A 113,718-nucleotide genomic window follows, 5' to 3' on the forward strand; every position below is an offset into this window, starting at 1 on the left:
CCCCCGCCCCCGGGGGCCCCGCGGGCCCCCCCCCCCCCCCCCGCCCCCCCCCCGCCGCGCCCCCCCGGGGGGGGGCCCGCCCGGGCGGGGGGGGCCGGCCCCCCGGGGGCCCCCCCCCACGAGAGGGAGACCGGCGGTTCGTGTGGCGAAGCTGCCGCATCGGGCGAACAGTGCTCACACGCGTGAGGGCGCGTCATGCCTCCATCGTGGCGGACCGCTGCTCGATGCGCCCCGGGCGCTGCTCGATCTGTGGATAACTCGCCCGACCCGGTCCGTGAAGACGGGCTGACCGAAGTTCAGTCGCCGATCGCTGCGAGCCACGACTGCTGCGTCGCGAGCTTCTCCTCGGAATCCTTCACCTGACGCGCGTCGCCCGCTGCTCGTGCAGCCTCGAGCTCCGCCGAGAGTTCAGCGATCGAGGCCTCGAGCTGACCGCGCAGGCCCTCGCTGCGAGCCTTCGTCTCCGGGTTCGTCTTGCTCCAGTGCTCGTCCTCGAGATGCTTGACGTGATCCTCGATCTTGCGGAGACGTCCTTCGATGTCGCGAAGCGCCTCACGCGGAACGCGCCCGAGTTCGTCCCAGCGCAGCTGGATCGCCGTCAGCTGCTTGCGCGCTGCAGCGTGGTCCTGCACATCGAGAATGGGTGCGGCCTCCTCGAGCAGAGCCTGCTTCGCCGTCAGGTTCTCGGCGTACTCCTCATTCGTCTGGGCGGCTTCCGCTGCCTTGGCCTCGTACAGCAGGTCGCCGGCGGCCTTGAATCGTGCCCACAGCTGATCGTCGAGCTTGCGACTCGCGCGACCGGCAGCTTTCCAGTCGTCGAGTAGAGCGCGGTAGGCGGGGATTCCCTCGACCCCGCGAGGTGCGAGGGCTTCGGCAGCTGCGATGATGCGCTCTTTGCGCTGCTTGACGTCCTTGTTCGTGGCGTCCATCTGCGCGAAGTGCGCCCGGCGCGCCGAATCGAAGGTCTGACGAGCGGAGCGGAATCGCTTCCACAGCGCGTCGGCCTGCGACTTCGGAATCTGCGGACCGCTTCGCTGGGCCGTCTGCCAGTCGGTGAAGAGCTGCTCGAACGCCTGGCTCGTATCCTTCCAGCGGATCGAGGCTTCCGGCTGGGCCGCGAGTCGCTCGGCCTCCACCGCGATGGCTTCGCGCTGCGCGAACGCCTCAGCCCGGGCCGCTTCGCGCTCCGCGTTCTGCTTCTCGCTGAGTTCCGCCGTCTTCGATCCGAGCTTCTCCACTCGCTCGCGGAGCGCGGCGATGTTGCCCACAGCTGCGGGCTCGACGAGCTGCTCGCGGAGCTTGGCGACCGTGTCGGCGGCTGAGGCGTCGGCAGTTCCACGTGCGATGCGTGCTTCGAGGAGCGTGACCTGACCGGCGAGATCTGCGAACTTGCGCGTGAAGTACGCGAGCGCCTCTTCCGGGGTGCCGTCGGGGAAGGACCCGACGACGCGCTCCGCATCGCCGTCGCGCACGTAGACGGTGCGGTCCTCGTCGACTCGTCCCCAGGACGTTTCGTTGCTCGCTTCGCTCACGATTGTGCTCACCTGTCGTGTGTGGGGTCGGCGAACCGACCGGACGGAATTGTCACCACCACTATGCCACAGTGCCGCGCTTCGAGCCCGGGGATCCTGGGTCAGTACGATGGAGGTGTGGATTCGAGACCTGCGCCCGCGCACACCGCCCCGCTCGCGGTGCGGATGCGGCCGCAATCGCTCGACGAAGTCGTGGGGCAGCAGCATCTGCTGAAGCCCGGCTCGCCGCTGCGCACGCTCGCCTCGGATGCCGCCGGGGGCGGGGGAGCGGTCTCCGTCATACTCTGGGGTCCGCCGGGAACGGGCAAGACCACGCTCGCTCAGGCGATCGCGCACTCGAGCGGCCGGCGTTTCGTCGAGCTCTCGGCCGTCACCGCCGGGATCAAGGATGTGCGCACGGTGATGGAGCGCGCGCTCAACGACCGGGATCTCTACGACATCGCCACCGTCCTCTTCCTGGACGAGATTCACCGGTTCACGAAGGCTCAGCAGGACGCGCTGCTGCCCGGCGTCGAGAACGGCTGGGTGACGCTCGTGGCGGCGACGACCGAGAATCCATCATTCTCAGTGATCAGCCCGCTGCTCTCGCGATCCCTCCTGCTGACGCTCGAGCCGCTCGCCGATCCCGACCTGCGGCGCCTCCTCGAGCGTGCGGTCGAGGATCCACGCGGCCTCGGGGCTCGGGTGGAAGTGACCGATGACGCGTACGAGGCCCTCGTGCAGGTCGCCTCCGGTGACGCGAGGCGCGCCCTCACCGGACTCGAAGCCGCTGGAGCGTCGGCTACGGCGAGTGCGGAAGACGACGCGACCCCGGTCGTGACGGGGGAGACGGTCGCGATCTCGATCGATCGTGCGCTGCTCAGATACGACAAGAACGGCGACCAGCACTACGACGTGATCAGCGCCTTCATCAAATCCATGCGCGGGTCCGATCCCGATGCGGCGATCCACTACCTGGCCCGCATGATCGAAGCAGGCGAAGATCCCCGCTTCATCGCGCGCAGGCTCATGGTGCACGCGGCCGAAGACGTCGGCATGGCGGATCCCCAGGCGCTCCGCGTCGCGGTCGCCGCTGCCGAGGCCACGCAGCTGATCGGGCTTCCGGAAGCCCGGATCCCGCTCGCGGAGGCGACGATCTACATTGCGACGGCGCCGAAGTCGAATGCGGTGATCACTGCGATCGATGCGGCGATCGCGGACGTGAAGGCGGGACGATTCGGGCTCGTGCCCACGCATCTGCGCGACGCCCACTACCCCGGGGCGAAGCGCATGGGCCACGGGAAGGGCTATCGGTATCCGCACAGCGATCCGCGCGGGGTGTCGCAGCAGCAGTACCTGCCCGACGAGCTGCGCGGCAAGGTGTACTACCAGCCGACGCAGCACGGGAACGAGCGCGAGGTATCGGATCGTCTCGAGAAGATCCGCCGAATCACACGGGGCGGGGACGAGTGAAGCCTCGAGGCGGGTCGCGACGCGCATCAGGGCCCGGAAGGTGATAAGCTAGCCGCTGGCCAACACCGCCCCCGCTGCTGGCTGCACGCGGGGATCGGATGGCAGTCGCCCTGTAGCCGGGTTTCTGCACTGGTCGTTCCCTCACCGAACAACGGTTCGTTGCGTCGCGTGCATCACTGGTTGATGCGGGCGCAGCCTGGCCGAGAGAACCTGCGCGATCCGAACTGCAGATCGCGCTGTCGCAATTCAGAAACCCGAAAGGATCCACGTGTCGACTACGTCGCGTACCCGTTCCCAGACCCGCCTGTCGCGCTCGCTCGGCATCGCGCTGACCCCGAAGGCAGCTCGCTACCTCGAGAAGCGCCCCTACGGCCCCGGCCAGCACGGTCGCACCAAGCGCAAGAGCGACAGCGACTACGCTGTCCGCCTGCGTGAGAAGCAGCGTCTCCGCGCCCAGTACGGCATCCGCGAGAAGCAGCTCACCATCGCCTTCAAGGAAGCCCGTCGTCAGGACGGACTGACCGGTGAGAACCTGGTCGAGCTGCTCGAGATGCGTCTCGACGCGCTCGTGCTGCGCGCCGGCTTCGCCCGCACCACGGCGCAGGCCCGTCAGATGGTCGTGCACCGTCACATCCTCGTCGACGGCAAGATCGTCGATCGCCCCTCCTTCCGCGTGAAGCCGGGTCAGCTCATCCACGTCAAGGCGCGCTCGGAAGCGATCGAGCCGTTCCAGGTCGCAGCTGCCGGCGGTCACGCCGAGGTGCTCCCGAACGTTCCGAGCTACCTCGAGGTCGAGCTCGACAAGCTCCAGGCTCGCCTGGTGCGTCGCCCGAAGCGCGCTGAGGTCCCCGTGACCTGTGAAGTGCAGCTCGTGGTCGAGTACTACTCGGGTCGCTAAGCACTCGAAAGCGAAACGGGGCGTCGGATTCCATCCGGCGCCCCGTTTGCTGTGTTCGGGGCACGATGTGCGACAGGGGCCACCCGCTAAGCTTGTCGAGTGCTCGAGCATGCGTGGCCGTGCGGCCGTGCATCGACGCAGACGGGAGGATCGAAACATGGGCAAGCTATTCTGGCTGGTCACCGGAGTCGTACTGGGGTTCGTCGGTGCGCACTTCGTCAATCAGACGGCCGAGGGGCGCCGATTCTTCGCACGGGTCAACCGAGGCGTGGATGAACTGGGCCGCGCGTTCGCCTCCGGGTACCGCGACGCCGATGCCGACGATGAGACCGAGGCCGAGGCGCTGCGCGCAGCATTCCGCGAACGCGCCTGATCCTCGCCCCATATCACGCACCCACCACATCGATCTCCAGAGAAAGACCACGGATGAAGACCGCCGAAATCCACCGTCGTTGGCTTGACTTCTTCGAGAAGAAGGGGCACACCGTCGTCCCCTCCGCGTCGCTCGTGAGCGACGACCCGAGCCTGATGTTCACGGTGGCGGGAATGGTGCCGTTCGTGCCGTACCTCACCGGCCTCGTGCCTGCGCCGTTCGCTCGTGCGACGAGCGTGCAGAAGTGCATTCGCACCAATGACATCGAAGAGGTCGGCAAGACCCCGCGACACGGCACGTTCTTCCAGATGTGCGGCAACTTCTCCTTCGGCGATTACTTCAAAGAGGGAGCGATCCGCTTCGCCTGGGAACTGCTGACCACCAGTGAGGCCGACGGCGGGCTCGGGTTCGACCCGAAGGATCTCTGGGTCACCGTCTACGAGGAGGACGAAGAGGCGATCGCGCTGTGGCGCGAGCATTCCACACTGCCCGATGAGCGGATTCAGCGCCTCGGCAAGGACACGAACTACTGGTCGACCGGCCAGCCGGGCCCTGCCGGCCCCTGCTCCGAGATCTTCTTCGACCTCGGTCCCGAATACGGCATCGACGGCGGTCCGGCGACCGATGACGATCGCTACGTCGAGATCTGGAATCTCGTCTTCATGCAGTACCAGGTCGCAGATGTGCGGTCGAAGACCGATTTCACCATCGTGGGCGAGCTGCCCAAGAAGAACATCGACACGGGCCTCGGTCTCGAGCGCGTCGCCTTCATCAAGCAGGGCGTGCAGAACATGTACGAGATCGATCAGGTGCGCCCGGTGCTGGATCGCGCGGCCGAGATCGCGGGCAAGACCTACGGCGAGCACCACGCAGACGATGTGCGCCTGCGGGTCATCGCCGATCACGTGCGCAGCGGGCTCATGCTCATCGCAGACGGCGTCACGCCCTCGAACGAGGGGCGCGGCTACATTCTGCGACGACTCCTGCGGCGCGTGACGCTCTCGATGCGACTGCTCGGGGTCGAGGGGCCGAGCTTCTCGGAGCTCTTCCCGGTCTCCCGCGACGCGATGCGAGAGGCGTACCCCGCAGTCGCCGAGGATTTCGACTTCATCGCCCGTGCGGCGTACGCGGAGGAGAAGACCTTCCTGCGAACGCTCGCGTCCGGCATTCAGATCCTCGACTCCGCGGTCGACTCGGCGAAGACGGCCGGCGCAGCGGTGCCGGGCGACACCGCGTTCCTGCTGCACGACACGCACGGCTTCCCGATCGAGCTCACGCTCGAGATCGCGGAAGAGGCCGGAGTGCCGGTCGACGCCGAGGTGTTCACCTCGCTGATGCAGGAGCAGCGCGACCGTGCGAAGGCTGATGCGAAGGCGAAGAAGGGTCAGCGAGCCGACCTCTCCATCTACAAAGAGCTTCGCGGTCTGGGCGAGACGCTGTTCACGGGGTACGACGAGCTCGTGCACGAGAGCCGTGTGCTCGGCATCGTGGTGGACGGCGCGCCCGCACGTGAGGCCAATGAGGGCGATATCGCCGAGCTCGTGCTCTCCGAGACGTCGCTGTTCGCGGAGTCCGGTGGTCAGGACGCGGATCAGGGGCACATCGTCGGCGATGGCTTCGAAGCGGAAGTGCTCGACGTGCAGAAGCCGGTGGCCGGGCTGATCGTGCACACGGTGCGCGTGGAAGTCGGCACGATCGGACTCGACGCGCGCGCGGAGACCCGAGTCGACGCCGACTACCGACGGGGGGCCACCCAGGCGCACTCCGGCACCCACATCGTGCACGCCGCGCTTCGCGACGTCATCGGACGAGGCGCCCACCAGACGGGGTCCTACAACAAGGCCGGGTACCTGCGCCTCGACTTCTCGCACACCGAAGCACTGTCGAGCGAGACGAAGAGCGAGATCGAGGAGATCTCGAACCTCGCGATCCGATCGGACTACGAGGTGGTGACGCGCGAGATGCCCCTCGACGAGGCGAAGGCGCTCGGCGCCATGGCGCTGTTCGGGGAGAAGTACGGCGACCGCGTGCGCGTCGTCGACATCGGCGGCCCGTGGTCGCGAGAGCTCTGCGCGGGAACCCACGTCTCCAGCTCCGCGGAGATCGGGATGATCAATCTCATCTCCGAGAGTTCAGTGGGATCCACGAACCGACGCGTCGAGTCGCTCGTCGGGATCGAGGCGTTCCGCAACTTCGCTGCGGAACGCGCGATCGTGCAGCAGCTCACGGGCGGGCTCAAGGTGCCCCGCGGCGAGCTGGTCACGAAGGTGCAGGACCTGGGCGCGCAGTTGCGCGCCGCCGAGAAGAAGATCGCGGCGCTCGAAGCGGAGAAGCTTCGCGAGCGCGTTCCGCAGTTGCTCGCCGACGCCCTGCAGCTCGGCGGGCTGCGCGCGGTGCTGGCCTCCGTCGGCTCCGTGGGCTCCGCAGACGACATTCGCGGGCTCGCGTTGACGATTCGAGAGCAGCTTGGAGGGCAGCCGGGCGTCGTCGTGCTGGCGGGCGAGACCGGGGGGAAGCCGGTCGTCATCGCCGCGACCACCCCAGCGGGGCGAGAGGCCGGGGCGAAGGCGGGCGCGCTGGTGCGCACCGCAGCGCAGGTGCTCGGCGGAGGCGGCGGAGGCAAAGACGACCTTGCTCAGGGCGGCGGCACCGACGTCTCGCAGATCGACGTTGCCCTTGCCGAGATCCGGCGCAGCCTGGGCGGCTGAGCGTGCGGGTCGGAGTGCGCATCGGCGTGGACGTGGGCAAGGCTCGTATCGGCGTCGCCCGCAGCGATCCTCACGGGATGCTGGCGACGCCCGTCGAAACCGTGCCGCGCGCGGCCGACGACCTCGCAGATATTGCGCGGATCGCCGAGATCGTGACGGAGCACGACGCCCTCGAAGCGGTGGTCGGGCTTCCTCTCAACTTGCGCGGAGAGCGCACGCCGTCCACGGATGACGCCGCGCGCTTCGCCGAACGACTCGCCGCGCGATTGAGCGTGCCGGTGCGCCTCGTCGACGAACGGCTGTCGACCGTATCGGCACAGGCGCATCTGCGGGCTGCCGGAAAACGCACGAAACAGAGCCGATCGATCATCGATCAGGCCGCAGCGGTGGTGATCCTGCAGCACGCTCTCGACATCGAACGATCGAGCGGGCACGCACCGGGTCACGCCGCGGAAGTGAAGACGACGGGGACCGGGGAGGCCACCGAATGAACGCACGCACGCGCGACGACCGGCGACGCACGGGCCGGCGAGTACTCATCTCGCTGCTCGTGACACTGCTCCTCCTCGGAGGCCTGGCAGGCGCTGGAGCGTATCTGTGGTCCCATTACGGTGACGGGATCTCGCAGGCCCTCGGGTGGACCACGAACGATTACGAGGGCGAAGGCTCGGGCGAGGTCGTCGTAGTGATCACGGAGGGCGAGATCGGTGAGGACATCGCCGCTTCGCTGGAAGAAGCCGATGTGGTGAAGACCGCGGACGCCTTCTACAGCCTGCTGCTCGAACAGCCCGAAGAGGTGGCGTTCCTGCCGGGTTCGTACAAGGTGAAGTCGCAGATGAGCGCGCAAGCCGCGCTCGACGCACTGCAGAACCCCGACAACCGCATGGCCTTCACCGCGATCATCCCGGAGGGCAAGACGGTCGAGCAGACGCTCGAACTGGTGGCTGCAGGCGCGAGCATCCCCATCGAGGAGCTGCAGGCGGCCACGGAGGACGTCGCCGCGTACGGACTCCCCGAGGGAGTGGACAGTCTGGAAGGCTGGCTGTTCCCGGCGACGTACGAGTTCGAGGAGGACACCACCGGAGCTGAGGCCATTGCAGAGCTCGTGAGCACCCAGATCCAGGTGCTGGACGAGATGGGCGTCGCTCCGGAGTCCCGCGAGGCCGTGCTCACCAAGGCGTCCATCGTGCAGCGGGAGGGCGGCCGGATCGAGGACTTCCCGAAGGTCGCACGGGTCATCGAGAACCGCCTCGCGCAAGACATGCTCCTGCAGATGGACTCCACCGCCCAGTACGGGTACGGTCAGCACGCCGACGGCAGTGTCTGGTCCACGGATGAAGCGCTCGCGGATGACAACCCGTGGAACACGTACGTCCACAAGGGACTGCCGAAGGGACCGATTGCGAACCCCGGTCGCGACGCCATCTCGGCGGTGCTGAGCCCGCCGACGGGAGACTGGATCTACTTCGTCGCCGTCAACCTCGAGACGGGGGAGTCGGTGTTCTCCACGACCCAGGAGGAGCACGAATCGGCGATCGGCCAGCTGAACGAGTGGTGTGCCGCCAACCCCGACCAGGGCTGCTAGGTGGTTGTGCGGCTCGCGGTGCTCGGCTCCCCGGTCGCGCACTCGCGATCCCCGCGGATCCACGCAGCGGCGTACCGTGCGCTGGGCCTCGATTGGCGCTATTCGGCCGTACGGTGCGGCGAGGCGGGTCTTCGGGCATTTCTCGACGGAAGGGGCGATGAGTGGCGCGGTTTCTCCGTCACGATGCCCCTGAAGAGCGAGGCGCACCGACTCGCCAGCACCCTCGACCCGGTGGCGACGGAGAGCGGCGTCGTGAACACGCTGCGGCGTCTCGAAGACGGCGCGTGGTTCGGCGCGAACACCGACGTGCCCGGCCTGGCTGCAGCGATCGCCCGGAACGGGCTGGATGCCCGGCGGACCGTCGTACTCGGATCGGGCGCCACAGCGGTCTCTGCGATTCTCGCCGTTCGCGAACTCGGCGCGGAGCATGTGACGCTGCTTGCGCGCAACACCACGGCGGGGCGGTCGCTCGTCACGCGATTCGACGGGACTCGAGCCGCAGTCTCGACCGCGCCGATGAGACTCGCGTACGGCGGTTCCGGTGCGGACGGCGGCGCCGCAACGTCGGTCGGAACCGGACAGGAGGCCCCCTCGCTGGTGATCTCCACCCTGCCCGGTCCGGCCGCTGCTCAGATCGGGATCCCCGCGTGGCTCGCGCGGATCCCTCTCTTCGACGTCGCGTACGACCCGTGGCCGTCCCCGCTGGCCTCGCGGTGGCGGGCATCGGCCGGTGAAGCGCATCCGGGAACCGAAATGCTCGTCGAACAGGCGCTCCTGCAGGTGCGCATCTTCACGCACGGTGATCCGGCACTTCCGCTCGCTGACGAAGGGTCCGTGCGCGACGCGATGCGCCGCGCCGTCTGACGTACGCGGTCGGGTGTGGGAGGATAGCGGGTATGCTGCGTTGGCTGACCGCCGGAGAATCTCACGGCCCCGAACTGATCGCCGTCCTCGAGGGACTGCCTGCTGGCGTCCCCGTATCGCTCGACGGGATCCGTGAAGATCTCGCGCGCCGCAAGCTCGGCTATGGCAGAGGCTCGCGGATGAAGTTCGAGCAGGACGAGCTGAACCTCTCCGGAGGGGTGGTGCAGGGCGTATCGATCGGCGGCCCCGTGGCCATCCGCATCGGCAACACGGAGTGGCCGAAGTGGACCGAAGTGATGTCCGCGGAGGCCACCGAACTGTCCGAGAAGTCGCGCGGCCGTGGTGCGCCGTTGACGCGCCCCCGACCGGGCCACGCCGACCTCGCAGGTATGCAGAAGTACGGATTCGATGAGGCGCGCCCGGTGCTCGAGCGCGCGAGCGCCCGTGAGACGGCCGCGCGCGTCGCCCTCGGCGCCGTCGCCCGCGCATTTCTCGCGGAACTCGGCATTCGGCTCGTCAGCCACACGATCTCCATGGGCGACGTCGCAGTTCCCGCCGGATCGGCGCTGCCCCGCCCGGAGGACGTCATCGCTCTCGACGCCGATCCGCTGCGCTGCTTCGATGCCGAGACCAGTGCTCGCATGGTCGCAGAGGTCGACGACACGAAGAAGTCCGGCGACACGCTCGGCGGCATCGTCGAGGTGCTCGCCTACGGTCTGCCACCTGGGCTCGGATCGTACGTCCACTGGGATCGGCGACTCGATTCTCGACTCGCCGGTGCGCTCATGGGCATTCAGGCGATCAAGGGCGTCGAGGTCGGCGACGGCTTCGAGACCACGCGGCGACGCGGTTCGGCGGCGCACGACGAGCTGCACCTCGAGAACGGCCGCATTGCTCGCGAGACCACGCGCGCCGGCGGCATCGAAGGCGGCATGACGACCGGACAGGTGCTCCGCGTGCGCGCAGGCATGAAGCCGATCGCGACGGTGCCGCACGCGTTGCCGACGATCGACGTCTCCACGGGAGAGGAATCGAAGGCGCACCACCAGCGCAGCGATGTGTCAGCTGTACCCGCCGCTGGCGTCGTGGCTGAAGCCATGACGGCGCTGGTGCTGGCCGATGCCGTGACCGAGAAGTTCGGCGGCGACAGTGTCGCCGAGACCCGTCGGAACCTCGAGGCGTATGTTGCGGCGATCCCGGAGCGCCTCTCGACCGTCATCGAGTCGTGAGGAATCGCGCACGATGACCGGGCACCGCAGGGTCGCCCGCGATGTCGGGCCGCCAGCGCAGAAACCGAAGCCGACACCTCCGACGAGCCCGCTCCAGGTGATTCCGCAGTCCGTCGCGGAGCAGGCGAAGGCCGATGCGCAGAGCGCCGCGGTACCCGAGCGCTCCGGTCCCGCCAAGCACGGCGCTCCGATTGCGGATGCCGGAGGCGCTGCGGCGGGGACCGCTTCCGCGCCGCGTGCGCGCGGACGTCGACGGCGACGTCGGCGGCCGGGCACACGGCTTCCCGATCGGGCTATCGTCTTCGTCGGCCCGATGGCAGCCGGTAAGACCAGCCTCGGCAAACGCGTCGCTCGGGAGCTCGGGGTGCCCTTCGTCGATACGGACGCCGTGATCGTGCGGCGCCACGGGGTGATCACCGAGTTCTTCGCGACCCACGGGGAAGCGGAGTTCCGTCGCATCGAAGCCGAGGTGATCGCCGAGGAGCTCGCGGTCGAAGGCTGCCGTATCGTTGCGCTGGGTGGCGGCGCCGTGCTCACCGAGTCCACGCGTGCACTGCTCGCGAATCACCCGGTGGTGCTGCTCATGACCACGCAGGAAGCGGTGCTCCGCACGGCGAACATCGCCCGGAGGCCGTTGCTGCGCGATGACCCGCAGGCCTGGGGCCGCATCTTGAACGAGCGGCGACCACTGTACGAGGAAGTCGCGGATGTGACGTACCGCACCGACCGCGCGACCCAAGAACAACTCGTCCGCCGTGTCGCCCAGTGGGCGCGGGGCGGCGGACGCCACCAGCGGAGCGCCCGCCGAGGCGAGAAGGAGCAGTCATGAGCGATGCAGCGGAGATCTCGGTCACCGGGGAGACCTCGTACACGGTCACGATCGGCCGAGGCGTGCTCGATCGTGTGCCGGAAGCGCTCGGGGAGCGCGTGGCGAAGGTTCTGATCGTGCACACGCCGACCGTCGGCAAGTTCGCGAATGACCTGCGCGAACTGCTGCAGGAGCGCTACACGCAGGTGCTCCTCGCCGAGGTACCCGATGCGGAATCCGCCAAGCGCGTCGAGGTCGCGGCGTTCTGCTGGCAGATCCTCGGCCAGTCGGACTTCACCCGCACGGACGCGGTGATCGGTCTCGGAGGCGGCGCTGTGACCGATCTCGCTGGATTCGTCGCCGCGACCTGGCTTCGCGGCGTGCGCCTCGTGCAGATCCCCACGACGGTGCTCGGCATGGTTGACGCGTCAGTGGGCGGCAAGACCGGCATCAACACCACCGAGGGGAAGAACCTCGTCGGGAGCTTCTACGCCCCCGCTGCCGTCATCTGCGACCTCGACCTGCTCGAGACGCTGCCGCGCAACGAGATTCTCGCCGGCTTCGCCGAGATCGCCAAGTGCGGCTTCATCGCGGAGCCGGAGATCCTCGACATTCTCGAGCGCGACGTCGACCGCGCCACCGATCCGACGACGCCGGAGTTCCAGCGCCTCGTCGAGCTCTCCGTCGGGGTGAAGGCTCGGGTCGTCTCCGAGGATTTCCGTGAGGGCGGTCTGCGGGAGATCCTGAACTACGGACACACCCTGGGGCACGCGATCGAGCATGCGGAGCGCTACCAGTGGCGGCACGGCGTCGCGATCTCGATCGGGATGATGTTCGCGGCCGAACTCGGGCGCCTCGCCGGTGCGCTGTCGGATGCGGCGGTGGATCGGCACCGGAGCATCCTCACCTCCCTGACCCTGCCGCTCTCGTATCCGGCTGGCCGCTGGCCGGGGCTCCTCGCAGCGATGCAGCGCGACAAGAAAGCTCGCGCTGGCATGCTGCGTTTCATCGTGCTCGACGAGATCGGCAAGCCGCGCGTGCTGGCGGGAGTCGACGACTCGATGCTGCAGTTCGCGTATCAGGAGATCGCGAACTAGCACCGTCGTGCTGACATCGCCGGGTGGTGTCGCACGGACCGATCCGGCACGCCGTGCGCGCCTGCTGCCCGCTTGGCATCGTCTGAGCGAGAATTCGGCTCAGGCGATCCGGAAGCCCTGGCCTTCGAGAATCAGCGCCAGCACGCGTCGATCCTCACGATGCATGACGCCCTCGACGAATCTCGTGAACGCACGATCGAGGGTGATCTCGCCCGCGCTTCCCGCCACCTTCCGCAGAATGGCGACAAGTGTGCGTGGGGCGATGACGGATTCCTCCAGCCCCGGGCGCCCGTCGATCTCACGCTCCGTGCTCACGTACTCTCCAAAGCCGGAACCATGCTCACCGGCGAAAACCTGCTGGCTGATGAACGCCGCCCGTGCGGCCCGGATCAACTCCTCCGGCGGGACGTGGTGCGGGAGCCCGCCGTGATGATCGGCAACGGCGGCGACGGCGAGCAGGCCGTTCTCCGCCGGGAACGCGGCATAGTCGCACCCGGTATCGGGGTAGTGCACACGGTAGGCGTTCGCCCCGAAGCGGTTCACCAGCTCCGCGCTCAGGCGATCGAGCCCACGGTAGCGGTGCGGCGTCTGCTCGTTCGCCGTGGCGAGCACGGCGAAACCGGATGCGATGGTCACCGGACGCCCCGCGTCTTCCTGCACGTGCAGCACGTCTCCCGGGCGCAACTGCAGAATGCGATTCAAGCGCTTGAGGAACTCGGGCGGCATCGCGTTCACCTCATCGAGGATCACCGGCCGGCCCTCTCGCATGGCGCGAAGCAACGGGCCAGGCGTGAAGACGCTGACGGTCGCGCCGGCTTCGGTGCGGAGCTCATGCGTGCCGATCACTTGCGCACTCGTGATGTCGCCGTATCCCGAGATGAGCTCCGGCTCGCGACCGAGGCCGACCCGGGACAGGTGCTCCGCGAGCGCCGTCTTCGCTCCGCCGGTCTCGCCGACGAGCAAGACCGGCTCGCCCTGCCGGAGCGCTGGCACGGCTTCGCTGATGATGCCGCGCATCTGCTGTGTCTGCAGGAGACCCTCGCGGAGTTGTCGGCGCGCTTCGCGGATACGCACGATGCCGAGCGCCTCGAGCACGGCATCCCTGCGCTCGACGCTGTCGATGCTCTGCTGCCAGTCGGCATCGGGACGACGCGCGCGCAGCTCGCGCACGCGATCCGATTCGGCCGAGGTCAGGGGTCGAGCGGCGCGCACAGCGCGAGCGATGATGGCGTCTGCGGCTGCGCGGCTGCGCTCCGCCTTCGCCTCTGCGCGACGAGCCAGCGCCGCGATGCGCAGCGAGGCAGCCCGTTCGTCGAGCGCGGACGCGAACAAGCTCTGGTTGGCTGGATCCTGCTCGAGGGCGGTCAAGCGCTGTTCGACGCTCGCCAAGTCTTCCGCATGCGATGCGGAGGCGTCGTCGTCAGCCGCTCTGGCCCGACGGATTCGCCGCAGTTCCGTTCGCAATGCGACGGCTTCGCCGAGTGCGGGGTCTGAATCGACGGAGAGCATGGCGTCACGCTATCACGCGGCACGAAGGCGACTGAGGGCGCGGATAGGGTGTGAGCATGGCCGTGAACGAGCACCTGATGGGCACGGGGCTGCGCGCCCGACTCGAAGGGGTCGGCGCAGTGATCGGGATCCCGGTGCATGTCACGGATGATGAGGTCTGGGAATTCACGGACCGGGAACTCCGGGTCGGTCTCGGCTGGTACGGCGTGCGCGGGCATTCGGAGTCCGAGGCGGTGGCCCTCGCCTTTCTGCATCTCTGGGAGGGGCCTCGGAACAATCGCGTCGAACCCGCCCGCGCTCGTCGACGCGCGTCATTCACTCGCGTTCGGCCCGACGCAACGCCCCTGTTCGATGCGGCGTACCGTGTGCAGGCGATGAGTGAACTGCTCACCGCAATGCCCGGCCTGCGCGCGCCACTGCTGGCGGCGACGTATCGGAGCGTGCCGTCGGACGTCACGACGTGGCCGCGCCACCTGCAGTGGATCGCCGTCGTCCTGCGCGCTGGAGTCGCAGGCGCCGCCGACGCTCATACAGTGTTGGCGGGCACGCACATCGACGTACGGCGGGCGTGGAGCGAGTTGCTGCCAATCGACGCGCACCGAGATGCGAGCGGGCGGGCTGAGCACGAGATGCTGGATCAACTCCGGACGTTCCGGCGCGTGATGGCGCCCGACTCGAAGCGGAGCGCGGTGCTCAGGTTTGAGCGCGCAGTCGCCTGGTTGCTCGGCGCCTACGAGCAACTCGCGGCAGGAGACGCCGCTGAACGCGGACTCGACGCGCACAGCGGAGCGGGCGGCGCAGACGACGAGCCGGCACCCGAGACGGCGCTGTCGTCGAGCGGGCAGCACGCGGGAGATGGTGACGCAGATGCAGAAGGAGATGAGCGGGATGGTGACGAGCCCGACCAGGATCCCGACGCATCTGACGGGGACGGCGAGACAGGCGAGACGGAGGAGGAGCGAGCTCGCGCCGGCGATGGTCGCGAGACAGCCGAGGGCGCCGACCTCTTCGCGTCCCAGCAGGCAGCCTTCGTGGAACGGATGCTGTCGACGCCGATGCCCGGCGGCGGGCGCACTGATGATCGTGGCCTGATGCCCGAGGCGCCGCCACCCGCGAACGATTCCGCGCAGCCTGCAGAGCCGCTGCATGGAGCGAGCGGGGGATCGGCGGGCGGGTTCGCCGAGACCGAACTCGCCGACTACCGCGGGCGAGCGGCCTCACTCGCGGACGCGATCGAGCGGATGCGCGCCGTGTGGGCGCAGGTGATCGCCGAGCGTGTGACCTCGCGTCGCGTGCCGGATGCCCGGCCTCGCCCGGAGGGCGATGACCTCGCTGCGGACTCGCTAGCCGCAGCAGTCGCCGAGTCTCGCGCTGGGCAGCCACGGCCGCGCGCCTTCCGCGACCGGGCGATGCGCGGGCGCCGCACGCGCCGCGCGGGAAGCACCGATTACGTGCTGCTCGTCGACCGCTCCGCTTCGATGCAGGGTGCCGCGGCAGAAGCAGCGGCCGACACGATGCTGATCATGACGGAGGCCCTCGCTGGGGTGGCACGTGACATCGAGGCCGCTGAACGCGTCGGGGGAGCTGCACTCGACCTCGACATTCGCACCGCGCTCGTCGTCTTCGACTCAGCCGTCGATGTGGTCAAACCGCTGTCGAGCGGGCTCGACGATTCGGTGCGCCGCGCGGTGCACGGCGCGATTCGCGTTCCGCGCGGGTCCACGAACGACGGTGCAGCCCTGCGCGCAGCCGCGGACCAGCTTGGCCTGGGCGAATCAGAGCACTCGGACGGGGGCGCAGCCAACGGCAGGGAGCGCCGACGCATCGTGATCCTCGTGAGCGACGGAGGGTCGAACGATCCAACCGCGGCTGAGCACGCGTTGCGTCGCCTGCGGTCGGCGGGCGTCGAGGTGCACGGCATCGGGATCGGGCCGGGCGACCTCGAGTCGCGCTACGCCCCGAACGGGCGTACCGTGCTCGACGTGCGCACGCTGCCCGAGGTGCTGCAGAGCCTCGTGCTCGACGAAGTGGAGCGCAGGACCCGCTAGCGTGAAGGTGCGGCTCCCGCGCACCCTTCTGAATCGCCGGGCGTCAGACCGGGGTATCGGTGCCGACAAATGCGGGAGCGCAGTGAATGGAGATGGACGTGAAGCCTTTCGATCGGCACGGAACGAACGATCGCGTCGAGCTCATTCGCGCGCTGTTTCCCGACTTGGCGAGCGAACTCGACGCAGCCGCGACCCGCCACGCCGCGCCGAGCGCCGCGGCGTCGCTCGATGCGAGCCTCGACGCTGCAGCGGCGAGGCTCATGCCGCACGCGGGATTCGCGGACGTCGCGGAGCCGGAGGGAGCGCGTCGCGCTGAGCAGCATTTCGCATCAGCCCGAATCGCCTGCGGGTGGCTCGACATCGAGATGCCGGAGATCGAGGCGTTCGTCGATGCCGGGACCGATATCGGACGACTGGGGAGCGCGCTGGCGGCCGATTCCTCGCTCACCGCGGTGCCGACGCCATTCGGATGCGGAGCTGCCGTCTGGAAGACCTCGTTCCAACGCGCGGCCGTCGCGCTCCCTGACGCACCGCATGACGGAAGTGCACCGCTCGCCATCGGCTCGACCGGGGACTCGCCGCTGCTGCTCGCGACGGAGGCCGAACGGGAGTTCGACGCACTCGACACCCCGCCACCCGGCATCCCCGCGGCACGTGCGCAGGGGCGGGCATGGACGTTGCGGTTGGTGCCCTCGGGTGCGCGGCCACCGGTGCTCGGGCTCGGGTTCTCGCACGGCCCCCATGTGACGCTGCCCGAGGTGCTCATGCTCCAACTGATGCTGGTCGCGAGTGGATCTCCCCTCATCGACGCGGCGAGCTTCACCTGGTTGGAGGGATCGCTCGCCGGCGGGCGTCTCGCGGCCCGCCACGTGTACGACGAGAGCGAACGGGCGATCCGGATCACCTGCCGGGAAGTCGGGAACCAGGGGCCGCATCTCGGTGCGCGCACTCCGTTGGCGTGAGCGCCGCTACTCCCAGACGCTGATGGCGTCGACGCGAGTGGACGGAAGTCGCGTGGATCGCCCCCAGGCGAGCACGTCATCGGGGACGATGAGCTTGCTCGGGTCGGCCCCGCTCTTCTCGATGATCTCGGCGACGGGCACGACGCCGCCCGAACGGCGAAGGATCCGGGCACGCACTACGGCCCGAGCATGAATGTCGGGCCGGCGCTGCGCGTCGGGACGGACGAAGCGCTGCTCCATGTACACCGCCTGGTCATCGAAGCCGAGAATGCGCGACTCGATCCAGAACCGCTGCCACGGGTTCAGCGACTTGCGGTACGAGATCGTCTGCCCGACGACCACCGGGTACCAGCGTTCGCGCGCGAACAGCTGCCAGACCCCGTTGCGCTGGATCAGATCGAAGCGTGCGACGTCCATGATCGAGAGGTACTTGCCGTTGTTCATATGGCGGAGGATGTCGAGGTCGGTGGGCCAGACGCGGAAACGCGAACGCGAGACGCCTTCGAAGCCGAGCTTCGGGCCGCGCCGACCCACGAACCACTGGTGCCAGAGCGTGCGGAAGAACATGTGCATGGGGGAGAGCTTAGAGGGATCGTCAAGCTTGAAACCTCGCCATTGTGCAAAGCATGCAAACAGCGCGGCATGTATGCTGGTTCGGCGCGTATTCAGGCGCTCGAACTTTATAGAATCCGGAGAATCACTGCATGGCCAGTACGAACGACATCAAGAACGGCACCGTCATCAAAGAGAACGGCCAGCTCTGGAGCGTGGTCGAGTTCCAGCATGTGAAGCCGGGCAAGGGCGGCGCGTTCGTTCGCACGAAGCAGAAGAACGTCGTCTCGGGCAAGATCATCGACAAGACTTACAACGCTGGCGCGAAGATCGAGACCGCGAACGTCGACCGTCGTGATTACCAATACCTGTACCAGGATGGCGCAGACTACGTCTTCATGGACCAGTCCGACTACGATCAGCTCACCGTTTCCGGTGCCGTCGTCGGCGACGCCGCGAAGTTCATGCTCGAGAACCTCCAGGTCCAGATCGCGCTGCACGAGGGCGACCCGCTGTACCTCGAGCTCCCGTCGTCGGTGGTGCTCGAAGTGACGTACACCGAGCCGGGTCTGCAGGGCGATCGCTCGACCGGCGGAACGAAGCCCGCCACTGTCGAGACCGGTGCAGAGATCCAGGTCCCGCTGTTCCTCGAGACCGGCACGAAGGTCAAGGTCGACACCCGCACGGGTGACTACCTCGGCCGTGTCAACGACTAGTCCTCGGTGTCTGCACGTACCAAGGCGCGCAAGCGCGCCCTCGACATGTTGTACCAGGCCGACCTGCGTGACGAGTCGATCGCGGTGATCGTGAACGCCGAGGCGCAGCGCGCGTCGAGCGAACCCGATCGCGCCGCATCCTGGCTCTACGCGCGTGAGATCGTCGACGGGGTCACCGATCATCGTGATCGCATCGATGAGCTCATCATGAGTTACGCCCAGGGGTGGACGCTCGAGCGCATGCCGCACGTCGACCGTGCGCTGCTGCGGCTCGCATCCTGGGAGATCCTCTTCAACGAGGAGGTGCCGGCGGCGGTCGCCATCGACGAGGCGGTGGAACTCGCCAAGGAGTACTCGACCGACGATTCGGGTCGCTTCGTCAACGGCGTGCTCGGCAAGATCGCGGATCACGCCGACGCCTGACGCCCGACGCCGCGCTGCGCAAGATTTCCGCGTTCCGCAAGCTATCGTTCAACGCAGCGAGCTTGCAGAACGCGGATTCCTCGCGTCCGGAGGGTCGCGCGCCCGCCGTCAGTGCGCCGCGGCGCGGTGAAGGCCCTGCGCAATCGCTTCCACGAGCAGGTGCTGGACTGCGGGCCAGTCATCGATTACCTGGAAGTACCCCACTCGGATGACCGTGTATCCGAGCAATCGGAGCTGGGCGTCGTGCTCGTTGTCGTGGGTCCGCTGCGGTCCGACGTGAGTGCCGCCGTCGATCTGGAGTACGAGGCGATCCCCGAACAGGAAATCGACGCGATGTCCCGCGATCCAGGCTTGCGAGACGCACCGGACGCGAAGCCACTTGGTGCGCAGCCGCACATAGGTTTCGAGCCCTGAATCAGCGAACGGGTCGAGGGCGGCGAGCACCGCGCGCGCCGACCCCCGCAGGGGGAGACGCGCCATTCGCTGCCTCGTGATCATCCCGCGGTTGGCGGCCGAGTCCCAGACAGCCACCGCGTCTTCGAACGGCAGGCAATGCGCCACGAGGTCGAGCGCGTTCTCGATGGGATCTTCGAGCGAGTGCGGTTCGCGTTGCAGCAGGGGCGCCCGCCAATGGAGGACAGCGCTCCCGGCATCGGTTCTCCCGGGTACGCGCACGGCCGCATGCGACCGATCGTGGTGAGGCACCCACAGGCCTCGCCGTTTCGCCTGGGAGACGCAACTGATGATGACGCCATGAGTCGCGGCGTAGACGAGTGCCGGATCGGCATCTCGGCGCGCAATCCAACCCTTCTTCGGCCGAGTGAGCAGCCCTGCACCGACGGCTCGGTCCAGCTGATGCCGCGACCAGCCGGCGTTGAGCAGCAGCGACGAGCGTGTTACGCCGCCCGCGGGAAGTCGCGGAGTGTCTGAACGAGGCATCTCCACAGTTTGTGCGTTCGCGCGCGCCGAGCGACGGTGGGCCGCGAACTCTGGGGATAAGCTCTCGCGTCCGGGGCATTCAGGCATGTGGGGGCGACGAACCGCGGGAACGGTTCGCGCTGCTATCCGCGTGTGGCAAGCAGGTGACCACCCACCCGTCCTTGCGGAACGCTGATGGCGGGTGCACTGCACAACGCCGAGGGGCGACTGATGCAGCAGAGACGAAGCACCGCCTCGCATGCGATAGACTGGAGCGGTTGCAAGCTTTTCTTTAAGTTCCGTCCCGTGAGGCGGGGAAGGGGGGCTCGGTTATGGGAACGCGAACAGTACTCGAACGTGCTGAGATCTCGCGCGCGCTGACTCGAATCTCGCACGAAATCATCGAAGCGAACAAGGGCGTCGACGGGCTCGTTCTCGTCGGCATTCCGACTCGCGGAAGCCTGCTCGCCAGGCGCATCGGCGACATCATCTCGCGCATCGAGGGCCATGACGTTCCCGTCGGCAGCCTCGACGTCACGATGTACCGCGACGACCTCGCCCAGCATCCCACGCGGGCCCCGCGCCCGACGGAGATGCCGGCGGCGGGCATCGACGGAGCGACGGTGGTGCTCGTCGACGACGTGCTCTACTCCGGTCGCACCGTGCGCGCCGCGCTCGACGCGCTGAACGACCACGGCCGCCCGCAGGCCGTGCGCCTCGCGGCGCTCATCGATCGCGGCCACCGCGAGCTTCCGATCCGCGCCGATTACATCGGCAAGAATCTGCCGAGCGCGAAGCACGAGCGCATCGCGGTGCGTCTCGAAGAGCACGACGGGAGCGACGAGGTCACGATCACCTCGGAGGACCGATTCGACGTCCACGCGAGCGGCGACGCCCATGCCAGCGCCGAGCCCGGAGCGAGCACGGAGCCGATCGCATGAGGCACCTGCTCGATACGCGCAGCCTCTCGCGGGATGAAGCGATCCTGATCCTCGACACCGCTGAGGAGATGGCGGCGACGCAGCAGCGCGAGATCAAGAAGCTGCCGACGCTGCGGGGCAAGACCGTGGTGAACCTCTTCTTCGAGGATTCGACGCGCACCCGCATATCGTTCGAAGCGGCGGCGAAGCGGCTCAGCGCCGACGTCATCAACTTCAGCGCGAAGGGTTCTTCCGTCTCGAAGGGGGAGTCGCTGAAAGACACGGCGCAGACGCTGCAGGCGATCGGCGCTGATGGCGTCGTCATCCGCCACCCCGCTTCCGGCGCACCCGCCAAGCTCGCCGCGAGCAACTGGATCGATGCCGGCGTGCTGAATGCGGGCGATGGCACGCACGAGCACCCGACGCAGGCACTGCTCGACGCGTTCACGATGCGGCGCCGCCTCTTCGGTGCGTCGCAGAGCGGTGAGGCGAGCCGCGGCCGCGACCTCGACGGCGTCTCCGTGGTGATCGTGGGAGACATCGCCCATTCCCGAGTGGCGCGATCGAATCTCTGGCTGCTCAACGCCCTCGGCGCGCACGTGAGCTTCGTCGCTCCCGAGACGCTTCTGCCGTACGGCGCCCGCACGTGGCCGGTCACCGTCCATCACTCCTTCGATACGGCGCTGCGCGAGGAGCAGCCGGACGTCGTGATGATGCTCCGCATCCAGAGCGAGCGCATGCACGCGGCGTTCTTCCCGAATGAGCGCGAGTACGCCCGCGTGTGGGGACTCGACGACACCCGGCTCTCCGGTCTGCAGGATCGCGCGATCGTGATGCATCCTGGCCCCATGAACCGAGGCCTCGAGATCTCCTCCGGCGCCGCCGACTCGCACCGTTCGACGGTGCTCGAGCAGGTGGCGAACGGCGTCTCCGTGCGGATGGCGGCACTGTATCTTCTACTTTCCGGCGAGCGAACGGAGCAAGCATGACGCACACGAACCCGGCGAACGGGATTCTCATCCGCGGGGCGCGCCTCGCCGCGGCGCTGACCGAGCGCGGGCAGCAGGTGAGCGACGCCGCCGCTGTTGATCTGCGCATCGCGGACGGCGTGATCGTCGAGCGCGCGACGCAGGCGGCCGGCGGGCTCGCGCCGCGAGACGCGGAGCGCGTCATCGAAGCCGACGGATTCGTCGCGCTGACGGGCCTGGTCGACCTGCACACGCATCTTCGTGAGCCGGGTTTCGAGCAGTCGGAGACGGTGCTCACGGGCACGCGCGCCGCCGCGGCAGGCGGATTCACGAGCGTCTTCGCAATGGCGAACACGCTGCCGGTGCAGGACACGGCGGGCGTGGTCGAGCAGGTGCAGGCGCTCGGAGACGCGGCGGGATACGCGACGGTGCGCCCGATCGGCGCCGTGACGGAAGATCTGTCGGGCGAGCGTCTCAGCGAGATCGGCGCGATGGCCGATTCGCGTGCCGCGGTGCGGGTCTTCTCCGACGACGGCAAGTGCGTGCACGATCCGCTGCTCATGCGACGGGCGCTCGAGTACGTGAAGACCTTCGACGGCGTCATCGCCCAGCACGCGCAGGATCCGCGTCTCACCGAGGACGCCCAGATGAACGAAGGGGCACTCTCGAGCGAACTCGGTCTCAAGGGGTGGCCGGCGGTCGCCGAAGAGTCGATCATCGCGCGAGACGTGCTCCTCGCCGAGCACATCGGCGCACGGCTCCACATCTGCCATCTCTCGACCGCCGGGTCGGTGGAGGTGATCCGCTGGGCCAAGGCCCGCGGAGTGCAGGTCACCGCTGAGGTCACGCCGCACCACCTGATCCTCACCGAGGAACTCGCTCGCAGCTACGACGCGCGCTACAAGGTGAACCCTCCCCTCCGTCGGGAGGAGGATGTGCTGGCCCTCCGCGCTGCGGTCGCCGACGGCATCATCGACATCATCGCGACCGATCACGCCCCGCACCCCGTCGAGGCGAAGGACTGCGAATGGGATGCCGCGGCCTTCGGCATGGTGGGCCTCGAATCGGCGCTGCCGATCGCGCTGCTCACACTCGTGCAGGAGGCCAACGCGAGCTGGGCCGAGCTCGAAGCGCTGCTCTCGCAGCGTCCGGCGGAGATCGGGCGCCTCCAGGGGCACCCAACGGCGATCGAGGTCGGGCAGCCAGCCGATCTCGTGCTCGTCGACCCGTCCGGCACGAGCACGTTCTCGACCGACCATCTGCGCGGCCAGAGCGTGAACTCGCCGTTCCTCGGCATGGAACTGCCCGGGCGGGTGGCATACACTCTGCGACGCGGGTACCTCACGGTGGACGACGGTCGGGTAGTGGCGCCGGAGACCGTCGCTGCTGCCGCACGCCAGCTCGGAGGCGCGAAGTGAGCCGCACCGGCTTCGCCTTCCTGATGATCGCCATCGCCGCGCTCGTACTGCTGGCGATGTGGCTCGGCTGGCGCGGTCGAGCACGTCGGCACCGCGCCTTCGCCGAGCACGGCGATGCTCTCGTGGGAATGGTGCTCGGCACCTTCCCGGGAGTCAGCTACGTCTCGACGACGCCGGTCGGCGCACCGCTCGATCGTCTGTCGATCCCGGGCTTGCAGTTCAAGGGTTTCGCCGACCTCACACTGCGCACCGACGGCGTCACCATCGCCGTCACCGGAGAGCCGGAGGTGCACCTGCCGGCCGAGCGAGTGCTCGGCAGCGGCGTCGCAAGTCGACGAGTCGGGAAGGCCGTCGAGCGCGACGGCCTCTCGCTCCTCCAGTGGCGCGCGGCCGACGGGTCGGAGGTCGAGTCGAGCTTCAGGTTCTCGCAGGCCGCCGACCAGTTGAGGTTCGCCGATGCCGTCGCCCAGATCATCCCCGCCGGTGAGACTCCGCTCGCCACCGGCCCGCACACCCATTCCACTTCCCACACCACCCAGGAGGATGCGTGACTACGAACACGACCGAAGCGACGGCGAACGACGCCGTGGCGCCCCAGGGCGTCACCGCGCCCCCGGCTGCTGCAGTGCCAATGGGCAAGGCAGTGCTGGTGCTCGAAGACGGGCGACGATACGTGGGGCGCGCATACGGGGCGACCGGACGCACGCTCGGCGAGGTCGTCTTCTCGACCGGAATGACCGGGTATCAGGAGACGCTGACCGACCCCTCTTACGCGGGGCAGATCGTGCTCATGACGGCCCCGCACATCGGCAACACCGGTGCGAACGACGACGACATGGAGTCGCGCAAGATCTGGGTCGCCGGATTCATCGTGCGCGATCCCGCGCGCCGCGTGTCGAACTTCCGAGCCGAGCGCTCACTCGACGAGGACCTCGTCGAGGACGGAGTCGTCGGTATCTCGGGCGTGGATACGCGCGCGATCACCCGTCACATCCGATCCGCGGGCGCGATGCGCGCCGGGGTGTTCTCCGGCGCCGACTTCGATCTCTCCGATGATGAGCAGCTCGCGCTGGTGCGCGCTCAGGAACCGATGGCCGGCAAGAACCTGTCGGAGCTCGTCACGACGCCCCAGCGCTACGACGTACCGGCCGCAGCAGGGGTGGATCGCGTCGGATCGATCGCGGTGCTCGATCTCGGCATCAAGCGCGCGACCGTGCACTACCTCTCCGAGCACGGCTTCGACGTGACGGTGCTGCCGGCTTCGACGTCGCTCGAGGAGATCCGCGCGATCGCTCCCGACGCGCTCTTCTACTCGAACGGACCGGGCGACCCCGCCGCGAGCGATCTGCAGGTGGACGTGCTCCGCGAGCTGCTGCGTGACGGAGTGCCCTACTTCGGCATCTGCTTCGGCAACCAGCTGCTGGGCCGTGCGCTGGGGTTCGGCACCTACAAGCTGCCCTTCGGTCATCGCGGCATCAACCAGCCCGTCCTCGACAAGCGCACCGGTCGCGTCGAGATCACCGCTCAGAACCACGGCTTCGCCGTCGACGCCCCCATCGAGGGCGAGATCGACGCGCCTGAGGGCTTCGGCCGCGTGCAGGTGAGCCACTTCAGCCTGAACGATCAGGTCGTCGAGGGGCTCGAATGCCTCGACATCCCGGCGTTCTCGGTGCAGTACCACCCGGAGGCGGCCGCGGGCCCGCACGACGCCTTCTACCTCTTCAACCGTTTCCGCGAGCTGGTCTCGAGCCGCTCCACCCGTTCGACCGGCGCACACGCCCAGGAGGCCTGACCCGATGCCCAAGCGTTCAGACATCAACTCAGTACTCGTCATCGGCTCAGGCCCGATCGTCATCGGTCAGGCGGTCGAGTTCGACTACTCCGGCACCCAGGCCTGCCGCGTGCTCCGCGAGGAGGGCGTGCGCGTCATCCTCGTGAACTCGAACCCGGCGACGATCATGACGGACCCCGACTTCGCCGATGCCACCTACGTGGAGCCCATCACTCCTGAGGTGATCGAATCGATCATCATCAAGGAGCGCCCCGACGCGATCCTGCCGACGCTCGGCGGCCAGACCGCGCTCAACGCCGCGATCCAGTTGCACGATCTCGGGATCCTCGAGAAGCACGGCGTCGAACTCATCGGGGCGAAGGTCGAGGCGATCCAGCGCGGTGAGGATCGGCAGATCTTCAAGGACCTCGTCATCGAGTCTGGGGCAGAGGTTGCGCGCTCCCACATCGCGCACACGCTCGAAGAAGCGAAGGAGTTCGCGAAGGATCTCGGGTACCCGCTGGTCGTGCGCCCGTCGTACACGATGGGCGGCCTCGGCTCAGGGTTCGCCTACACCGAAGAGGACCTCATCCGCATCGCGGGCGACGGCCTGCACTACAGCCCCACCAGCGAGGTGCTGCTCGAAGAGTCGATCCTCGGCTGGAAGGAGTACGAGCTCGAGCTCATGCGCGATACGGCCGACAACACGGTCGTCGTGTGCTCCATCGAGAACGTCGATGCCGTGGGCGTGCACACGGGCGACTCGATCACCGTCGCACCCGCGCTCACGCTGACCGACCGGGAGTACCAGAAGCTGCGGGACATCGGCATCGACATCATCCGTCGTGTCGGCGTCGACACCGGCGGCTGCAACATCCAGTACGCCGTCGACCCCGCGACGGGCCGCATCATCGTCATCGAGATGAACCCGCGCGTCTCCCGCTCCTCGGCGCTCGCGTCGAAGGCCACGGGATTCCCGATCGCGAAGATCGCCGCGAAGCTCGCCCTCGGGTACCGTCTCGACGAGATCCCGAACGACATCACGCAGAAGACGCCGGCGAGTTTCGAGCCGTCGATCGACTACGTCGTGGTGAAGACGCCGCGCTTCGCATTCGAGAAGTTCCCGGCCGCCGACGACACTCTCACGACGACCATGAAGTCGGTGGGCGAGTCCATGGCGATCGGCCGCAACTTCACCACGGCGCTGCAGAAGTCGCTGCGCTCGCTGGAGAAGCGCGGTTCCTCGTTCCACTGGGGGGATGAGTCGCGCCCCGTCGATGACATTCTCGAGACGATCAAGCGCCCGACCGACGGCCGCATCGTCGACGTGCAGCAGGCGCTGCGGCTCGGCGCGACCATCGAGCAGGTCTTCGAGTCGACCTCGATCGATCCCTGGTTCCTCGACCAGATCCAGCTGATCAACGAGGTCGCCGAGATGGTGCAGCGCTCACCGCAGCTCACACTCGACGTGCTGCGAGAGGCGAAGGATCACGGCTTCTCCGATGTGCAGATCGCGTCGCTTCGCGGTGTCTCCGAGTCGGAAATCCGAGGCCTGCGCCATGGACTCGGACTGCGCCCCGTGTTCAAGACCGTCGATACCTGCGCGGGCGAGTTCCCCGCGCTGACGCCGTATCACTACTCGTCCTACGACTTCGAGACCGAGGTCGCGGCGAGCGATCGCAAGAAGATCGTCATTCTCGGCTCTGGGCCCAACCGCATCGGGCAGGGGGTCGAGTTCGACTACTCCTGCGTGCACGCCTCGTTCGCGCTCTCCGAAGCCGGGTACGAGACGATCATGATCAACTGCAATCCCGAGACCGTGTCGACCGACTACGACACCTCGGATCGCCTCTACTTCGAGCCGCTGACGCTCGAGGACGTGCTCGAGGTCATCCACGCCGAGCAGGCGTCCGGAGAGCTGCTCGGCGTCGTCGTGCAGCTCGGGGGCCAGACGGCGCTGGGTCTCGCGCAGCCGCTCAAGGACGCGGGGATCCCGATCCTCGGCACGACCCCCGAAGCGATCGATCTCGCGGAGGAGCGCGGCGCGTTCTCCCGCATCCTCGACCGCGCCGGTCTGCTCGCGCCGCGCAACGGCACCGCGATCGACGAGGAGGGGGCGATCCGCATCGCCGAGGAGATCGGGTACCCCGTGCTCGTGCGCCCGTCGTTCGTGCTCGGCGGCCGCGGCATGGAGATCGTGTACGACACCGAATCGCTCCGCGGGTACTTCGGCCGCATCGAGGGCCACGCGCTCGTGGGACCGGGCCACCCGCTGCTCGTGGATCGGTTCTTGGACGACGCGATCGAGATCGATGTCGATGCGCTCTTCGACGGCGAGCAACTGTACGTCGGCGGTGTGATGGAGCACATCGAGGAGGCCGGCGTGCACTCGGGAGACTCCAGCTGCACGCTGCCTCCCGTGACGCTCGGCCACGACCAGATCGCGCGCGTGCGCGAGGCGACGCTCGGCATCGCCGAGGGGATCGGCGTGCGCGGGCTGCTCAACGTGCAGTTCGCCATCGGCCAGGGCGTGCTGTACGTGCTCGAGGCGAACCCGCGCGCATCGCGCACCGTGCCCTTCGTCTCGAAGGCGCTCGGCATTCCGCTGGCGAAGGCCGCCTCGCGGGTCATGGCCGGCGAGACGATCGCCGAACTGATCGAATCGGGCCTGCTGCCCGAGCGCGACGGTTCGCGCGCGCCCATCGACGCGCCCATCGCGGTCAAGGAGGCGGTGCTGCCGTTCAAGCGATTCCGCACGCACGAGGGACTGGTGGTCGATTCGCTGCTCGGACCCGAGATGCGCTCGACGGGAGAGGTCATGGGCATGGACCGCGACTTCCCGACCGCGTTCGCGAAGAGCCAGGCCGCTGCGGGCAGTGCGCTGCCCGAGAGCGGGACGGTGTTCCTCTCGGTCGCCGATCGTGACAAGCGCTCGATCGTGCTGCCAGCGCTCCGACTGCAGGAGCTCGGCTACCGCATCCTGGCCACGCAGGGCACCCAGGTGGTGCTCGGCCGCAACGGCATCGCCTCTGAGGTCGTGCGCAAGCACAGCGCGGTCGCCGAGGGCGACACGATCGTCGATCTCATCAACCGCGGCGAGATCGACATGATCATCAATACGCCGTCGGGCAGCTCAGCCCGGGCCGACGGGTATGAGATCCGTGCGGCGGCGGTGGCGGCGGACAAGCCGATCTTCACCACCGTCTCGGAGCTCTCAGCTGCGGTCGGGGCGATCTCCGCGCAGCGGAGCGGGTTCGATGTGAAGTCGCTGCAGGAGTACCAGATCGACCGCGACGCCGCTCTGGCCGCTCGATGACGCACCGTTCGTTCGGGGACCGGCTCGCGGCGGAGTTCGCCGCGGGCCGGCACCTGTGCGCCGGCATCGACCCGCACGGCCCGCTGCTCGCTGACTGGGGAGTCGGTGACGACGCCGCAGGCGCCGAGCGCATGGGGCGCGACGTCGTTGCGGCAGCCGCCGGCGTCGCCGCCTGCGTGAAGCCGCAGATCGCGTTCTTCGAGCGCTTCGGCTCCGCGGGGTTCGCGGCACTCGAGCGCGTATTCGAGGACGCGCGAGCCGCCGGCCTGCTCGTGGTGGCCGACGTGAAGCGCGGAGACATCGGCTCGAGCTTCGCGGCGTACGGCGACGCCTGGCTGGCACCGGGGTCGCCGCTCGAGGCGGACGCCATGACGGTGGTCGCGTATCAGGGGTTCGGGACGCTCACGTCGGCGCTCGAACGCGTGGAGCGCGACGGGAAGGGCCTGTTCGTGCTCGCAGCCACCTCGAACGCGGAGGCGGCTGAGGTGCAGCAGGCCCGACGCGCCGATGGTCGCAGCGTCGCTGCGGCCATGGTGGAAGACGCGACGGCTTGGAACGCAGCGCACTGCGGCGAAGGGGGAGTGGGCAGTGTCGGCGTCGTGCTCGGCGCGACGCTCGATCTCGCAGCGTTCGGAATCGATACGACTGAGCGCCCAACGGGACCGGCGCTCCCCGTCCTCGCACCCGGATTCGGGCATCAGGGGGCACGTATCGAAGAAGCCGGCGCCATCTTCGGGGGCATCGGGCACGCGCTCCTCGCAAACGAGTCGCGCAGCATACTGAACGGGGGGCCGAACGGGCTGAGCGAGCGGATTCGCGAGCGTGCAGCAGCGGTTCGCTTCGCATTGAGCGGCGAACCGGCCTAGGCTATGACGCATTGCGCACTGGACGCACATGTAGACGACGAGGGAGTGACACGGTGACGACTGCTCGGACGATGCCAGAGGTGGATCGTGTGGCGGCGAACCGTGCTGCGATCGCAGCACGACAGGCGCGTGCCGACTTGAAACGGCGACTGCGTTCGGGCGAGGTCTCGCCGTTCCGCGTGCTCGAGCAATCCCGCCTCCCCGACACACCGGCTGCGTCGCTGCGCATCACCGATTTCCTGCTGTCGTTCCCGGCCATCGGCTCGGTCAAAGCCGAACGGGTGCGGGAAGAACTGGGCATCTCCGAACGCAAGCGGCTCGGAGGCCTCGGCAAACTGCAGCGCGACCGTCTCGAGTCGTTCGTGCGGGAACGCACGGGCAGCGGCCGCATCGGGCCCAGGCCGCCGCTGACCGTGCTCGCGGGGCCGACGGCGGTCGGCAAGGGGACCGTCGCCACCTACATTCGCGAGCACTACCCAGAGGTGCAGCTCTCCGTCTCCGCGACGACGCGTGCTCCTCGCCCGGGTGAGGAGCACGGCAGGCACTACTTCTTCGTCGATGACGAAGGCTTCGATCGGATGCTCGCCGCAGACGAACTGCTCGAGTGGGCGACGGTGCACAATCAGTCGCGTTACGGCACCCCGCGGCGACCGGTGCTCGAGGCCGCCGAGCGCGGAGCGCTCATGCTGCTCGAGATCGATCTGCAGGGGGCGCGACAGGTGCGCGCGAGCATGCCCGAGGCTCGACTCGTGTTTCTCGCTCCTCCCAGCTGGGACGAGCTCGTCGAGCGTCTGGTGGGGCGCGGCACCGAAGACGAGGCGGAGCGAGAGCGGCGCCTCGAAACCGCGAAGGTGGAGCTCGCCGCGGCCGACGAATTCGACGAGGTGATCGTCAACGATGAAGTGCCGCGCGCTGCGGCGCGTCTCGTCGAACTGATGCGCGGCGACGACGGATAACCGACGCGCAAGCGCTAGGGTGGACCTGTGCATTCGAGCCTGATTGACATCGCCCGGCACATGGGGGGTCTCGGTCTCACCGACGCAGTCTCCGAAATGACCTCGCTCGACCCGAGGCAGTTCATCGGCATTCCGCTCGCCCTCGTCGGTGCCGCACTGCTCGCATTCGGAGCGCAGTATCAGTCGCGCGGTCTGAACAAGGTCGAGCGGATCACCGGGCAGAGCGCCGGCGCGGGGCTGTCGTTGCATCACGTCGCGAGCCTCCTCCGACGCCCGTCCTGGGTCGTCGGAACTCTCCTGCTCGGCCTCGCGGTCGTGTTCCAGATCGGATCGCTCTCGCTTTCCCCGCTGATCATCGTGCAGCCCATCGGCGTGGTCGGGCTCGTGATCACGTCGATCCTCAATTCGCGCGTCAGCGGCGTGAAGCTCGGGAAGCGCGTGAAATCGTCGATCGGCCTCGCCGTGCTCGGCATCGTCGTCTTCGTGAGCATCGCGGCCTTCACCGCCTCGGATCAGCCCGTGACCGACAGCAAGCTCATCGAGATCCTCATCACATTCGGGGTGGTGTTCGGGGTCATCGCCGTGCTCACCATCATCTTCCGCCACCGAGGCGTCGCGCTCATCTACATCGTGGGAGCCGGGGTGCTCTACGGATTCGTGGCGACATTCGCGAAGTCCGTGATCGGACGGCTGCAGCAGGGCGAGTTCGAATGGCTCACCTGGGCCTGCGTGGCCGCCCTGCTCGCGGGTGCGCTGCTGGGCCTCGTCTTCGTGCAGAACGCCTACTCATCCGGGCCGCCCGATCTCGTCGTCGCGGGACTCACGGTGATCGATCCGATCGTCGCGGTGCTCATCGGCATCGTCGTGCTCGACGAAGCGGCCGGGGCGCCCGGCTGGGCCATCGTCGCGTTCATCGCATCCGGTGCCGTGGCCATCATCGGCGTCGTCGGGCTCGCGAAGTTCCACCCCCAGACCGGCGCGTCAGCGCTCGCAGCACTGGTGAAGCCCGACCCGGACGAGACGCGCTAGAGCGGTCTCGTCGGTTTCGGCGCGCCTCTGCCCGGTCGAAACGCGGAGACGGTGGGGTCCCCGGGAAGCCAGAATCGCCAGGGGAAGTCAGGACCGCCGGCATCGCCGGCGACGCCGACGCGCGGTCCGGCGGCTATCTCGGGTGCCGGGTGCTCGAGGAGTTCGAGGCTGAACGGGTCTGCGAAGAGCTGCAGGCCGTCGTGCGACTCACGGCGAATGCCGAGCGCCTGGGCGACATTGCCCGGTCCGCGTGCGAGATGCACGGGTCGAATCTCCGCTCCCGGTCGTCGGGCTGTGCGTCGCTGCGCGGCGAGTTGCGCGCCGGCGACGACTTCCCCGGCGCGCACGAGCACTCCGGAGGCCATGCCCTCCGGAGAGCACACGAGGTTCAGCGCGAAGTGCATGCCGTAGCTGAAGTACACATACGCGTGCGCCGGTGGGCCGAACATCGAAGCGTTGCGCTCCGTGCGCCCGTTTCTCGCGTGCGAACCGGCATCGTGCACTCCAGGCATTCCCGAACCGTGATACGCCTCCACCTCGGTGATTCGAATCGTCACCGAACCGTCGGCGGAGTGCGCGCTCAGCCGGGCGCCGAGCACCTGCGGGGCGACCTCGAGGGCCGGCCGGGAGAAGTCTTCACGAATCATCATCACCATTCTGCCGTTGCCGCGTCCCGCTGCGCGACGGCCTACGCCGCTGGCGATCACCGACGATATGCCTGGAGAATCCGAAGGCGGGCGACGTACAGTGGAGTGATGGGTGCGGTTCCGGCACGAGCTCCGGTGGCCGCCCGCTCACACACTCAGTCGATCTCGGAGGTCTCCGTGTCCCAGCCCCACATGCCAGTGCCGATGGGCGCAGGTTCGAGCGGGCCGGGCAGCGCCCGCCGCGCCTCTCCGAAGGGAACGGTCATCGCGATCGGTGCGATCGTGGCGCTCATCGGGCTCGGCCTCGTCGTCTGGCCCTTCTTCTCGGCGAGCTGGATCCTCGTCGTGCTCTTCGGATCCGCTCTGATCGCCAATGGTGCGGTCCTGCTCGCCCGCGGCGGCACGATCGGCGGCATTCTGCTGATCGTCGCGGGCGTGGTCGCGATGGCCTTCACCGGCGCCACGGCCCGCGCGCTCGTCAGTTTCGCCGGGTTCGGCATGATCGCCTTCGGAGCGCTCTGGCTCGCCGTCGGAATGAAGTTCGCGCGGAGTCGCCCGAGCATCGGCATCGTGCCCGGCGCCGTGCTCGTCGTCGGCGGCGTTCTCGCGCTGATCTGGCCGGGCGTGGCGCTCTCGATCGCTGCGGTCGTCGGCGGAATCGTGCTGACCGCTGTCGGCGTCGCCGTCATCTGGGGTGCGTCGAAGCCGAGACGGGTCGACCCGGGCTCCGCGACGATCATCATCTGAGCGCGCGGGAGTCGTCTATTCGAGGCGGTGCGCCACGATGGATCCTGCGATGTTCACACCGTTCAGGTCGAGATACACCTGGCCCTCGGTGCGCGACACCGTCAGCGTGTTCCGTCGTTCGAGCGCCGAGACCGATTCGGAGACGAGGGCGGGGTCCACGGCGAAGAGATCGATCGCATCGCCGCGATGGATGGTCTTGCCTCGCCAGTTCGCAAGCACCTTCTCGGGATCGCGATGCGTGTAGACGACCGCGCGCTCCGCCGATTTGCTCCCGCCGTGCACACGCGCGGCGTCGGGCGCTCCGACCTCGATCCAAGCGGAAAGCGCACCCGTGAGATCCCGCACGAGCACCGCCGGTTCGTCGGTGGTCGACACGCCACCGCCGAATACGATCCCTTCGGTGTACTCCATGCAGTACGCCAGGATGCGCGTCATCATGAATGACTCGGTCTCAGAGGGATGCCGCGCGACGCGGAGTGTGAACTGCTCGTAGACGCTCCGATCCACGTCGGCCAGGTCCACCTCGAACGTGTGCATCGTCGATCCCATTGCCATAACGTACGAGTCTACGGGTCGGCGACGAACTCCGATGCGTCGCGGTCGTGCCGCCATCCTCGCCAGACCGCGTGACGGAGACGTCCCTCGGGCGTGCGCTCCCTGTAGGTCACCTCTCCGATGGACTCCGGTGCGACCCAGTGCGCTTCGCGGCGAGCGTCGCCCGGCACGTCGATCGCCGGGTCCCGTCGTTCGCTCGTCTCGAGCCGCCGTCGCGCGCGGCGACGCTCGGCGGCGGTGAATCCACTCGCGACGCGGCCGGCGTACTGCAGACCCCCCGCTTCCGGAACGGCGATGAGGAGCGACGCGAAGCCCGTCGGGTCGGCTTCGCTCTCCCGCCACCCGATGACGACGACCTCGGCGGTCTCGAAGAGCGGCACCTTGAGCCAGTCCTGCGATCTCGTCGCGGTCCGGTACGGGCTCGAACGTCGTTTCGCGATGACACCCTCGAGGCCGAATTGCTCGCTCGCGCGCAGCGCAGCGCCTGCGTCCCCGTCGAACGCCGGCGGTACCGACACGACGACGGCGTCAGCCTGGTCCTCCGCGGCATCGGGTTCGGGGCCGAGCGCGTCGATGAGCAGTTCACGACGCGCCTCGTAGGGGAGCGCGCGGCTGTCGGTGCCGTTGATCGCGAGCACGTCGAAGGCGAGATACCGCGTCGGCGCCGAGCGCCGCGCCCTTGCGATCTCGCGAGCGCCCGTCAGGCCCATGCGCTCCTGCAGTTTCGAGAAACTCGGCGCCCCGCTGGTGCCCAGAGCCACGATTTCTCCGTCGATGACGGCTGAGTCGGCCCCGACGGTGTCGGCGACCGCGAGGAGCTCCGGAAAGCTCTCGGTGACGTCCCGTCCGGAACGGCTGGTGATGGTCACGTCACCGCCATCGATCGTGACGATGGCTCGCATCCCGTCCCACTTCATCTCGAACGACCAGTCGTCGGCGTCGAGGCGGTCGAGTTCGGCGGCAGAGGATCGCGTGGCGAGCATGGGATGCACCGCGGTGGGCAGCGGGGCGCTGACGGGGGCGCGACGCTGCGTCGAACGGGGTTTCGCCGATCCTGTGTCTGCCTTCAGATGGATCATCCACTGCGGGGGATCGAGTTGCGTGCGGAACAGCACGTAGGTGCGCGTACCGCCGATGCCCGTCGCCGCAGTGCCAGTGAGGGTCGCGATCACTTCGTCGTCTCGCCACTTCTCGAGGACGAAGGTTCCGGAGTCCCAGATTCGAACGGTGCCCGCCCCGTACTCGCCTTTCGGGATCGTGCCTTCGAAGTGCCGGTACTCCATCGGATGATCCTCGGTCGGCACCGCGAGGTGGTTCTGCTTCGGGTCGGTCGGCACTCCCTTCGGGAGCGCCCAGCTCACCAGCACGCCGTCGTGCTCGAGGCGGAAGTCGAAGTGCAGGCGCCTGGCCTCGTGACGCTGGATGACGAAGACCGATGCACCGGCGTCGTCCCCGGTGTCGCCGCGTGCTGCGCGCTCCTGCCGCTCGCCTCGGCGCACCGCTTCCGGTACGGGTTCAGGTGTGCGCTTCGCGTCTCGTTTCGAACGGTACAGCTCGAGACGCTCGGATGTGCGCACCGAGGAACTCGACCGGGTGAGGTCCGCCAGCGGGTCGCCCCGCCGTTCGACGCGATCGAGCACCTCCCGGAAGTCGAGGTGGCGCAGGTGCGGCGACGCGAGCTCGCGCCACGTGCGCGGCGCGGCGACCATGGGCCGGGCGCGCCCGCGGAGCGAATACGGTGCGATCGTGGTCTTATTGGCGTTGTTCTGACTCCAATCGACGAAGACCTTGCCGCGGCGCAGGTCCCGCTTCATGCTGCTGATGATCTCATCGGGATGATCCTTCTCGAGCGCGCGCGCGAGCTCGCGCGCCACGGCGGAGACATCCTCCGAGGTCTGCGTGCCATCCAGCGGCGCGTACACGTGTATTCCTTTGCTGCCGCTGGTGACGGGCACCGCATCGAGCCCCATCCCGGCGAGGATATCGCGGGCGAGAACAGCCACCCGTGCGCACTGCCGCAGATCGACTCCCGGGCCGGGATCGAGATCGAGCACCATGCGGTCGGGGTCGCTCCGGGTGCTCGGCCCTTCGCCGCGCGGAGAGGAGGAAGTCGAGGTGAATCTCCACTGGGGCACATGGATCTCAAGTGCTGCGAGCTGGGTCAGCCAGACGAGCGTCGATTCGTCGTTCACGAGCGGATACGCGTTGCGGTGGTCCCGATGATCGATGCTGCCAGTCGCCACCCAGGAGGGAGCGTCTTCGCCGATGTCTTTCTGGAAGAAGCTGCCGGCGTCGCCGTTCTCGCCCACGCCGTCCGGCCATCGCTTGCGCGTCGCCGCCCGGTCGCGGCAGTGAGGGATCATCGTCTCCGCGATCGCGCTGACGTACCCGAGCACTTCGCCCTTCGTCGTGCCGCTCGCCGGATACAGCACCTTGTCGAGGTTCGACAACCGAATCGAGCGCCCGTCGATGCGCACGGTCTGCTGTGCAGCGGCCATGGCTACAGCATTCCTCCGCCGAGGCACAAGGCGTAGCCCGTTGACACTCGATTCGGCTCTACTGTACGTATGAGAGCCATATGGACCGGGGCGATCACCTTCGGGCTCGTCAATGTTCCGGTGAAACTGTTCAGTGCGACCGAGGATCACGACGTGGAACTGCACCAGGTGCACGCGCGTGACGGCGGGCGCATCCGCTATCAACGGCGCTGCGAGGTATGCGGCGAGACCGTCGAGTACACCGATATCAATCGCGCTTATGTCGAGGACGATGAGACGGTGGTCCTGACGAAGGACGAGCTCGATGCGATCCCGCAGGAGCGCAACCGCGAGATCTCGGTCGTCGAGTTCGTGCCCACCGACCAGCTCGACCCCATCATGTTCGAGAAGAGCTACTTTCTGAGACCCGCCGGAAAGTCGTCGAAGGCCTACGTGCTCCTGCGGCGCACGCTCGAGCAGACCGATCGCACTGCGATCGTGCAGTTCGCGCTGCGTCAGAAGACCCGCATCGCCGCTCTCCGAGTCCGCGACGATGTGCTCGTCGTGCAGAATCTGCTCTGGCCCGATGAGGTTCGAGAAGCCGACTTCCCGGAGCTCGACGAGCGGGTCCGCATCACGGCGAAAGAGCTGCAGCTGTCTGCAGCGCTCGTGAAGAGCTTCTCAGGAGACTTCGACGCCACCGACTTTCACGATGAGTATCAGGAAGAGCTGCGAAAACTCGTCCAGGCGAAGCTGGCCGAAGGAGACGCGCTGGATACCGATGCCACGTTCGGCGCTTCTGAGGACGACGAGGGGAGCGACGCGGAGGTCATCGACCTCATGGCCGCGCTGAAGGAGAGCGTGCAGCGCTCACGGGCGTCGAAGAAGCGCGGACGCGGCGGGGCGGCCGGCGCGAAATCGAGTGGTGGGGCGGCCGGTGCCGGTGCGAAAGCCGGCGGTGGGGCGAAGAAGACGACGAGGAAGGCGACGCCGAAGCGGAGCGAGAGCAAGGCCACGACTGGAAAGCAGACCACGGCGAAGAAGCGGACCGAGAGAAACAGCGCCCCGAAGAAGCGCACGTCGCCCCGGAAGTCGCCCAAGCGCGATGCGGCGTAGCCTGCGATGTGCAGCTTGACATGTATCGTTCAGCATGTCGGCGTATGTTGTTGACTATCGCTCACGAACGCCGCACGACAGACACGGAGGACGCCATGCATCAGTCATTCAACTCATTCGGATTCGGCTCTGGATCACCGGGGGAGTCGCTGTGGGAGGCGATGGATCAGCTCCGCACCGGGTTCGAGAAGCGCGCTGGATCACGCATGGCGCGCGGTGACGTGCGCGCCGCAGTGCTGTCGCTGCTCGCCGAGGAACCGATGCACGGCTACCAGATCATCCGCGAGATCGAGCAGCGCAGCGGCGGCTCCTGGAAGCCGAGCGCTGGATCGGTGTACCCGACGTTGCAGATGCTCGCCGATGAAGGCCTCATCTCCGCAGAGGAGTCGAACGGTCGCAAGACGTACGCGCTGACAGACGCGGGCGGCGAAGCCGTGGCCGCAGGCGAGGCGAAAGCTCCGTGGGACACGGCTTCGGAGAGCGCCCCCAAGCGCCACGGAGCCCTCGCGCAAGCAGGATTCGAACTGGCACAGGCGGCGGCCCAGGTCGGTCGATCGGGGAGCACGGAACAGATCTCGGAAGCGGTCGAGGCGCTCGAAGAGACGCGTCGACGCCTGTACAGCATCCTCGCCCAGGGCTGAGCGGGGTGTCGTTCGACGCCTCGAGCGGCGACCTTCCGACCGAGATCGATCAGGTCCGCTATCGACGCATCCTCCGCTTCGCATCGCGGCATCTCGCTCACGCGTGGTGGTACGAGCTGGTGCTCCCGCGGATCGGCTTGCAGCGGATCACCGAGCGCACGCGCCCGCGCCGCATGCGCCGGTTCGCCCGGGCATTCCACGGCCTCGCCGTGGAGCTCGGCGGACTCATGATCAAGGTGGGTCAGTTTATGTCGTCTCGGCTCGACGTTCTTCCGCCCGAGATCACGGCTGAGCTGGAGGGACTGCAAGACGAGGTGCCTGCCGAGGCGTTCGCAGACATCCGCGATCTCGCGGAGCGGGAGCTCGGCGTGCCGCTCGCGACAGTGTTCGCGGAGGTCGAATCCGCGCCGCTCGCCGCAGCTTCGCTCGGCCAGGCCCACGCCGCGATCCTTGCCCCCGCCCTCGCAGCCGACGTCGGATTCTCCCGAGCCGTGCTCAAAGTGCAGCGTCCCGGGATCGACGGCATCGTCGCGGTCGACCTCGCGGCGCTCCGCAAAGTCGGTCGGTGGCTGAGTCACGTGCGGCTGGTCTCCCGCCGGGTCGATATGCCGGCGCTCGTCGAAGAGTTCGCAGTGACGAGTCTCGAGGAGATCGACTACCTGCAGGAGGCCGCCAATGCTGAGCGCTTCCGTCAGAACTTCGCGGCGCACGACGGCGTCGCCGTTCCCGAAGTCGTCTGGGAGCGGACGAGCCGACGCGTGCTCACGCTCGAAGATGTTTCTGCGATCAAGATCTCAGATGTCGACGCGCTCAGAGCGGCCGGCATCGACCCGCACGACGTCGCGCTGCGGTTCGCGACGGTGATGTTCGATCAGCTGTTCACGCATGCCTTCTTCCACGCCGACCCGCACCCGGGCAACGTCTTCGTCACACCGCGAGATGACGCTGAGCCGGGGGAGTGGCGACTGACGTTCATCGATTTCGGCATGATGGGCGAAGTGCCAGCGGGAACGCGCGGCGCTCTGCGATCACTGCTGATCGCAGCTGCGACGAGAGACGGTCGCGGACTCGTGGCAGCGATGCGCGAGGTGGGGGTGCTGCTGCCCAACGCCGACGCCTCCGAGCTCGAGCGGGCCATGACGCAGCTGTTCGCGCGATTCGGAGGTATGGGGTTCGCCGAACTCCGAGATGTCGACCCGCGCGAGTTCCGTGACTTCGGCCATCAGTTCAGCGATGTGATCCGCACGCTCCCGTTCCAGCTGCCCGAGAACTTTCTGCTCATCATCCGAGCGATCTCGCTCACGTCGGGCGTCTGCAGCACCCTCGACCCGAAGTTCAATCTCTGGGATGCCATCGAGCCCTACGCGCAACAGCTCATCCGTGAGGAGCGCGGCAACGTCATCGCGGATGCTGCGAGTCGTGCGCTGGACGCAGCACGCGCCTTCATGCTGCTCCCCTCGAGAATCGGTACCACACTCGACCGGATCGACAGTGGCGACCTCGAAATACACGCGCCGCAGCTCGAACAGCGCTTGACCCGCGCCGGAACGACCGGCCGGAGCCAGACGCCCGCCATACTGTTCGGGTCAGTCCTCATCAGCGGTGCGCTGATCCGCGACGCCGACGCTGCGCTGAGCACGGTTCTCCTCTTCGCATCGATCGTGCCGCTCGCATGGATGATCGGAAACGGGTTCAGGCGGCGCTAGAGGTCCAAGTGGCCGCGCGTCCACAGCAGGGCGATGCCGAGGGCGCTGCCGGTCAGCGCTATGGCGATCCATACGGGACCAAGCGCGCCCGTCCCTGCCGCGAGCGCAGCGCCGCCGAGTATCGGTCCCGTTGCGGCACCGATATTCAGCGCTGCAGTCGCGCACGCGCCGCCCATCGTCGGCGCTTGCGCGGCCGCGGAGAGAACGCGCGCGATGACCGTACTGCCGACCGCGAACGAGAGCGCCCCCTGCGCGAGCACGAGAGACACCAGCACCACCGGGAGCGTGGCCATCGATGCCATGGCGACCCAGCCGATCACCAGCAGCGGCCCGCCGACGGCGAGGACGGCACGGGGGCGCTGATCCGAGAAGCGTCCAGCGGTCACGACCCCGATGAACGATCCGATGCCGAACATCACGAGGGTGACGGGAACCCAGATCTCGGACAGCTGCGCCGTCTCCGTCACCAGGGGTGCGAGGAACTTGAACACCGCAAACGTCGCACCATTGATCAACGCCCCGAGCACCATGGGCAGCAGGAGTCGCGGCGTCGACAGCAGGGCGAGCTCCGCCCGGAGGCTGGGCGAGATCGACGCAACGGTGGGCTGCGGCGGGCGATTCGCGATCCCTCGCGCGACCCCCACGGCCGCGGGAGCGCAGAGGATGGCGACCGCCCAGAACGTCGCACGCCAGCCCAGTGCCGCTCCGAGCAGAGCTCCGGCGGGGACTCCGGCCACAGTCGCGATCGTTGTACCGGAGAGCAGGATCGATACGGCGCGTCCGGTGCGATGCTTCGGCACCAGCGCGGCAGCCGCGCTCAGCGCCACGGCGAGAAAGCCAGCGTTGGCGAGCGCGCTGAGTACTCGGGTGAGCACAAGCAGCGAGAAGTGCGGCGTCAACGCTCCGACGACATGGCACGTGGCGAAGGCGAGGAGGCAGACGAGCAGGGTGAGTCGAGGCGGCCAGCGGCGAGCGAGGGCTGCCATCAGCGGCGCGCCGATCACCATCCCGACTGCGAACGCGGAGGTCAGGAGGCCAGCAGTGCCGACCGGGATGTCGAGATCAGTCGCAATGGCGGGGAGCAACCCCGCCAGCATGAATTCTGAGGTGCCCATGACGAAGATGGCCAGGGCGAGCATGTAAAGAGCGAACGGCAATGAAGACTCCGAGGTGAGGGATCAAGAAATGGGCTTCTTGTCACCGCGGCCAGCGCCCCGGGGTCGAGCAGACATGCACCTGCGCGCAGCGTCGGCGTCGTTATTCGTGGTGCACGGGGCTGGCGGTGTGACCGGCAACCCCCGACTCATCCGATTTCGGGCTCGACATGTCTCAGACTCTACATGCGATGAACCGATACTCTTGACGGCCGTTCTTGCCAGGTCACCGACTACTCCTTCCCGTCGAACCACGCGACCCTCGCATTCGCCGCCGTATGGGTGATAGCGGTGGCAAGCGTCAGCGTGAGCAGCGCCTTGAGTGCGATAGCGATAGCCGCGGTGGTCTCAGCCGGGCGCCTTCTCGAGGGCGTCCACTACCTGCACGACGTTGCCGCTGGCGCCCTGGTCGGGATTGTCGTACCGGCGTGCAGCATCGGGGCGTGGTCACTCCTGCGGGGCGCCCGTGCGCGCATCGCGCATCGGCGTTTCGCCGTTCGCTGACGAGTGCTCAGACCTGCGAAGATGGGTCGAACCGTCTCCCACCCGAAAGGTCTGGCGTGCCCCGAGCAGTTACCCTGATCCGATCCTCCTCGCTCTCCGATGCCGCTGAGTACGCATACGCCGCGACCGCACCGGCAGATGCCCGATTGATCTTCCTCGCGGGTTCCTGCCCGTTGCAGGCGGACGGAACGACGGCAGGGATCGGTCACGTTGCGGCGCAGGCCGCCAAGTGCATCGAGAACATGCAGGTCGCGCTCGCCGAGGCCGGTGCAGATATTCGAGACGTGATCAGCACTCGCGTCCTGGTCGCTTCGGCGCAGCAGTCCGACCTGGTCGCGGCGTGGGAAGTCGTCCGTGACGCATTCGGAGACCATGATGTTCCGAGCACTCTTCTCGGCGTGACTGTTCTGGGCTACGACGATCAGCTCGTCGAGATCGAAGCGGTCGCGGCAGTTCAGGACGGATCCTGATCGTCTCCTCGGTACCGCACCGGCGGAGCCCGAAGACGCCTTGAACGACGCGCGCCGAGCGTATGCTCCGCCGTCTCCCACCTCCACTCGACCGAAGGCGCCAGCATGATTCACACCCCAGCGAAGCCATCCGTTCTGTTCGTGTGCGTGCACAACGCCGGGCGATCTCAGATGGCGGCCGCCTTCCTCAATCACCTCGCGCGCGGGCGCATCGAGGTGAGATCGGCTGGGTCTGCGCCCGCCGACTCCATCAACCCGGCGGCTGTTGCGGCGATGAGTGAAGTCGGTGTCGACATGTCGACGGCGACTCCGAAGGTGCTGACCCCCGAAGCGGTGCAGGAATCCGATGTCGTGATCACCATGGGCTGCGGGGACGCGTGTCCGATCTTTCCGGGCAAGCGCTATGAGGATTGGCAGCTCGACGATCCCGCAGGCCGCGGAATCGAGGCGGTGCGCCCGATTCGGGATGAGATCCGCGCACGGATCGAAACCCTCATCGCCGAACTCCTCCCCAACGAGCGGTAGCGCTGCACAGCAGCACTGCCAACGGAGCTCGCGCGACCGGCACCCGCTACCCCTGCACGTACTCGTCGACGGCACGAACGACGCGCGCGGGGGAGCCCAGGGCGATGACTCCCGCGGGCACGTCGGCGGTCACCACAGAACCGGCGCCGATGACGGAATCGTCGCCGATCGAGACCCCTGGAAGGAGCGTGACGTTGGCACCCAACCACACGTTCCTCCCGATGATGACGGGCGACGGGATCAGATCGCTGCGTCGACTGGGCGCCACGTCATGCTGCAGGGTCGCGATGACGACGTTGTGACCGATCAGGCAGTCATCTCCGATCGAAATCCCGCCCTGGTCCTGAAAACGGCAGCCCGAGTTGATGAACACGCGTTTGCCGAGCCTGATGTTCCTGCCGAAATCAGCGGTGAACGGCGGAAAGAGCGTCACGGTTTCGTCGATGGGCGATCCGGTCAGCTCGGCAAGCAGCGCTCTCACCCGCGCTGGAGGGTGGTAGCCGGTATTGAGCTCACCTGCGATGCGGAGGGACGCTTGACTGGCCTCATGCATGGCCGCGTGCCCGGGCGAACCGCCGGCGATGATCTCGCCCGAATCGAGCGCGTTGAGGAGTTCGTTCAGATTCATTCGGGGTCTCCAGACCAGTGAGCAGGTCTCTGCTCGGCGTCTGCGTCGCTGGGCGTTTGGGGAGCGGGAGGGACGGCGTTCCAATTCGAGAGGAGTTGCAGCCGCTCATCGGAAGCCGACCCCGGTTCTGCGGTGTAGACGATGAGGCTGAGGCCCTCGTCGGAGGTGACCGCGAGCTCTTCGTAGAGCAGTGTGAGCTCGCCGACGAGCGGATGGTGGAAGCGTTTGCTGCCGCTCCCATGGGTGCGTACGTCGTGCCTCGACCAGAGCTGGGCGAAGGCCTCGCTCCGCGTGGAGAGTTCTCCGACCAGGTCCTGCAGAGCTCGATCATGCGGGTCGCGGCCGGCCTCGACGCGCATGATCCCGACACACATCTGTGCGAACAGGTCCCAGTCCGGATAGAAGTCACGCGATGCCGGGTCGAGGAACTGGAAGCGCGCCAGATTCGGAGTTCGCCCGCCGGTTCCGATCACAGGTGAGTAGAACGCTGCGCCGAAGTCGTTCGTCGCGATGAGGTTCTGGTGACGGTCGCGGATGAAAGCGGGGCCGCCGGTGATCGCGTCGAGCGTGCGCTGGAGCGCGAGGCGAGCGGGTTGCTGCGCGGCGGTGTGCCTGCGCGGGCGCCCTGACGCCGGAATGCCATCGGCCGTCCGGGCGAGATCGAGGAGATGCCTGCGTTCAGTGGCATCCAGAAGCAGGGCTTCGGCGAGTGACTCCAGCACGGCGGAGGACGCGCCGGCGATATCTCCACGTTCGAGCTTCGCGTAGTACTCGACGCTCACATCGGCGAGCATCGCCACTTCGGACCGGCGAAGCCCGGCGACTCGCCGATTCGACCCAGCCGTCAGCCCGACATCCGCAGGTGAGAGGCGTGCACGCCGCGACATGAGGAACTCGCGCACTTCGGCCTTGTTGTCCATACCCTCCACAGTAGGACGCCCGGAGGCAGTGAAGGATGCACCAGTAGTACACCTCTCGCCAGAGCCTTCCCCCGCGGCGGAGAGCAGGCTTCACTGGCACTGCTGCACAACGACTCATCCGCGACTGCGGCGCAGCCGCACCCCGCCTCACCACCACACGAGAGGACCGCTCATGCGAGCCACCCTGATGTTCACTGCCGGCGACGTCCGTGTCGTCGAAGTTCCCGAACCCACGCTGCAACGCCCGACCGACGCCATCATCCGGGTGACCTATGCCTGCGTGTGCGGATCCGATCTCCATCCGTATCACTCTCTGGAGGAGACTCCCGGCGGGCGGCGGATGGGGCACGAGGCGATCGGCGTTGTCGAGCAGGTCGGATCGTCGGTCGAACATGTGCGGGTGGGCGACACGGTGATCGTCCCGTTCGCCTGGTCAGACAACACCTGTACCTTCTGCCGCGACGGCGTGACCACCTCGTGCCTGCGCGGCGGCTTCTTCGACGGCGCACTCTCGGCGACGCAGGCGGAGAAGCTGCTCGTTCCTCAAGCTGACGGCACCGCGGTCGTCATCCCCGAAGGAACGGAAGAATCGCTGATGCCGTCACTGCTGACGCTCTCCGACGTGTACCTCACGGGGTACCACGCCGCTCGCACCGGCGGAGTCGCGACGGGACACACGGTCGTCGTCATCGGTGACGGCGCCGTCGGTCTCTCCGCGGTGCTCGCATCCCGTCTCATGGGGGCAGCGACGATCATCCTCATGGGCAGGCACGAAGACCGCACCGCCCTCGGGCGGGAGTTCGGCGCGACGCACATCGTCGCGGAACGGGGAGCAGAGGGCATCGCACGGGTGATCGAGATTACGGGCGGGGAGGGCGCGCACGTCGTCCTCGAAGCCGTCGGCCACATGCCGGCGTATGAGCAGGCGTACGGCGTGGTGCGCCCAGGCGGCACGATCTCCCGCGTCGGCGTCCCCCAATACGAAGAAGCGCCCGTGGGCTTCAGATCGTTGTTCGGCAAGAATGCGACATTGACGGGCGGGCCCGCGACCGTCCGGGCGTATATCGAGGCGGCGCTCCCGCAGGTTCTCGATGGGACGATCGATCCCGGCAGAGTCTTCGATCGGGAACTGCCTCTCGATGAGATCGCCGAAGCGTACCGCCTGATGGACTCGCGCGAGGCGCTGAAGGTGCTTATCCGGCCGTGAGGCAAATGTCCCCGTCCCCGTGCGACCCATGCTCGGGAATGGGAGACTGGGCGCGGTGCGGCACGGAGGAAACGCTCGCCCAGCCCGAGTCACGAGAGGATCGCGCATGATCTCGCTGTCGGCAGCTGCCGGAATGGCTCTCGTCGAGCTCGGGCTTGCACTGACCCCCGGACCGAACATGATGTACCTGGTCTCTCGCAGCATTAGCCAGGGTTGGCGTGCCGGGATGATGTCGCTTTCGGGGACTGCCGTCGGCTTCGTGGTCTACATGATGATGGCGAATCTCGGGTTGGCCGCAGTGTTCTTCGTCGTTCCCTGGTTGTTCATCGCGCTGAAGGTCGCCGGAGCCGCGTACCTGCTCTGGCTCGCCTTCCAGACGATTCGCCCGGGAGGCAGATCCCTGTTCGAGACCGCAGACCTGCCACGCGATTCATTCGGCAAACTCTTCCGCATGGGTCTGCTGACGAACCTCCTCAACCCGAAGGTCGCGATCCTCTACCTCGCGCTCATCCCGCAGTTCATCGACCCCAGCGCGGGCAGCATCGTCGCACAGGGCTTCCAGCTCGGCGCGATCCAGATTCTCGTCGGCGTCGCGATCAACGGCGCGATCATCATCGCCGCCGGCTCAGTCGCCACGTTCCTGCAGCGCAAGCCCACGTGGATGCGATGGCAGAAATGGGTCACGGGTACCCTGCTGGGAGCCATCGGCGTGAAGCTCGCGATCGACGCCCCGGCCCCCGCTGCCGCACCGTAGCCCGCCCGCCGGGTTTCGCCGCTACGGTGCTCGCCTCCCGCGCAGCTCATACCCGAAGATCACCGCATGGACGCGGTCACGCAGATGCAACTTGGCGAATATCCGGTTCACGTGCGTCTTCACCGTGGCCGTAGACAGGTGGAGGGCCTCGCCGATCTCGCTGTTCGAGAGGCCGGCGGTGATGCACGCGAAGACGTCGCGTTCCCGTGGGCTGAGTTGATCGAGCGGATCCGCGTGCGCGGCGAACCGCGCATGCACATGCGGTGCTCCGCTTGAGGCGTAGTGGTCGATCAGCTGCCGGGTGATCCTCGGCTCGACCACAGCCTCACCCGAATGCACCGTCCGAACGGCTTCCCGTAATCGGGCCGGTGGAGAGCTCTTGAGGAGGAACGCGCTGGCGCCGGCCTCGAGACCGCCGAAGGCATACTCGTCGATGTCGAACGTGGTGAGCACCAGCACCCGGGTCGCAGCGTGCGCGGCAGTGATGATCCTCGTGGCTTCGATGCCGCCCATGCCCGGCATGCGCACATCCATGAGCACGGTGTCAGGCTTGAGCTCCCGTGAGCGGCGGATCGCCTCCTCTCCCGAGGCCGCCTCACCGACCACCTCGATATCGTCGGCGGAGTCCAGAACGAGCGCGGTTCCCATCCGCACGAACTCTTGATCGTCGACCAAGAGGACCCTGATCCTGGGCGATCTGCTCACGGTCATGGACGCCCTGCCCGATCGATCTGCAGTGTCGCGTGCACCTGCCAACCACCGCCGGGGCTTGGACCTGCTGCGCTGCTGCCGCCGTACGTCGCGGCACGCTCAGCGATGCCGAGCAGCCCCCGGCCGCTGCCCTGACTCGGAGCACGGCCCGCTTGAGGGGCGGCGAGCCCGTCGTCGGCAACCTGCACCGTCACGGTACCGCCCGCGACGTCGATGCCGACCTCTACTCGTGTGGCTCCGATGGCGTAGCGCAGCGCGTTCGTGAGCGCTTCTTGGACGATTCTGTACACCGTCGTCGAGAGCGCAGGATCCTCGGGCAGTGCCGTTCCGGAGCGTGAGAGCGTGACGGGCATGCCAGTGCTGCGAAAGACTTCGATGACGTCGTCCAGATCTGGAGCGTTGTGCCCTGAGCGATGCAGGCTCTCGTCGAGTTTCGCGTCATCCTCGCGGAGTACGTGCAGGATTCGTTTCATGTCGGACAATGCGCTTCGCCCGACGTCGCCCAGTCTGCGGAGTGCCACAGCTGACCGCTCGGGGTGCTTCTGCCAGGCGTCTGATGCGCCGTCCGCGAGGGCGATCATCGTCGACAGCGAGTGGGCGACAATGTCGTGCATTTCTGCGGAGATCCGCTGCCGTTCGACGATCCGCGCGGTGCTGAGCCGTTGGTTGACCAGTTCCGTGAGCGCCTCACGGCGCCCGGCCGCGCTGCGTGCGGCGATACCCAGAGCGAGAGCGAGCAACGCCGACGGGTCCAGCAATGAGGGCGTCTGAGGTGCGCCGGTGATCAAAAAGCGAACGAGGGCTCCGAGTGCAGGCACTCCCACGAGGACCGCGTACCCCGTGAGTGCGGTCCCGGTGGGCAGCAGAGAGGCGACGGTGTAGAGCGCCACAGCCGCGGGCAGTCCCAGTAGTGCGACCGGGGTGGGGACGAGGGCACCCGCCGTGCTGACGAGCGCGATGGCCACGAGGACCGCCCGCGGATACCGGCGTCGACCGAGCAGCAGGGCGCTCGAGACGATCGCCAGGAGCAGGCCCGGCCAGAGCGGTAGCGCACGCGGCAGCACGAGCACGAGCGCTTGAACCACGAGACAGATCGCGGTGACGAGGCCGTCGACCACGCTCTGATGTGCGCTGATCCAGCGCAGCATCCGGGAACCGAGGACGCGGTCGACCTCCTCGGCAGCCACCCCCGGCTGGGTTGCATGAGTACTCATACGTTCGCCGACTCCCTCCCGAGCTGTGCTCTCATTCTTCCCGACGCTCGGCCCGGGCACCCGTTCAAGCGTCTCGGCGTTTGAGCGTGATCGCCGCGGCGAGGAACAGCGCCAGCATCCAGATCAGCAGAACGCCATAACCGACCCACGGGCCCATCGGGTCCGTTCCGGCTGGGGCGAGGAGCAGCGAGCCGGCCTGAATCGGGAAGAAGCGGGTGATCTCGGCGCCGTGTGCCGAGAAGATCTGCGGGATCACGGGCACGATCAGCAGGAGCACGAGCGTCGCAAGCACCGCGGCGATGACGTTGCGAATGACGGTGCCGAGCGCGAGACCGATCATGCCGATGGCGGCCAGGTACAGGCCCGACCCGACGACGAGTCGGAGCAGGACGGGTGTGTCCAAGACGTAGCTGTAGCCACCACCGCCGAGGACGGCCGGTGCGATGGCGAAGCCGATGGCCGAGCTCACGACACCGATGCCGAAACCGATGGACGCGACGATCACCGCCTTTGCGACCAGTGCCGGCGTCCGGCGCGGGACCGAGAGCAGCGTGGTGCTGATCTGCCCGGAACGGTACTCGTTCGCCATCATCAAGACTGCGAGCACGGCGAGGACGACGCCGACATAACCGGTTTTGTCGACGATCATCTCGGGGTAGGGGTCGTAGTCCGCCTGAGGTGAGCCGCGGTCGCGGAAGACGTACGCCCAAGGCATTGCAACTCCGTTCGCGAGCAGGAGCAGGAGGGTGAATCCTGCGAGGATGTGGTTCGAGGCCAGCCCGCGGAACTTGATCCATTCGGAGGCGATAGCGCCGCCGAGGCTGACATTGCGCACCGTTGAATCGCGCGCGGCGCGGGCTTCGGCGGTGCTCGTGGTCGTACTCATGAGGAACGTCCTTTCGAAAGCGGTGAATCAGGCTGAGACATACTCGACGGAGTCTCGGGTGAGCTGGTTGTACGCCTCTTCGAGTGTCTGGCGCAGCGGCGTCAGCTCTGTCAGCAGGACGCCCGCCTCGTGGGCGGCGCGGGCGACTTGCTCGGCGGTGAGGCCCTCCACGTCCAGCAGACCCAGCTCGTTCGAAACGATGGTCACGCCCGGGGCGCTGATCCGGCGAGTGAGAGCTGGGGCATCGGTCGTGCGGACGCGGACGCGGCTGCCGCCCTGCTCGGTGAGCGCGTTGATCGGCGCGTCCGCGATGATCTCGCCGCGGCCGATGATGATGACATGGTCCGCGATGAGCGCGAGCTCGCTCAGCAGATGGGAGGAGAGGAACACCGTTCTGCCCTCGGTCGCCAGACGGGCCAGCAGCTCGCGCACCCACGTCACCCCCTCCGGATCCAAGCCGTTCACGGGTTCGTCGAGGATCAGCGTGCCCGGGTCACCGAGCAGCGCCGCCGCGATGCCCAAGCGCTGGCCCATGCCGAGGGAGAACGTGCCGACCTTCTTTCTCGCGACCGCAGTGAGGCCCGTCGCCTCGAGAACCTCGTCGACCCGCGAGCGCGGGATGCGATGCGTCGCTGCGATCGACGCGAGGTAGTTCGCTGCCGTGCGAGATCTGTGCGCTGCCTTCGCGTCGAGCAGCGCACCCACTTCCCGCAGCGGAGCCGCGAACTCCCGGTACTCGGTGCCTGCGATGAGCGCTCGGCCAGAGGTGGGACGGTCGAGACCGACGATCGATCGCATCGTCGTGGACTTGCCTGCTCCGTTCGGTCCCAGGAATCCCGTGACCTTCCCCGGCTGGACCGTGAAGCTCACTTCACGGACGGCGTGGGTGTCCGCATAGGTTTTGGTCAATGCCTCAACTTCGATCGTCATGGCGTCGTGCTCCTGTTCGTCTGGGGTGCTTCGTGCTCTCGACGCTACGGATGCGCAGGTGCGAGCGGATGCCAACCCTGGGTTGAACTGCTGCCGATCACAGCTCGCGATCCGGCTCCGAGAGCACGCGCCGCAGCACCGGCGTGGTCGCGACGACTCCCAGCTGCACCATCACCGTGCCGGCGGCGATGCAACCGGCGACCGTGACGATGAACAGCGGGGCGGTGGCCACCGATACCCCCACGACGGGGACGGCGAGCAGGGCGGCGATGCAGGCCGGAACGATGGCCGCCACGAGCAGCGGGGTACTCACGGAGAGGCGCCGCGAGCGCGTCATCACGGCGAGCGGCATGCCGAGGCGGTCGAGACTCACGTACAGGGTTCTTCGTTCCAGCACCGCAGCCGCCTGGGTGACACCGACTGAGCAGGCGACGAGGAGATACGACACGGCGACCGCCGCCATCACCACCAGGCGGATGTCGCCGAAGAAGAGGATGTGCTCCGGCGTCACCGCTTCGGAGAGGCGCTGCACGGTATCGAGAAAGCCCAGCGCGGATCCAGCAGGGACTGCGATGAAGCTGGCTAACGCCACCCCTGACACCTGTCTCCACGCCGCCTGCGGCGACTCGAGCACACCGCGCAGAGCAATCAGAGTTGCTGCATCGTGCGAACGTGCGAGTCTGCGCCGAGCGAGCCGCGCCACGAGGTAGGGGCCCATCGGGTGAAGCGCGGCCATCACTGCGACGAATGCCGCGACGAGTGCCGCCGTGATACCGATGACTCCCCAACTCACCGACGTCAACTGCAGTACGAGCACCGAGACTCCCACCACGAGCGCCGCGATCACGACGCGCAGCCAGTGCATCCGCGGCGCATCATGGCGCATGCGTACCCCGAGCGGTGAGATCAAGGCTCGTCTCAGACTCGCACCTGCGCTCGTTATCGCGACCACCACGACACTGAGCAGGAGCGCTACGACGAGCGGCGACGAGAGCCATGCGTGATCCGCACCCAGTGGGCTGCCGGCAACCTCGATGTGCGAGAGGAACGGCACGAGCGGCACGTAGAGCATGAGACCTGCGAGAGCGCCCCCGCCCGCGATCAGTGCAGCTTCCACAAGCGCGACTCCTCGCACCCAGGTCGATGAGGCGCCCATCAACCGCAGTGTCGCAAGCCGATCCTCGCGGCGCCTGGCGGAGAGTCGGGCAGCGGTCGCGCCGAGAGTCCCGACGGGCACCACGAGCGCCGCCATCATAGCCGCCGCGAGGACCCGGTACTGCCCAACGCCTTCGGGGTCCGGGGCGTTCCAGTAGGCCCGGGCCAACACGACGACGCTCAGCACCACCGCAGAGATCACGGCATACGCGAGGATCGGCAATGCCGGGAGACCATGCCGAGCGGGCTTCACCAGCAACCACAGCGCGGACAGTCGGGCGTGCACTCGGGCTCGACGAGCGCTCATCGCGTTTCGCGGTGGACGACGCGACCGTCCCGCAGTCGAACCACCCGGGAGCAGCGGCGTGCCACGTCCTCGTCGTGCGTCACGATGATCAGCGCCCGCCCCTGTGCTGTGGTCTCGGCGAGCAGTACATCCAGCACCTCCGACGCCGTCTTCGAATCGAGCGCGCCGGTCGGCTCGTCGGCGCAGACGACTGGAGCGTTCGTCGCGCGGGCCCGAGCGATTGCCACGCGTTGCGCCTGACCGCCTGAAAGCTGGCCGATCCTGCGCCCGGCGAGGCCCGAGAGACCCAGGTCCTCCAAGAGGGATGTCGCGCGTTCCATCGCGGCGCGCTTCCCCATGCCGATCAGGAGCAGAGGTATCGCGACGTTCTCCGTCGCCGTGAGTTCGGGGATCAGCATGCCCTGCTGAAACACGAAGCCGAACTCCCGCAGGCGCACCGCCGACCGGGCTGCATCCGACAGGCTCCCGAGCTCTTCGACCCCTTCGCGCGTGCGAAGCGTCACCGTTCCCTCTGCTGGCCTGATGATTCCCGCCATCGCGTAGAGCAGGGTGCTCTTCCCCGATCCAGAGGGACCCATGATCGCCACGGACTCGCTGTCACGCACCTCCACATCGACGCCGTCCAGCGCCACCGCTTCGCCGTAGCGGACGCGGAGGCCCGTGGCAGACAACCGGACTGCTCCCAGAGGGGAGGATCGCTGTGGCGCCGGAAGGGCGGGGGAGAGAGGATCCACGGTCATGCTTCGACGCTAGGCGAGTCGATCTCGGGACGATGCCAACCGTGGGTTGACCTTGCGGTATACCTACAGGGGGTATATTGTGGGTCGTATTGGTACCCCATGGGGGTATAGAATGAGGAGGCGCAATCGATGAATGTGAACCGTTACCAAGTGACCGGCATGACCTGCGGGCACTGCGAGATGTCGATTCGAGAAGAAGTCGAGGAGATCCCCGGCATCGAGGAGATCGCGATCAGCGCACAGACGGGCGAGCTCGTCGTGTCCGGTCGGGGTGAGATCGACGACGCGCAGGTGCTTGCTGCGGTCGCGGAGGCCGGTTACACGGCGGTGAGAGCCTGATGCGTGCCGGCGCACGCCTCGCGCTCTACGGTGCGGGGTTAGCAGTGGCCTTCGGCGGTGCTTTCGCGGCCGCCGGAGCCGTCATTCCAGACCGTGTTGTTGCAGGGTGGACGGATGGAGGCGAAATGAACCAGCATGATGCGGGCAAGAGTACGAACGAGGCGCAGACGGAAGAGAGCACCCCGAACGGCGTCTCCATCGAAGCGGGCGGCTTCGTGCTCGCGCCGATAGCCGCGCCAGGAGCCGTCGGCGCACGAGGTGAGCTGAGCTTTCAGGTGCAGACACTCTCGGGTGAAGCGGTCACAGAATTCGCTGAAGCGCACGAAAAAGACCTGCACCTCATCGTCGTCCGCACGGACGGCGCCGAGTTCCGTCACGTCCACCCGCAACTCGATGAGGCCACTGGGACATGGTCTCTGCCGTGGGCATGGGATTCTGCCGGCACGTACCGTGTCTATGCCGATTTCACCCCCGCGACGGAGGGAGCAGAGGGAGTCACGCTGACGCGCACGGTAGAGGTCGCCGGCACCTTCGCTCCCGTCACGTCAGAGGTGCGGCGCACTGCAGAGGTCGACGGCTTCGACGTCACCCTCGACGGAGATCTCACCGCCGGAACCACGAGTGATGTCACGGTCTCCGTAGCACGCGACGGGAAGCCGGTCACTGCGCTCGAGCCGTACCTCGGAGCATTCGGCCATTTGGTCGCGCTTCGCGATGGGGATCTGGCGTATCTGCACGTCCACGCTCAGGGCGACGCGCCTCGCGTTGGCAGCACGGCAGGCCCTGAAATCGGATTCATGGCCGAGGCGCCCACTGCTGGCCGCTATCTCCTCTACTTCGACTTCCAAGTCGATGGAACCGTGCACACGGCCGAATTCGTCGTCGACGCCGGCCACGGGGAGATGCACGGCGCGAGTGACGAAACCCATTCGGGCGATGCCGGCGGCCACTGACCCGTTGGGTACGGCCACCGCGACGACAATGCTCAAGGAAGGAAGACGATGAGTACATCAGCGCCCCCAACAGGCGGGCCCGGCTTCGAGCTGGAGATCGGGGGGATGACTTGCGCCTCCTGCGCGAACCGGATCGAGAAGAAGCTGAACAAGCTCGACGGCGTCGAGGCAACGGTCAACTACGCCACGGAAAAGGCCAAGGTCTCAGTGCCCGAAGGGTACGACCCGGCATTGTTGATCGCTGAGGTCGAAAAAACCGGCTACACGGCCGCTCTGCCCAAGCTGAAGCACGCACCGGCGGGTGCGTCGGAGCCCTCGTCGGATGGGGAGGACACGGAGCTCACCCAGCTGCGGCACCGCCTCATCGGATCGATCCTGCTGACGGTGCCGGTGATCGCGATGGCGATGATTCCCGCTTTGCAGTTCACCTACTGGCAGTGGGCATCGCTCGCGCTGGCTGCACCGGTCATCATCTGGGCGGCCTGGCCCTTCCATCGGGCGGCCTGGACGAACCTCAAACACGGGACCGCCACAATGGACACGCTCATCTCCATGGGCACCTCCGTCGCGCTCCTGTGGTCGTTGTACGCGCTGTTCTTCGGCACCGCCGGTGTGCCCGGCATGACCCATCCGTTCGAGTTCACGATCGCGCCCTCCAACGGAGCGGCGAACATCTATCTCGAAGTCGGAGCGGGTGTCACGATGTTCATCCTCGCGGGTCGTTACTTCGAGAAGCGCTCCAAGCGCCAAGCAGGGGCGGCCTTGCGTGCCCTGCTGGAACTTGGTGCGAAAGAAGTAGCGGTGCTGCGTGACGGTGCCGAGGTGAAGATTCCGACCTCCGAACTGCAGGTCGGCGACACGTTCGTTGTTCGCCCGGGGGAGAAGATCGCCACCGACGGCATCGTCGTTTCGGGCACTTCCGCCGTTGACGCGTCCATGCTCACCGGAGAATCGGTACCGGTCGAGGTCGGCGAGGGCGACCCGGTGACCGGCGCGACGGTGAATGCCGGCGGTCGTCTGGTCGTGCGTGCGACGCGCATCGGGTCGGACACGCAGCTCGCGCAGATGGCGAAGCTCGTCGAGGACGCCCAGACCGGCAAGGCCGAGGTTCAGCGCCTCGCCGATCGCATTTCCGGCGTGTTCGTGCCCATCGTCATCGTCATCGCTGTTGTCGCTCTCGGTGCATGGTTGGGCGCCGGGTTCCCGGTCACCGCCGCGTTCACCGCAGCTGTCGCGGTCCTCGTTATCGCGTGCCCGTGCGCGCTCGGCCTCGCGACCCCGACCGCGCTGCTGGTCGGCACCGGACGAGGCGCCCAACTGGGCATTCTCATCAAGGGCCCGGAGGTGCTGGAATCGACGCGCAACGTGGACACGGTAGTGCTCGATAAGACGGGTACCGTCACCACCGGCAAGATGGCTCTTGTCGACGTCGCGACCGAGTCGGGCGTGGAGCGTGCGGATCTTCTCCGCTTTGCGGGCGCGCTCGAGGACGCCTCCGAACACCCGATCGCGCAGGCGATCGCGAAGGCCGCCACTCAGGAGGTTGGCGCGCTGCCGACTCCGGAGGACTTCACGAACGTCGTGGGGAAGGGGGTGCAGGGAATCGTCGACGGCATTCCGGTGGTGGTCGGACGCGAGTCGCTGCTCGCGGATTGGTCGCAGCACCTCTCCCCAGGGGTTGCGCGGGCGAAGGCGCGCGCGGAGAACGAGGGCAAGACGGTCGTCGCTGTCGGCTGGGATGGGCAGCCTCGCGGCATCGTGGTCGTCGCCGACACGGTCAAACCGACCAGCGCTGAAGCGATCCGGGGCCTCAAGGAAATCGGCCTGACCCCGGTGCTGCTGACCGGTGACAACGAAGCTGTCGCTCGACAGATCGCGGCCGAGGTCGGCATCGATGAAGTCATCGCCGAAGTCCTCCCGAAGGACAAGGTCGACGTCATCGTCCGGCTGCAGCAGGAGGGGAGGACGGTGGCGATGGTCGGTGACGGCGTCAACGACGCCCCCGCGCTCGCTCAGGCCGATCTGGGGTTGGCGATGGGCACCGGCACGGACGTGGCGATCGAGGCATCAGACATTACCCTCGTGCGCGGCGACCTGCGGGCCGCCGTCGATGCGATCCGGCTGTCTCGGAAGACCCTCTCGACCATCAAGACGAACCTGTTCTGGGCGTTCGCCTACAACATCGCTGCCATTCCGGTCGCAGCCCTGGGCATGCTCAATCCCATGCTCGCCGGTGCGGCGATGGCGTTCTCCAGCGTCTTCGTCGTCGGCAACAGCCTCCGACTGCGCGGGTTCAGAAGCATCACTGCGCAGTAGCACCCGGAACCATTCCAATCGGCACTCATACGAAAGGCAACAACCCATCATGGCACACGACACCCAGGCGGCCTCCAGCTGCTGCAGCACCAGCTCATCGAACCCGGCCGCGACGAGCACCGGCCACGACAACCTTCTCGGCGGTGGCGCTGACGACCTGACCACCTGCCCGGTCATGGTCGGGAGCCCCGTCAGCAAGCAGGCCGCCGAGAGCGTCGGCTTGTTCCGCGACTTCGAAGGTCAGCGCTACTACTTCTGCTGCGCCGGCTGCGGCCCCGCGTTCGACGCGGATCCCGCGAAGTTCGCCGCGAACATGGCATAGATCTCGCCCGCGCGCGGGGCGGCCACCGGCGTCGCGGCGTTCTCGTCGCGGTCGTCGCCGGGGCCCTCCGCCGACGTGAAGATCACCGAAGCCACGGATGCCGTCGCGCACCGTGCGCGCATGACACCGGCACCGTTCCGCATGACGCTCAGGAGCTCCCCAGATGACCAATTCGCCCCACATTCTCATTCTCGGCGCAGGAGCTGCCGGGGCCGCCGCCGCGCGCGGCCTCGCCGCCCGGGACGACGTACGCGTGACGCTGGTGACGCAAACGGGTGAAGCTCCCTACACGCGGATGCTCATCAGCGGCGTGGCACTGGGGCCGACGCCTCCGGATCTCATCGCGCTTCCTCTCCCACAGGTCGAGGTCGTCGCCGATACCGTCGTCGACGTGCATCCCTCTGCCCGGACGGTGCAGCTCGCCACTGGTACGCGGCTGCCGTACGACGCGCTCATCGCCGGGCTGCGTATCGGAAGATGAAGCAGAACCTGTGGTGGGCGGCCGGTTACAACCTCCTCTCGGTGCCGCTGGCGGCCGGTATTCTGGCTTCGGTCGGTTTCGTGCTCCCGATGTCCGTGGGTGCGATTCTGATGTCGCTGTCGACGATCGTGGTCGCGCTCAACGCGCAACCGCTGCGCCGCACTGACCTCACCCCCGCAGCCAGTACACGTTCCATTCTGGAACGGCAGTAAGAAGGAGTTCCATGTCATCGGAGAACGACCTCAGTGCCGGTCACCACGGGTACATCGACGACAAGAATCAGTACCTGCAGCGCATGAAGCGCATCGAGGGCCAGGCGCGCGGCATCGCGAAGATGATCGATGAGGAGAAGTACTGCATCGACATCCTCACGCAGGTCAGCGCGCTCACCCGTGCCCTGCAAGGAGTCGCAACGGGCCTGCTCGACGATCACCTCAAGCACTGCGTCCTCGACGCAGCGAAGCTCAGCGACGACGCCGGCCTGGAGAAGATCAAGGAAGCCACCGACGCGATCAACCGCCTCGTTCGTTCCTGAGGCGGAAGCTCCGCGAGATGTGAGATCCCGCGCTCCTGTTTTCTGTTGATCTGCCTTCGCCGCGCACCTCCAAGGTCACACAGCCCTGGAGACGCTCGACGCACTCGATCGGGCGGCACTCGACGCCTCCGAGACGATCGCTGCGGAAGGCGCTGAGCTCGCCGTGGCACGGGGACTGCTCGCCGAGCCGCTCGTGTCCTCCACCGTCGCGAGTGCCTATGAAGCCATCCTTGACGCGGCCGGCAGGCTCGATTCGGATCTCATCGTCATCGGTTCTCGCGGACTGCGCGGTTTCTCGGCGACCGTCCTCGGCAGCACCTCGTCGAATGTGCTCCACCACGCCACGATCCCGACCCTGGTGATTCCGTCCGAAGCGGTGGCCCGAGCACGCTCAGCGCAACGGGAGCCAGCCGTTTCCAGCTGACATCCACCCTCGCGCGCCATGTGAGCTGTTCCTTGGCTATCGCGTCGATGCAGTTCGGTCGGTCGGCCTCTCACATCATTCCCGGTGTGAGACGGGCGGCCGGCCGGCTTCGAATGGCTGACCCTGTCGATCCGGCACTGCCACTCGCTAGAAGCTCCGCTCAGGCGTACTCGGGCGGGCCCAGCACGCGGTATGTCAGGTCGATGACTCCGGTGCCGAACACCTGGGCCTCGAGGAGTTCGAGTCCGAAGTCGGATCCGTCGTGTGGGAACAGGCGCTCGCCCTCGCCGACGATGACGGGAAACTGAACCAGATTCAGCTCATCCACGAGCTTGCTCTCGAGCAAGTGACGGACAAGTTGCACGCTGCCGACCACGAGCAGTTCTCCGCTCTGCTGGGCCTTCATCTCGCGCAACTGTGCGACGACATCGCCAGAGATGACGGTCGTGTGCCCCCAGCCGGGGTCGACCAGCGTGTTCGAGGCGACGTATTTGGGCGTCGAGCAGATCGCCTCACCGAATCCGCCGTCGTCCGCGCGTACACCCCAGTAAGCCGAAAACATGTCGAATGTCTTGCGGCCCAGGAGGAACGCGTCGGGACGCCTCCATGTCTCGAGAATGGATCGCGTGCTCTCTGCATCACCGAGCGGGAGCGCCCAGCCTCCGCGCGTGAAACCAGGACCGACAACCTCGTTGTTCCCGCCATTCGCCTGCGCGACGCCGTCGAGCGTGACTTGGAGACTCACGGTGATCTTCACGGCATCTTCCTCTCGCGCACTGCAATCATCGTTCGGCTGGGGGCCCGTCCGGCGAAACCGCGATGCGGAACGGTGCGAGGTCTCGATCAGGCCAGCCGGTCGACGTTCGCCGTCACCACTGGCAGCAGGATCTTCTCCTGAGCCATGGTGAGGAACGCATCCACGTCGTCGGAGTACACCTGCTCCTCGCCGTCGACCACGTAGCTGCTCTCGCTCTCACCGAAGTACTGGCCGTACGGGCGCGCGTCGAGCGTCACGCTGAATGCGATCTGCGGCGTTGCGCAGTCGTACCGGAGCCCGCTCGGAGCTACGACGCAGGTCGCATCACCGACCTGCACCTCGTCACCGCTCTTCGGGGTCGCGTTCCGCTCCACGAAGTCGGCATCGCCAGCCGCCTCGACACTCGTGGTGAGCACGAACACGACGCTCTGGTCAGAAGCCCTGAGCTCGTCCACGGGGAAGCCGACCTTTGTGGTGCAGTCGGCCTCGGGTACGGTGACCTCCCGCGTGCCCGCCGCACCGACCTGCAGGATCGACAGCGACCGATCGGTGCCCGACTGCGCGATCTCATCGGATTGCGGGAAGATCGCCGAGAGCGTCGTCTCGTCAGCGAATGCGCATGCCGACGGCCACTGATCGAACGCGAACGCTCCCGACTCGTCGAGAGGCAGGTCGAGGCTGATCGGCTCACCGACTGTTTCAGGCTGCGACACGATCTCGATCGGATCGACCCCGCCATCCGCGGGCTGTTCGCTCGATGACGCGGCTCCTGAGGAGCAGGCGCTCAGCCCGAGAACGAGTGCCGCAGCACTGATGGACCAGATTCGAGTACGCGCAGAAGCCATGCCGTCACCCTACCAACGCGCGCCCAGCCGAGCCCGAGGTGGGCAGTCGCGTCAGTCGCCCTCGCGGATCTGCTGTACGAGGTTCTGGACATCGTCTTCGCTCACCTCGACGGACGACTCCGCGAGTCGCCGTCGCAGCATCGCTTCGATGTCATCGGCGTGAGACGCCCCCGCGGTGTCGCGCACCTCCACGGCGATGCCCGCGATTGCATCGACGTCGGATGCACTCGACTCATCGAGCTCGGGCGCGCTGTCTTCCGCCGGTTGCTGGTCATTCATTCTCGGGCTCCTTCGTTCGGCATTTCGTTGCGGGAAGTCGTTCGCGCAGCGGAGCGTCCCATGTGACGGCTGTCCAACGCCGGATTCCGATGCGGCTGGGCTTCGAGTGTACGGTCTGCACGGGCCGAATCCACTCGCCTTGATTTCGACGATGCGACCGGTTATCCGGCGTCGAGTTCTGCGCTCCTCGCCGGGGTTCCTCTCATCGGCGGGTCAGCACGGGTCAATGTCGAGCTGCAAGGACTGATGCGGTGCTGCCTCCATTCCGCGCAGGAGTGGTGCAGGCCTTGAGATCTTGAATCCTGCTCAATCCCTCGGCCAACTCCTGCAGCTGCAGTTCAGAGGTTTCGCTGCTGCGCGTCGGCGCTCGCAACATGCGCTGTCCTTTCGTTCACGCGCCGACGGCTCATGAATGATCGGGACCGCAACGATCGACACTGCAATGAGGGTGAAGATGGAAGTCGCGGCCGATATTCTCGCCGATCGCGAGCGATGCGGATCTGATCGCGACGCCCATGAGGAGATGCTTCGGGTTGAGTGCGGAGAGCAGGAATCCGAGAACCAACGCTCTCTCAGTGGTGGTGGCGTTGTCATACTCCTGTGATTCATGCTGCCTGAACCGAGTGGTACAGAAACCGTAGCGGCGCAATCACCCCCTTGGCGAGGCTCCGCGGGTTTGCGTGAACCACGAGCTGATCCGACTGGCATCTGCACGTCGAAAGTTGTCCGGAAAGACTTGAGGGTGAGCGAGAGGGGAAGCGCGCCGAGCGCAACCACCATGTCGTGAGCGATGAGGGAATGAGGTGATCGAAGTTTCCAGTAAGGATCAGTGCCTCGTCACCATCGATCAGTTCAGCGCCGCACCGCGCTACGCGCTCATAACATCACCGAGGCGGACGCAGCATCAGGATTCCGGTAGCGTCTCGCAGAGGGGCGGAAAGGACATCACCTATGGCTCCTCAGCTGCGCAGTCGCACCGACGCTTCCCAACAGCAGTGGTTTCGTCGACGGGGGTGGTGCGGACGTGGTGCGCTGGCCGCGGTTGTTGTCGCCTGGGTCCTGATCCTCCTCAGCTTCAGCGGCTCCATCCGGCTCCCCGAGGGTGTCGTCTTCGGCGGGTTCTACGGATTGATGCTCGCGGCGATCGTCCTATCGATAGCGTCATACGTGCAGAGCGAGCGGAAGCGGTGGGTCATCTTCGCGACCGTCTTGGCTATTTCGTTGCCGTGCTACCCGTTCGTGTTCCTCGTGCTGATGTGGTCCTTCTACGCGCATGGAATGTACGCATGAGCGGCTTCGTCCTCGCTCCCGACGGCGCTGGCCCGACGACGGGGGGTCTGATCCGCAACCCGTGGAATCGGTGGCGGCACATCACACCTGGTCGCCGGACAGCAAACGTGACCACCGAAGCTCTGGTTCGTTTTCGAGGAGCAGTGCTCGACCGAGCAGGATGAGCGGCATTGCGAGAATCGCACCGAGCGGCTCGATGATGAAGCTCCAAAACGCGACGGGAAGGAAGATGGGCGTGAGTATGATGTCGACGGTATCGCTCACGAACCTGGGCTGCACGAGCACTTGCAGCACGACGTTCACGACACGACACACACCGATGACGACGAATAGCGTCGGCGGGCTGCCGATGACGAGCGCGAGGATTGCAGGTCGGATGACTCCAAGCACGAAGCCAATGTTCGGAATGAAGTTGGTGATGAAGGCTACGATCACCCATACCAGTGGCGCGGGTATGCCGAGCGGCCAGAGGGCGAGCCCATCGATCGAGGTAACGAGCGGTCCGGAGGAAGTGTTCAGGACGTAGTAGCGGCGCACACCAGTGATGAAGGGTCGGATTCATCCCAGAAGCGCGCGTTGTTCGACTCCGAAAAGATGTCCTGCCGACCGATACCCGGTTGTGTCGGCGGCCATGCAGGGAATATCGGCGCGGACGTGGAACAGAACCGCCTGGCAGACACTTTCAGGCATTCACAGCCGCTCGAGTGACACACCTGGAGCGATGCCGTGAGCTGAGCTGTCTGCACACTCGCGTCCTCGCTGTGAGGCGCAGCTTCCTGGCGGGTGTCAGTGGAGTGCCCTGGAAGATTGCAGTACTCGCGATAGTCGAGCTTTTCGCGAGTTCTGATGGACAATCCAATCGATATCTGGAACGTTTCGGTCCAGGGCTCGGAAGACATCGAGAGTAGCGTCGGGGTCTGACGCGACGACTACGCTCCAGCAGTAGCCGAGTGCTTGACGAAGGTTTCGCGCATCTGGGGAGCGGCGCATTCGGTCGTCCCATGTAACAAAGTGCTCTGTGGTCAACCGGCAGATCTCGAGTGCGACGTTTCGGGTCGCGGAGTTTGTGAGGAGTCGCGGCTCACAGATCGCCACCACTGCCGCACGCTGGCGCAGCGGTTCAGAATCCAGTGCCCAGTCGCGCGCGATGCGGATGAGAGCCGCAGGGTCTCGATCGCCGAGTATCTGCAGCCCGATCGCCACACCTTCCCGTACCCGCCATCGGTCGTCCAATGCGTGCGTCCGCAGCAGCCGCAGACTCGCCCGATGCCATGCCTGAGTGCCCTGCCAAGCTGCGGCGCACATCACGCCGTACTCTTCGTCCGACTCGACCAAGCTTTCAAACAGGTCTGCGTCACCGAGTTCAACTGCGGCGCGCAGCAAGCTGAGGTTCGCTCTGGGGCCGGGGAGCCCAGAATGTGCGTTCAGAAACTCGGGCCAGTCATGGCGCGGAATCTCTTGGAGCGCGGAGGCCCAATCTGGTGACCGGTTCATGTCTTGAGCCTACGCTGCACGATATCTTCGAAGCCATGGCCACGACCGTCCGCTGTTCCCCCTGTTTACGAGTGAGCCGGGCTGCGAGCGCTCCATGCTGAGATGAACGCGAGCAAGTCGTCCGAGAGCGACTGTGCGCCGAAACCCCGAATAACCCGTAGCTGAAACGGTTAGTTTCGGACGTTTGCCGAATCCGACCAACGTCTTTGGATGCTCTGGCAAGGTGTGAACATCATGTTTCTCACTTCATCTGGCCCTGACGCGGCGTCGCCTGTGCTTCTTCTTCATGGCGGCGGGGTTGCCGGCTGGATGTGGGACTCCTTGCGGAAGCGGCTTGAGCCGGACTACGCGGTCCTTGTTCCAGACCTACCCGGCCACGGACGGTCAGCCGCTGAGCCCTACGTCTCACACGCGAACACCACTGCCGCGATCGCAGAGCTGCTCGCTACCACTGTCCCCGGTCAATCCGCGACCGTCATCGGTTTCTCTCTTGGGGCTCAGCTCGCCATACAACTGGCTTCAGAGCGCCCTGACCTTGTCAGCCAGGTGGTCGTCGTCAGCGCTCAAGCGAAGGCAATGCCGTTCACCGACCTCACGCTCGCCGCGCTCAGCATCAGCGCACCCCTGGCTCGCATGCGATGGTTTGCGAAGTTGCAAGCTCGTGAGCTCTTCATAACCCCGAACCTGATGGAGGACTACATCGGCACCAGCGCTGGCATCACGAAAGAAACACTCCTCGCCGCGGTCGGCGACAACGTGAAATTTACGCTACCCGATGCGTGGTCAACGTTTTGCGGCCGAGCTCTTGTAATGGTCGGCGGGCGAGAGCGACGATTGATGCGTGACTCAGCCGAGTCCATCCATGCTGCGCTTCTCAGCAGTGAACTTCTGGTCGTCGACGAATGTGGTCATGGCATCCCGCTACAACGCCCGGAATGGTTCAACGACCGCGTTGTCGGTTGGATCCCCCGCGGCCTGATCCTCGGCCAGTAGCTCCCTCCAAGCGGCGGTTAGTGACGCAGGCGCGCACCGTTCCCGCGGACGACTATCTCGCGCTTCAACCCAGCTGAGTCCTGAGTGCTTGTCGTATTCGCGAGTATCTTTTCCTCGCAGCATCAGGCTTGAGGCCGAGTGTGGCGCCAGCGTCCATGATGCTGAACCCCTCCCATGCGACCAGAAGCAGGAGCTCTTGATCCTTCGCACCCAGACGTCCGATCGCGTCAGCGAGCAGTGGATCTTCAGGTATCGCAGCGTATTGTTCAGAGGCCTCGAGCTCGGCCTTCAAACGATCAGCGATCTCGTTGTGCCGGATCCTGCCGCGCCGACTGCGCGCCAGAACATGGCGCGCAATTCCAAAAACGTACTGCCGAAAGCGATCGGGATCAGAAGGGACTTTCCGCGGAGATCGAAGAACCTCTACGAGCGTGTCTCCTGCGGCGTCCGATGCATCGTCGAGATTGCCCAGCCGTCGAGTGAAGTACCCCACGAGTTCGGGCACCATTTTCGACAGCGAGTCTTTCAGGATGTCAGTCGTCGAAACGTCCTGGAATGTGGCGCGTTTCACTCATTGCCTGCTTCCGGAGCGGCCACACGTGCACCTGACAGTATTCCTCCGCTGAATTCTGAGTAGTCTTTGCCGTCTGAGAAGTCATGCCACTCGTGGTAGATGGCGTACGCCTGAGCAGCTTCGTAGTCCCCAGCTGCAATGAGGCGTCCCCACTCGTGCATCTGCTCCAGATAGGCCCCTCGCGTACTTGCCGCTTCAGCGGGCCAATCAGCTGACTGGCCGAGCACCCGTCCCGCTTCGCTCATCATCGCCTCATCCTCGCGGTCATACGCCTCGAACCAGGCTGTGAGCCATTCTCGTCGTGCCTGGTTTTCGAGCATGATGTCGACGACGAGACTTTCAGCCGCTACTTGCCCGCTGCCGCCCAGGTCGTTTGAGGCGATGTAGGCGTCCTGATCGAATCTGCTGAAGAAATTGGCGAGCGCGTCGTCCCACGTGACACCGTCTGGAAGGGGAATATCTCGGGGCGCGCGGGATGCGATGTACTGGTCGAGGTCGCTGGCCCCCATGTCGATCCACTCTGCCCCCGGTGCTCCTTCACTGCCGGGGTCGAAGACGCTTGGGTCGGAATCGTTTTCCGTCTCATCCACGGGGGATGAGGCTCGCTGTTCCTCGCTCGCGTTGAATCGTCCTGTCTGGGCCTGAAACACGACGTTCGCGACAGCCGCGGACGGGACCCCGAATGCAATCACTGCAGCTAGCGACCCGATGAGCCCAATGCGGATCCGCTTCTGACGAGTCCGCGCTTCAACCTCGGCACGGTTCACGAGCTGCCGGCAAGTGCTCTCACTTATCTCTGGGGTGAGGCGCGCTTGACGCCGTAGTCGGGCATCAATATCCGCATCCTGCTGTTCGTTCATGACTCGCTCCCATCGCCTTGTTACTTACTACCTGTACCGACAGGGCAGAAACGTGACAAAAGAATCGAGACTGCGATATTTGTTTCGATAGAAAACACCGAGACCTGCTGTGGGGTTGGGCCGTCCAGTATTCGTACGTTCACACCGAGCGACGTTTCATGGGATCAGGCATACAACGGATGAGACTCTCCCAGAGGCCTGATCTATGGTCGGGAGAAAGCGCAGCTTCACTACCCGATTAGAAAGTGGCACGAGTCATTTCGCGAACCTCTAGCTCGACTGGTTCCGTTGGCGGAGGGTCCACAGCAGTCATCTGGTTGCTATCCGGACTCTCCGCCATCGCGGCAGCAATTTCCCCGTTCTGGCTTGTAATGAACGGGGATTTCGCTGTCTATAACTGGCAGATCATTGAGCTGCCAACGACGGATGAGGCTGAACAAGCTATCAGCCTCATCGGTGCCGTAGCGGCGCTGACGATTTCTGTGATCGCATGTGCAATCGCCGCAATACGCGCGGTACTTCTGCATCCGATCTCGCTCATCGCAGTACCAATCTTTGCGATACTTGCTGGATTGCTGCTCGGGACGATCCTTAGTCAAACCACGACATGCCAGCCATACTTTGCGATCACGGAATGCCAGCCCTGAATGGAACACAACTTCGCTGGGAGGTGCCCGCATGGGCGACGCATGCGCCTGCGAACAGGTCACGCAAGACGCGCTGCACGCCCCGCCGCTCAGGACTCGCAGCACCAGCAGTAGGCGCCATCGGCGGATCCGACGTACTGAGATCAGCACTCATCAACTTCGCAGAGCACCCCGGCACGATTGGCACCGTGCCGGGGTGCTCTGGTTTGCGTGGGGGATCCTCCTACCGTCCCCTCAGTACGCGCCCTTCGTCCCACACGGGGACGTCGGACTCGGTGACTTCGCCGTCCTGCCCGAAGATGAGGAATCGGTCAAAGTCGCGGGCGAACCAGCGGTCGTGGGTCACGGCGAGCACGGTGCCGTCGAACGCGCGGAGTGCGCGCTGAAGAGCCTCCGCCGAAACGAGATCGAGGTTGTCGGTCGGCTCGTCCAAGAGCAGGAGGGTGGCCCCGCTCAGCTCAAGGAGCAGGATCTGGAGCCGCGCTTGCTGCCCGCCGGATAGCGCTTCGAACGTCTGCTCCGAGGCCTCGGCGAGCTCGTAGCGGGCGAGCGCCCGCGCCGCCTGCTCGCGGGGGAGCCCCTGTCGGTGATCATCGCCGCGGTGGAGGATGTCGAGGAGCGTGCGTCCGGCCAGGTCCGGCCGTCCTTGGGTCTGCGCGAACCAGCCAGGGCGCACACGGGCCCCGAGTTTCGCGGTGCCCTCGTGGAGCACCGGTTCGATCACCACATCGTTTCCGGGCAGATGCTCCGTTTCGGGGTCGCTGCCGCCCGCGGCGAGCAGTCGAAGGAGGTGGGACTTGCCAGACCCGTTGGAACCCAGGATGGCGACCCGGTCGCCGTACCAGACCCCGAGATCGAACGGGAGCATCAACCCCGTCAGCTCGAGCTCGCGGCACACGATGGCTTTCTTGCCCGTGCGCCCGCCCGTGAGTCGCATCACGAGATCCTGTTCACGGGGTTGCTCCTCTGGCGGCCCTGCCGCTTCAAAGCGGGCGAGACGTGTGTGTGCGGCCCGGTACCGGCTCGCCATATCGGCGTTGAAGGAAGCCTTGTCCTTGTACATCTGCACGAGGGTCTTGAGCTTCTGGTGTTCCTCGTCCCAGCGCTTCCGAAGCTCTTCGAGTCGGGCAAAGCGGGCGTCCCGAGCCGTGTGGTAGCTCGCAAACGAGCCGGGATGTGTCCACGCCGTATTGCCTGCGGCGCCCAGCTCCAGCGTGACGATGCCGGTAGCGCTGCGCGCGAGCAACTCGCGGTCGTGGCTGATGAACAGCACGCTCTTGTCTGAGGCGCGGAGGCGGTCCTCCAACCAGCGCTTTCCGGGCACGTCGAGATAGTTGTCCGGTTCGTCGAGGATGAGCACGTCATCGCCGCCGCGCAGCAGCGCCTCGAGAGCGAGCCGTTTCTGCTCGCCTCCCGACAGTGAGGTCAGCGCTCGATCACGGCACCGATCGAAGGGGATGCCGAGCGCTGCGATCGTGCAGACATCCCACAGCACCTCCATCTCGTAGCCGCCAGCGTCGCCCCATTCGGAGAGCACGCGAGCGTAGCTCATCTGGATGGCCTCCTCACGAAGTGGATCGGTGTTCTCGAGCAGCGCGTCTTCTGCACGCTGCACCTGCTTCGCCGCCGCCCGAACGATTGCGGGCGCGAACGAGAGCAGGAGCCCATGCACAGTGCCCGACGCGAAGAACTGCCGCATCACGCCGACGGCGCCGCCGCGCGAGACGACGCCCTCGTCGGGGGTCGCATCGCCGACGATGATGCGGAGGAGCGTGGATTTCCCGGCGCCGTTCGCGCCGATCAGGCCGACTTTCGCGCCGTTGCCAACACGGAATCCGACGTCGCTCAGGAGTAGCCGGCCATCGGGCAGCGTATAGCTGATGCCGGTGAGTTCGAGGTGGGACATATGGGTACTGCTTTCTTCCCCGGAATGGTGGGGACGAGAGGTCCGGTGGGAATGACGTGCGTGCAGAAGGCACCGTTCCGCTCGTTGGGTCGCGTGCGCGTGCGGCGGGCTGATCCCGAATCGTCCGGGATCGCCGAGCATGCGGCAAGAAGAGGGTGGCCACGAGGCCTCCTGTACGGCGAGTTCCGAGCGATGCGAGCGATCGGAGGTGGTCTGACGGGGTCAGGAAGGGTCAGAGAAGACACCCTCCGGGGAGAACCCTGCGCGGATGAGACGCAGGCCCGTTAACCAAACGACAGGCGGTACACAGAACGACCATATCGCGAACGTCGGTTCGATCGCGAGGCGCCGTGTCCACTTTGGGAACGACGGTCGGGTCGCTTCCAGCTGCAGCCGCCGAGTGATCCCTCGCGGCGGAGTGTGACCAATTGACAAGCTGGCATCGCCGTCGCTCCTCGCACTTCGTGGTGAAGAGGCGCATCGTCGAAGCGACCCTGCCAGACACCAGAGCGCCCTGCCAACGGTTATTACCGCGGCAGGGCGATCTCTCAGGTGCGAGAGTGTCCCAGTTCCTTTTAGAACGGGTTCTCCGTGCCGATGTTCTGATCACCTGGGTCTGCGAGATCCAGGAGGAAATCGTCGACGGACGATTCCTGGTGCTCGATCCAGAACTCTGCCCGATTGATCCTGCGCGCGAGCGTCGTGACCTTCTCGTCGTACTCGTCCTCAGCCATCCGTTCCGACTGCACGAGCTCTTCGTGCAAGAGCTGCAGTGCGTCGTAGCGCAGTGAGGTGCCACAAGGGATCTGCTTCTCAGAGCCCTGCAGCAGTGGCATGTTCATTCGCTGCGCATCATCGAGGGCGGTTCGCAGACGAGCCGCGCGGGAGGCCTGAACTTCCGCGGAGACGGGCTTTGCCCGTTGCCGAGCGGTGGAAGGTGGCGTTGCGTGGCCTGCAAAAGGAGGCGGTATTCCGCGCCGGAGTGCATCCCTCCGCTCTCAGCAAGAAAACCCCGGGGCTTGGAGGGCGCAGACGTGATCTCGGAAGCGCGTTTGACGTGAGGATCTACGACCTGATCGGCAAACAGCGGACCGAGATGTCTCGACCACTTCAAGTAAAGGCCCCCACCGCACACGCAATGGGAGCCGAAGGAGTAGGGCGTGCGGGACTGGCCCCCTTCGGCATCGGTTCGGACGAGACCCGTTCGAGCCTCCATCTCGGACGGATGCTCACCGCGTTAGAGGGCGCCGCCGACTCCACCCTCGAAGACGCGGTGCGCGGGGCGCTCGAGCGCATAGACCGGGGGAGTACTCGAGATGTCGCCGCACGGCTCGCTCACCTGCTCCGCACGGAGTACCGTATCGACCCCGACGCGCTCGACGCCCCAGATCATCTCCGCAGCACCGACACGGTGCACCATATCGCCGGCCTCATCGAACCAGCCCCCGACTTCGGAGATCCCGACTTCGGTCAGGCCCTGAAAGATCGTGAGCTCGCGATGCAGCTCCGTGCCGAACTCGTCGTCGACCGCGCGATCGCCGACAAGGAACCGTGGCTCGAAGCGCTTGGAGAGCAGCTCCCGGGGGCCGAAGCGGAATGGCGAAGGCGTGCGGTCACCGTCGCGTGCTTCCGTGACCTGTACGGCATCGATACCGACGAACCGCTCGGCCGCGAACACGCCCACGCACACAACCGGGAACGTGATTGCCAGATCGCCGCAGCGGCGCTCAGAGTCGATCCTGCAGCCCAGCCTGCGGATCGTGCGGGCTCGCCCTTTGATTCCCCGTTGCGGTCCTCCATCGGACTTCCTATTGGAGGAGATGTCCCTGCGAGTCGGTTCCGTTACGGTCATTGATATGGCTCTTTCGCGGGCTTTGAAAGCAGCTGTCCTTCTGCTCTTCAGTGCATCGCTCTTTGGGTGTGCACCAAAAGGTGTTGATGTCCCCGAAGGACTTGAAGACCTTCCCACCTGCTCGTTGATGAAGATCAAGATCGAGGATCTTGCCGCTCGCGGAGTGCCAGGTTGCGACCTTGAGGGCTCAGAGGTGATTACGCCCGATGGTCTGGTACTTGAGATCGGTTCCGTAGGCGACGTGACCGAGTTGTCGTTCTCGTCCTCAGACAAGAGCGCTGAACGAACCTTCATGATCGTCAACTGGGGAGTCCCAGGAGTAGCAGTTTCGGCTAGGCAAAGAGAATCTCAAATACGGGCTTCCACGCCTGAAGCTGAAAAGCTCCAGAAGCGTCAACCGATGCTCTAATCAGTGCCTGATATTGTCCTTGAAAGTCACACCGGGTATGACGGTGCCCCGTGCTCAGATACGTCAAGCACGGGGCCCCGAATTAGCTCCTAGACGCCTGCCATTGACTGCGAGTAGCTGTTCCGTGGGCAAACGCCCGTGTGGCAGCCGAAACCTAACAGTCCACGCGATGCCGCGGGCAACCAATACATGCCCGGAGCGTCGAACGTCTGAAAGCTAAAAGAGATCTCGTGATGCGGCTCCAGGAAACGCTATCCGGTCAACTGGGCAGGTCCGTTCAGCAAAGGACTGTCCAGGTATCTGGCATTCACTTTTCACATCAGGCCACCGCGCACTGATATCGCCGATCGGGCCGCGTTGCGCACGAAATCTCGCTGTCGTTGCAGCACTGCGCGCGCTGCCGCGACATCGCGTGCGCTGAGTGCTTCTGCGTAGCCGGTGAGCAACTCATGGCCGAGTTGCTGCTGCCAGAGCCGATCATTCAGGGTGGGGAGCCAGGCGGCCGCGACACTGCACTGCCGAAACCGCTCACCGAGCTCTCGGGAGCCTGAAAGAGCGACGACCGCGGCATGAAAATCGAGATTGCTCTCGAGGAACGACTCGAGCTCGTCGGCGGTGTCGAGGGGAAGTGCCGCGAGCTCGCGGGAACGCTCCACGAGCCGATCGACGTCGGTGGAGTCGGCGTTACGAAGGTACTCCTCGACGACGCCGATCTCAATTGCGAACCGCGTTCGATAGAGCTCGTCGACCGACTCAGCGGTCAATGGGGCAATGCGGAATGTGCCGTCTTCCTCATCTCTTGCCACGAGTCCGGCGGTACTCAAGCTCACGAGCGTATTGAAGACCGCGGTCGTGCTGATTCCGAGGTCTGAAGCCATGAGTTCTACATCAATCTCGCCGCCAATTGGTACGGCGCGCTGCAGGATCCAGCGTCGCGCCGAGGCGAGAGCGGATCGCTCGCGAGCACCCGCGAACTCGCCGAATTGTCCCCGGTAGTAGGTCAGTGGTTCTCCAGGCTCTACTGAAGCGGTCAGCACTCGCCCAAAAAACACGGTGTGCGTGCCGCCAACGTGCGTCTCGGTAATCTCACACTCGATCCCCGCGAGCCGGCCCTCCAGAAGCGGGAGATCCGCATCACCGAAATCGACGGTGACCCCGGCAAAGCGATCCTCAAGTGGGCGCGCGAAGCGAACAGCAAGCTCGCCCTGCTGCGCCGAAAGGATACTCGCCGCGAACCGACCCGTGCGCATCAGCGCATCGTGGGTGCTGCTGGAACGGTTGAGGCACGCGATTACCATGGGTGGGTCGAGTGACAGTGAACTGAACGCCGACACAGTAGTGCCGTGCAAGTGCTCACCCTCGGCGGTGGTGATAATCGTCACCCCCGAGGCGAAGTGGCCGATGACGCTGCGAAACGCGACATCGTTGACCGGGGTGAGAGGAGAGGACTGCTGTGTCATAAGTGCGCCTTTCATGAAGGGGCGAGTGTGGATAGGGAAAAGCAAGGACTAACTGTTTACAGCGTGTCCATCCGCGTATGGCTGTGCTCGCGGCCCGAGCATGATCTTGCCAAGCAGGCCCTGCAGAATCATGCGCTCGGGGGGCGAGAGCGGGGAAAGCCAGTCCTCGATTAGCGCCTGGTGCTCGGCATGCGCTCGTTCGACGAGCTCGATGCCACCGGGGGTGAGCGTCATCATGATGGATCGAAGGTCGGTGGTGGAGTCGCGTGTGGCGACGAGCTCTTTCTTCTTGAGCCCCTTCATCGTGGTCGAAACGGATGCACGGCTCATGGCTGTCGACGTGGCCACCTCGTGCGGTTGCTGCGATCCTGAGACCCACAGCGAGAAGCAAACGCGGAACTCAGTCCAGGACAATCCGGCGGGGCGGAGGACCTCGTTCTCGGCATCGTCCATCATGAGGCGATTGATGCGCCGAAGAACGAGACCGGTTGCCGTGGCATCCTCGAGGCTCGCCTCGGGAAACCGGGAACGAGCGCGGTGACGAGCACGCTCAAGGAACGAGCCGAACCGATCGTTCGTATGCGCCTCAGTTGCGGTCTCATCGGTTTCGCTCATGGTGGGCGCCTCGCTTTCAGTTCGCAGCGGGACCGGCTGCCCGCTGATAAATCATCCTAGAACATCCATGTTTGAACTAACTTTACACTGGAAATCGTTGCAATCAAGCCACATTGGTCGAAAAGCTTAGTGAAAGTAGTTTGGAGATTGACTAAATGTCGAATTCGGTGATAGCGTCTCGTCAGGCCCGAGAGCGGGGCGCCAAACGGCGGCCACGCTCAGGTTGGTCCCCGCACTGTCGCGTTCATCGAAGGAGCCCCATGTCGACCTCATCCCCCGATCCGCTGGTCACGGAGTTGCTCTTCCGAGTAGAGCGACTCGAAGCAGCGCAGCAGATCGCTGAGGTGCACAACGACTACGTACGAGCCCTTGCAGACCGCGATTGGGATCGCGTCGCTGATCACTACACCGAAGACGCTTACTGCGACATTCGCAATCACGGCGTACACCGAGGCCGCACCGAGATCCGGAAGATGTTCGCCGATGACCTCGAGCACGTTGTGCGCACCCGAGACGGGTACATCCTCTCTTCTCCGGTAATCACCGTCGACGGCGACACTGCTACCGGAGAGTGGATCTGGCATCGGTTACAAAGCGACTTCCACACCGCCCTCGGCACGATTCGCGTTTGGGGACCCTGGTCTGAAGGCAAATACCGCTGTGAGTATCGCCGCGTCGAATCGAGGTGGAAGATCTCGAAACTCTGGTTCCGGGTCCACGCTCCCGACTCGGACGACGAACTGCTGGCGGCGAAGCAGGACTCGCGCGTAGTCGGTGCGCTCCGACCGCTCGCTTCCTGACCCGCGCTCGCTCCGAAACGATGCTCTCGAAAGGCACACCATGACCCGCCAGATGACGCTGACGACCTTTCTCCTGCCACTCGGCTACCACCGCAACAGTTGGCGTTTGCCCGGCAGCTGTGCCGAGGACGTACCCGGGCTCGACTTCGTGGTGTCGCTCGCTCAGATGGCCGAACGAGCGAAGCTCGATGCGGTCTTCTTCGGCGATGTCTCACACGCGAACGGTGCCATGCGGGGGGATACCATGATGAACGGCTTTTACGAGCCGATGACGGTGCTCTCGGCGATTGCCGCACGGACCTCGCGGATCGGGCTGATTGGAACGATTTCGACCTCGTTCACCGAGCCTTATAACGCCGCCCGTCAACTCGCGGCCCTCGACCATCTGTCAGGCGGACGCGCGGGCTGGAATGTGGTGACATCGACCGACGGGTTCGCGAACTACGGTCTCGCTGAGATGCCCGACCCCGTTGAACGGTACCGGCGCGCGCGTGAGTTTGTCGAGATTGTCAATGCCCTGTGGGACAGCTGGTCGGACGACGCGGTCGTCGTGGACCGGGATGGAGGCCGTTGGCTCGATCCGACGCGAGTGCGTCCCATAGATTTCTCCGGCGAGTTCTTCTCCGTCGCGGGCCCGCTGACCGGGCCGCGCTCTCCGCAAGGGCGACCCGTGATTGTGCAGGCGGGCTCATCGGGCCCGGGGAAGGCGCTGGGAAGTGCGATTGCCGACGCAATCTATACGGCGCAACCGCACTTGCCGACCGCCATCGATTTCGCAAGTGAGCTGAGAGGTCTCGTCGCAGACGCGGGTCGCGACCCTGAACGTGTGAAGATCCTGCCCGGAATCGTTCCGGTGATTGGTGACACCCTTGCTGAGGCCGAGGAGATCGCTGCCGCACTCGGAGAGATGTTGGATTACGACCAAGGCCGACGTCAGATCGCGGCCGATTTCGGCATCCAACTAGGCGACATCGATCTGGACGAGCGCATTCCCGAGGAGCGTCTCCCCGACCCGGGTCAGCTAAGCAGCCGACAGAACATCTTCCGCAGCAAGGCAGTAGAAGGCGGACTCACGCTGCGTGAGCTCGTTCTCGATCGAGCCCGTTCGACGGGGCACCAGTGGATCGTCGGTACGGCAGCAACCGTCGCCGACCGCATGCAGCAGTGGTTTGAAGCGGGAGCCTGCGACGGCTTCAACCTCAATGCACCGTACAACCCCGGCGGATTCGAACGGATGTGCGCGCAACTCGTTCCCGAACTGCAAAATCGCGGGCTATTCCGCACCGAGTACTCTGGCGAGACCCTGCGTGAGCACCTCGAGCTGCCGCGCCCCGATGTCCGCTTCTCGACCAGCGGCGATAACAGATGAGCGGCATCATCACACGGCCCGGGGTTGACCCGATCACGGTCACCGGCAAGCCGGCTCCTCCACCACTCGCGCGCGAACGCCTCTCCAGGCACGGATTGCGAATCGAGAAGGATCTGCCCGTCGTTCTTCGCGATGGTGTGACTATCTATGTGGACGCCTTTCTGCCGGAAGGTGGCGACCCGGTCCCCGTGCTGCTCGCTTGGGGGCCGTATGGCAAGCACTGGATCACGGATCGAACCTTCCCCGGAGCCGACGTCGATCCCGAATGGATCTCACCACTCACCGGCTTCGAAGCACCTGACCCGGTGTTCTGGTGTGCGAACGGCTACGGTGTGTTGCTCGCCGACCCTCGAGGGCTCTGGCATTCAGAGGGCGTCTTTCCGCACAACGGACCGCAGGAGAGGGATGATCTTTACGACACCATCGAGTGGATCGGCGCGCGCGAGTGGTGCACGGGGTCGGTCGGAATGCTCGGCGTCTCCTATCTCGCCGGGAGCCAGTACCAAGCTGCTGTCGCAGGCCCGCCCAGTCTCAAAGCCATCAGCCCCTGGGAGTGCTTCTCGGACTGGTACCGAGAGTTCGCGACACATGGCGGGATCCCCGAGACCGGATTCCGGCCCCGCGTGGCCCAGAACGTGTCATATTCACTCACCGCCACGGAAGATCCTCAGGCCAACATTATCGCCCGGCCACTCGACGATCCGTACTACGCCGAAAAGTACGGCCCGCTGCACGAGATCGCGGTGCCCGCCTACGTGGTGGCGTCGTGGAGTGACCACGGGCTGCACACGCGCGGGACACTGAATGCGTTCTCAGCCATGGGTTCCGCGCAGAAGTGGCTTGAGGTGCACGGGCAGAAGAAGTGGCGTCACTTTTACGCCCCCGAGAGTCGCGCGCGACAGCTCGCGTTCTTTGACACATTCCTGAAGGGGGAGGATCGCGGGCTACGCGATTGGCCGCGCGTGCACCTCGAAGTGCGCGATGATCCGCGTGAGCAACGCTCGACGTGGCGGACCGCACCCGCATGGCCACCGTCAGAGCATCACCGGTCGCTCTTCCTTCACGCGGGTACCGCCCGGCTGGTCGAGTCGCCTGCACCGGAAAGTGAAGTGCAATTCGATCCGCGCGCGGAAACGGCGCAATTCAGCTACGTCTTTGAGCGTGATACGGAGTTGATCGGACCGATGTCGCTTCGCCTCTGGCTGCGGGTCGATGATGCGAATGAGGCCCCAGCGAACCCCACCCTCGACATACTCGACGCCGACGTTTTCGTTGCAGTGGGTAAGCTCAACCGCGCGGGTGACGAAGTGACCTTCCCAGTGAATGCCCTCTTCGACGATGGTCCTGTAGCGCTGGGGTGGTTGCGGGCGAGCCACCGCGCAATCGATGCCGTGCGCTCGACCGCGCTCGTGCCCTGGCATCCTCACACCGGCGAACAGCCGCTCGAACCAGGTCGGCCCGTTTGCCTTGAGGTTGAGATCTGGGCGCAGGCGACGCGCTTCGCGGCGGGTGAGACGCTGGTGCTGTCGGTCCAGGGGCGTGATTTCCTCGCGCGGCCACCCGCCGCTGGAAGGCCACCGCTGCAGATCCTGCACGAAGAGTTGCGCACACGGGGACGCTGGACGCTGCTCGCGGGCCCCGAATTCGACAGTCGCCTGCGGATCCCGATCGATGTTCCGGCAGGCGCCGGCGAAGAAGGGTGAGGATCGCCGTGTTGCGTTATATCGCGGGAAGGCTTGCCGCATCAATCGGAGTGCTCTTCGCTCTCTCGATCCTTTGCTTCTTGATCGTGCGATTGATTCCCGGCGATCCAGTCGCGAACATCGTCGATACCGACTCGGCCACGCCCGAGCAGATCGCCGCGATCCGCGAGCAGTTGGGCCTCAACCGACCGTGGCCCGAGCAGTACCTCACTTGGCTCGGGGGCCTGCTCACCGGAAACCTCGGCCGCTCGCTCACCATGCCCGTACTCCTGCAGGAGCAGGTCGCGAGCCGTCTACCGGTAACGATCGAACTCGCATTGATCGCGACGGTCATCGCCGTGCTCTTTGGACTAACGTTCGGCACCGCGGCGGCATTCTGGCGAGGCCGCGTTCCCGATGTCTCCATTCGTGCCCTCGCGTTCTTACTGATCTCCCTCCCTGAATTCATCGCGGCGACGTTCGTGGTGGTCGTAAACTCGTTCACCCTGCGACTTCCGCTTCTCGGTTACCAGAGCTGGGAGCAGAGTGCAACCGGCCACCTCGCATCGCTGCTGGTGCCGGGGATGCTGCTGGGACTCGGCAGCGGCGCCGTGCTGACACGCTACGTGCGCAATTCACTCCTCGACGCGCTTGATCAGGATTACATCCGGACGGCGAGAGCCAAGGGAGCATCGCAACTAAGACTCGTGTTCGGGCACGCCCTGCGCAATAGCCTCATCCCGGTCGTCACCGTCGTCGGAACGACAATGGCGCTGCTCATCGGTGGCACCATCGTGGTCGAAAACGTGTTCACGCTGCCCGGTATGGGAACCGCACTGATTGCCGCCATGAACACCAGCGACTACCCCGCGATTCAGAGTTACGTCGTGATTCTCGGGGCGTTCTACGTCCTGATCAACCTGCTGGTCGACCTCAGTTATCCATTGATCGATCCGAGAGTAAGGCTGGTGAAAAAGTGAACATCACAGCACTGCGACCGAGTCGTCGAGCAAGCCGGCGCGAGGGGAACTGGGAACTTCGGATTGGATTGGGGCTCTTCGTTGGCCTCGTGCTCTTCGCTCTCTCGAGTCTTCTGCCTGGTGTCGACGCGGAAAGCTACGGGCCCGACGCACTCTCTGCTCCGTCTGCGCAGCACTTGCTGGGAACCGACAACCTCGGCCGGGAGATGACTGCGCGCCTGTCAACGGCCGCGCTCGGTGGGCTGCAACTCGCGGTCGTCGCGACGCTGCTCGCAGCGGTAGTCGGAATCGGCCTCGCGCTGATCGCCGGCTACTTCGGTGGTATCTGGGACAGTCTCATTATGCGCGCCACAGATCTGGTGCTCTCGATCCCCGGTCTGCTGATGGCCCTGGTTATCAAAGCGATTCTCGGACCCGGCACCGTCACCCTGCTGCTCACGATGACGGTTCTCTTCGCGCCCGTGCTGACTCGAATCATGCGCGGTCCAATACTTGCGATCAAGGAGCGAGGCTTCATCACGGCGGCTGAGATTGCAGGCCGGTCGCGTTGGAGCATCGCCGTCAGCCATATCCTGCCGAACGTGGCCACCCCGCTGCTGGTGACAATGGCCGGGGTAGCCGGCCAAACCGTGCTCGTCGAGGCAACCCTGAGCTACCTCGGACAGGGTGTGCAGCCACCGAACCCCTCGGCAGGCCGCATGGTCAACGAGTTCCAGAAGTACATGCTTACGTACCCCTACCTGATCGTGCTGCCTTCGCTACTCATTCTCCTGCAAGTGGTCGCCTGGAATTTGCTCGCCGACGGGCTGCAAAAGTCGATTGGCAGTGGGACCACGCGCCGACGCAACGTCCTCATGGCAATGATCGCGCTGCTCGCAGGGTCGCGACCCGGGCGGGCGGCACGCCCGCGGAAATCCGGGGACGAATCGCCTCCGCAGCGCCCCACGACTCGCACCATCCGTACCCAAGAAATGGAGTAATCTCCCATGAAGAAACGCATGCTACTTCGAGCCGGCATCGGCGCCGCGCTCGCTGCGATGCTCACACTCACTGCCTGTAGCGGGAACCCTGATGCCGCATCCCAGGAGAGTTCCGCCAGCGGGGGAGTGCTGCGCTACGGCGTCGATTCCCTCCCCGTGACCGGTGGTCTTGACCCGGTGAATGGAACGCAGCCGCTGGCCAATCGCATCGTGCTCGCGCAGATGTACGAAACGCTGCTGACGGTGGACGATGACGGAACACTTCAGCCGGGCATCGCGACCGACTGGGACGCCACCGATGGGAAAACGTTTGTCTTCACGATTCGTGATGACGTCAGCTTCGCCGATGGGACGCCGCTTACAGCGGAGGACGTCGCGTATTCGGTATCCCTGGCCGCACCGGGAGCGCCAGATCAGCTCGCGGGGTTCCGCGAGGCCCGAGCAACCGATGATGGGAAAGTCGAAGTGCAGTTCGATGAACCCAACGGTGCGTTCCTGCCGATCGCGTCAGCGTGGTCGGGGATGTTCATTTTCAGCAAGGATTGGTACGAGACTACTTCCGAAGACGAGCGCATGCGCTCCGCTAACGGGTCTGGAGCGTTCGCGTTCGAGAGCTGGGAGGACGGGGTCAAACTCATCCTGAAGAAGAACGAGGGGTACCGCGACGCCGACAAGGTCAAGCTCGACGGCATCGAATGGGTGCAGGCGAGTGACAACTCCGCTCGTTTGGCGATGCTGCAGCAGGGTCTTGTAGAGGCCGCTGACATCTCCGATCCGGTCATCGCCGACCAAGCGAAAGCGGCGGGTTTCGTGCCTGGCGCCTCGCCCGCGCTGCGCAATATGAATCTCATGATTTCGGCAGCGGGCACGCCGCTCGAGAACATCGATGTGCGCCGCGCTGTCTCGCTCGCCATTAATCGTGAGGAGCTCATTGAGGTGGGTATGGGTGGTCAGGGTTCGCTGGCTTTGCCCGTGCCGCCCGGCGATCCCCGCAAACTCGACGAGGAACCCGCTGATGCGCCCTACTACCAGTACGATCTCGCAGAGGCCAAGCGGTTGATCGCCGGCTCCGGCTACAGCGACGTCACGATCGACCTGACCTACGCCGGCGACATCAGTGCGGCTGACGTGCCAATGCTCGAGGTTCTCAAGGAGCAGCTCAAGCAGGCAGGTATCACCCTGAACCTCAAAGCCGAAGCGTGGTCGAACATCACCGCGATCTTCGGTGGTGCGCCGGCCCCGTCCGGACTGCTGCTGATCCCGATGATCGCGCAGTCCGACGTCAGCGGGTACTTCGCAGCGACCAGCGGCAGCGTGCTCGATTTCTGGGGCGACAATCCCGACGCTCAATCTGCGCGCGCACTTGTGCAGCAGATGATCCACGAGCCCGACGTCGACAAGCGACGCGCGCTCGTGCAGCAAGCTACCAATGAAATCACGGACAAGGTACTGCTGCTGATCCCGGCCTCCAGCGTGATGGGGTACGAGTACCTCTCGCCAAAGGTGCAGGGCTACACCCCTGACCCGTTCATGGGAAGGATCAACCTGAAGAACGCGTCAATCGAGCAATAGGCGCGAACGAAGTGGTGATGGGGTCTCCGCGATTCGGCGGAAACCCCTCGAACCAAGGATTGAGAGCAATGAACCAGCAGCGCACACTCCATATCGAGGGCCTCAGCGTCGCCTACCAGCCGGGCAGCCCGGTAGTCGATGACGTTTCTCTTCACATAGCGCCGGGCGAGGTGGTGGGCGTAATTGGAGAGTCGGGATCGGGAAAGTCGACGATCGCTATGGCTGCGATGGGGTTATTGCCTCCGCAGGCGATTGTCACGGCTCGACACCTCGAAGTCGCAGGCAACGAAATGCTCGGAGCTGGGCCCCGCGAACTGCGCAACCTGCGCGGCCGGGTGGCGTCGATGGTGTTCCAGGAACCCATGACTGCGCTGAACCCCGTCATGCGGATCGGGGATCAGATCATCGAGGTGATGTTGATTCACGGGCTCGCGGGCCGACGCGCGGCTCGCGAGCGTGCGCTCGAGTTGCTCGAACTCGTTCGCATGCCCGATCCGCACATTCGGATGCGGCAGTACCCGCACCAGCTCTCGGGCGGTCAACGCCAGCGGGTCATGATCGCGATTGCTCTCGCCGGAGACCCCGCGCTGCTGGTGGCTGACGAGCCGACGACCGCGCTCGATGTGACGGTCCAGGCGCAGATCCTCGACCTCCTCATGGAGCTAAAAGACCGGCTCAACCTGAGTATCCTGCTTATCTCGCATGACCTCACCATGATCGGGGCGAATTGCGACCGCATCAATGTCATGTACCGGGGGAAGATCGTCGAACAAGGGCCACCCGCGAAAGTGCTCAGCAATCCGAAACATGCATACACGGCAGCCCTCGTGCTCTGCGCGCCAGGGCCGCACATCCCGCCCCGAAGCCGATTGAGCGTGGTGAGTGAAGCGATGGCTCCCAACGCGGATACAGTCGATGTGCCGCCCGAGGTGCTGACTTACGAGCCAGATCCCTTGCAGCCCGAAACCTTCCTAAGCTTCGACGCCGTAACGAAGGAATACCGGGTGCCTCCGTTTGGCCGCGTCCAAGCACTCAAAGGGATTTCTCTCGGGTTGCGCCGCGGGGAGACATTCGGTGTCGTCGGCGAATCAGGCTCTGGAAAGAGTACGCTCGCTCGCCTTGCCCTGCGCATTGAATCCCCAACGAGCGGAGCGGTGCGCTACGACGGGATCGACATCGCGCAGTTGCGCGGTGCGGCGCTGCGCGAGCATCGCCGTCGGGTGCAGATCGTGTTTCAGGATCCCAATGACACTCTCGACCCCCGGCACCCAGTGGGGAGGTCGATCGGTGAACCGCTACGCGCCCAGGGTGCGCGGGCCAATGAGGTCGAGGATCGCGTGCGCGCGTGTCTGAATCTCGTCGCGCTCCCGGCCGAGGCAGCGGAGCTTTACCCCCGGGAGTTTTCGGGCGGCCAGCGTCAGCGCATTGCCATCGCCCGCGCACTTGTGACGGACCCCGAGCTCATCGTGCTCGATGAACCCACCAGTGCGCTCGACGTGTCGGTGCAAGCCCAGGTTCTGAATCTCCTCGCCGATATCCAGGCACGCACGGGGGTCACCCTGCTTTTCATTTCGCACGACCTTGCCGTGATTCGTCACCTCTCGCATCGCGTTGCCGTGATGCGGCATGGTGAGCTAATCGAATACGGCGACACTGCAACCATCTTCTCTGCGCCACGCGAGGAGTACACCCGTCAGCTGTTCCAGGCTGCGGAACCGCCACAGGGAAGGAATGCCGCGTGATGTCATCTCCAGATACTGAGTTCGACCTGATCCTCACGGCCAAACGCATCGACACGGGCGAGCACGGTCCCACCGGTGTGACCGCCATCGGTGTGCGCTCAGGTGAGGTCGCCGAGTTGGGGAGCGGCGATGACGCGGACCGCTGGCGACTCAGCGAGAACGGCGAGCGCCACCACTTCGCCGGGGCAACAGTCAGCGCCGGGCTTTCTGATCCTCATACGCACCCGGTGCATGGGCTGCTCGGGGTGCGCGGGATTGACCTGGGGGAGGTGCGAGACACTGATCAACTGGTGTTGGCGCTCTCGGCAGAAGCCGCACGCCTCAAAGCGGGTGAGTGGATTATCGGGTGGAACCTCCGACCAGAAGCTTTCGCAGGCGATCCCGCACGCGAGCCCCTCGACCTCGGCAGTCCCAAGAATCCCGTATTCATTCGCCTCTTCGACTTCCACGCTGCCGTGGCGAGCAGTCTGGCGCTTCAAGCAGCAGGTGTCTTCGGAGCAGCGGACCTCCCTGGCACCGCCGAGGTGGTGCTCACTCCTGACGGCACGCCGACCGGATACCTCAAAGAGTTTGCTGCCATGAAGCTCGTAGAGAGCGCCGCCCCCGTGCAAAGTGTGCGGGAGCGGGCGGATGCCCTGTTGGCACTGTTCCAACAGATGGCTGCAACAGGGATTACCTCCACCCATTCACTCACCTACGATGCGAGCTGCGCCGAAACTCTGGAGCTCATTGAGTCGGAAACCGAGCTGCCGCTACGCGTCCGGTTCTCCCCTGTCTACCGTAACGAGGTGCGTGACGGCGACTACTCGTATAACGAGATCATTGCGTTGCAGGGTCATGGGGGTCGGAACTGGTCGATCGAAGGCGTCAAGTTCTTTTTGGATGGAACGGTCGAGAACGGCACGGCATGGCTGCAGGAGGCCGACGCGCTCGGCGAGTCGGTACGATCCGTTTGGGATGATCCCGAGCGCTACTCGGAGGCACTGCGGGCATTCCACGCCGCTGGCATCGCCTCGGCCACGCACGCGATCGGAGACGCTGCGGTGCGGCATGCGTTGGACGTCATCGCCGCGCTTCCGGCTTCTGCAGACGCCCCAAGGCACCGCATCGAACACGTCGAGATCGCTGACGACGATTTGGTGCGCGGGTTTGCTGAGAGTGGAGCCATCGCGAGCATGCAGCCCGGAATCTCGATCATGTCGTTCGGCGCAGACGGCTCGAACCACTTTATGCATCGCCTTGGTGACCGCCACGAGCAGATCGCGCGCGTTCGATCATTCATTGAAGCGGGTGCAGTGGTCGCTTTCGGATCGGACTGGCCGATCGGGCCTTCCGACCCGCGAGTGGTGATGGCGATGGCGCGCACCCGCCGCGCTTTGGGCGGGGACATGGAACCATTGCTACCCGATGAGGCGGTCACTGCGCGACAGGCGCTCGCGGCCTATACCGAGTCGGTGGCGACAATCTACGGCGCGGATGGCGTAGAAGGTGTCATTGCCCCAGGCGCTCGTGCTGACCTCACCGTGTTTGCCGCTGATCCCTTAACAGCACCCCCCGAAGAACTTGTATCGATTGCGGTGAAGGCGACATTCGTTGCGGGGCGCCGCGTGTGAGGCTTTGCTCACGCCGGGGCTACCGGGCGCCCCGTGCGCCCATGCGGCGCTCGGAGCTACCCAGTAGAGTCACAGCCCGTGGTCAGGCAATACGCGTGATCTTGCGGTCCTGCAGGGTGTAGGTCATCTCGCCCTTAAGGTGGATCACTTCGCCCCGGGTGTACGGGCGCAGCGGCGAGTCGGGCCAATCCCGGGTGACCTCGATGGTGTTTTCGACTAAGGCCCGGATGTGGTGCTCATCTGCCGCCAGAACCGTGCCCCTCACCCGCTCAGTGAAGTGCTGCCACGCGATTCGGTAAAAGGCGAAGAATGCTTCCCGCCCATCGAGGTCCTCCATGTCGCCTCCCCAGTCGAAGTAGATCTGGGGGGCCAAGAACTCTTCCAGCCCGGAAAGGTCTTGGGCATTGAATGTCGCCAAGTAGTTGTCGTACCAGGCTTGCAGAGACTGGTTGGTCATGTGGACCTCCTCGATACGTGAATACCCAGTGTCTCACGTTTCGTGGGAAACTCATGGACTTTACATAAAATTTACATATATTGTTCTTAAGTTAAGGAAGGGATCTTGAAATGATTTCGCTTGATCTTCACGTACAGCCGATTTCGACCGGCGGGGGAGCGCCACCCTATCTTTCGCCCAACGGCTGGGATGCGCTTCCGCATCCGCCGCTAGACGAAGCAGGGTATGCGGTGGAGGAATTTCGGGTGTCAGGAACCGCGCGTCTGTACCGGAACGCCCGCGGCTCGCTCGGTGCATCTGAGCCGTACGCCACTCGGATACTTGCGATCCATCCCCGGAACGACGCGAATTTCAGCGGAGTGGTGCACATCGAGTTGTTTAACCCATCGACGGGCTCTGACTTCCCAATGTTCTGGCCTGATGCGGGGTATCACCTCATGGAGCGAGGAGACGCCTACCTTGGCATCACTTGCAAATCGGTCACCATCGCCGATCTGCGGCAGCGTGACCCTGAACGCTATGCCTCACTCAGCTTCCCCCACGACAGTGCCATCTGGGACATGCTCGGTGCGGTGGCCGCAACCACACACCTTCCCGCTGCGGGAGGATTGCTTCCGGGGTTGCGCACCCCATCTCGGCGCTTTGCCACTGGATGGTCGCAATCGGGCAGCTTTCTGCGCACATACCTCTCCGAACGACTGCACGAGCAGCACTCGGCGGCTCTTGGCAAGTCGGCTCCTGCAGGTCCCAGCGGAGCACCGATTATTGATGGCTATCTCATTGGGGTGTCGAGCGGCGGCTTCGGGCCTATGGGGTACGTCGAACTGGAGCGCGATGGCGAGATGTCGCTCGACGAGAGCTTCGCGCCGGCGGGCGCGCTCGCGGGCGTTGTCCCCATCGACGATCGCCGCCGCACGATCACTCGACCGCCGGTGCCCGTTATCGAATACCACAGCGAGGATGAAGCGCAGCATCACCTCTGGCACGCCCGCCCTGATAGCGATTTGCCGGGCGATTCTTATCGATGCTACCCCGTTCCCGGTCGAGGGCATGAGCCCGGCCTGCTGCCCACCGCTGCCCGACGCAGTGAGCAGGGGCTCGGTGATGTCCCCGACACAGAGCTGAATGCCGATGATTCACCGCGCAACGAGGGCAGCAAATGGTTGATCGCGACGACAGTTTCGCACCTCGTCGCGTGGAGCGACGGTGTCGCGCCGCCTCGCGCAGACCCGATTCCCTTCGAGGTGCCGCTCGGCTTTGCACGCGATCCCGAGGGAGTTGACTATTCAGGAATCGAGCCAGTGCGCGACAATGATGGTCATGCGATCGGCGGGCTGCGCTCACTCGAAATCGATCTCCCGCTCGCCTTTATGCGCGTTGTACCGAGCGAGCGCCACATCATGCCGGCCTGGGAACACGTACCATTTACTCGTGCGGAAGCGGACGCACGGTACGGCGGACCCGACGGATACCGCAATTCAGCGCGGCGCCGCGCGGCCGAACTGGTTGACACCGGATGGCTCCTCCCGGAGCACGCCGAGCTGGCTGTGCTCTCGGCCTGCGCTCGGTATCCAGAGAATGACGACCTCAACTGATTGGCTTCCGCGAGGGTTCCGGCGGCGTCGCCGGAACCCTCGCGTCGCATGTCGCGGTGTCGTGTCCCTTATACCGGGTTCTCATTAGCCTATTCGTCTTCCTCGAGCACGGGATCTGCGAGCATCACGGGCAATGTCTCAAATTTCGTACCGCGATTGTCGATCCAATCCGATGCGCTGGGCGGGGGTGAGCAGCTTCCCCTTGATCTCTCCCTCGCTCATGCTGCTCTCGAGTACGTGCGTCAGGGAGGAACGGGTAGCGAGCTCTCGTTCCGCGAAGGCATCTGCTTCTCCGTGCCCCGGAGAGATTTCATGATGAAGTGATTGTGCAGTCGGAATCGAGGAACGTGTCATCAAGAGACTCGTTTCGCGCCGTCGCTCCGGGATGCAAAAGTCGCGCGACCCCTGCTGTCGTGGGGTCAAGCTCCACGCCCGTCACCGGCTGGCCCGGGCGCGCTTGACGGATGAAGTCGCCGGTACCTCACCCTGGCTTCAACACGGGCTCGTCAGCAGGCGCTCCAAGCCGGTCTGCGGCGTCTCACATCGCTCTGTGGGAGTCGGCGTGCGTCTAGTGCGCGTTCAGAATCGTGTGCCGTGCGGCACCTCATTCCGTGTGCCTCACATCTCCTGGAGCGCTTCACGTTCGGCGGCGTACTTGTTCGAGTTCGGGGCGAACCATTCCGGCGTCGCTCCGCAACCGGGGAAGCGGCGCAACTGATCGATTTCTACTTCGTTGCGTTCGCGGTCTTCTCCAAGGAGTCGCTGGAGAGTGCGGACCGCAGACACTCCTCCGCCCATCCGGGCGACTGCTCCGGCTCCGCCTGGTGTGAAGTATCTTCTCTCGCTCTGATCAGCGCTGGATATACCGTGTTGGCGCTTACCGTCCTGGCATCACGGGGCCTACTCGGCCGTAGCCGGTTTGCGGCATATTGCGCACTCTTCTACGCGGGCTGGTTGCCTGTCTGGGGAGGGCTCGCGCTTTCAACGGTTTTCGGTGGCGACGACAGCGCACCGCTGAGGCTTACTGCAGCTTCACCCTTTGCGATCGTCATCGGCATTTCTGTCGCGCTGATCAGCGCAGTTGCCGCGGCGCGATCGCTGCAGAGCTTCGATAAGTGGAAGTGGGTTCCCTCGATCATGTTTGCCGCCCAGGTCGTCATCGTGCCCCTCAATAATTTGCTCGCCCCATTCGTGCCGATTCAGAGCGAGATGAGCGGGATTCGGGCGGTGTTCTTCCCAGTTTCGGTGACCGTGACGATGCCGACTCCCATCGCCGTCGGCTTGCTCACTCTGGTCTTCACTGCAGTCACCCGAGACCGACGACGATCGCCGACCGGCCCACCTACAAGCGACGCAAAAAGCTCCCACCGCGAGCGCGGTGGGAACCGAAGGAGTAGGGCGTGCGGGACTTGAACCCGCGACCGATGGATTATGAGTCCAGTGCTCTAACCAACTGAGCTAACGCCCCCTGGGCAACCGTTTCATCTTAGCCGCGGCGCGCATCGATTTCGAGCTCGGCGGCCGCCTGCGGATTCTGCACGGGTGCAGGGATCTCACCGGGGTCGTAGCCCGCCCCGATGAGGGAGGCGGCGCGCTCCGTGTGCTGACTGAAGTCGAGCATGTCCGTGCGAAGTCCGAGGTCTCGGTCGACGTGCAGGGCCATGGAGTGCGCCGCGTTGCGCACGTCTCGCGCTTCGATCGCTCGGAGTACGGCGCCGTGGTCGAGATGCATGGTTTCGATCGTGGTGCCCAGGATCACCCGGCCCTGCGTGCGCGCGCGCTGCAGAACGGAGATGACGCCGAGATACAGGTCGAGCAGCAGTTTGCTGCCGCTCGCCTCGACGACCAGCAGGTGGAATGAGCCGGGGGTCGTGCTTTGCTCGCACGTGATGACTTCGTCTCGTTCCGCATGCTCATCGCGGAGGGCCGCGGCGCGCAGCGCCTCGAGCTGCGTTTCGCTCCGGTGCACAGCAGCGTGCTGAGCGGCCTCAATCTCGAGGGAGCGCCGGTAGACGAGCACCTCTTCGAGGTCGTGGTCTCCGAGGAATTCGGTGAGCAGCGTGCTCACGGGAGTTCGCGAACGCACGAACGTGCCGACGCCGGGCACGGTCTCCAGCATTCCAAAGGCGGCGAGCGAGCGAACCGCTTCGCGCACGGTCGATTTGCCGACGCCGATGAGCTCCATCAGCTCGGGCTCTCTGGGGATGAGGTCGCCGACGGCCCACGCGCTCGACGAGATTTTCTCGCGCAAGTAGTCGAGGGTGTCTCGCGCCTTCTGCGAGCCCCGCACGGGAGTGGTCATAGCGAACCTCTGGAACCAGGGGATGGATGGTGGGTCAATGCTATCGGACGCGGAATGGGAGAGGAGTGCGTCGATATGCGTGGCGGTGGAACGTTTCGCGCCTCGACGGACGGGTGGCCACATCAGATGTACAGGGCGCCGAGTGATAGCGTGCTGCTGATACCGCGCGTCCAGGCCTCGCGCCTGGCGTTCGGCGGAAGCGATCAGGAGTACGAGCACTGCGTGCTCACGTCAGAAGGGAAGCCGCATGAACGAGGGAGCCCGGCCGCAGGTCGACCACCGGCACGTCGCCGAGGAGATTAATGCAGCGACGAACTTCACGATGTACGCCGTGTTCAAGGAGCACCGCACCCATGCAGACGGGCGGGTTTCGGGGAGCACGGGGGCAGCGCCGGGCAGCGTGTCGGAGGTGCTGGCGGCCCTTGAACGCATCGACGGGCTCGTCACCCGCGGCTGGTACGACATCTCCGGCTTCCGGGCCGACGCCGACCTGCTCGTCTGGTGGTATGCGCCGACGACGGACGCGCTGCAACTCGCGTACCGAACGCTCTGGGAGTGGAGCCGGGGGCGCCTCTCTCCTGTGTGGTCGAACATCGGCGTGCACCGAGCAGCAGAGTTCAATCGCGGCCACGTGCCGGCGTTCCTCGCCGGTGACGCGCCGAAGGAGTTCTTGTGCGTGTACCCCTTCGTGCGCGGCCGCGACTGGTATCTCCTTCCCGACGCCGATCGTGGCAAGATGCTCCGGGAGCACGGCATGGCAGCACGGGATTACGGCGACGTGCTCGCCAATACGGTCGCGTCGTTCGCTCTGGGCGATTACGAGTGGTTGCTCGCGTTCGAGGCGGATGACCTGGTGCGCATCGTCGACTTGATGCGCGAGCTGCGTGCCACCGAGGCGCGGCGTCACGTGATCGAGGAGACGCCGTTCTTCACCGGCCCGCGCCGATCCGCGGAGCTGCTGCTCGGCCGCGTCATCGGCTGACAATCCCGCGCTTCATCTGGGAAATCCGGGCGTATTAAGGGAGCCTTGCCTTCCTTGCGCACGTGAGAAATCGGCGTAATGTGAAGGGTAATCAGTCACACGAACGAAAGGGATCCACTCGATGTCTACTAAGCAGATCACTGTTCCCGCAGCTCAGGGCGACCTCCACCGTCCCTCCGGTGTGGCTCAGTACCTGACCCCCGTCGTGCACGACCTCATCGCGCTCGCCGTGAATGGCAAGCAGGCTCACTGGCACGTTCGAGGCGAGAACTTCATCGGCGTGCACGAGTACCTCGACACCGTGGTGTCGAATGCGCAGAACGCGGCGGACACCGTCGCTGAGCGCATCGTCGCTCTGGGCCTCCCCGTCGACGCACGCCTCGGCACGGTCGCGGCGCGCGCGACCACCCCCGAGCTGAGCGACGGTTTCCAGCAGTCGAAGGTCACCGTGCGCGAGGTCGTCGCCCAGATCGATGCGACGCTCGCAACGGTGTACGCCGCGGTGAAGGGGCTCGACGACGTCGACCTCGTGAGCCAGGATGTGGTGATCGCGATCGCGCAGGAACTCGACAAGGATCGCTGGTTCCTGTCGTCGCACTTCGCAGAGTAGTTCGCGGTCGCCGGTTGCGGCGTCCTCTAGGAGCGGGCGTGGTCCTTTGGGGATCACGCCCGTTTTTCGTGTCATCACATCAGATGAATGTGTGGTAAATTCCCCGTGTAAGGGGAGCCTTACTCAAGTCCTATCTTTGAGGAAGGTTCGTAGCCGATGGTCGGAACGTTGATGATCGGGCTCCGTGAGGGGCTCGAAGCGGCGCTCGTCGTCAGCGTGCTGCTCGCGTACGTCACGCAGCTCGGTCGGCGGGATGTCGCCCGCAAGATCTGGTGGGGAGTCGCTGCGGCGATCCTGCTGTCCTTGATCGTCGGCGGTGTGCTGACGTTCGGTGCCTATGGTCTGTCGTTCCAGGCGCAGGAGATCATCGGGGGATCGCTCTCGATCCTCGCCGTCGTCATGGTCACCTGGATGGTGTTCTGGATGTTGCGGGCCGCGCGCGGCCTGAGCGCGGAGCTCCGTGGGCAGCTGGATCGCGCCATTGTCGGGGGAGGCTGGAGCGTCGCAGTGCTCGCCTTCGTCTCCGTCGGCCGCGAGGGCCTGGAGACTGCGTTGTTCATCTGGGCCACGACTCGCGCGAGTCAGCTCACACCGCTGCTGGGATTCGCGATCGCCGTCTCCGGAATCGTCGTCGCCGTAGTACTCGGCTGGGCGCTGTTCCGGGGGATGATCCGGATCAATCTCACGAGGTTCTTCAGATGGTCCGGAATCCTGCTCATCGTGTTCGCGGCCGGCGTGCTCGCGTACGGAGTGCACGACTTGCAGGAGGCCGGCGTGCTGCCCGGGCCGTTCGCGGAGGCGCCTCCGGGAGCCGGTGCGTTCGCCGCCGCATGGTTCGGCGATGCCGCGTGGGCTTTCCGCATTCCGCACATCATCGCTCCCGACGGTTTCCTCGGCGCGCTGCTCAAGGGGATCTTCGGATTCTCTCCCGAGATGACCAAACTCGAGGTGATCGCTTGGTTCGCGTACCTCGTTCCGACACTCACGCTCTTCCTGCGCGCGTCCTTCGCCCAGGATCGCCATTCCCGTCAGCTTCGCGCGGCCGCCGCAACGGCGCCTGTGCTCTCGAAAGGAACTCCGTGACACACGTTCTCACCCTCCGACGCGCCTCCGGCGGACTGCTCGCCGTCGCAGCCGGCGCTCTCCTGCTCACGGGCTGCGTGCCGAACGCCGCGCCGAGTGCCGACGCGATCGCCGTTACGGCGAGCGACTCCGGTTGCAGTGTCGATGCAGCCGAAGCGGCCAGCGGGACGGTCACCTTCAGCGTGCAGAACGACGGATCGAAGGTCAACGAGTTCTACGTGCTGGGCAGCAACCAGCTCACGATCGTCGGAGAGGTCGAGAACATCGCCCCCGGATCGAGTCGCGATCTCACGGTGCAGGTGGGTCCGGGCGACTACTACACCAGTTGCAAGCCCGGGATGATCGGCGCTGGCGTTGGGCAGGCCGCGTTCACTGTCACGGGGGACGCCCTCGAGACGACGCCGGAGAACGAGGCCGTCGTCGCGCAGTACGTGGGGTACGTCAAAGCTCAGAGCGAAGAGCTGCTGCCCCAGGTGCAAGCCTTCGTCGATGCGTACGCTGCGGGGGACGATGCGGAGGCGAAGCGTCTCTTCCCGCTGGCGCGCATCAACTACGAACGCATCGAACCGACCGCCGAGCAGTTCGGCGACCTGGACCCCAAGATCGACTACCGCAAGCCAGGCGCCGACGAGGAGGGAATCGAGTTCACCGGCTTCCACCGCATCGAGATGGACCTCTGGAATGATGCCGCTGTGGCGAACGGCGACTACCCGGGCGACCCCGACTTGACGCCGCTCACCCCCGAGGAACGCGCGGAGCTGGGCGAGAAGCTCGTGGCCGACGTCACGGAGCTGAAGGAGAAGGTCTCGTCACCCGACTTCACGTTGACCATCGCCGATATCACCGAGGGCGCCAAAGGTCTGCTCGACGAGATCGCGGCGCCTGATGGCAAACTGCCCGGTGAAGAGAACGAGTTCTCGCATACCGACCTCTACGACTTCACGGCGAACGTCGAGGGCGCGCAGGTCGCTTTCGATACCGTGCGCGAGACGGCGGTGGCCAATGGTCATGCCGACCTGGTCGACGAACTGGACCAGCGCTTCGAGGATATGTTCGCCCTGCTCGCCACCTATGGCGACTACGACGCCGGCTTCGTCTTCTACGACACGGTGCCGCAGTCGGAGCGCAATGAGCTCGCCGCGCAGCTGAACGCGCTCAGCGAGCCCCTCTCGCAGCTCACCGCGGCGGTCGTGGCGAGTTGACACGATGACTGAAGCATCGCCCGGTGCGGAGCCCCTCCGCCCGTCACGCCGAAACCTCCTCGGGTTCGTCGGGGCGGGCGTCGCCGGGCTCGCCGCGGGGGCTGCCGCAGGTGGGGTCGCCGCGTCGATCGCGCATACCGGCGGAGGCGGGGCAGGCGGAGGCGGGAGCGTCGTCCCGTTCTTCGGGGCGCACCAAGCTGGCATCACCACTCCAGCTCAGGATCGCCTGCACTTCGCGGCCTTCCGCATGCTCTCGGGCACCACGAGGGACGACCTCGTCGCGCTGCTGCAGGAGTGGACGACGGCCGCTGCGTCGCTCACGAGCGGGCGCTCGATCGGGACGGGGAGCGAACCAGACAATGCGCTGCTGCCTCCTGACGATACCGGCGAGGCCGAGGGGCTGCATGCGGCGAATCTGACGCTCACCTTCGGTGTGGGGCGCGCGCTCTTCGACCCGCGCGACGGGATCGAAGATCCGTACGGTATCCGTGCACGGCTGCCGCAGGCGTTCGAGCCGCTGCCGTCCTTCGCCTTCGACTTGCTCGAGCCGGACCAGAGTGACGGTGATCTGTGCGTGCAGGCCTGCGCAGACGACCCGCAAGTCGCCGTACACGCGATTCGCAACCTCGCCCGCATCGCAGCGGGCAGTGCGCACCTGGTCTGGAGTCAACTCGGGTTCGGGCGAACGTCGTCGACCACCCGAGCGCAAGACACCCCGCGCAATCTGTTCGGCTTCAAAGACGGCACGGCGAACGTCATGTCGGAGGAGCGGGAGGCGCTCGACGAGTTCGTCTGGGCGGGGAGTGAAGCGCCCGCGTGGATGCGCGGCGGGAGCTACCTCGTTGCACGGAAGATCCAGATGACGATCGAGACCTGGGACCGAGCGTCGCTGGGGGAGCAGGAGCGGATCATCGGCCGCACCAAGCTCGCTGGAGGCCCGCTCTCTGGCGGCGATGAATTTGCCGCAGCCGACTTCACCGCTGCGGATGCGGTGGATACCGCGTCTCCTGCCATCGACATGGCCTCGCACCTGCGCCTGGCGCATCCCACGAACAATGCCGGGGTGCGCTTGCTGCGTCGCGGATACAACTACGTCGACGGATCGAACACTCTCGGACAGTTGGGTGCCGGGCTCTTCTTCATTTCCTACCAGCGCGATCCTGCAGCGTTCGTGCGCGTCCAGCGGTCGCTGAAGTCCGATCTCCTGAACGAGTACATCAGGCACATCGGCTCGGGTCTCTGGGCGGTGCCGAGAGGTGTACGGCGGGGTGAGTACCTGGCTCAGGCGCTCTTCGAATAGGTCGGTGCGCCAGCAGGGGGTTCGGGTGGCATCGCCCCGCGATGCCCTCGACGGGAGTCCAGATACTCCTCGACGAACCGGCCGAGCACCATGTGCGACGCGCGAACGTCCGCGGCCTCAGCGGTCGCGATGATGGTGTCGACCTGGGACGGTTCGAAATAGCCGTGCCCGGCGTACGAGCGCACCCGCGAGGTGAACGCGGCGGTGTCGAGTTCGGGGTGGAACTGCGTCGCATACACATTCTCACCCACTCGAAACGCCTGTACGGGGCAGGTCGGCGAACTGGCCAGGACCGTGATGCTCGGAGGCACCTCGCTGATGGCCTCCTTATGCCCGACGAAGGCATCGAACGAGGGCGGGAGCTCGTGCAGAAGCGCGTCGGTGCGTCCTGCCGCCGTCAGGCTGATGCGGACCGCTTGGGAGGGTTCGCCATACGTCCGGTCGACGCGGGCTCCCTGGTGGGATCCGATGGTGCCGACGCCGTAGCAGACTCCGAGGAACGGGAAATCGCGACGGACGACGTCGTCGAGCAGGGCGGCCAGCTCGCGTTCGACGCGTCGTTCCGTCGCCGACTTGCGATCTTCCGGCTCGCTGACGGTGAACGGGCTCCCCGCGAGGATGATGCCGGAGTACCGCGCGAACTCGATCGTGCCGATCGGTGCGCGATCGGCACGAATCCATTCGAGCTCATCGGGCAGCAGGCCGGTCAACCGGCAGTACGCGGCGTGCTCATGCGCAGCGACGTCGTCCTCGCCGCGCGTGGTGATGAGCAGGAACGGCTTCATCCTTCTACCGTACCGCGCGCGAGGCGGAAGCCGTCCCCGCCGCGTCATCCGCGGTCACGGGCGACCTCGCCCCCGGTCCTACTCGTACGAGCGGATCGCGAGGACCGCGTTGTGACCGCCGAAGCCGAACGAGTTCGAGATCGCGAGCTGAGGCCCGTCGCCGAGCGACTGCTGGTCGCTCGAGACGGTGAGCGGGATCTCAGGATCCTTCGATACGAGGTTGATCGTGGGCGGGGCGATGCGGTGCTGCACCGCGAGCACCGTGAAGATCGCCTCGAGCGCACCCGTGCCGCCGAGCAGGTGGCCGGTCGCGGCTTTCGTCGCCGATACCGGGATCTCGTTCACGCGGTCGCCGAAGACGTTGCGCAATGCGGTGTACTCCGCGATGTCACCCACCGGCGTCGACGTGGCGTGCGCGTTGATGTGCGTGACTTCGTCAGCGGCCGCGCCCGCCTGCTCCAAGGCGAGCTCGACGGCGCGGCTCGCACCCTTGCCTTCCGGGTCGTTCGCGGTGATGTGGTACGAATCCGCGGTCACTCCGCCGCCGGCGATCTCCGCGTAGATCTTCGCGCCGCGTGCGAGCGCGTGCTCTTCGGTCTCGAGCACGAGCGCGCCAGCGCCCTCACCCATGACGAAGCCGTCGCGATCGGTGTTGTACGGGCGCGACGCCGTAGCGGGGGAGTCGTTGCGCTTCGACAGCGCCTGCGCCGAGTTGAAGGAAGCGAGCGTGATGGGGTGGATCGCGGCTTCAGCCCCGCCAGCGATCACGACATCGGCGAGCCCGAGCTGGAGATGCTCGTATGCGTTCGCGATCGACTCCGTGCTCGATGCGCAGGCCGAGGCGACCGTGCGCGCGTATGCACGAGCCTCGAGGTGCATGGATACGGCTGCGGCGGGAGCGTTCGGCATGAGCATCGGAACCGTGAGCGGCATGACGCGGCGCGGGCCCTTCTCACGCAGGGTGTCCCAGGCGTCGAGGAGGGTCCACAGGCCGCCGATGCCGGTCGCCCAGTCCACGCCCAGGCGCTCCGACTCGACGCTCGGGCTGCCCGCGTCGGCCCACGCCTCGAGCGCGGCGACGAGAGCGAAACGACTCGACGGGTCCAGGCGCTTTGCAACGGGACGCTCGAGCACCTCAGCCGGGTCGACCTTCGCCGTGCCGGCGAAACCGACTGCGAGGCCGTACTGCTCGACCCAGTCGTTCTCAAGCGTGCGAACTCCGGATTCTCCGGCGAGCAGTGCTCGCCAGCTCTCGGGAGCCGTTCCGCCGAGGGGTGAGGAGGCTCCGATGCCGGTGACAACGATCTTCTTCGTCATGATGTTCGTGCTCCGCGTTCTGAGTGGGGCTGAAGTCGAGGGAAAGTTGAGGGAGGAGCGAGCGCGGCGGGCCCTGTCGGGTGGACGTGTCCGTTGACCGCCGCGCTCCGCTCGATACCGCGTGCTTAGGCCTGAGCCTTCACGATGAAGTCGACGGCGTCGCCGACGGTCTTGAGGTTCTTGACTTCCTCGTCGGGGATCTTGACGTCGAACTTCTCCTCTGCGTTGACGACGATCGTCATCATCGAGATCGAGTCGATGTCGAGGTCGTCCGTGAACGACTTGTCGAGTGCGACGACGTCCGCCGCGATGCCGGTCTCATCGTTGACGAGCTCGGCCAGACCTGCGAGGACCTCTTCATTGCTGAATGCCATTGTGTGTTTCTCCTTGATCGGGGTTTCGGTCGGTGAAAAGTGTATGTCGCGCAGCGGGGTGCGCGGGTTCGACGCGCGAGGGGAGCGCGTCGTGGCGGTGTCAGGGAATCTCGATGACCTGGGCGCCGTAGACGAGGCCTGCACCGAATCCGATGGTCAGTGCGAGCCCGCCGGAGAGCTCGGGCCGTTCCTGCAGTAGCGCGTCCAGCGCGAGCGGAATCGATGCTGCTGAGGTGTTCCCCTGCATCTCGATGTCACGGGCGATGGCCACCGATTCCGGCAGCTTCAGCTGCTTGGCGAACTCGTCGACGATCCGCATGTTGGCCTGATGGGGGATGAAAGCTGCCAGATCGGAGGCCTCGATACCGGAGGCCTCGAGCGTTTCGCGCGCGACCTTCGCCATCTCCCACACGGCCCACCGGAACACGGTCTGGCCGTCCTGACGGAGTGTCGGCCACGCGATGACTCCGGGGTTGCTGCGGTACTCCTCGAAGGTGGACGTCACGCGAATGGCGTCCCACTTCTCGCCGTCGGATCCCCAGATGGTCGGGCCGATGCCGGTGTGGTCGCTCGGGCCGACGACCACAGCGCCGGCGCCGTCGGCGAGCAGGAAGGAGATGCTGCGGTCCGTCGGATCGACGATGTCCGAGAGCTTCTCGGCGCCGATGACCAGCACGTTGCGGCACACGCCCGAACGCACGAGTGCGTCTGCCTGCGCCACGCCGTAGACGTACCCGGCGCACGCGGCTGAGATGTCGAAGGCCGCCGCCGGTGTGAGGCCGAGACGGTGAGCGGCGAGAGATGCCATCGAGGGAGTCACCGCGACGTTCGAGATGGTCGCGATGATGACTCCGTCGATCTCTGCGCGATCGAGACCCGACCTCTGAATCGCGGATTCCGCCGCCTCGACGGCGAGGTCGATGGCTCCGATCGAACGGCTCGCGCGTCGCCGTTGCACGATGCCGGTGCGCTGGCGGATCCACTCATCGGAGGAGTCGATCGGGCCGACGAGATCGTCGTTCGGGATTTCGAGGTCGCCGCGTGCGGCGCCGATGGAGAGGATGCGGGAATGAGCAGGGCCCGAGGGCTGCACGAGAGCAGGCATGTGCACGGTTCCGTTTCGGTCAGGCAGCGGGGCCGGTGACGAGTGCCACGGCCGCGTCGAGATCATCAGGGGTCTTGATGGCGACAGCCGGCGTGCCCTTGAGCGCACGCTTCGCGATGCCGGTCAGAGCGCCGGCGGGCGCGAGTTCGACGAGGCCGGTGATGCCGGCCGCTTCGAAGCCCGCCATGCAGGCGTCCCAGCGCACTGGGTTCGCGATCTGAGACACGAGGAGGTCGACGAAACGACCCCCGTCGGCGACGCGCGAGCCGTCTGCGTTGGTCCAGAGCGGATGACGAGGATCGGTCGGCGTCACGCCTTCCGCGGCCTCGCGCAGCAGGGGGATTGCCGACGCCATCGCATCGGTATGGAACGCACCCGCGACCTGGAGAGCGATCACGCGCGCTCCGCGCGGCGCATCGGCGGCGAGGGCGTCCAGGGATGCGCGGCTTCCGGCTGCGACGATCTGTCCTCCGCCGTTGCGATTCGCGGGGGTGAGGCCGTGCTCGTCGATCTTGGCGAGCACATCGGCTTCGCCGCCGCCCACGACGGCCGCCATACCGGTGTCGGCGCGGGCGGCGGCATCGGCCATCGCGCGCCCGCGCACCGCGACGAGACGCAGCGCCTCGGCCTCGGTCAATACGTCGGCCGCTGCCGCTGCGGCGAACTCGCCCACCGAGTGGCCGGCGATCCCGGCATCTGCGATGGAGACGCGAGCTGACAGTTCCCGCCAGGCGAGGAGGCTCGCAGCGACGATCAGCGGCTGCGCGATCGCGGTGTCGCGAATCGTGTCGGCGTCGCTCTGCGTGCCGTGGGCGATCAGATCGACGCCCGCGTGCTCCGAGGCCTCTCCGAGGAAGTCGCGGGCGCCCGGCAGCTCGAGCCAGGGGGCGAGGAAGCCGGGGGTCTGGGAGCCCTGTCCAGGGCAGGCGATAACAATCACGTGTTCCAGTTTCTCAGATCATGGCCGTGCAGCCTGCATATTTCCGACCACACTTTGTGGATTTCTTTGTGGAATCTCGTCAGAGGCGTCGCCGTCATCGGCCACGAGGGCTCGCTAACGCGACCCTTCCCGCTTCGGAGCCGGGGCGCGGCGGCCGTGCTGCGCGATCGACCCGGCGATGAGCGCGGACTGCAGAATGAGGGCTTCGCGCGCACCGGTGGCATTCCACCCGATGACGTCGGAGACCTTTTTCAGGCGGTAGCGCACCGTATTCGGATGAACGAACAGCTCTCGTGCGGTGGCCTCCAGCGACCTTCCGTTGTCGAGGTAGCACCAGAGCGTCTCGAGGAGCTCGCCAGAGTGCGCGGCGAGCGGTTCGTAGATCTGCTCGATGAGGGTGCGTCGTGCGAGTCCGTCTCCCGCGAGCGCGCGCTCGGGAAGGAGATCGTCGGCCGCCACCGGGCGGGGTGCGTGACGCCACGAGCGTGCGACGGCGACCCCGGCGAGTGCCGCTCGAGCGCTGCGCGATGCATCCACCAGATTCTCGACGGTGGGGCCCAGCACGAGCGGCCCGTCCGAGAACCCGTCGGCGAGCCGTTGAGCGATCTCGAGGAATGACAGCCGCTCGGCAGCACCATTGGCCCCCGGCTCGGGGAGGGGCGCGTCGAGGCGTCCGAGCACGAGCACGAGACGTGTGCCCTGCAGGCCGATCAGCACATCTGCGCCCGCGTGGCGAGCCGAGCGTCGCAACTGGTCGACGTCCACATAGCGTTCGGCGGTGCCGACGAGAACGGCGGCCTCTCCATCGCCGTGCCAACCGAGCGCCGCGATTCGACTGGGCAGCTCGTCATCGCTCTCGCCCGTCAGAATCGAGTCGACGACGAGCGCTTCGAGGCGGGCGTCCCAGAGCCCGCGCGCCTCGGCTGCCCGCGCATAGACGTCGGCGGCCGCGAATGCCACGTCGCGCGAGTAGTGGAGCACGGCCTCCCGCAGCGCCTCGCTCTTCGGCGCCACGCGATCCTCCACCACCGAGACCACGACCCGGATCAACTGCAGGGTCTCCTGCAGACTGATCGATCTGAGCAGCTCGCGCGGAGCGGCGCTGAAGACGTCGGACGCGATCCAGGGCGTCGACGTCGGGTCTTCGTACCACTGGATGAACGAACTGATGCCGGTCTGGGCGACCAGCCCGATCGCCGATCGCCGGCTCGGCGGCATATTCCCGTACCAGGGGAGTGTGTCGTCGAGCCGGGTGATCGTGCGGGTCGAGAGCTCACCGGTGATCGTGCGGAGCCACGCGAGCTCCTGCGCTTTCGTTCGATCCATGGGCGTGGCGTCGGGCTGCATCGGGGCGTCCGTCAGGACTCCCCGCCTGCGCCGCCCGTCGAGCCGGCGTTCACGTCGCCGAGGCGATACTGCTCGGCAGCGCGGCGAGGCACGTCGGCGTCGATCTTGCCCTGCAGCGCGAGACGCTGCAGCACCTTCACGACGACCGATTCCCGGTCGATGCCGAAGTAGCGACGCGCCGCTGCGCGAGTGTCGGAGAACCCGAAGCCGTCGGCGCCCAGCACCGAGTAGTCGTTCGGAACGAACGCGCGGATCTGCTCGGGCACCTGGGTGGCCCAGTCGCTCACGGCGACGACGGGTCCGTCGGAACCTCGCAGCTTCTCGGTCAGGTACGGCACCCGCGGCTCGTCGCCGAAGTTGCGGAAGTTGTGATCCTCCGCTGCGACGCCGTCACGACCGAGCTCGGTCCAACTCGTGACGCTCCACACATCAGCGGCGACGTCCCAGTCGCGAGCGAGGATCTGCTGCGCCTGGAGCGCCCACGGCACGGCCACGCCGGACGCGAAGATCTGCGCACTGTGCGTGCCGGACTCCGCGGCGCGAACCTTGTGGATGCCGCGGACGATGCCCTCGACGTCGACGTTCTCGGGCTCAGCAGGGTGCACGATCGGCTCGTTGTAGACCGTCAAGTAGTACATGACGTTCGGATCCGGGTGCTCTCCGCCGTACATGCGCTCGATACCCGAACGCATGATGTGCCCGAGTTCGTAGCCGTACGCCGCGTCGTACGAGACGACCGCGGGGTTGGTCGCGGCGAGTGCGATCGAATGGCCGTCGGCGTGCTGCAGCCCCTCGCCCGTGAGCGTGGTGCGGCCGGCGGTGGCGCCGATCACGAAGCCGCGCGCCATCTGATCGCCGGCAGCCCAGAATGCGTCGCCCGTTCTCTGGAACCCGAACATCGAGTAGAAGATGTAGACGGGGATGAGGGGCTCGCCCTGCGTCGAGTACGAGGTGCCGACCGCGGTGAACGCGGCGGCGGCGCCCGCCTCGTTGATGCCGACGTGGATCAGCACGCCCTGCGGGCTCTCCTTGTACGCGAGCAGCAGCTCGCGGTCGACGGAGACGTAGTTCTGCCCGTTGGGGTTGTAGATCTTCGACGTGGGGAAGTACGAATCCATGCCGAAGGTACGGGCCTCATCGGGGATGATCGGGACGATGCGCGGGCCGAACGACTTGTCGCGCATCAGGTCCTTGAGGAGGCGGACGAAGACCATCGTCGTCGCGGCCTCCTGCGTGCCGGATCCCTTCGCGGCGATGGCGTACGTCTTCTTCTCGGGCAGCGCCAGCTCGGTGTGCTTCGTGCGGCGCTCGGGAAGGTATCCGCCGAGCTCGCGACGGCGCTCATGGATGTACTGGATCGCCTCGTCATCGTTGCCCGGGAAGTAGTACGGCGGGCGGTACGGATCGGCTTCGAGCTGCGCATCGGAGATCGGAATGCGCATGGTGTCGCGGAACGTCTTAATGTCGTCCAGCGTCATCTTCTTCATCTGATGCGTCGCATTGCGACCCTCGAAGTGCGGGCCGAGCCCGTAGCCCTTGACCGTCTTCGCGAGAATGACCGTCGGGCGACCCTTGTGCGCGAGCGCTGCGGCGTACGCCGCGTAGACCTTGCGGTAGTCGTGGCCGCCGCGGCGGAGCTGCCAGATCTGATCGTCGCTGTAGTCGTCGACGAGATGCATGGCGCGCTCGTCCTTGCCGAAGAAGTGGTTGCGGATGTACGCGCCGTTCTCGGCCTTGTACGTCTGGTAGTCGCCGTCGGGCGTCGTGTTCATGATGTTGAGCAGCGCGCCGTCGACGTCGCGCTCCAGCAGGTCGTCCCACTCGCGACCCCAGATGACCTTGATGACGTTCCAGCCGGCGCCGCGGAAGTAGCTCTCGAGCTCCTGGATGATCTTGCCGTTGCCGCGGACCGGACCGTCGAGGCGCTGCAGGTTGCAGTTGATGACGAAGGTCAGATTGTCGAGGCCCTCGTTCGCTGCGACCTGGAGCTGGCCGCGGCTCTCGACCTCGTCCATCTCGCCATCGCCGAGGAAGGCCCAGACGTGCTGGTCAGAGGCGTCTTTGATGCCGCGGTTCGTGAGGTACTTATTGAGCTGCGCCTGGTAGATGGCGTTGATCGGACCGAGTCCCATCGACACCGTGGGGAACTGCCAGAACTCGGGCGCCAGGCGCGGATGCGGGTAGCTGGGAAGGCCGCCGCCCGCGTGCGACTTCTCCTGACGGAACCCGTCGAGCTGGTCGGCGGTGAGCCGCCCCTCGAGGAAGGCCCGTGCGTACATGCCGGGGGAGGCGTGCCCCTGCGCGAAGATCTGGTCGCCGCCGCCCGGGTGATCCTGACCGCGGAAGAAGTGGTTGAACCCGACCTCGTAGAGAGAGGCGGCCGACGCGTACGACGAGATGTGACCGCCGACGCCGATGCCGGGGGCCTGCGCGCGGTGCACGGTCATCGCCGCGTTCCAACGGATCCACGAGCGGTACTTGCGCTCGAGCTCCTCGTTGCCAGGGAAGTCGGGCTCGTCGTCGGAGGCGATCGTATTGACGTAATCGGTGGTCGGCACCTGGGGCACGTTGAGGTGCAGCTGCCGCGAGCGGTCGAGCAGGCTCGTCATGATCTCGCGGCCGCGCCCTGCGCCCCGCTCTTCGACGACCGCGTCGAGGGACTCGCGCCATTCGGCGGTCTCCTGCGGATCCTGATCTTCGTTCCCGCTTGCGTAGGGATCCTGCGTGTTGACGGCCAAGATTGTGCTCCATTCACCATGAGGCGTGCAGGAGCCAGAACCGCTGGTTGGTGCGTCGGCGCGCTGCACGAAAGGCGCCCGCTGGATTCGCGGGTGTGGCTCCAGACTATCGAATTTGTACGAAGGATCATTCAGCCGACGCCCATCGTGTGTGATTTCAGCACAATCCGCACGGTGTTCGGTGTTTGGCTACAGTTGGTCGCACTGCATCGCGATCGGGTCGATCGGCCGGAATAGGAGTCCTCATGGTGCTCGCTGCGGGTGCGCTGGCGCCCGATTTCACGCTGTCGGATCAGTTCGGCGCGGAGGTCGCTCTGTCTGAGCTGCTGCTCGATGGTCCCGTCGCGCTGGTCTTCGTGCCGTTCGCCTTCTCGCGCATCTGCACCGCGGAGTTCGCCGAGCTGTCTGCGAGCCAGGGCCTGTTCGCAGAGCACTCGGTGCGATTGATCGGCGTCACGGTCGATTCGGTGTGGACGTTGAGAGCCTGGGCCGAGCACGAAGGATTCGAGTTTCCGATTCTCTCTGATTTCTGGCCGCACGGCGCTGTCTCGCGCGCGTACGGCGCCTTCGTCGAACGCACGGGCGCAGCCTCGCGTGCGAGCGTCCTGATCGGTCGCGACGGACTCGTCGCCGCGTCCTTCGAATCACCGGTGGGCGAAGCTCGCCCGCTCGCCGACTACGGCGACGCGCTTCGAGCCCTCGCTGCGGAATGACGAACGCCAAGTGCGCCGTGAGCCTCCCGATTTCTCGGCGGGCAGGGGATTCCCCTAAGCTATGGGGTGCTGCAACGCGGCATCGGGCCTGTAGCTCAGTTGGTTAGAGCATCTCGTTTACACCGAGAGGGTCGGGGGTTCGAGTCCCTCCGGGCCCACCATCACCTACCTCGGCAGTGCCGCTTCGATTGCCGACACGATCGAAGGGTCGTCGGGTTCGACGGTGGGGCGGAAGCGCGCGACCGACCCGTCGGGAGCGACCAAGAACTTCTCGAAGTTCCACTTCACCCGCCCGGCCTTGCCGTCAGCATCCGGGATCTCGCGGAGCTGCTCGTACAAGGGGTGCTTGCGACGCCCGTTCACTTTCACCTTCTCCATGAGGGGGAAGGTGACGCCGTACGACGTGGAGCAGAACGTCTTGATCTCCTCGCCGTCACCGGGCTCCTGACCCATGAACTGGTTGCACGGGAATCCGAGTACGGTGAACCCGCGATCGCCGTACTGCCGCTGCAGGGCCTCGAGCTTCTCGTACTGCGGCGTCAGCCCGCACTTCGACGCGACGTTGACGACGAGCACCGCCCGGTCGGCGTAGTCGGCGAGGGAGACCGGGTCGCCGTCGATGGTCGTGAAAGAGATATCGCGAAGCTGCATGTCCACAGCCTAGGCCAGCGGCGCGACGGAATGAACCGGCCGCACGATACGTTGGGATCGGTGTCGGGGTGCGTTCGCATTCCGTTGAGTCTGAGAGAGGCACGGTGCGCATGAGTTCGGCCCCGGAGAATGCAACGGTGGGATTCGACGCGAGCGGGGTCACCGGCGCGGATGCGCTGAAACAGGCCTTCAGGGAACACCCTGCCGGCGTCGCGCTCATCACCGCGATGACGGAGGATGGGCCGGTGGGGCTGACGGCCTCCAGCGTCGCCTCCGTGGGGATCGATCCGCCGGCAATCGCCTTCTCCGTCACGCGCGCCACGGGCAGCGCCGGCGGCGTGCTGAGCGCCGACACGCATCTCGTGCATCTCCTCGACTCGCGTCACGCGGAGGTCGCGCAGGCGTTCGCCGTGTCGGGCGCTGAGCGCTTCACCGCCGCGCAGGGGTGGTCGTCTCTCGCCACAGGCGAGCCGTACCTGCCTGCCTCGCGAGTCGCGCTGCGCTGCCGCCCGCTCCACACGCTCGGCGTCGGATCCTCGGTGGTCGTGGTCGCCGAGGTGCTCGGAGCCGTGTTCGGGGATGCCGCTGATCCGATGGTGTACGTGGATCGCCGCTTCCACACGCTGCCCTCAGCCGAACGCCCCTAGCATCGACAGCACGACCAGAGGAGAACCGATGAGCGCATCGTCCGAATCATCCGAATCGTCCATGGGAAGCTACGTGACCGGAGGCGCCTTCGAGCGCGACACTCAGTACATCGAGGATCGCATCGTCGCCGACCCGGAGGCCGTGGCCGCGTTGCCGGCCCCGCCGGAGTCGAAGATCGGCTCGCTCGGCTTCGGACTCTCAGAGGGCGCGGAAGCGTGGCCGGTCGAGCCGGGACGGTACCGCCTCATCGCGGCCGCGGCTTGCCCGTGGGCGAATCGCACGCTCATCGTGCGGCGATTGCTCGGACTTGAAGACGTCATCTCGCTCGGGAAGCCGGGGCCGGTGCACGATGCGCGGTCCTGGACCTTCGATCTCGACCCCGATGGCCGCGACCCCGTGCTTGGCAGCGAGCGATTGCAGGAGCACTACTTCAGGCGGTTCCCCGGGTACCCGCGCGGGATCACCGTGCCGGCGATCGTCGATGTGCCGAGCGGTGGCGTCGTGACGAACAACTATCCGCAGATGACGCTCGACTTCTCGACCGAATGGCGCGAGTTCCACCGGCCCGGGGCTCCCGACCTGCTGCCCGTCAAGCTCGTCGACGAGATGTGGCCGGTGATGGAGCGGATCTTCACGGAGGTGAACAACGGCGTCTATCGCTGCGGCTTCGCGGGCAGCCAGGAGGCGTACGACGCCGCGTACGAGCGGCTGTGGACGGCGATGGACTGGCTCGAGGAGCGTCTCTCCACGCGCCGGTTCGTGATGGGCGACACCATCACGGAGGCCGACGTGCGCCTCTTCACGACGCTGGCGCGCTTCGATCCGGTGTATCACGGGCATTTCAAGGCGAATCGCAACAAACTCAGCGAGATGGAGCACCTCTGGGGGTACGCACGAGATCTCTTCCAGACGCCCGGCTTCGGCGACACCATCGATTTCACGCAGATCAAGCAGCACTACTACGCCACGCACTCGGACATCAACCCGACGCGGATCGTGCCACTCGGACCCGACCTCTCGAACTGGGAGACCCCTCACGGGCGCGAGCGTCTGGGCGGAGAGCCGTTCGGCGACGGCACGCCGCCCGCTCCGCGGCGCTAGCGCGGAACCGCGACGCCGACGGTGTCGAGGTTTCGCGCCTTGTCACGACGTTCGACGGCGATCCCGGCGAGTGCGAGCGCCATGCCGATGACGCCGAGCGCGACGCCGACCCAGCCGGGTGCGAGATAGCCGAGGCCCCCGGCGATGGCGAGTCCTCCGAGCCATGCGCCCAGGCTGTTGCCGACGTTGAACGCGGCATGGTTGATGGCGGCTCCGAAAAGCGCCGCTTCCCCTGAGACGCGGATGAGGCGCGACTGGATGGACGGCATGAGAACCGACGACGTCACGCCGAGGAGGAACGTCGTCACGATGAGCCCAACGGGATGCCAGGCGACGAAGGCGTACGCGATGAGCACGGCGATGAACGAGCTGAAGCCGAAGACGATCGTGCGGGTGAGATCTTTGTCGCTCGCCCAGCCGCCCGCGAGATTGCCGATGGTCATCCCGAGGCCCAGACCGGCCAGCACCCACGGCACCGCCGCCTCCGGAAGCCCCGTGAGCCGCGTCGTGACCTCGGCGATGTACGAGTACACGGCGAAGAACCCGCCGAACCCGATGGCACCGACACCGATCATGATCCACAGTCGGTAGTTGCGGAGTGCCGAGAGCTCGCGCATGGCACTGCGCGACGGGTTTCCGGGGAAGCGGGGGAGAAAGGCGACACACAGCAGGAGCGTCGCGGTGAAGATCACCGCGACGAGCACGTACGCCCAGCGCCATCCAGCGACCTGGCCGATCCATGTGGCGATCGGAACGCCGACGACATTGGCGACAGTCAGGCCCGAGAGGGCGAGCGCGATCCCTCTGCCCTGCATTCCCGGGCCCATGATGCGAGCGGCGAGAAGCGACGCGACGCCGAAGTAGGCGCCGTGCGGCAGCGCAGCGATGAAGCGCGCGATCGCGAGCGATCCGAACGTCGGCATGAAGACGGAGGCGATCGTGCCGAGGATGAAGAGCCCCAGGAGGAGGAAGGCGAGCTTCGTCTGCGACATGCGGGCGGCCAGCACCGCGAAGGTGGGTGCGCCGACCACCACGCCGAGCGCATAGGCGGTGATCAGCCAACCCGCTCGCGCGATGACCGTGTCGGGCGACTCGGCGAAACCCGGCAGGAGGTCGTGGGCGATCTCCGGGAGGAACCCCATCGTCGCGAACTCCGTCACGCCGATCCCGAAACCGCCGAGCGCGAGTGCGAAGAGCGCGAATCCGCGGCGAAGCGGCGTGAGGTGGGTCATCGAGAGACGCCTTCCCGGAAGTGTGCGGAGCGACGTGCGCGACGCCGAAGTACTGCCGCGTCACGGCGACCCAGCAAGACTACCGGGTGGATCTCACCAGCCGCGCGCCAGCCAGTTCTCGAGGGCGGGCTGCTCCGATGCGATCGTGGTCCCTGCTCCATGGCCGGGCCGCACGGATGTCTCGCCGGGGAGCGGGAACAACCGTGTGCTGATCGAATCGATGATCTCGGGAAAGCTCGAGTACTCCCACCGGGTCGCGCCGGGACCGCCCTGGAAGAGCGTGTCCCCGGAGAAGACCGTCTCGAGCGAGGGCGCGGCGAAGCAGACGGAGCCGGGCGTGTGACCCGGGGTGTGGAGCGTCGTCAGCTCCACACCCGAGACCATGAACGAAGCGGCGTGGGCGAGCTCGATGTCGGGAAGCCGGTCGCCGTGCGTCTCGCTCCAGAGGAACAGGTCATCGGGATGCAGGTGGATCAGGGCGTCGAGGCGCTGGGCGAGTTCGACCGCAGCATTGACGTGATCATTGTGACCATGCGTGAGGAGGATGCCGAGGGTCTCGCGATCGCCGACAGCTTCGGCGATCGCGCCGGCGTCATGGCTCGCGTCGATGATGACGACCTGTTCATCGTCCCCGACGATCCATACGTTGTTCTCGATGGGAAACGCCTCCGGCTCAGCACCGCCGCGATCGACGAGGATCGTGCCCTGAGTCGTCACGCACTCGACCCGTACTTCGTTCATCGGTGCAGGCTCCTGTTCCTGAGACGGTGCGCTATCCACGGGTGATGACGACCGGGCACGGCAGCGCCTGGAGCACGCCGTGGCTCACCGAGCCCAGCAGCAGTCGTGAAATCCCGCCGCGGCCGCGGCTTCCGACCACGAGCAGCTCCGCGTGCTCGGCTGCCTGCACCAGGGCTGCGACCGGCGACGACTGGATGATCTCGCGGCGCACCTCGAGATCCGGGTATCGATGTGCGATGCCGGCGACGCCGATGGCGATCGCCTCCTCCGCCGCGGCGCGCTGAGCTTCGACCAGCTCTTCGCTCCAGAGGTACTCGAGTCCCGGGGTGAGCGGGGGCATCCACGCGTACACGGCGACGAGCGGAACCTCTCGCAGGGACGCCTGCTCGGACGCGAAAGCGATCGCCCGCTTGGACGCCTCCGACCCGTCGACGCCGACCACCACGGGGGCGTTCGGTCGCGTCTCGGTCTGGGGGATGACGGCGACAGGGCAGTGGGCGGTAGCAGCCACCTTCACCGCGCGCGTGCCGAAGAACGAACCCGAGAAACGCCCGCCCTGGTGCGCGCCGAGCACCACCAGGTCTGCCCGCTTCGACGCCGCCTCGATCTCGGCGATCGGGTGCCCGACGACGGCGGTTCCCGTGATGGTGCCGGTGAAGCCGAGCTCGCGGGCGTAGACCGTCTCGGCCTGCAGCATCTGCTCAGAGGCCTGCTGCGCTTCCGATAGAAACGCGACGCTCTCGGACAGGAACGAGTCGTCCGCCACATGTATGAGCTCCACGGCGGCGCCGCGCTCCGTGGCTCGCGCGAGGCCCCAGGCGAGCGCGACCCTGCTCTGCTCGGATCCATCGACTCCGATGAGGTACTTCTCAGACATGATCTGTCCTTTCTCTCCGTTGATGTTCGAGTGAGCAGGGCCGCGAGCGACTCAGCTCTCGAGTACCGGAAGGTGGACCGGGTGGCCACCCGCGAGGTGCTCGATGATGCGCACGACCTGGCAGCTGTAGCCGTACTCGTTGTCGTACCAGACGTAGACGACCGCGCTGTCTCCAGTCGCGATGGTCGCGAGGCCATCGACGATGCCGGCGCGGTTGGAGCCGACGAAATCGGTCGAGACGATCTCGTCCGACTCGACGTAATCGATCTGCGTGCGCAGCGCTCCGGTCAGCGAGACCTCTTCCAGGGCGGAGTTGATCTCTTCACGGCTGGTCTCCCGCTCGAGCTGCAGGTTGAGCACGGCCATCGACACGTCGGGCGTCGGCACTCGGATCGCGTTGCCGGTCAGCTTGCCGGCGAACTCGGGGAGCGCCTTCGCGACGGCTTTCGCAGCACCGGTCTCGGCCAGCACCATGTTGAGGGCTGCCGAGCGACCACGTCGAGCGCCCTTGTGGAAGTTGTCGGTGAGGTTCTGGTCGTTCGTGTACGAGTGCACGGTCTCCACGTGCCCCCGCGTGACGCCGAAGCGGTCGTTGAGCACCTTGAGCACGGGGGTGATCGCGTTCGTCGTGCACGAAGCGGCGCTGAGGATCCGCTGGTCATCGCTGATGGCTCCGTGATTGACGCCGTAGACCACGTTCAGCAGCTCGCCCTTGCCCGGTGCGGTGAGCAGCACGCGCGCGATGCCGGGGTTCTCCAGGTGCTGCGCGAGTCCGTCGGCGTCGCGCCAGCGGCCCGTGTTGTCGACGAGGATCGCGTTCTCGATGCCGTACTGGCCGTAGTCGACGCTCGCCGGGTCGTTCGAGTAGATCACCTGGATCCGCACGCCGTTCGCCAGGATGACGTTCTCGTCTTCGAGCACCTTGATGGTGCCGTTGAAGGGGCCGTGGACCGAGTCGCGCTTCAGCAGGTTCGCGCGCTTCTCGAGGTCGTTCTCGGCGCCGCGGCGCACGACGATCGCCCGAAGATTCAGGCCGTTGCCGCTGCCCGTGTGCTCGATGATGATGCGGGCGAGCAAGCGGCCGATCCGGCCGAAACCGTAGAGAACGACGTCGGTGCCGCTCCCGCCTGCAGCGGCATCCGCGGCGGGCAGGGTCTCGCGCAGATACGCGTCGAGATCGTCGCTGCCCGAATCCCGGAACGCCTTGGCGAGGAGCGCGAGGTCGACGGAGGCGGGACCGGGCTGAATGCGCGCCAGAGCCGTCACGATGGCCGAAGTCTCGACGAGCGGCAGTTCGACGTCATCGATCTTCCGGGCGAAGCTGTGGGCCCGGATGATGTCGATGGGCGATCGGCCGACGAGGCTGCGACCGTGCACGGACATGACGACGTCGTGGTCCCGGTACAGCTGGCCGATGAGCGGGATCATGCGCTCTGCGAGCTCCTGCTTCGCCTTCCACGCTTCGAGGTGATCGTCAGCACGCTGGTTCATGTGAACGGAGGGTTCCTTCCTGAGGAGTACACGAGGGATCGGCCTGCCCGCCGGAGACGTTCGACGTCTCGCCTCCAGTATCCCACGGGCGTGCGGCGAACGCGCCCGGCGCGCGCATGACGCTGTGTGACAGGCGGATTTCGGAGCCCGGCGTCCGTCGCACATCCTGGGATGCGACCCCGCGGGCTGACGGCCCGCATCCCCAATCCCTACATTGAGGAACACTATGACGTTCACGAAGCGCGGCACTCTCGCCGCCTCGCTCACGGCGTGCGCTCTCGCCGCCGCCACCGTTCTCGCCGGGTGCTCGACCGGCGCGTCCGACGATGCTGCCGACTCCGGCGAAGGCTCCGAGACGGTCAAGATCGGCGTCGTCGGAGCAAGCGATCCGTACTGGCAGACCTTCACGGATGCCGCCGCCGACGAGGGCATCACCGTCGAGCTGATCGACTTCACCGACTACAACCAGCCCAACCCGGCGCTGGCCGAAGGCGAACTCGATCTGAATCAGTTCCAGCACATCCAGTACCTCGCCGACTACAACGTGTCGAACGACGACGACCTCGTATCCGTCGGCGCGACCGCGATCTACCCTCTCGCGGTGTTCTCGACGAAGCACGATGCGCTCGAGGACATTCCGGAAGGCGGCACCGTCGCAGTCCCGTCGGATCCGAGCAACCGCGCCCGTGCGTTGAACGTGCTGCAGTCGGCCGAGCTCATCGAGCTCTCCGATGGCGGCACACTCTTCTCGACGCCCGACGACGTGGACGCGGCGAAGTCCAAGGTCGAGGTCACGGAGATGGATGCATCCTTCACGGCGACGTCGCTCGCCGATGTCGATGCCGCGGTCGTGAACAACGACTTCGTCACCGACGCCGGCCTCGAGTTCTCCGAGGCCCTCTACCAGGACGATCCGAGCGACGAGGGAGCGAAGTACTTCATCAACATCTTCGCTGCGCGCGCCGACGACGCCGACAACGAGACGTTCAAGAAGCTGATCGAGATCTACCAGACCAACGAAGAGGTGCAGGCCGGCGTCGCTGAGAACTCGGGCGACTCCGCGATCCTGCTCGACACCCCGGCTGCTGAGCTGCAGGAGATCCAGGACGACGCAGAGGCGCAGATCGCCGAGAGCAAGGGCTGAATCGGCTCGCTGTTTCCGCATAGGATCGGGGCGTTCGGTTTTCCGAGCGCCCCGTTGCTATGAGACCCGAAAGGAGACGCGATGACCCGCGTCCAGATGATCGGCGTGTCCAAGCGCTACCCGGGGCGGGGCGCCAACGCCGCGCCCGTCGTCGCCGTCGACGATGTGACGATCGACGTCGCCTCCGGCGAGATCCACGCCATCATCGGGTACTCCGGTGCGGGTAAGAGCACGCTGCTGCGCCTGGTGAACGGGCTGGAGCACGCGAGCGACGGGCGGATCCTCGTCGGCGACGACGAGATCACCTCGCTTCGCGAGTCGAAACTGCGCGAGGTGCGCGGCCGCATCGGCATGATCTTCCAGCAGTTCAACCTGTTCCATTCGAAGCGCGTCGCGAAGAACGTCGAGTATCCGCTGGTGGTGGCCGGCGTGTCGGCTGCGGAGCGGAAGCGCAGAGTCGCGGAACTGCTCGAGTTCGTCGGCCTGTCAGAGAAGAGCGGCGCGTTCACCGACCAGCTCTCCGGCGGCCAGAAGCAGCGCGTCGGCATCGCCCGCGCCCTCGCGACCAATCCGGGCGTGCTGCTCGCCGACGAGGCCACGAGCGCCCTGGACCCCCAGACATCGCGGGAGGTGCTCGCGCTGCTCAAACGGGTGAACGCCGAGTTCGGCATCACCATCATTCTGATCACGCACGAGATGGAGGTCGTGCGGGAGATCGCCGACCGCGTCACCGTCATGGACAGCGGCAGCGCGGTGGAGCAGGGCGACGTCTTCGACGTGTTCTCCGACCCGCAGTCGCAGACCACGAAGCGGTTCGTCGCGACGGCGCTGCCGACCGAGCCGCGGGCCGAACGGCTCGACGAGTTGCGAGAACGGCATCGCGGCAGGCTCATCGCGCTCACGTTCCGAGATGGCGATGTCGATCAGCCCGTCGTGTTCCGCACTCTCGCCGAACGCGGCGTCGGCGTGAGCATCGTGCACGGCGGCATCACCGATGTGGGCGGGCGGAGCTTCGGCAAGCTCACCCTCGAACTCATCGGCGACGATCTGAAGGTCGAGCACGCGATCGCGGCGCTCGCGCAGGAGACGGCTCTGGAGGTGCTGGCGTAATGGACAATCTCATCGAACTGCTCTCCAACGGCAAGTTCCTCGAAGCGACGATTCAGACGCTGACGTATGTGGTCATCGCCATGGGCCTGGGCGGCGTGCTCGGGCTCGTGCTGGGCGTGCTGCTGACGGTGACGCGTCAGGGCGGGGTGCTGCAGAGCCGCGGCGTCTACGTGGTGCTGAACTTCCTCGTCAACTTCTTCCGACCGATTCCATTCGTCATCTTGATTGCCGCGATCCAGCCGCTCGCCCGCGTCGTCGTCGGAACCGGCATCGGTGATCGCGCGCTCATCTTCGTGCTGACCTTCGCCGCGACCTTCGGCATCGCCCGACTCGTCGAGCAGAATCTGCTGACCGTGCCTCCGGGCGTCATCGAAGCATCGCGCGCCATGGGAGCCGGCCCGTGGCGAACGATACTGACGGTGCTGATTCCCGAGGGCCTCGGCCCCGTCGTGCTCGGGTACACCTTCGCCTTCATCGCCGTCGTCGATATGACCGCGATGGCCGGCGTGATCGGGGGCGGCGGGCTCGGAAACCTCGCGCTGCAGTACGGGTACCGGCAGTTCAACCCGTGGGTGACCTGGGCCGCCGTGCTGCTCATCATCATCATCGTGCAGATCGTGCAGCTGCTCGGCAATGTCATCGCGCGGAAGCTGCTGAGGAGGTAACCGCATGTCCCAGACGCAACGATCGTTCGAGCTCGCCGATCTGCGAGCGGTCGCGGAGGAGCTGTGGCCGGGGGAGATCGCTGAGGGGTGGGACCGCGTCGGTCTCGTCTCCGGCGCAGACGCCGCACCGCTGCGCCGAGTGCTCCTCGCGGTCGATGCGGTCGACGCCACCGTGACGGAAGCGATCGAATGGGGTGCCGACGCCCTGCTCACGCACCACCCGCTGCTGCTCCGCGGGGTGCACTCCCTGGCCGAGGACACGGCGAAGGGGGCGCTGATCGCGCGGCTGATCCGCGGAGGCTGCGCACTGCTGGCCGCGCACACGAACGCCGATCAGCCGGCCGGCGGCGTCTCCGACGTCATCGCCGAGCGGCTCGGTCTCATGGGAAGCTCGCCGATCGTGCCGCACGCGTCGGACCCGTCGATCGGCATTGGGCGGATCGGTGAGCTCGAGTCGCCTGAATCGTTGCGGGCGTTCGCGAATCGTGTCGCAGCTGCGCTGCCGGCCACGGTCTCGGGGGTGCGGGTCTCGGGAGATCCTGATCGCTCCGTGCAGCGCGTCGCGCTCCTCGGCGGAGCGGGGGACAGCCTGCTCGATCACGCAACTGTCCGCGGAGCGGATGTCTACCTCACCTCCGATCTCCGGCACCACCCGGCGCAGGAAACCGTCGAAACGGGTGCTGTCTCCGGCGGGCCGGCTCTCGTCGACGTCGCGCACTGGGCGAGCGAATCGCTGTGGTTGGACGGAGCGGCCGACCGCCTCGCCGAGCGACTGCCCGGTGTCGAGTTCCGCGTGAGCGGCATCTGCACCGACCCGTGGACGTTCTCCGTCGGCGCCCGCCAGGCGTGAGAGCCGGAACCCGGCGGGGCCGGTAGGCTGGCACCCATGAAGGCCAGCCCGCGGCAGCAGCGACTCCTGCTCGATCTCCAAGACCTCGACAACACGCTCGCCCGTCTGCGGCGGAAGCGCGCGACGTTGCCCGAGCGGGCTGAACTCATCGGGTTGAGCGGCGACGCCTCCGACGCGAGAGCGAAGTACATGGCGGCGCAGCGCGAGCTCGATACGCAGAATGCTGACCTGGAGCGCATCGAGGCCGACGTCGCGCTCGTGCAGCAGCGACGCGACCGTGACGAGCAGCTGCTCGCGGCGAGCACCTCGAGCAAGGAGGCGCAGGCGCTCCAAGCCGAACTGGAGACGCTGACCCGCCGGCAGTCGGAGCTCGAGGATCGCGAACTCGAACTCATGGAGGCGCAGGAACGCGCACTGCAGGCGTTCTCGCTGGCCGAGGAGCTCTTCGCAGGAGTCGACGCGCGACGCGCCGATATCGAAGCCCGTATCTCGGAGGCGGAGCAGCGGATCGATCGCGAGTTGGCGTCGAACGCTGAGGAGCGCGCCGGCGTCGCGGCCGAACTGCAGCGCGACGTGCTCGGCCTGTACGAGGAACTGCGCAAGCGCGTCGGGATCGGCGCGGCGCATCTTCGCGGAAATGTCTCAGAGGCCAGCAATATGGCGCTCGCTCCCGCCGAGCTGAGCGGAATCCGTGCCGCAGCTCCCGACGAGATCGTCTTCTGCCCCGGCACGGGTGCGATTCTCGTGCGCGTCGACGAGGAGTAGGGCGCGTCGAGTAAGCTGTTCTCTGGAATGGGTCGGTGAGACGATCGCGTCGGTTCCGCCGCCTCGGCAGCGGGACCGCCGAGGAACGTCCGGGCTCCTCAGGGGAGAACGGTGGGTAACGCCCACCCGGGGCAACCCGCGAGAAAGTGCAACAGAGAGTAGACCGCCTGGCGTGGTTCGCCGCGCTCGGTAAGGGTGAAAGGGTGGTGTAAGAGACCACCGGCGTTCGTGGTGACACGGGCGGCCAGGTAAACCTCGTTCGGAGCAAGGCCAGACAGAGGATGATGACGCGCCCCGCCGAGTCCTCGGGTAGGCCGCTAGAGAGTGCCGGCAACGGTACTCCGAGAGAGATGATCGTCACCGGCCGGTTCGCCGGCCGGAACAGAACCCGGCGTATGATCCGGCCCATTCCACTGCACAGCACACGGGTGCGTCGTCCGAGGCTCCCGTCTCTCCGGCTTCAGTCGGACACGGTGAGCAGTTCGAAACCGTCCTCTCGGATGAGCACCGTGTGCTCGAACTGCGCGGTCACACTCCGATCCCGTGTCACCACCGTCCAGCCGTCGTCCCACTGCTCCCACTCGTGAGTTCCCAGCGTGAGCATGGGTTCCACCGTGAACACCATGCCCGGCTTGATGATGTCGCCATAGGCGGGGGCCGAGTCGTAGTGCGGGACGATGAGTCCGGTGTGAAAGGCCGAGCCGACACCGTGCCCGGTGAAATCACGGACGACTCCGTAACCGAAGCGCTTGGCGTACGTCTCGATCACGCGGCCGATGACGTTCACCGCGCGTCCGGGCTTCGCGGCGCGAATGCCGCGCATCATCGCCTCGTGCGTGCGCTCGACGAGCAGGTCGACCTCCTCCGACACTCGGCCGACGCGGAAGGTGCGATTGGTGTCGCCGTGGAAGCCGTCGAGAAACGCGGTGACGTCGACGTTCACGAGATCGCCGTCTCGCAGGACCGTGTCATCCGGGATGCCGTGGCAGATCACCTCGTTGACCGACGTGCAGGACGACGCGGGATACCCGCGGTACCCGAGAGTCGACGGGTAAGCGCCGTGAGCCGTCACGTACTCGTGCGCGACTCGATCGAGCGCTGCGGTGGTCGCACCGGGCGCGACCGCCTCCGCAACCGCATCGAGCGCTCCTGCCGCGATGCGACCCGCGGCTCGGATGCGGTCCACCTCGTCGCTCGTGTAGGTGTTGTCGCCCTCATACGCGGGCGGAGCAGCGAGGCCGACGTACGGCGGTCGGGTGATCGCACTCGGAACAGCGCGGGGCGCCGGTCGGGAACCGGGGATCAGGTGTCCGTGTGCGTCGAAGGGCATGCCTCTAGTCTAGGAAGTGCGGGAGGCGGAGCCGAACGCAGACGTCATCGAGTGCGCGCGAGCGCTGAGTGGAGGCCGACATGAGCAAGCAGGAGTGGGGAATCGAGGACCCCGCCGACACGTTCTGGTTCAATACCCGCACGGGTCAGGTCGAGGACGGGCCGCAGTCGCTCTCGGTCGATCGCATCGGCCCGTTCGCGACGCGCGAAGAAGCCGCACGTGCTGAGGAAATCGTCGCCGAGCGAGCTCGCAAATGGCGCGAAGAGGAAGCCGCCGAGGACTGATCACGCCGTAACACGATTGTCACGGTCAGGGGATAGTCTGTGGCCATCGGCGGAGCCGGAGCGCGTATTTCGCGCGCGACGTGCCCGCAGACAGCAACGACGAACGGAGTAGGCGTGAGCAAGCAGCGCGATTTTGTTCTGCGCACCATCGAGGAGCGCGGTGTCAGGTTCGTTCGACTCTGGTTCAGCGATGTTTCGGGAACGCTCAAGTCGGTCGCGCTCGCGCCCGCCGAGGTCGAGGGAGCGTTCAGTGAAGGGATCGGTTTCGACGGCTCTGCGATCGAGGGACTGACGCGCGCGTACGAGTCGGACCTGCTCGCGGTGCCCGATCCGTCGACCTTCCAGCTGCTGCCGTGGCGCAGCCAGACGTCTCCGACTGCCCGCATGTTCTGCGACATCAGCACCCCGAACGGCGAACCGGCCGTCGCGGATCCGCGGAACGTGCTCAAGCGCACGCTCGCGACCGCCGCGGAGCAGGGGTTCAGCTTCTACACGCATCCCGAGATCGAGTTCTACCTGCTGAAGTCGAAGGAGTTCGACGCCCGCGGTCCGGTACCGGTGGATCGTGCCGGCTATTTCGACAACGTTCCCGGCGGCACGGCGCACGACTTCCGCCGCGAGAGCGTGAACATGCTGGAGGAACTCGGGATCTCCGTCGAGTTCAGCCACCACGAGGCCGGCCCGGGGCAGAACGAGATCGACCTGCGGTACGCCGACGCGCTGACCACGGCCGACAACATCATGACCTTCCGCACGGTCGTCAAAGAGGTCGCGATCGCGCAGGGAGTGCATGCGACGTTCATGCCGAAGCCGCTCGCCGGGCAACCCGGGTCGGGCATGCACACGCACCTCTCGCTGCTCGAGGGCGACACGAATGCCTTCTACGATCCAGGCGCCAGATACCAGATCTCGCAGACGGGGCGCCGCTTCATCGCCGGCCTCCTGCGGCACGCGCCCGAGATCACCGCCGTGACGAAT

At 66.1% G+C, this 113,718-nt stretch carries 110 protein-coding genes, 2 tRNA genes, 1 other RNA gene and 2 pseudogenes (1 of these 115 only partly in view); 70 read left to right on the plus strand and 45 right to left on the minus strand.

Features of this window, described 5'->3' with window-relative positions:
* Positions 1–296 precede the first annotated feature (296 nt).
* A complete protein-coding gene (locus tag WFH23_RS06085; RefSeq protein ID WP_442918718.1) occupies positions 297–1,535 on the minus strand; it encodes a DUF349 domain-containing protein in 1,239 nt (412 codons plus the stop codon).
* A 162-nt stretch (positions 1,536–1,697) separates the two neighbouring features.
* Between WFH23_RS06085 and WFH23_RS06090 the strand changes: the two genes are divergently transcribed.
* From WFH23_RS06090 to aroB, 10 genes are all read left to right on the plus strand, one after another.
* The gene (locus WFH23_RS06090; RefSeq protein WP_090149733.1) at positions 1,698–2,984 is read left to right on the plus strand and encodes a replication-associated recombination protein A; all 1,287 of its coding nucleotides are present in this window, start codon (positions 1,698–1,700) and stop codon (positions 2,982–2,984) included.
* A 268-nt stretch (positions 2,985–3,252) separates the two neighbouring features.
* Positions 3,253–3,882, plus strand: coding sequence for a 30S ribosomal protein S4 (gene rpsD, locus WFH23_RS06095; RefSeq protein ID WP_090148577.1), 630 nt, complete (start codon positions 3,253–3,255; stop codon positions 3,880–3,882).
* Positions 3,883–4,039: 157 nt separating this feature from the next.
* Complete coding sequence (locus WFH23_RS06100; RefSeq protein ID WP_090148580.1) at positions 4,040–4,255, plus strand: hypothetical protein; 216 nt, start codon at positions 4,040–4,042, stop codon at positions 4,253–4,255.
* 53 nt (positions 4,256–4,308) lie between these two features.
* Positions 4,309–6,963, plus strand: coding sequence for an alanine--tRNA ligase (gene alaS, locus WFH23_RS06105; RefSeq protein ID WP_336661933.1), 2,655 nt, complete (start codon positions 4,309–4,311; stop codon positions 6,961–6,963).
* 2 nt (positions 6,964–6,965) lie between these two features.
* Positions 6,966–7,454, plus strand: a complete 489-nt coding sequence (gene ruvX, locus WFH23_RS06110) for a Holliday junction resolvase RuvX (protein ID WP_336661934.1) — start codon at positions 6,966–6,968, stop codon at positions 7,452–7,454.
* Complete coding sequence (gene mltG / locus WFH23_RS06115; protein WP_336661935.1) at positions 7,451–8,548, plus strand: endolytic transglycosylase MltG; 1,098 nt, start codon at positions 7,451–7,453, stop codon at positions 8,546–8,548. Before ruvX ends, mltG begins: the two co-directional genes overlap by 4 nt.
* Positions 8,549–8,566: 18 nt before the next feature.
* Positions 8,567–9,412 carry a shikimate dehydrogenase family protein gene (locus WFH23_RS06120; protein WP_336662134.1) on the plus strand — a complete coding sequence of 282 codons (846 nt, stop codon included), beginning with the start codon at positions 8,567–8,569 and terminating at the stop codon, positions 9,410–9,412.
* 32 nt (positions 9,413–9,444) lie between these two features.
* Positions 9,445–10,641 (plus strand): chorismate synthase, encoded by a 1,197-nt coding sequence (gene aroC, locus WFH23_RS06125; protein ID WP_090148591.1) that lies wholly within the window; start codon positions 9,445–9,447, stop codon positions 10,639–10,641.
* 13 nt (positions 10,642–10,654) lie between these two features.
* A complete protein-coding gene (locus WFH23_RS06130; protein ID WP_090148593.1) occupies positions 10,655–11,470 on the plus strand; it encodes a shikimate kinase in 816 nt (271 codons plus the stop codon).
* Positions 11,467–12,546 carry a 3-dehydroquinate synthase gene (gene aroB / locus WFH23_RS06135; RefSeq protein WP_336661936.1) on the plus strand — a complete coding sequence of 360 codons (1,080 nt, stop codon included), beginning with the start codon at positions 11,467–11,469 and terminating at the stop codon, positions 12,544–12,546. Before WFH23_RS06130 ends, aroB begins: the two co-directional genes overlap by 4 nt.
* A gap of 99 nt (positions 12,547–12,645) precedes the next feature.
* Here aroB and WFH23_RS06140 read toward each other — a convergent pair whose 3' ends face one another.
* Entirely contained in the window at positions 12,646–14,055 is a 1,410-nt protein-coding gene (locus WFH23_RS06140) for an AAA family ATPase (RefSeq protein WP_336661937.1), read from the minus strand.
* Between the two features lie 56 nt (positions 14,056–14,111).
* On the opposite strand from WFH23_RS06140, the gene WFH23_RS06145 reads away from it, so the two are divergent.
* The gene (locus WFH23_RS06145; RefSeq protein ID WP_336661938.1) at positions 14,112–16,103 is read left to right on the plus strand and encodes a vWA domain-containing protein; all 1,992 of its coding nucleotides are present in this window, start codon (positions 14,112–14,114) and stop codon (positions 16,101–16,103) included.
* A gap of 98 nt (positions 16,104–16,201) precedes the next feature.
* On the plus strand, positions 16,202–17,065 hold the full coding sequence (locus tag WFH23_RS06150) for a hypothetical protein (RefSeq protein WP_336661939.1): 864 nt from the start codon (positions 16,202–16,204) through the stop codon (positions 17,063–17,065).
* 6 nt (positions 17,066–17,071) lie between these two features.
* On the opposite strand, the gene WFH23_RS06155 is transcribed toward WFH23_RS06150, so the two are convergent.
* Positions 17,072–17,638, minus strand: a complete 567-nt coding sequence (locus tag WFH23_RS06155; protein WP_090148610.1) for a thioesterase family protein — start codon at positions 17,636–17,638, stop codon at positions 17,072–17,074.
* Between the two features lie 131 nt (positions 17,639–17,769).
* Here WFH23_RS06155 and efp point away from each other — a divergent pair, with 131 nt between their 5' ends.
* Positions 17,770–18,333 (plus strand): elongation factor P, encoded by a 564-nt coding sequence (gene efp, locus WFH23_RS06160; RefSeq protein ID WP_090148613.1) that lies wholly within the window; start codon positions 17,770–17,772, stop codon positions 18,331–18,333.
* 6 nt (positions 18,334–18,339) lie between these two features.
* A complete protein-coding gene (gene nusB, locus WFH23_RS06165) occupies positions 18,340–18,756 on the plus strand; it encodes a transcription antitermination factor NusB (RefSeq protein ID WP_090148616.1) in 417 nt (138 codons plus the stop codon).
* A 108-nt stretch (positions 18,757–18,864) separates the two neighbouring features.
* Here the strand turns inward: nusB and WFH23_RS06170 are convergent, their stop codons facing one another.
* Positions 18,865–19,695 (minus strand): endonuclease domain-containing protein, encoded by an 831-nt coding sequence (locus tag WFH23_RS06170; protein WP_336661940.1) that lies wholly within the window; start codon positions 19,693–19,695, stop codon positions 18,865–18,867.
* Positions 19,696–20,006: 311 nt separating this feature from the next.
* Between WFH23_RS06170 and pyrR the strand changes: the two genes are divergently transcribed.
* The 9 genes from pyrR (at position 20,007) to WFH23_RS06215 (ending at position 30,918) form a co-directional block, all read left to right on the plus strand.
* On the plus strand, positions 20,007–20,615 hold the full coding sequence (gene pyrR / locus WFH23_RS06175) for a bifunctional pyr operon transcriptional regulator/uracil phosphoribosyltransferase PyrR (RefSeq protein ID WP_336661941.1): 609 nt from the start codon (positions 20,007–20,009) through the stop codon (positions 20,613–20,615).
* Positions 20,612–21,583 (plus strand): aspartate carbamoyltransferase catalytic subunit, encoded by a 972-nt coding sequence (locus WFH23_RS06180; RefSeq protein WP_090148620.1) that lies wholly within the window; start codon positions 20,612–20,614, stop codon positions 21,581–21,583. The genes pyrR and WFH23_RS06180 overlap by 4 nt, the downstream gene beginning before the upstream one ends.
* A complete protein-coding gene (locus WFH23_RS06185) occupies positions 21,580–22,980 on the plus strand; it encodes a dihydroorotase (protein ID WP_336661942.1) in 1,401 nt (466 codons plus the stop codon). Before WFH23_RS06180 ends, WFH23_RS06185 begins: the two co-directional genes overlap by 4 nt.
* Positions 22,977–23,531: a PH-like domain-containing protein gene (locus WFH23_RS06190; RefSeq protein WP_336661943.1), complete on the plus strand. Its 555-nt coding sequence runs from the start codon at positions 22,977–22,979 to the stop codon at positions 23,529–23,531. Before WFH23_RS06185 ends, WFH23_RS06190 begins: the two co-directional genes overlap by 4 nt.
* Positions 23,528–24,772: a glutamine-hydrolyzing carbamoyl-phosphate synthase small subunit gene (gene carA, locus WFH23_RS06195; RefSeq protein ID WP_442918705.1), complete on the plus strand. Its 1,245-nt coding sequence runs from the start codon at positions 23,528–23,530 to the stop codon at positions 24,770–24,772. Before WFH23_RS06190 ends, carA begins: the two co-directional genes overlap by 4 nt.
* 4 nt (positions 24,773–24,776) lie before the next feature.
* On the plus strand, positions 24,777–28,067 hold the full coding sequence (gene carB / locus WFH23_RS06200) for a carbamoyl-phosphate synthase large subunit (protein WP_090148625.1): 3,291 nt from the start codon (positions 24,777–24,779) through the stop codon (positions 28,065–28,067).
* Positions 28,064–28,933: an orotidine-5'-phosphate decarboxylase gene (gene pyrF / locus WFH23_RS06205; protein ID WP_336661944.1), complete on the plus strand. Its 870-nt coding sequence runs from the start codon at positions 28,064–28,066 to the stop codon at positions 28,931–28,933. Before carB ends, pyrF begins: the two co-directional genes overlap by 4 nt.
* A 71-nt stretch (positions 28,934–29,004) precedes the next feature.
* Positions 29,005–29,889 (plus strand): guanylate kinase, encoded by an 885-nt coding sequence (gene gmk / locus WFH23_RS06210; protein ID WP_200330954.1) that lies wholly within the window; start codon positions 29,005–29,007, stop codon positions 29,887–29,889.
* Positions 29,890–29,916: 27 nt separating this feature from the next.
* Complete coding sequence (locus tag WFH23_RS06215; protein ID WP_336661945.1) at positions 29,917–30,918, plus strand: DMT family transporter; 1,002 nt, start codon at positions 29,917–29,919, stop codon at positions 30,916–30,918.
* On the opposite strand, the gene WFH23_RS06220 is transcribed toward WFH23_RS06215, so the two are convergent.
* The gene (locus tag WFH23_RS06220) at positions 30,915–31,565 is read right to left on the minus strand and encodes a DNA-3-methyladenine glycosylase (RefSeq protein WP_442918706.1); all 651 of its coding nucleotides are present in this window, start codon (positions 31,563–31,565) and stop codon (positions 30,915–30,917) included. The two genes, WFH23_RS06215 and WFH23_RS06220, sit on opposite strands and share 4 nt — an antisense overlap.
* Before the next feature lie 177 nt (positions 31,566–31,742).
* Between WFH23_RS06220 and WFH23_RS06225 the strand changes: the two genes are divergently transcribed.
* Complete coding sequence (locus WFH23_RS06225; RefSeq protein ID WP_336661947.1) at positions 31,743–32,312, plus strand: DUF308 domain-containing protein; 570 nt, start codon at positions 31,743–31,745, stop codon at positions 32,310–32,312.
* A gap of 15 nt (positions 32,313–32,327) precedes the next feature.
* Here the strand turns inward: WFH23_RS06225 and WFH23_RS06230 are convergent, their stop codons facing one another.
* Positions 32,328–32,867 (minus strand): YaeQ family protein, encoded by a 540-nt coding sequence (locus tag WFH23_RS06230; protein ID WP_336661948.1) that lies wholly within the window; start codon positions 32,865–32,867, stop codon positions 32,328–32,330.
* A gap of 11 nt (positions 32,868–32,878) precedes the next feature.
* Positions 32,879–35,365, minus strand: a complete 2,487-nt coding sequence (locus WFH23_RS06235; protein ID WP_336661949.1) for an ATP-dependent DNA ligase — start codon at positions 35,363–35,365, stop codon at positions 32,879–32,881.
* Between the two features lie 69 nt (positions 35,366–35,434).
* Between WFH23_RS06235 and ku the strand changes: the two genes are divergently transcribed.
* The 3 genes from ku to WFH23_RS06250 all read left to right on the plus strand — a co-directional run bounded on the left by ku (position 35,435) and on the right by WFH23_RS06250 (position 38,807).
* On the plus strand, positions 35,435–36,460 hold the full coding sequence (gene ku, locus WFH23_RS06240) for a non-homologous end joining protein Ku (RefSeq protein WP_336661950.1): 1,026 nt from the start codon (positions 35,435–35,437) through the stop codon (positions 36,458–36,460).
* A gap of 95 nt (positions 36,461–36,555) precedes the next feature.
* A complete protein-coding gene (locus WFH23_RS06245; protein ID WP_090148643.1) occupies positions 36,556–37,101 on the plus strand; it encodes a PadR family transcriptional regulator in 546 nt (181 codons plus the stop codon).
* Positions 37,102–37,106: 5 nt separating this feature from the next.
* Complete coding sequence (locus WFH23_RS06250; RefSeq protein ID WP_090148646.1) at positions 37,107–38,807, plus strand: AarF/UbiB family protein; 1,701 nt, start codon at positions 37,107–37,109, stop codon at positions 38,805–38,807.
* Here WFH23_RS06250 and WFH23_RS06255 read toward each other — a convergent pair.
* The gene (locus tag WFH23_RS06255; RefSeq protein ID WP_336661951.1) at positions 38,804–39,964 is read right to left on the minus strand and encodes a Cmx/CmrA family chloramphenicol efflux MFS transporter; all 1,161 of its coding nucleotides are present in this window, start codon (positions 39,962–39,964) and stop codon (positions 38,804–38,806) included. The genes WFH23_RS06250 and WFH23_RS06255 overlap by 4 nt on opposite strands.
* Before the next feature lie 240 nt (positions 39,965–40,204).
* Between WFH23_RS06255 and WFH23_RS14105 the strand changes: the two are divergent.
* The 3 genes and pseudogenes from WFH23_RS14105 to WFH23_RS06265 form a co-directional block, all read left to right on the plus strand.
* Positions 40,205–40,465, plus strand: a pseudogene (locus WFH23_RS14105) (phosphatase PAP2 family protein); the annotation flags it as partial.
* A gap of 56 nt (positions 40,466–40,521) precedes the next feature.
* On the plus strand, positions 40,522–40,935 hold the full coding sequence (locus WFH23_RS06260; RefSeq protein ID WP_336661952.1) for a RidA family protein: 414 nt from the start codon (positions 40,522–40,524) through the stop codon (positions 40,933–40,935).
* Between the two features lie 105 nt (positions 40,936–41,040).
* Entirely contained in the window at positions 41,041–41,460 is a 420-nt protein-coding gene (locus tag WFH23_RS06265) for an arsenate reductase ArsC (RefSeq protein ID WP_336661953.1), read from the plus strand.
* Positions 41,461–41,506: 46 nt separating this feature from the next.
* On the opposite strand, the gene WFH23_RS06270 is transcribed toward WFH23_RS06265, so the two are convergent.
* The gene (locus WFH23_RS06270) at positions 41,507–42,088 is read right to left on the minus strand and encodes a DapH/DapD/GlmU-related protein (RefSeq protein ID WP_336661954.1); all 582 of its coding nucleotides are present in this window, start codon (positions 42,086–42,088) and stop codon (positions 41,507–41,509) included.
* Positions 42,085–43,008 carry an MmyB family transcriptional regulator gene (locus tag WFH23_RS06275; RefSeq protein ID WP_336661955.1) on the minus strand — a complete coding sequence of 308 codons (924 nt, stop codon included), beginning with the start codon at positions 43,006–43,008 and terminating at the stop codon, positions 42,085–42,087. The genes WFH23_RS06270 and WFH23_RS06275 overlap by 4 nt, the downstream gene beginning before the upstream one ends.
* Before the next feature lie 172 nt (positions 43,009–43,180).
* On the opposite strand from WFH23_RS06275, the gene WFH23_RS06280 reads away from it, so the two are divergent.
* Both WFH23_RS06280 and WFH23_RS06285 read left to right on the plus strand, forming a co-directional pair.
* The gene (locus WFH23_RS06280) at positions 43,181–44,215 is read left to right on the plus strand and encodes a zinc-binding dehydrogenase (protein WP_336661956.1); all 1,035 of its coding nucleotides are present in this window, start codon (positions 43,181–43,183) and stop codon (positions 44,213–44,215) included.
* Between the two features lie 106 nt (positions 44,216–44,321).
* Positions 44,322–44,969, plus strand: a complete 648-nt coding sequence (locus WFH23_RS06285; protein ID WP_336661957.1) for a LysE family translocator — start codon at positions 44,322–44,324, stop codon at positions 44,967–44,969.
* Positions 44,970–44,990: 21 nt separating this feature from the next.
* Here WFH23_RS06285 and WFH23_RS06290 read toward each other — a convergent pair whose 3' ends face one another.
* From WFH23_RS06290 to WFH23_RS06315, 6 genes are all read right to left on the minus strand, one after another.
* The gene (locus WFH23_RS06290) at positions 44,991–45,644 is read right to left on the minus strand and encodes a response regulator transcription factor (protein ID WP_336661958.1); all 654 of its coding nucleotides are present in this window, start codon (positions 45,642–45,644) and stop codon (positions 44,991–44,993) included.
* A 32-nt stretch (positions 45,645–45,676) separates the two neighbouring features.
* Positions 45,677–46,894: a sensor histidine kinase gene (locus WFH23_RS06295; protein WP_336661959.1), complete on the minus strand. Its 1,218-nt coding sequence runs from the start codon at positions 46,892–46,894 to the stop codon at positions 45,677–45,679.
* A gap of 64 nt (positions 46,895–46,958) precedes the next feature.
* The gene (locus WFH23_RS06300; RefSeq protein ID WP_336661960.1) at positions 46,959–47,780 is read right to left on the minus strand and encodes a hypothetical protein; all 822 of its coding nucleotides are present in this window, start codon (positions 47,778–47,780) and stop codon (positions 46,959–46,961) included.
* Between the two features lie 27 nt (positions 47,781–47,807).
* Positions 47,808–48,710 carry an ABC transporter ATP-binding protein gene (locus WFH23_RS06305; protein WP_336661961.1) on the minus strand — a complete coding sequence of 301 codons (903 nt, stop codon included), beginning with the start codon at positions 48,708–48,710 and terminating at the stop codon, positions 47,808–47,810.
* A gap of 97 nt (positions 48,711–48,807) precedes the next feature.
* Positions 48,808–50,172, minus strand: coding sequence for an FtsX-like permease family protein (locus tag WFH23_RS06310; RefSeq protein ID WP_336661962.1), 1,365 nt, complete (start codon positions 50,170–50,172; stop codon positions 48,808–48,810).
* Entirely contained in the window at positions 50,169–50,912 is a 744-nt protein-coding gene (locus tag WFH23_RS06315; protein WP_336661963.1) for an ABC transporter ATP-binding protein, read from the minus strand. Before WFH23_RS06315 ends, WFH23_RS06310 begins: the two co-directional genes overlap by 4 nt.
* Before the next feature lie 129 nt (positions 50,913–51,041).
* Here WFH23_RS06315 and WFH23_RS06320 point away from each other — a divergent pair, with 129 nt between their 5' ends.
* The 8 genes and pseudogenes from WFH23_RS06320 to WFH23_RS06355 all read left to right on the plus strand — a co-directional run bounded on the left by WFH23_RS06320 (position 51,042) and on the right by WFH23_RS06355 (position 56,282).
* Positions 51,042–51,251, plus strand: a complete 210-nt coding sequence (locus tag WFH23_RS06320; protein WP_336661964.1) for a heavy-metal-associated domain-containing protein — start codon at positions 51,042–51,044, stop codon at positions 51,249–51,251.
* A gap of 125 nt (positions 51,252–51,376) precedes the next feature.
* Positions 51,377–52,204: a hypothetical protein gene (locus WFH23_RS06325; protein WP_336661965.1), complete on the plus strand. Its 828-nt coding sequence runs from the start codon at positions 51,377–51,379 to the stop codon at positions 52,202–52,204.
* 48 nt (positions 52,205–52,252) lie between these two features.
* Complete coding sequence (locus WFH23_RS06330; RefSeq protein ID WP_336661966.1) at positions 52,253–54,520, plus strand: heavy metal translocating P-type ATPase; 2,268 nt, start codon at positions 52,253–52,255, stop codon at positions 54,518–54,520.
* 49 nt (positions 54,521–54,569) lie between these two features.
* On the plus strand, positions 54,570–54,842 hold the full coding sequence (locus WFH23_RS06335) for a YHS domain-containing protein (RefSeq protein ID WP_336661967.1): 273 nt from the start codon (positions 54,570–54,572) through the stop codon (positions 54,840–54,842).
* A gap of 163 nt (positions 54,843–55,005) precedes the next feature.
* A complete protein-coding gene (locus tag WFH23_RS06340; protein ID WP_442918707.1) occupies positions 55,006–55,323 on the plus strand; it encodes an FAD-dependent oxidoreductase in 318 nt (105 codons plus the stop codon).
* Positions 55,302–55,535: pseudogene (locus WFH23_RS06345) on the plus strand (heavy metal translocating P-type ATPase); the annotation flags it as partial. The gene WFH23_RS06340 and the pseudogene WFH23_RS06345, both read left to right, overlap by 22 nt.
* A gap of 11 nt (positions 55,536–55,546) precedes the next feature.
* Positions 55,547–55,858 carry a metal-sensitive transcriptional regulator gene (locus WFH23_RS06350; protein ID WP_090148682.1) on the plus strand — a complete coding sequence of 104 codons (312 nt, stop codon included), beginning with the start codon at positions 55,547–55,549 and terminating at the stop codon, positions 55,856–55,858.
* A gap of 85 nt (positions 55,859–55,943) precedes the next feature.
* On the plus strand, positions 55,944–56,282 hold the full coding sequence (locus tag WFH23_RS06355) for a universal stress protein (protein WP_336662136.1): 339 nt from the start codon (positions 55,944–55,946) through the stop codon (positions 56,280–56,282).
* Between the two features lie 160 nt (positions 56,283–56,442).
* Here WFH23_RS06355 and WFH23_RS06360 read toward each other — a convergent pair whose 3' ends face one another.
* The 3 genes from WFH23_RS06360 to WFH23_RS06370 form a co-directional block, all read right to left on the minus strand.
* Positions 56,443–57,039 (minus strand): dihydrofolate reductase family protein, encoded by a 597-nt coding sequence (locus tag WFH23_RS06360; protein WP_336661968.1) that lies wholly within the window; start codon positions 57,037–57,039, stop codon positions 56,443–56,445.
* An 86-nt stretch (positions 57,040–57,125) separates the two neighbouring features.
* Positions 57,126–57,884 (minus strand): hypothetical protein, encoded by a 759-nt coding sequence (locus tag WFH23_RS06365; RefSeq protein WP_336661969.1) that lies wholly within the window; start codon positions 57,882–57,884, stop codon positions 57,126–57,128.
* A 51-nt stretch (positions 57,885–57,935) separates the two neighbouring features.
* Positions 57,936–58,163 (minus strand): hypothetical protein, encoded by a 228-nt coding sequence (locus tag WFH23_RS06370; protein ID WP_336661970.1) that lies wholly within the window; start codon positions 58,161–58,163, stop codon positions 57,936–57,938.
* Between the two features lie 951 nt (positions 58,164–59,114).
* On the opposite strand from WFH23_RS06370, the gene WFH23_RS06375 reads away from it, so the two are divergent.
* Positions 59,115–59,453 (plus strand): hypothetical protein, encoded by a 339-nt coding sequence (locus tag WFH23_RS06375; RefSeq protein ID WP_336661971.1) that lies wholly within the window; start codon positions 59,115–59,117, stop codon positions 59,451–59,453.
* 81 nt (positions 59,454–59,534) lie between these two features.
* On the opposite strand, the gene WFH23_RS06380 is transcribed toward WFH23_RS06375, so the two are convergent.
* Both WFH23_RS06380 and WFH23_RS06385 read right to left on the minus strand, forming a co-directional pair.
* Complete coding sequence (locus WFH23_RS06380) at positions 59,535–59,990, minus strand: AI-2E family transporter (protein WP_336661972.1); 456 nt, start codon at positions 59,988–59,990, stop codon at positions 59,535–59,537.
* A gap of 249 nt (positions 59,991–60,239) precedes the next feature.
* Positions 60,240–60,947, minus strand: a complete 708-nt coding sequence (locus WFH23_RS06385) for a HEAT repeat domain-containing protein (protein WP_336661973.1) — start codon at positions 60,945–60,947, stop codon at positions 60,240–60,242.
* Between the two features lie 234 nt (positions 60,948–61,181).
* Here WFH23_RS06385 and WFH23_RS06390 point away from each other — a divergent pair, with 234 nt between their 5' ends.
* Entirely contained in the window at positions 61,182–61,940 is a 759-nt protein-coding gene (locus tag WFH23_RS06390) for an alpha/beta fold hydrolase (RefSeq protein ID WP_336661974.1), read from the plus strand.
* Between the two features lie 64 nt (positions 61,941–62,004).
* Here WFH23_RS06390 and WFH23_RS06395 read toward each other — a convergent pair whose 3' ends face one another.
* Positions 62,005–62,511 (minus strand): RNA polymerase sigma factor, encoded by a 507-nt coding sequence (locus WFH23_RS06395; protein ID WP_336661975.1) that lies wholly within the window; start codon positions 62,509–62,511, stop codon positions 62,005–62,007.
* The gene (locus WFH23_RS06400) at positions 62,508–63,374 is read right to left on the minus strand and encodes a hypothetical protein (protein WP_336661976.1); all 867 of its coding nucleotides are present in this window, start codon (positions 63,372–63,374) and stop codon (positions 62,508–62,510) included. The genes WFH23_RS06395 and WFH23_RS06400 overlap by 4 nt, the downstream gene beginning before the upstream one ends.
* A 371-nt stretch (positions 63,375–63,745) precedes the next feature.
* Between WFH23_RS06400 and WFH23_RS06405 the strand changes: the two genes are divergently transcribed.
* Positions 63,746–64,021: a hypothetical protein gene (locus WFH23_RS06405; RefSeq protein ID WP_336661977.1), complete on the plus strand. Its 276-nt coding sequence runs from the start codon at positions 63,746–63,748 to the stop codon at positions 64,019–64,021.
* Positions 64,022–64,244: 223 nt separating this feature from the next.
* On the opposite strand, the gene WFH23_RS06410 is transcribed toward WFH23_RS06405, so the two are convergent.
* From WFH23_RS06410 to WFH23_RS06420, 3 genes are all read right to left on the minus strand, one after another.
* Positions 64,245–65,927 (minus strand): ABC-F family ATP-binding cassette domain-containing protein, encoded by a 1,683-nt coding sequence (locus WFH23_RS06410; RefSeq protein ID WP_336661978.1) that lies wholly within the window; start codon positions 65,925–65,927, stop codon positions 64,245–64,247.
* A gap of 575 nt (positions 65,928–66,502) precedes the next feature.
* Positions 66,503–66,769: a hypothetical protein gene (locus tag WFH23_RS06415; RefSeq protein ID WP_336661979.1), complete on the minus strand. Its 267-nt coding sequence runs from the start codon at positions 66,767–66,769 to the stop codon at positions 66,503–66,505.
* A 395-nt stretch (positions 66,770–67,164) separates the two neighbouring features.
* Entirely contained in the window at positions 67,165–67,611 is a 447-nt protein-coding gene (locus tag WFH23_RS06420) for a hypothetical protein (RefSeq protein ID WP_336661980.1), read from the minus strand.
* Positions 67,612–67,783: 172 nt separating this feature from the next.
* On the opposite strand from WFH23_RS06420, the gene WFH23_RS06425 reads away from it, so the two are divergent.
* Positions 67,784–68,188 carry a hypothetical protein gene (locus WFH23_RS06425; protein ID WP_336661981.1) on the plus strand — a complete coding sequence of 135 codons (405 nt, stop codon included), beginning with the start codon at positions 67,784–67,786 and terminating at the stop codon, positions 68,186–68,188.
* A gap of 314 nt (positions 68,189–68,502) precedes the next feature.
* Here the strand turns inward: WFH23_RS06425 and WFH23_RS06430 are convergent, their stop codons facing one another.
* Positions 68,503–69,648 (minus strand): flavin reductase, encoded by a 1,146-nt coding sequence (locus WFH23_RS06430; RefSeq protein ID WP_336661982.1) that lies wholly within the window; start codon positions 69,646–69,648, stop codon positions 68,503–68,505.
* Between the two features lie 48 nt (positions 69,649–69,696).
* A complete protein-coding gene (locus WFH23_RS06435; RefSeq protein WP_211648312.1) occupies positions 69,697–70,263 on the minus strand; it encodes a MarR family winged helix-turn-helix transcriptional regulator in 567 nt (188 codons plus the stop codon).
* Between the two features lie 260 nt (positions 70,264–70,523).
* Here WFH23_RS06435 and WFH23_RS06440 point away from each other — a divergent pair, with 260 nt between their 5' ends.
* From WFH23_RS06440 to WFH23_RS06475, 8 genes are all read left to right on the plus strand, one after another.
* Positions 70,524–71,063: a nuclear transport factor 2 family protein gene (locus WFH23_RS06440; RefSeq protein ID WP_336661983.1), complete on the plus strand. Its 540-nt coding sequence runs from the start codon at positions 70,524–70,526 to the stop codon at positions 71,061–71,063.
* Positions 71,064–71,103: 40 nt separating this feature from the next.
* Positions 71,104–72,432, plus strand: a complete 1,329-nt coding sequence (locus tag WFH23_RS06445; protein WP_336661984.1) for an LLM class flavin-dependent oxidoreductase — start codon at positions 71,104–71,106, stop codon at positions 72,430–72,432.
* Positions 72,429–74,135: a CocE/NonD family hydrolase gene (locus WFH23_RS06450; RefSeq protein WP_336661985.1), complete on the plus strand. Its 1,707-nt coding sequence runs from the start codon at positions 72,429–72,431 to the stop codon at positions 74,133–74,135. Before WFH23_RS06445 ends, WFH23_RS06450 begins: the two co-directional genes overlap by 4 nt.
* Before the next feature lie 8 nt (positions 74,136–74,143).
* Positions 74,144–75,094: an ABC transporter permease gene (locus tag WFH23_RS06455; protein ID WP_336661986.1), complete on the plus strand. Its 951-nt coding sequence runs from the start codon at positions 74,144–74,146 to the stop codon at positions 75,092–75,094.
* The gene (locus WFH23_RS06460; RefSeq protein ID WP_336661987.1) at positions 75,091–76,074 is read left to right on the plus strand and encodes an ABC transporter permease; all 984 of its coding nucleotides are present in this window, start codon (positions 75,091–75,093) and stop codon (positions 76,072–76,074) included. Before WFH23_RS06455 ends, WFH23_RS06460 begins: the two co-directional genes overlap by 4 nt.
* A gap of 6 nt (positions 76,075–76,080) precedes the next feature.
* Positions 76,081–77,646, plus strand: coding sequence for an ABC transporter substrate-binding protein (locus tag WFH23_RS06465; protein WP_336661988.1), 1,566 nt, complete (start codon positions 76,081–76,083; stop codon positions 77,644–77,646).
* Positions 77,647–77,714: 68 nt separating this feature from the next.
* Positions 77,715–79,388, plus strand: a complete 1,674-nt coding sequence (locus WFH23_RS06470) for an ABC transporter ATP-binding protein (protein ID WP_336661989.1) — start codon at positions 77,715–77,717, stop codon at positions 79,386–79,388.
* Positions 79,388–81,001, plus strand: coding sequence for an amidohydrolase (locus WFH23_RS06475; protein WP_336661990.1), 1,614 nt, complete (start codon positions 79,388–79,390; stop codon positions 80,999–81,001). Before WFH23_RS06470 ends, WFH23_RS06475 begins: the two co-directional genes overlap by 1 nt.
* A gap of 82 nt (positions 81,002–81,083) precedes the next feature.
* On the opposite strand, the gene WFH23_RS06480 is transcribed toward WFH23_RS06475, so the two are convergent.
* A complete protein-coding gene (locus WFH23_RS06480; RefSeq protein ID WP_336661991.1) occupies positions 81,084–81,458 on the minus strand; it encodes a nuclear transport factor 2 family protein in 375 nt (124 codons plus the stop codon).
* A gap of 110 nt (positions 81,459–81,568) precedes the next feature.
* Between WFH23_RS06480 and WFH23_RS06485 the strand changes: the two genes are divergently transcribed.
* Positions 81,569–83,053 carry an alpha/beta hydrolase domain-containing protein gene (locus WFH23_RS06485; RefSeq protein ID WP_336661992.1) on the plus strand — a complete coding sequence of 495 codons (1,485 nt, stop codon included), beginning with the start codon at positions 81,569–81,571 and terminating at the stop codon, positions 83,051–83,053.
* 941 nt (positions 83,054–83,994) lie between these two features.
* Here the strand turns inward: WFH23_RS06485 and WFH23_RS06490 are convergent.
* The 3 genes from WFH23_RS06490 to WFH23_RS06500 all read right to left on the minus strand — a co-directional run bounded on the left by WFH23_RS06490 (position 83,995) and on the right by WFH23_RS06500 (position 85,355).
* Complete coding sequence (locus WFH23_RS06490) at positions 83,995–84,213, minus strand: hypothetical protein (RefSeq protein WP_336661993.1); 219 nt, start codon at positions 84,211–84,213, stop codon at positions 83,995–83,997.
* 234 nt (positions 84,214–84,447) lie between these two features.
* Positions 84,448–84,521 (minus strand) — tRNA-Ile (locus WFH23_RS06495).
* 18 nt (positions 84,522–84,539) lie between these two features.
* Entirely contained in the window at positions 84,540–85,355 is an 816-nt protein-coding gene (locus tag WFH23_RS06500; RefSeq protein WP_090148712.1) for a FadR/GntR family transcriptional regulator, read from the minus strand.
* A 247-nt stretch (positions 85,356–85,602) separates the two neighbouring features.
* On the opposite strand from WFH23_RS06500, the gene hemQ reads away from it, so the two are divergent.
* The 5 genes from hemQ to efeB all read left to right on the plus strand — a co-directional run bounded on the left by hemQ (position 85,603) and on the right by efeB (position 90,532).
* Entirely contained in the window at positions 85,603–86,337 is a 735-nt protein-coding gene (hemQ, locus tag WFH23_RS06505) for a hydrogen peroxide-dependent heme synthase (RefSeq protein WP_336661994.1), read from the plus strand.
* Between the two features lie 121 nt (positions 86,338–86,458).
* Entirely contained in the window at positions 86,459–86,947 is a 489-nt protein-coding gene (locus tag WFH23_RS06510; protein ID WP_090148718.1) for a Dps family protein, read from the plus strand.
* A gap of 156 nt (positions 86,948–87,103) precedes the next feature.
* Positions 87,104–88,030, plus strand: coding sequence for an iron uptake transporter permease EfeU (efeU, locus tag WFH23_RS06515; RefSeq protein WP_234037042.1), 927 nt, complete (start codon positions 87,104–87,106; stop codon positions 88,028–88,030).
* Positions 88,027–89,232, plus strand: coding sequence for an iron uptake system protein EfeO (efeO, locus tag WFH23_RS06520; protein WP_336661995.1), 1,206 nt, complete (start codon positions 88,027–88,029; stop codon positions 89,230–89,232). Before efeU ends, efeO begins: the two co-directional genes overlap by 4 nt.
* A 4-nt stretch (positions 89,233–89,236) precedes the next feature.
* On the plus strand, positions 89,237–90,532 hold the full coding sequence (gene efeB, locus WFH23_RS06525) for an iron uptake transporter deferrochelatase/peroxidase subunit (RefSeq protein WP_336661996.1): 1,296 nt from the start codon (positions 89,237–89,239) through the stop codon (positions 90,530–90,532).
* Here the strand turns inward: efeB and WFH23_RS06530 are convergent.
* The 7 genes from WFH23_RS06530 to aceE form a co-directional block, all read right to left on the minus strand.
* A complete protein-coding gene (locus WFH23_RS06530) occupies positions 90,514–91,317 on the minus strand; it encodes a glutamine amidotransferase (protein ID WP_249290712.1) in 804 nt (267 codons plus the stop codon). The genes efeB and WFH23_RS06530 overlap by 19 nt on opposite strands.
* A gap of 78 nt (positions 91,318–91,395) precedes the next feature.
* The gene (locus WFH23_RS06535; RefSeq protein WP_336661997.1) at positions 91,396–92,634 is read right to left on the minus strand and encodes a beta-ketoacyl-[acyl-carrier-protein] synthase family protein; all 1,239 of its coding nucleotides are present in this window, start codon (positions 92,632–92,634) and stop codon (positions 91,396–91,398) included.
* Between the two features lie 125 nt (positions 92,635–92,759).
* Positions 92,760–93,008, minus strand: a complete 249-nt coding sequence (locus WFH23_RS06540; protein WP_010157098.1) for an acyl carrier protein — start codon at positions 93,006–93,008, stop codon at positions 92,760–92,762.
* Positions 93,009–93,108: 100 nt separating this feature from the next.
* Positions 93,109–94,113, minus strand: coding sequence for a beta-ketoacyl-ACP synthase III (locus tag WFH23_RS06545; protein ID WP_336661998.1), 1,005 nt, complete (start codon positions 94,111–94,113; stop codon positions 93,109–93,111).
* 19 nt (positions 94,114–94,132) lie between these two features.
* Positions 94,133–95,053 (minus strand): ACP S-malonyltransferase, encoded by a 921-nt coding sequence (locus WFH23_RS06550; protein ID WP_336661999.1) that lies wholly within the window; start codon positions 95,051–95,053, stop codon positions 94,133–94,135.
* 114 nt (positions 95,054–95,167) lie between these two features.
* A complete protein-coding gene (locus WFH23_RS06555) occupies positions 95,168–96,379 on the minus strand; it encodes a PucR family transcriptional regulator (protein ID WP_200328956.1) in 1,212 nt (403 codons plus the stop codon).
* Between the two features lie 32 nt (positions 96,380–96,411).
* A complete protein-coding gene (gene aceE, locus WFH23_RS06560; RefSeq protein WP_200328953.1) occupies positions 96,412–99,138 on the minus strand; it encodes a pyruvate dehydrogenase (acetyl-transferring), homodimeric type in 2,727 nt (908 codons plus the stop codon).
* A 245-nt stretch (positions 99,139–99,383) separates the two neighbouring features.
* On the opposite strand from aceE, the gene WFH23_RS06565 reads away from it, so the two are divergent.
* Together WFH23_RS06565 and WFH23_RS06570 are read left to right on the plus strand one after the other, a co-directional pair.
* On the plus strand, positions 99,384–99,851 hold the full coding sequence (locus WFH23_RS06565) for a redoxin domain-containing protein (protein WP_336662000.1): 468 nt from the start codon (positions 99,384–99,386) through the stop codon (positions 99,849–99,851).
* Positions 99,852–99,935: 84 nt separating this feature from the next.
* Positions 99,936–100,012 (plus strand) — tRNA-Val (locus WFH23_RS06570).
* Positions 100,013–100,016: 4 nt separating this feature from the next.
* Here the strand turns inward: WFH23_RS06570 and WFH23_RS06575 are convergent.
* The gene (locus WFH23_RS06575; RefSeq protein ID WP_336662001.1) at positions 100,017–100,502 is read right to left on the minus strand and encodes a glutathione peroxidase; all 486 of its coding nucleotides are present in this window, start codon (positions 100,500–100,502) and stop codon (positions 100,017–100,019) included.
* A 110-nt stretch (positions 100,503–100,612) separates the two neighbouring features.
* Between WFH23_RS06575 and WFH23_RS06580 the strand changes: the two genes are divergently transcribed.
* Both WFH23_RS06580 and WFH23_RS06585 read left to right on the plus strand, forming a co-directional pair.
* Positions 100,613–101,149, plus strand: coding sequence for a flavin reductase family protein (locus WFH23_RS06580; protein WP_200328945.1), 537 nt, complete (start codon positions 100,613–100,615; stop codon positions 101,147–101,149).
* Positions 101,150–101,177: 28 nt separating this feature from the next.
* Positions 101,178–102,251, plus strand: coding sequence for a glutathione S-transferase family protein (locus tag WFH23_RS06585; protein WP_336662002.1), 1,074 nt, complete (start codon positions 101,178–101,180; stop codon positions 102,249–102,251).
* On the opposite strand, the gene WFH23_RS06590 is transcribed toward WFH23_RS06585, so the two are convergent.
* The 4 genes from WFH23_RS06590 to WFH23_RS06605 form a co-directional block, all read right to left on the minus strand.
* Complete coding sequence (locus tag WFH23_RS06590; protein WP_336662003.1) at positions 102,248–103,483, minus strand: MFS transporter; 1,236 nt, start codon at positions 103,481–103,483, stop codon at positions 102,248–102,250. The genes WFH23_RS06585 and WFH23_RS06590 overlap by 4 nt on opposite strands.
* Positions 103,484–103,576: 93 nt before the next feature.
* Entirely contained in the window at positions 103,577–104,224 is a 648-nt protein-coding gene (locus WFH23_RS06595) for an MBL fold metallo-hydrolase (RefSeq protein ID WP_336662004.1), read from the minus strand.
* Positions 104,225–104,255: 31 nt separating this feature from the next.
* Positions 104,256–105,101, minus strand: coding sequence for a universal stress protein (locus WFH23_RS06600; protein ID WP_090148752.1), 846 nt, complete (start codon positions 105,099–105,101; stop codon positions 104,256–104,258).
* Between the two features lie 51 nt (positions 105,102–105,152).
* Complete coding sequence (locus WFH23_RS06605; protein WP_336662005.1) at positions 105,153–106,592, minus strand: glyceraldehyde-3-phosphate dehydrogenase; 1,440 nt, start codon at positions 106,590–106,592, stop codon at positions 105,153–105,155.
* Positions 106,593–106,818: 226 nt separating this feature from the next.
* On the opposite strand from WFH23_RS06605, the gene WFH23_RS06610 reads away from it, so the two are divergent.
* The 6 genes from WFH23_RS06610 to rnpB all read left to right on the plus strand — a co-directional run bounded on the left by WFH23_RS06610 (position 106,819) and on the right by rnpB (position 111,538).
* Positions 106,819–107,736, plus strand: a complete 918-nt coding sequence (locus tag WFH23_RS06610) for a MetQ/NlpA family ABC transporter substrate-binding protein (RefSeq protein WP_090148757.1) — start codon at positions 106,819–106,821, stop codon at positions 107,734–107,736.
* Between the two features lie 81 nt (positions 107,737–107,817).
* Positions 107,818–108,846: a methionine ABC transporter ATP-binding protein gene (locus WFH23_RS06615; protein ID WP_336662006.1), complete on the plus strand. Its 1,029-nt coding sequence runs from the start codon at positions 107,818–107,820 to the stop codon at positions 108,844–108,846.
* Positions 108,846–109,511, plus strand: a complete 666-nt coding sequence (locus WFH23_RS06620; RefSeq protein WP_090148763.1) for a methionine ABC transporter permease — start codon at positions 108,846–108,848, stop codon at positions 109,509–109,511. The genes WFH23_RS06615 and WFH23_RS06620 overlap by 1 nt, the downstream gene beginning before the upstream one ends.
* A gap of 4 nt (positions 109,512–109,515) precedes the next feature.
* Positions 109,516–110,361, plus strand: coding sequence for a Nif3-like dinuclear metal center hexameric protein (locus tag WFH23_RS06625; protein WP_336662007.1), 846 nt, complete (start codon positions 109,516–109,518; stop codon positions 110,359–110,361).
* A 36-nt stretch (positions 110,362–110,397) separates the two neighbouring features.
* A complete protein-coding gene (locus WFH23_RS06630; protein WP_336662008.1) occupies positions 110,398–111,126 on the plus strand; it encodes a zinc ribbon domain-containing protein in 729 nt (242 codons plus the stop codon).
* A 28-nt stretch (positions 111,127–111,154) separates the two neighbouring features.
* Positions 111,155–111,538: RNase P RNA component class A (gene rnpB, locus WFH23_RS06635), an RNA gene on the plus strand.
* 48 nt (positions 111,539–111,586) lie between these two features.
* Here the strand turns inward: rnpB and map are convergent.
* Positions 111,587–112,456: a type I methionyl aminopeptidase gene (gene map, locus WFH23_RS06640; RefSeq protein ID WP_200328933.1), complete on the minus strand. Its 870-nt coding sequence runs from the start codon at positions 112,454–112,456 to the stop codon at positions 111,587–111,589.
* A gap of 80 nt (positions 112,457–112,536) precedes the next feature.
* Between map and WFH23_RS06645 the strand changes: the two genes are divergently transcribed.
* Together WFH23_RS06645 and glnA are read left to right on the plus strand one after the other, a co-directional pair.
* Entirely contained in the window at positions 112,537–112,740 is a 204-nt protein-coding gene (locus WFH23_RS06645) for a methionine aminopeptidase (protein ID WP_176698323.1), read from the plus strand.
* Positions 112,741–112,854: 114 nt separating this feature from the next.
* On the plus strand, positions 112,855–113,718 hold the 5' portion of the coding sequence (gene glnA / locus WFH23_RS06650) for a type I glutamate--ammonia ligase (protein WP_090148778.1). 474 nt of this gene lie beyond the right edge of the window; 864 of the gene's 1,338 nt are visible here — the first part of the coding sequence; it begins with the start codon at positions 112,855–112,857; its stop codon lies off the right edge, out of view.

The sequence above is a fragment of the Leucobacter sp. USHLN154 genome, assembly GCF_037145595.1.
Taxonomy (GTDB): Bacteria; Actinomycetota; Actinomycetes; order Actinomycetales; family Microbacteriaceae; genus Leucobacter; species Leucobacter alluvii.

Coding starts and splice junctions, on each gene's coding strand:
- WFH23_RS06145 (WP_336661938.1), top strand. CDS start 14,112: ATGGCCGTGAACGAGCACCTGATGGGCACGGGGCTGCGCGCCCGACTC.
- WFH23_RS06580 (WP_200328945.1), top strand. CDS start 100,613: ATGAGTTCGGCCCCGGAGAATGCAACGGTGGGATTCGACGCGAGCGGG.
- WFH23_RS06340 (WP_442918707.1), top strand. CDS start 55,006: ATGACCAATTCGCCCCACATTCTCATTCTCGGCGCAGGAGCTGCCGGG.
- WFH23_RS06595 (WP_336662004.1), bottom strand. CDS start 104,224: ATGAACGAAGTACGGGTCGAGTGCGTGACGACTCAGGGCACGATCCTC.
- WFH23_RS06320 (WP_336661964.1), top strand. CDS start 51,042: ATGAATGTGAACCGTTACCAAGTGACCGGCATGACCTGCGGGCACTGC.
- WFH23_RS06575 (WP_336662001.1), bottom strand. CDS start 100,502: ATGCAGCTTCGCGATATCTCTTTCACGACCATCGACGGCGACCCGGTC.
- WFH23_RS06090 (WP_090149733.1), top strand. CDS start 1,698: ATGCGGCCGCAATCGCTCGACGAAGTCGTGGGGCAGCAGCATCTGCTG.
- WFH23_RS06545 (WP_336661998.1), bottom strand. CDS start 94,113: ATGCCTGCTCTCGTGCAGCCCTCGGGCCCTGCTCATTCCCGCATCCTC.
- WFH23_RS06530 (WP_249290712.1), bottom strand. CDS start 91,317: ATGAAGCCGTTCCTGCTCATCACCACGCGCGGCGAGGACGACGTCGCT.
- WFH23_RS06540 (WP_010157098.1), bottom strand. CDS start 93,008: ATGGCATTCAGCAATGAAGAGGTCCTCGCAGGTCTGGCCGAGCTCGTC.
- WFH23_RS06365 (WP_336661969.1), bottom strand. CDS start 57,884: ATGGCTTCTGCGCGTACTCGAATCTGGTCCATCAGTGCTGCGGCACTC.
- WFH23_RS06565 (WP_336662000.1), top strand. CDS start 99,384: ATGGTGCTCGCTGCGGGTGCGCTGGCGCCCGATTTCACGCTGTCGGAT.
- mltG (WP_336661935.1), top strand. CDS start 7,451: ATGAACGCACGCACGCGCGACGACCGGCGACGCACGGGCCGGCGAGTA.
- WFH23_RS06445 (WP_336661984.1), top strand. CDS start 71,104: ATGACCCGCCAGATGACGCTGACGACCTTTCTCCTGCCACTCGGCTAC.
- carB (WP_090148625.1), top strand. CDS start 24,777: ATGCCCAAGCGTTCAGACATCAACTCAGTACTCGTCATCGGCTCAGGC.
- WFH23_RS06410 (WP_336661978.1), bottom strand. CDS start 65,927: ATGTCCCACCTCGAACTCACCGGCATCAGCTATACGCTGCCCGATGGC.
- WFH23_RS06325 (WP_336661965.1), top strand. CDS start 51,377: ATGAACCAGCATGATGCGGGCAAGAGTACGAACGAGGCGCAGACGGAA.
- WFH23_RS06610 (WP_090148757.1), top strand. CDS start 106,819: ATGACGTTCACGAAGCGCGGCACTCTCGCCGCCTCGCTCACGGCGTGC.
- WFH23_RS06485 (WP_336661992.1), top strand. CDS start 81,569: ATGATTTCGCTTGATCTTCACGTACAGCCGATTTCGACCGGCGGGGGA.
- WFH23_RS06555 (WP_200328956.1), bottom strand. CDS start 96,379: ATGGATCGAACGAAAGCGCAGGAGCTCGCGTGGCTCCGCACGATCACC.
- WFH23_RS06170 (WP_336661940.1), bottom strand. CDS start 19,695: ATGCCTCGTTCAGACACTCCGCGACTTCCCGCGGGCGGCGTAACACGC.
- WFH23_RS06615 (WP_336662006.1), top strand. CDS start 107,818: ATGACCCGCGTCCAGATGATCGGCGTGTCCAAGCGCTACCCGGGGCGG.
- WFH23_RS06535 (WP_336661997.1), bottom strand. CDS start 92,634: ATGACGAAGAAGATCGTTGTCACCGGCATCGGAGCCTCCTCACCCCTC.
- pyrF (WP_336661944.1), top strand. CDS start 28,064: ATGACGCACCGTTCGTTCGGGGACCGGCTCGCGGCGGAGTTCGCCGCG.
- WFH23_RS06305 (WP_336661961.1), bottom strand. CDS start 48,710: ATGACGATCGAAGTTGAGGCATTGACCAAAACCTATGCGGACACCCAC.
- WFH23_RS06295 (WP_336661959.1), bottom strand. CDS start 46,894: ATGAGTACTCATGCAACCCAGCCGGGGGTGGCTGCCGAGGAGGTCGAC.
- WFH23_RS06470 (WP_336661989.1), top strand. CDS start 77,715: ATGAACCAGCAGCGCACACTCCATATCGAGGGCCTCAGCGTCGCCTAC.
- aroC (WP_090148591.1), top strand. CDS start 9,445: ATGCTGCGTTGGCTGACCGCCGGAGAATCTCACGGCCCCGAACTGATC.
- efeB (WP_336661996.1), top strand. CDS start 89,237: ATGACTGAAGCATCGCCCGGTGCGGAGCCCCTCCGCCCGTCACGCCGA.
- WFH23_RS06585 (WP_336662002.1), top strand. CDS start 101,178: ATGAGCGCATCGTCCGAATCATCCGAATCGTCCATGGGAAGCTACGTG.
- WFH23_RS06600 (WP_090148752.1), bottom strand. CDS start 105,101: ATGTCTGAGAAGTACCTCATCGGAGTCGATGGATCCGAGCAGAGCAGG.
- WFH23_RS06405 (WP_336661977.1), top strand. CDS start 63,746: ATGAACGGGGATTTCGCTGTCTATAACTGGCAGATCATTGAGCTGCCA.
- WFH23_RS06620 (WP_090148763.1), top strand. CDS start 108,846: ATGGACAATCTCATCGAACTGCTCTCCAACGGCAAGTTCCTCGAAGCG.
- WFH23_RS06370 (WP_336661970.1), bottom strand. CDS start 58,163: ATGAATGACCAGCAACCGGCGGAAGACAGCGCGCCCGAGCTCGATGAG.
- WFH23_RS06510 (WP_090148718.1), top strand. CDS start 86,459: ATGTCTACTAAGCAGATCACTGTTCCCGCAGCTCAGGGCGACCTCCAC.
- WFH23_RS06315 (WP_336661963.1), bottom strand. CDS start 50,912: ATGACCGTGGATCCTCTCTCCCCCGCCCTTCCGGCGCCACAGCGATCC.
- WFH23_RS06180 (WP_090148620.1), top strand. CDS start 20,612: ATGAGGCACCTGCTCGATACGCGCAGCCTCTCGCGGGATGAAGCGATC.
- WFH23_RS06265 (WP_336661953.1), top strand. CDS start 41,041: ATGATTCACACCCCAGCGAAGCCATCCGTTCTGTTCGTGTGCGTGCAC.
- WFH23_RS06220 (WP_442918706.1), bottom strand. CDS start 31,565: ATGATTCGTGAAGACTTCTCCCGGCCGGCCCTCGAGGTCGCCCCGCAG.
- WFH23_RS06590 (WP_336662003.1), bottom strand. CDS start 103,483: ATGACCCACCTCACGCCGCTTCGCCGCGGATTCGCGCTCTTCGCACTC.
- WFH23_RS06400 (WP_336661976.1), bottom strand. CDS start 63,374: ATGAACGAACAGCAGGATGCGGATATTGATGCCCGACTACGGCGTCAA.
- WFH23_RS06310 (WP_336661962.1), bottom strand. CDS start 50,172: ATGAGCGCTCGTCGAGCCCGAGTGCACGCCCGACTGTCCGCGCTGTGG.
- WFH23_RS06280 (WP_336661956.1), top strand. CDS start 43,181: ATGCGAGCCACCCTGATGTTCACTGCCGGCGACGTCCGTGTCGTCGAA.
- WFH23_RS06390 (WP_336661974.1), top strand. CDS start 61,182: ATGTTTCTCACTTCATCTGGCCCTGACGCGGCGTCGCCTGTGCTTCTT.
- WFH23_RS06335 (WP_336661967.1), top strand. CDS start 54,570: ATGGCACACGACACCCAGGCGGCCTCCAGCTGCTGCAGCACCAGCTCA.
- WFH23_RS06235 (WP_336661949.1), bottom strand. CDS start 35,365: ATGGCCGCTGCACAGCAGACCGTGCGCATCGACGGGCGCTCGATTCGG.
- WFH23_RS06350 (WP_090148682.1), top strand. CDS start 55,547: ATGTCATCGGAGAACGACCTCAGTGCCGGTCACCACGGGTACATCGAC.
- WFH23_RS06415 (WP_336661979.1), bottom strand. CDS start 66,769: ATGAACATGCCACTGCTGCAGGGCTCTGAGAAGCAGATCCCTTGTGGC.
- WFH23_RS06500 (WP_090148712.1), bottom strand. CDS start 85,355: ATGACCACTCCCGTGCGGGGCTCGCAGAAGGCGCGAGACACCCTCGAC.
- WFH23_RS06605 (WP_336662005.1), bottom strand. CDS start 106,592: ATGAACCAGCGTGCTGACGATCACCTCGAAGCGTGGAAGGCGAAGCAG.
- ku (WP_336661950.1), top strand. CDS start 35,435: ATGAGAGCCATATGGACCGGGGCGATCACCTTCGGGCTCGTCAATGTT.
- WFH23_RS06440 (WP_336661983.1), top strand. CDS start 70,524: ATGTCGACCTCATCCCCCGATCCGCTGGTCACGGAGTTGCTCTTCCGA.
- WFH23_RS06270 (WP_336661954.1), bottom strand. CDS start 42,088: ATGAATCTGAACGAACTCCTCAACGCGCTCGATTCGGGCGAGATCATC.
- WFH23_RS06300 (WP_336661960.1), bottom strand. CDS start 47,780: ATGAGTACGACCACGAGCACCGCCGAAGCCCGCGCCGCGCGCGATTCA.
- WFH23_RS06490 (WP_336661993.1), bottom strand. CDS start 84,213: ATGACGACCTGGGCGGCAAACATGATCGAGGGAACCCACTTCCACTTA.
- WFH23_RS06430 (WP_336661982.1), bottom strand. CDS start 69,648: ATGACACAGCAGTCCTCTCCTCTCACCCCGGTCAACGATGTCGCGTTT.
- WFH23_RS06275 (WP_336661955.1), bottom strand. CDS start 43,008: ATGGACAACAAGGCCGAAGTGCGCGAGTTCCTCATGTCGCGGCGTGCA.
- WFH23_RS06625 (WP_336662007.1), top strand. CDS start 109,516: ATGTCCCAGACGCAACGATCGTTCGAGCTCGCCGATCTGCGAGCGGTC.
- gmk (WP_200330954.1), top strand. CDS start 29,005: ATGCCAGAGGTGGATCGTGTGGCGGCGAACCGTGCTGCGATCGCAGCA.
- WFH23_RS06465 (WP_336661988.1), top strand. CDS start 76,081: ATGAAGAAACGCATGCTACTTCGAGCCGGCATCGGCGCCGCGCTCGCT.
- WFH23_RS06330 (WP_336661966.1), top strand. CDS start 52,253: ATGAGTACATCAGCGCCCCCAACAGGCGGGCCCGGCTTCGAGCTGGAG.
- WFH23_RS06385 (WP_336661973.1), bottom strand. CDS start 60,947: ATGAACCGGTCACCAGATTGGGCCTCCGCGCTCCAAGAGATTCCGCGC.
- WFH23_RS06100 (WP_090148580.1), top strand. CDS start 4,040: ATGGGCAAGCTATTCTGGCTGGTCACCGGAGTCGTACTGGGGTTCGTC.
- WFH23_RS06285 (WP_336661957.1), top strand. CDS start 44,322: ATGATCTCGCTGTCGGCAGCTGCCGGAATGGCTCTCGTCGAGCTCGGG.
- aroB (WP_336661936.1), top strand. CDS start 11,467: ATGAGCGATGCAGCGGAGATCTCGGTCACCGGGGAGACCTCGTACACG.
- WFH23_RS06130 (WP_090148593.1), top strand. CDS start 10,655: ATGACCGGGCACCGCAGGGTCGCCCGCGATGTCGGGCCGCCAGCGCAG.
- efeU (WP_234037042.1), top strand. CDS start 87,104: ATGGTCGGAACGTTGATGATCGGGCTCCGTGAGGGGCTCGAAGCGGCG.
- map (WP_200328933.1), bottom strand. CDS start 112,456: ATGCCCTTCGACGCACACGGACACCTGATCCCCGGTTCCCGACCGGCG.
- WFH23_RS06245 (WP_090148643.1), top strand. CDS start 36,556: ATGCATCAGTCATTCAACTCATTCGGATTCGGCTCTGGATCACCGGGG.
- alaS (WP_336661933.1), top strand. CDS start 4,309: ATGAAGACCGCCGAAATCCACCGTCGTTGGCTTGACTTCTTCGAGAAG.
- WFH23_RS06450 (WP_336661985.1), top strand. CDS start 72,429: ATGAGCGGCATCATCACACGGCCCGGGGTTGACCCGATCACGGTCACC.
- efp (WP_090148613.1), top strand. CDS start 17,770: ATGGCCAGTACGAACGACATCAAGAACGGCACCGTCATCAAAGAGAAC.
- WFH23_RS06425 (WP_336661981.1), top strand. CDS start 67,784: ATGGCTCTTTCGCGGGCTTTGAAAGCAGCTGTCCTTCTGCTCTTCAGT.
- WFH23_RS06230 (WP_336661948.1), bottom strand. CDS start 32,867: ATGGCAATGGGATCGACGATGCACACGTTCGAGGTGGACCTGGCCGAC.
- WFH23_RS06645 (WP_176698323.1), top strand. CDS start 112,537: ATGAGCAAGCAGGAGTGGGGAATCGAGGACCCCGCCGACACGTTCTGG.
- WFH23_RS06475 (WP_336661990.1), top strand. CDS start 79,388: ATGTCATCTCCAGATACTGAGTTCGACCTGATCCTCACGGCCAAACGC.
- WFH23_RS06435 (WP_211648312.1), bottom strand. CDS start 70,263: ATGAGCGAAACCGATGAGACCGCAACTGAGGCGCATACGAACGATCGG.
- WFH23_RS06155 (WP_090148610.1), bottom strand. CDS start 17,638: ATGCACATGTTCTTCCGCACGCTCTGGCACCAGTGGTTCGTGGGTCGG.
- WFH23_RS06630 (WP_336662008.1), top strand. CDS start 110,398: ATGAAGGCCAGCCCGCGGCAGCAGCGACTCCTGCTCGATCTCCAAGAC.
- WFH23_RS06140 (WP_336661937.1), bottom strand. CDS start 14,055: ATGCTCTCCGTCGATTCAGACCCCGCACTCGGCGAAGCCGTCGCATTG.
- pyrR (WP_336661941.1), top strand. CDS start 20,007: ATGGGAACGCGAACAGTACTCGAACGTGCTGAGATCTCGCGCGCGCTG.
- WFH23_RS06375 (WP_336661971.1), top strand. CDS start 59,115: ATGGCTCCTCAGCTGCGCAGTCGCACCGACGCTTCCCAACAGCAGTGG.
- hemQ (WP_336661994.1), top strand. CDS start 85,603: ATGAACGAGGGAGCCCGGCCGCAGGTCGACCACCGGCACGTCGCCGAG.
- WFH23_RS06480 (WP_336661991.1), bottom strand. CDS start 81,458: ATGACCAACCAGTCTCTGCAAGCCTGGTACGACAACTACTTGGCGACA.
- WFH23_RS06185 (WP_336661942.1), top strand. CDS start 21,580: ATGACGCACACGAACCCGGCGAACGGGATTCTCATCCGCGGGGCGCGC.